Annotated in this window: 99 protein-coding genes, 2 tRNA genes and 4 pseudogenes; 68 read left to right on the top strand and 37 right to left on the bottom strand. The window is 40.7% G+C overall.

Annotation, left to right across the window (positions count from 1 at the left end; genetic code table 11):
- The first annotated feature begins 386 nt into the window (after positions 1–386).
- From FNW02_RS17030 to FNW02_RS17010, 5 genes are all read left to right on the top strand, one after another.
- Complete coding sequence (locus FNW02_RS17030; protein ID WP_191758694.1) at positions 387–737, top strand: phage holin family protein; 351 nt, start codon at positions 387–389, stop codon at positions 735–737.
- A 27-nt stretch (positions 738–764) separates the two neighbouring features.
- Complete coding sequence (locus tag FNW02_RS17025; RefSeq protein ID WP_191758693.1) at positions 765–1,460, top strand: rhomboid family intramembrane serine protease; 696 nt, start codon at positions 765–767, stop codon at positions 1,458–1,460.
- A gap of 206 nt (positions 1,461–1,666) precedes the next feature.
- Positions 1,667–2,221 carry a pentapeptide repeat-containing protein gene (locus FNW02_RS17020; RefSeq protein ID WP_191758692.1) on the top strand — a complete coding sequence of 185 codons (555 nt, stop codon included), beginning with the start codon at positions 1,667–1,669 and terminating at the stop codon, positions 2,219–2,221.
- Positions 2,222–2,248: 27 nt separating this feature from the next.
- Entirely contained in the window at positions 2,249–3,571 is a 1,323-nt protein-coding gene (locus FNW02_RS17015; RefSeq protein ID WP_191758691.1) for a phospholipase D-like domain-containing protein, read from the top strand.
- Between the two features lie 27 nt (positions 3,572–3,598).
- Positions 3,599–6,226, top strand: coding sequence for an MGH1-like glycoside hydrolase domain-containing protein (locus FNW02_RS17010; RefSeq protein WP_191758690.1), 2,628 nt, complete (start codon positions 3,599–3,601; stop codon positions 6,224–6,226).
- Positions 6,227–6,272: 46 nt separating this feature from the next.
- Here FNW02_RS17010 and FNW02_RS17005 read toward each other — a convergent pair whose 3' ends face one another.
- The 4 genes from FNW02_RS17005 to FNW02_RS16990 all read right to left on the bottom strand — a co-directional run bounded on the left by FNW02_RS17005 (position 6,273) and on the right by FNW02_RS16990 (position 10,208).
- Positions 6,273–7,829 carry a metallophosphoesterase family protein gene (locus FNW02_RS17005; RefSeq protein ID WP_191758689.1) on the bottom strand — a complete coding sequence of 519 codons (1,557 nt, stop codon included), beginning with the start codon at positions 7,827–7,829 and terminating at the stop codon, positions 6,273–6,275.
- 235 nt (positions 7,830–8,064) lie between these two features.
- Positions 8,065–8,490: a type II toxin-antitoxin system VapC family toxin gene (locus FNW02_RS17000; protein WP_191758688.1), complete on the bottom strand. Its 426-nt coding sequence runs from the start codon at positions 8,488–8,490 to the stop codon at positions 8,065–8,067.
- 7 nt (positions 8,491–8,497) lie between these two features.
- Entirely contained in the window at positions 8,498–8,713 is a 216-nt protein-coding gene (locus FNW02_RS16995; RefSeq protein WP_191758687.1) for a hypothetical protein, read from the bottom strand.
- Between the two features lie 265 nt (positions 8,714–8,978).
- Positions 8,979–10,208 (bottom strand): damage-control phosphatase ARMT1 family protein, encoded by a 1,230-nt coding sequence (locus tag FNW02_RS16990; RefSeq protein ID WP_191758740.1) that lies wholly within the window; start codon positions 10,206–10,208, stop codon positions 8,979–8,981.
- Positions 10,209–10,649: 441 nt separating this feature from the next.
- Here FNW02_RS16990 and FNW02_RS16985 point away from each other — a divergent pair, with 441 nt between their 5' ends.
- Positions 10,650–13,040 (top strand): GAF domain-containing protein, encoded by a 2,391-nt coding sequence (locus tag FNW02_RS16985; RefSeq protein ID WP_191758686.1) that lies wholly within the window; start codon positions 10,650–10,652, stop codon positions 13,038–13,040.
- A gap of 84 nt (positions 13,041–13,124) precedes the next feature.
- On the opposite strand, the gene FNW02_RS16980 is transcribed toward FNW02_RS16985, so the two are convergent.
- The 3 genes from FNW02_RS16980 to FNW02_RS16970 form a co-directional block, all read right to left on the bottom strand.
- Positions 13,125–13,646: an outer membrane beta-barrel protein gene (locus FNW02_RS16980; protein WP_191758685.1), complete on the bottom strand. Its 522-nt coding sequence runs from the start codon at positions 13,644–13,646 to the stop codon at positions 13,125–13,127.
- A 275-nt stretch (positions 13,647–13,921) separates the two neighbouring features.
- On the bottom strand, positions 13,922–15,553 hold the full coding sequence (locus tag FNW02_RS16975) for a PQQ-dependent sugar dehydrogenase (protein ID WP_191758684.1): 1,632 nt from the start codon (positions 15,551–15,553) through the stop codon (positions 13,922–13,924).
- A 1,164-nt stretch (positions 15,554–16,717) separates the two neighbouring features.
- The gene (locus FNW02_RS16970) at positions 16,718–17,146 is read right to left on the bottom strand and encodes a hypothetical protein (RefSeq protein WP_191758683.1); all 429 of its coding nucleotides are present in this window, start codon (positions 17,144–17,146) and stop codon (positions 16,718–16,720) included.
- Between the two features lie 586 nt (positions 17,147–17,732).
- On the opposite strand from FNW02_RS16970, the gene FNW02_RS16965 reads away from it, so the two are divergent.
- From FNW02_RS16965 to FNW02_RS16935, 8 genes and pseudogenes are all read left to right on the top strand, one after another.
- Positions 17,733–17,975 (top strand): transferase hexapeptide repeat containing protein, encoded by a 243-nt coding sequence (locus FNW02_RS16965; RefSeq protein ID WP_225225710.1) that lies wholly within the window; start codon positions 17,733–17,735, stop codon positions 17,973–17,975.
- Between the two features lie 2 nt (positions 17,976–17,977).
- Positions 17,978–18,151 carry a type II toxin-antitoxin system VapC family toxin gene (locus tag FNW02_RS38735; RefSeq protein WP_225225709.1) on the top strand — a complete coding sequence of 58 codons (174 nt, stop codon included), beginning with the start codon at positions 17,978–17,980 and terminating at the stop codon, positions 18,149–18,151.
- Between the two features lie 69 nt (positions 18,152–18,220).
- The gene (locus FNW02_RS38730) at positions 18,221–18,406 is read left to right on the top strand and encodes a type II toxin-antitoxin system VapC family toxin (RefSeq protein WP_225225708.1); all 186 of its coding nucleotides are present in this window, start codon (positions 18,221–18,223) and stop codon (positions 18,404–18,406) included.
- Positions 18,407–18,659: 253 nt separating this feature from the next.
- On the top strand, positions 18,660–18,839 hold the full coding sequence (locus FNW02_RS16955) for a hypothetical protein (protein WP_191758682.1): 180 nt from the start codon (positions 18,660–18,662) through the stop codon (positions 18,837–18,839).
- 318 nt (positions 18,840–19,157) lie between these two features.
- Positions 19,158–19,373, top strand: a pseudogene (locus FNW02_RS16950) (element excision factor XisI family protein); the annotation flags it as partial.
- A 243-nt stretch (positions 19,374–19,616) separates the two neighbouring features.
- Positions 19,617–22,100, top strand: a complete 2,484-nt coding sequence (locus tag FNW02_RS16945) for an MASE1 domain-containing protein (RefSeq protein WP_348535406.1) — start codon at positions 19,617–19,619, stop codon at positions 22,098–22,100.
- Positions 22,093–23,397: a sensor histidine kinase gene (locus FNW02_RS16940; RefSeq protein ID WP_191758681.1), complete on the top strand. Its 1,305-nt coding sequence runs from the start codon at positions 22,093–22,095 to the stop codon at positions 23,395–23,397. The genes FNW02_RS16945 and FNW02_RS16940 overlap by 8 nt, the downstream gene beginning before the upstream one ends.
- A 304-nt stretch (positions 23,398–23,701) precedes the next feature.
- On the top strand, positions 23,702–24,280 hold the full coding sequence (locus tag FNW02_RS16935) for a hypothetical protein (RefSeq protein WP_191758680.1): 579 nt from the start codon (positions 23,702–23,704) through the stop codon (positions 24,278–24,280).
- A 138-nt stretch (positions 24,281–24,418) separates the two neighbouring features.
- On the opposite strand, the gene FNW02_RS16930 is transcribed toward FNW02_RS16935, so the two are convergent.
- A complete protein-coding gene (locus tag FNW02_RS16930) occupies positions 24,419–26,365 on the bottom strand; it encodes an APC family permease (RefSeq protein WP_191758679.1) in 1,947 nt (648 codons plus the stop codon).
- A 165-nt stretch (positions 26,366–26,530) separates the two neighbouring features.
- Entirely contained in the window at positions 26,531–26,935 is a 405-nt protein-coding gene (locus tag FNW02_RS16925) for an HdeD family acid-resistance protein (protein WP_225225707.1), read from the bottom strand.
- 484 nt (positions 26,936–27,419) lie between these two features.
- Here FNW02_RS16925 and FNW02_RS16920 point away from each other — a divergent pair, with 484 nt between their 5' ends.
- The 3 genes from FNW02_RS16920 to FNW02_RS16910 all read left to right on the top strand — a co-directional run bounded on the left by FNW02_RS16920 (position 27,420) and on the right by FNW02_RS16910 (position 28,979).
- Positions 27,420–27,674 (top strand): TIGR03643 family protein, encoded by a 255-nt coding sequence (locus FNW02_RS16920; RefSeq protein WP_191758678.1) that lies wholly within the window; start codon positions 27,420–27,422, stop codon positions 27,672–27,674.
- 404 nt (positions 27,675–28,078) lie between these two features.
- The gene (gene trxA / locus FNW02_RS16915) at positions 28,079–28,405 is read left to right on the top strand and encodes a thioredoxin (protein ID WP_191758677.1); all 327 of its coding nucleotides are present in this window, start codon (positions 28,079–28,081) and stop codon (positions 28,403–28,405) included.
- Positions 28,406–28,784: 379 nt separating this feature from the next.
- Positions 28,785–28,979 carry a DUF2795 domain-containing protein gene (locus FNW02_RS16910; RefSeq protein ID WP_191758676.1) on the top strand — a complete coding sequence of 65 codons (195 nt, stop codon included), beginning with the start codon at positions 28,785–28,787 and terminating at the stop codon, positions 28,977–28,979.
- Between the two features lie 323 nt (positions 28,980–29,302).
- On the opposite strand, the gene FNW02_RS16905 is transcribed toward FNW02_RS16910, so the two are convergent.
- Positions 29,303–29,374: transfer RNA gene (locus FNW02_RS16905), tRNA-Thr, on the bottom strand.
- A gap of 420 nt (positions 29,375–29,794) precedes the next feature.
- On the opposite strand from FNW02_RS16905, the gene argF reads away from it, so the two are divergent.
- From argF to FNW02_RS16870, 7 genes and pseudogenes are all read left to right on the top strand, one after another.
- Positions 29,795–30,715, top strand: a complete 921-nt coding sequence (gene argF / locus FNW02_RS16900; RefSeq protein WP_191758675.1) for an ornithine carbamoyltransferase — start codon at positions 29,795–29,797, stop codon at positions 30,713–30,715.
- A 400-nt stretch (positions 30,716–31,115) separates the two neighbouring features.
- Positions 31,116–31,718, top strand: coding sequence for a transcriptional repressor LexA (gene lexA / locus FNW02_RS16895; protein ID WP_191758674.1), 603 nt, complete (start codon positions 31,116–31,118; stop codon positions 31,716–31,718).
- Positions 31,719–31,892: 174 nt separating this feature from the next.
- The gene (locus FNW02_RS16890; protein WP_191758673.1) at positions 31,893–33,374 is read left to right on the top strand and encodes a DNA phosphorothioation system restriction enzyme; all 1,482 of its coding nucleotides are present in this window, start codon (positions 31,893–31,895) and stop codon (positions 33,372–33,374) included.
- 351 nt (positions 33,375–33,725) lie between these two features.
- Entirely contained in the window at positions 33,726–33,899 is a 174-nt protein-coding gene (locus FNW02_RS16885; RefSeq protein ID WP_191758672.1) for a hypothetical protein, read from the top strand.
- Complete coding sequence (locus FNW02_RS16880) at positions 33,896–35,968, top strand: AAA family ATPase (protein WP_191758671.1); 2,073 nt, start codon at positions 33,896–33,898, stop codon at positions 35,966–35,968. Before FNW02_RS16885 ends, FNW02_RS16880 begins: the two co-directional genes overlap by 4 nt.
- Before the next feature lie 3 nt (positions 35,969–35,971).
- Positions 35,972–36,540, top strand: a pseudogene (locus tag FNW02_RS16875) (Uma2 family endonuclease).
- Between the two features lie 99 nt (positions 36,541–36,639).
- The gene (locus FNW02_RS16870) at positions 36,640–37,218 is read left to right on the top strand and encodes a Uma2 family endonuclease (protein WP_191758670.1); all 579 of its coding nucleotides are present in this window, start codon (positions 36,640–36,642) and stop codon (positions 37,216–37,218) included.
- Positions 37,219–37,271: 53 nt separating this feature from the next.
- Here FNW02_RS16870 and FNW02_RS16865 read toward each other — a convergent pair whose 3' ends face one another.
- Positions 37,272–37,853, bottom strand: a complete 582-nt coding sequence (locus FNW02_RS16865) for a hypothetical protein (RefSeq protein ID WP_191758669.1) — start codon at positions 37,851–37,853, stop codon at positions 37,272–37,274.
- 332 nt (positions 37,854–38,185) lie between these two features.
- Between FNW02_RS16865 and FNW02_RS16860 the strand changes: the two genes are divergently transcribed.
- Genes FNW02_RS16860 through FNW02_RS39930 form a run of 3 tightly spaced genes read left to right on the top strand, consistent with a single transcriptional unit; the run spans position 38,186 to position 39,525 of the window.
- A complete protein-coding gene (locus FNW02_RS16860) occupies positions 38,186–38,656 on the top strand; it encodes a DNA phosphorothioation-associated protein 4 (RefSeq protein ID WP_191758668.1) in 471 nt (156 codons plus the stop codon).
- A 31-nt stretch (positions 38,657–38,687) separates the two neighbouring features.
- Positions 38,688–39,176, top strand: a complete 489-nt coding sequence (locus FNW02_RS39935; protein WP_348535405.1) for a hypothetical protein — start codon at positions 38,688–38,690, stop codon at positions 39,174–39,176.
- Positions 39,127–39,525, top strand: a complete 399-nt coding sequence (locus FNW02_RS39930) for an HNH endonuclease (RefSeq protein WP_348535404.1) — start codon at positions 39,127–39,129, stop codon at positions 39,523–39,525. Before FNW02_RS39935 ends, FNW02_RS39930 begins: the two co-directional genes overlap by 50 nt.
- 109 nt (positions 39,526–39,634) lie before the next feature.
- On the opposite strand, the gene FNW02_RS16850 is transcribed toward FNW02_RS39930, so the two are convergent.
- Complete coding sequence (locus FNW02_RS16850) at positions 39,635–41,227, bottom strand: DGQHR domain-containing protein (protein ID WP_191758667.1); 1,593 nt, start codon at positions 41,225–41,227, stop codon at positions 39,635–39,637.
- Positions 41,228–41,396: 169 nt separating this feature from the next.
- Between FNW02_RS16850 and dndC the strand changes: the two genes are divergently transcribed.
- The 10 genes from dndC (at position 41,397) to FNW02_RS16800 (ending at position 51,696) form a co-directional block, all read left to right on the top strand.
- Positions 41,397–43,106, top strand: coding sequence for a DNA phosphorothioation system sulfurtransferase DndC (dndC, locus tag FNW02_RS16845; RefSeq protein ID WP_191758666.1), 1,710 nt, complete (start codon positions 41,397–41,399; stop codon positions 43,104–43,106).
- Positions 43,107–43,373: 267 nt separating this feature from the next.
- Positions 43,374–45,362 carry a DNA sulfur modification protein DndD gene (gene dndD / locus FNW02_RS16840; RefSeq protein ID WP_191758665.1) on the top strand — a complete coding sequence of 663 codons (1,989 nt, stop codon included), beginning with the start codon at positions 43,374–43,376 and terminating at the stop codon, positions 45,360–45,362.
- Between the two features lie 205 nt (positions 45,363–45,567).
- The gene (locus FNW02_RS16835) at positions 45,568–45,924 is read left to right on the top strand and encodes a hypothetical protein (RefSeq protein ID WP_191758664.1); all 357 of its coding nucleotides are present in this window, start codon (positions 45,568–45,570) and stop codon (positions 45,922–45,924) included.
- Positions 45,925–46,071: 147 nt separating this feature from the next.
- On the top strand, positions 46,072–46,458 hold the full coding sequence (gene dndE / locus FNW02_RS16830) for a DNA sulfur modification protein DndE (protein ID WP_191758663.1): 387 nt from the start codon (positions 46,072–46,074) through the stop codon (positions 46,456–46,458).
- Positions 46,459–46,521: 63 nt separating this feature from the next.
- Complete coding sequence (locus tag FNW02_RS16825) at positions 46,522–47,979, top strand: DNA phosphorothioation-associated putative methyltransferase (protein WP_191758662.1); 1,458 nt, start codon at positions 46,522–46,524, stop codon at positions 47,977–47,979.
- A gap of 289 nt (positions 47,980–48,268) precedes the next feature.
- Entirely contained in the window at positions 48,269–49,558 is a 1,290-nt protein-coding gene (locus FNW02_RS16820; RefSeq protein ID WP_191758661.1) for an AmpG family muropeptide MFS transporter, read from the top strand.
- Positions 49,543–49,947, top strand: a complete 405-nt coding sequence (locus tag FNW02_RS16815; protein ID WP_191758660.1) for an ABC transporter permease — start codon at positions 49,543–49,545, stop codon at positions 49,945–49,947. The genes FNW02_RS16820 and FNW02_RS16815 overlap by 16 nt, the downstream gene beginning before the upstream one ends.
- A gap of 105 nt (positions 49,948–50,052) precedes the next feature.
- Positions 50,053–50,238, top strand: a complete 186-nt coding sequence (locus tag FNW02_RS16810; protein ID WP_191758659.1) for a hypothetical protein — start codon at positions 50,053–50,055, stop codon at positions 50,236–50,238.
- A 17-nt stretch (positions 50,239–50,255) separates the two neighbouring features.
- Entirely contained in the window at positions 50,256–50,771 is a 516-nt protein-coding gene (locus FNW02_RS16805) for a GNAT family N-acetyltransferase (RefSeq protein ID WP_191758658.1), read from the top strand.
- Between the two features lie 166 nt (positions 50,772–50,937).
- Positions 50,938–51,696, top strand: a complete 759-nt coding sequence (locus FNW02_RS16800; RefSeq protein ID WP_191758657.1) for a HEAT repeat domain-containing protein — start codon at positions 50,938–50,940, stop codon at positions 51,694–51,696.
- An 81-nt stretch (positions 51,697–51,777) separates the two neighbouring features.
- Here the strand turns inward: FNW02_RS16800 and FNW02_RS16795 are convergent, their stop codons facing one another.
- From FNW02_RS16795 to FNW02_RS16760, 8 genes are all read right to left on the bottom strand, one after another.
- A complete protein-coding gene (locus tag FNW02_RS16795; protein WP_191758656.1) occupies positions 51,778–52,185 on the bottom strand; it encodes a phosphomannose isomerase type II C-terminal cupin domain in 408 nt (135 codons plus the stop codon).
- A gap of 194 nt (positions 52,186–52,379) precedes the next feature.
- Positions 52,380–53,720 carry a PQQ-dependent sugar dehydrogenase gene (locus FNW02_RS16790; RefSeq protein ID WP_191758655.1) on the bottom strand — a complete coding sequence of 447 codons (1,341 nt, stop codon included), beginning with the start codon at positions 53,718–53,720 and terminating at the stop codon, positions 52,380–52,382.
- Positions 53,721–53,799: 79 nt separating this feature from the next.
- Positions 53,800–54,984, bottom strand: a complete 1,185-nt coding sequence (locus FNW02_RS16785) for a hybrid sensor histidine kinase/response regulator (RefSeq protein ID WP_191758654.1) — start codon at positions 54,982–54,984, stop codon at positions 53,800–53,802.
- Positions 54,985–55,144: 160 nt separating this feature from the next.
- A complete protein-coding gene (locus FNW02_RS16780) occupies positions 55,145–56,356 on the bottom strand; it encodes an EAL domain-containing response regulator (RefSeq protein WP_191758653.1) in 1,212 nt (403 codons plus the stop codon).
- Entirely contained in the window at positions 56,341–60,312 is a 3,972-nt protein-coding gene (locus FNW02_RS16775; RefSeq protein WP_191758652.1) for a PAS domain S-box protein, read from the bottom strand. The genes FNW02_RS16780 and FNW02_RS16775 overlap by 16 nt, the downstream gene beginning before the upstream one ends.
- A gap of 391 nt (positions 60,313–60,703) precedes the next feature.
- Complete coding sequence (locus FNW02_RS16770; RefSeq protein WP_191758651.1) at positions 60,704–63,511, bottom strand: family 10 glycosylhydrolase; 2,808 nt, start codon at positions 63,509–63,511, stop codon at positions 60,704–60,706.
- Positions 63,512–63,794: 283 nt separating this feature from the next.
- Positions 63,795–65,132: a TIGR03279 family radical SAM protein gene (locus FNW02_RS16765; protein WP_191758737.1), complete on the bottom strand. Its 1,338-nt coding sequence runs from the start codon at positions 65,130–65,132 to the stop codon at positions 63,795–63,797.
- Between the two features lie 125 nt (positions 65,133–65,257).
- Entirely contained in the window at positions 65,258–66,220 is a 963-nt protein-coding gene (locus FNW02_RS16760) for an undecaprenyl-diphosphate phosphatase (RefSeq protein WP_191758736.1), read from the bottom strand.
- A 397-nt stretch (positions 66,221–66,617) separates the two neighbouring features.
- Here FNW02_RS16760 and FNW02_RS16755 point away from each other — a divergent pair, with 397 nt between their 5' ends.
- Complete coding sequence (locus FNW02_RS16755) at positions 66,618–67,397, top strand: DUF3120 domain-containing protein (protein WP_191758650.1); 780 nt, start codon at positions 66,618–66,620, stop codon at positions 67,395–67,397.
- A 99-nt stretch (positions 67,398–67,496) separates the two neighbouring features.
- Here the strand turns inward: FNW02_RS16755 and FNW02_RS16750 are convergent, their stop codons facing one another.
- Positions 67,497–67,706 (bottom strand): hypothetical protein, encoded by a 210-nt coding sequence (locus FNW02_RS16750; RefSeq protein ID WP_191758649.1) that lies wholly within the window; start codon positions 67,704–67,706, stop codon positions 67,497–67,499.
- Between the two features lie 359 nt (positions 67,707–68,065).
- On the opposite strand from FNW02_RS16750, the gene psbU reads away from it, so the two are divergent.
- Both psbU and nadB read left to right on the top strand, forming a co-directional pair.
- Complete coding sequence (gene psbU, locus FNW02_RS16745) at positions 68,066–68,494, top strand: photosystem II complex extrinsic protein PsbU (RefSeq protein WP_191758648.1); 429 nt, start codon at positions 68,066–68,068, stop codon at positions 68,492–68,494.
- Positions 68,495–68,680: 186 nt separating this feature from the next.
- Positions 68,681–70,408 carry an L-aspartate oxidase gene (nadB, locus tag FNW02_RS16740; RefSeq protein ID WP_191758647.1) on the top strand — a complete coding sequence of 576 codons (1,728 nt, stop codon included), beginning with the start codon at positions 68,681–68,683 and terminating at the stop codon, positions 70,406–70,408.
- A 641-nt stretch (positions 70,409–71,049) separates the two neighbouring features.
- Here the strand turns inward: nadB and FNW02_RS16735 are convergent.
- From FNW02_RS16735 to btpA, 4 genes are all read right to left on the bottom strand, one after another.
- Positions 71,050–71,352, bottom strand: a complete 303-nt coding sequence (locus FNW02_RS16735; protein ID WP_348535403.1) for a hypothetical protein — start codon at positions 71,350–71,352, stop codon at positions 71,050–71,052.
- A gap of 674 nt (positions 71,353–72,026) precedes the next feature.
- Positions 72,027–74,270 carry a CHASE2 domain-containing protein gene (locus tag FNW02_RS16730; RefSeq protein WP_191758646.1) on the bottom strand — a complete coding sequence of 748 codons (2,244 nt, stop codon included), beginning with the start codon at positions 74,268–74,270 and terminating at the stop codon, positions 72,027–72,029.
- Positions 74,271–75,006: 736 nt separating this feature from the next.
- Positions 75,007–75,993 carry a vitamin K epoxide reductase family protein gene (locus tag FNW02_RS16725; RefSeq protein WP_191758645.1) on the bottom strand — a complete coding sequence of 329 codons (987 nt, stop codon included), beginning with the start codon at positions 75,991–75,993 and terminating at the stop codon, positions 75,007–75,009.
- Between the two features lie 104 nt (positions 75,994–76,097).
- Positions 76,098–76,943, bottom strand: a complete 846-nt coding sequence (btpA, locus tag FNW02_RS16720) for a photosystem I biogenesis protein BtpA (protein WP_191758644.1) — start codon at positions 76,941–76,943, stop codon at positions 76,098–76,100.
- Between the two features lie 318 nt (positions 76,944–77,261).
- On the opposite strand from btpA, the gene FNW02_RS16715 reads away from it, so the two are divergent.
- From FNW02_RS16715 to FNW02_RS16700, 4 genes are all read left to right on the top strand, one after another.
- Entirely contained in the window at positions 77,262–77,465 is a 204-nt protein-coding gene (locus FNW02_RS16715; RefSeq protein WP_191758643.1) for a hypothetical protein, read from the top strand.
- 296 nt (positions 77,466–77,761) lie between these two features.
- Positions 77,762–79,081, top strand: coding sequence for a 30S ribosomal protein S12 methylthiotransferase RimO (gene rimO, locus FNW02_RS16710; RefSeq protein ID WP_191758642.1), 1,320 nt, complete (start codon positions 77,762–77,764; stop codon positions 79,079–79,081).
- A gap of 100 nt (positions 79,082–79,181) precedes the next feature.
- Entirely contained in the window at positions 79,182–80,723 is a 1,542-nt protein-coding gene (locus FNW02_RS16705) for a DEAD/DEAH box helicase (protein WP_191758641.1), read from the top strand.
- 137 nt (positions 80,724–80,860) lie between these two features.
- The gene (locus FNW02_RS16700; protein ID WP_191758640.1) at positions 80,861–81,439 is read left to right on the top strand and encodes a Uma2 family endonuclease; all 579 of its coding nucleotides are present in this window, start codon (positions 80,861–80,863) and stop codon (positions 81,437–81,439) included.
- Between the two features lie 6 nt (positions 81,440–81,445).
- On the opposite strand, the gene FNW02_RS16695 is transcribed toward FNW02_RS16700, so the two are convergent.
- Together FNW02_RS16695 and FNW02_RS16690 are read right to left on the bottom strand one after the other, a co-directional pair.
- The gene (locus FNW02_RS16695; RefSeq protein ID WP_191758639.1) at positions 81,446–82,393 is read right to left on the bottom strand and encodes an aldo/keto reductase; all 948 of its coding nucleotides are present in this window, start codon (positions 82,391–82,393) and stop codon (positions 81,446–81,448) included.
- Between the two features lie 588 nt (positions 82,394–82,981).
- Positions 82,982–83,146: pseudogene (locus FNW02_RS16690) on the bottom strand (ATP-binding cassette domain-containing protein); the annotation flags it as partial.
- A gap of 196 nt (positions 83,147–83,342) precedes the next feature.
- Here FNW02_RS16690 and FNW02_RS39925 point away from each other — a divergent pair.
- The 6 genes from FNW02_RS39925 (at position 83,343) to FNW02_RS16660 (ending at position 91,098) form a co-directional block, all read left to right on the top strand.
- Positions 83,343–85,622, top strand: a complete 2,280-nt coding sequence (locus tag FNW02_RS39925) for a carotenoid oxygenase family protein (protein WP_191758638.1) — start codon at positions 83,343–83,345, stop codon at positions 85,620–85,622.
- 502 nt (positions 85,623–86,124) lie between these two features.
- On the top strand, positions 86,125–86,373 hold the full coding sequence (locus FNW02_RS16680) for a hypothetical protein (protein WP_191758637.1): 249 nt from the start codon (positions 86,125–86,127) through the stop codon (positions 86,371–86,373).
- 207 nt (positions 86,374–86,580) lie between these two features.
- Positions 86,581–88,014: a BCD family MFS transporter gene (locus tag FNW02_RS16675; protein WP_191758636.1), complete on the top strand. Its 1,434-nt coding sequence runs from the start codon at positions 86,581–86,583 to the stop codon at positions 88,012–88,014.
- A 74-nt stretch (positions 88,015–88,088) separates the two neighbouring features.
- On the top strand, positions 88,089–88,895 hold the full coding sequence (locus FNW02_RS16670) for an inositol monophosphatase family protein (protein WP_191758635.1): 807 nt from the start codon (positions 88,089–88,091) through the stop codon (positions 88,893–88,895).
- 196 nt (positions 88,896–89,091) lie between these two features.
- Entirely contained in the window at positions 89,092–89,628 is a 537-nt protein-coding gene (locus FNW02_RS16665) for a hypothetical protein (protein WP_191758634.1), read from the top strand.
- Positions 89,629–90,141: 513 nt separating this feature from the next.
- Entirely contained in the window at positions 90,142–91,098 is a 957-nt protein-coding gene (locus FNW02_RS16660; protein ID WP_191758734.1) for an MDR/zinc-dependent alcohol dehydrogenase-like family protein, read from the top strand.
- Between the two features lie 40 nt (positions 91,099–91,138).
- Here FNW02_RS16660 and FNW02_RS38720 read toward each other — a convergent pair whose 3' ends face one another.
- From FNW02_RS38720 to petP, 4 genes are all read right to left on the bottom strand, one after another.
- On the bottom strand, positions 91,139–91,426 hold the full coding sequence (locus FNW02_RS38720) for a hypothetical protein (protein ID WP_348535402.1): 288 nt from the start codon (positions 91,424–91,426) through the stop codon (positions 91,139–91,141).
- A 179-nt stretch (positions 91,427–91,605) separates the two neighbouring features.
- The gene (gene chlG / locus FNW02_RS16655) at positions 91,606–92,676 is read right to left on the bottom strand and encodes a chlorophyll synthase ChlG (RefSeq protein ID WP_191758633.1); all 1,071 of its coding nucleotides are present in this window, start codon (positions 92,674–92,676) and stop codon (positions 91,606–91,608) included.
- 66 nt (positions 92,677–92,742) lie between these two features.
- Positions 92,743–93,843 carry a Get3/ArsA fold putative tail anchor-mediating ATPase NosAFP gene (locus tag FNW02_RS16650; RefSeq protein WP_191758632.1) on the bottom strand — a complete coding sequence of 367 codons (1,101 nt, stop codon included), beginning with the start codon at positions 93,841–93,843 and terminating at the stop codon, positions 92,743–92,745.
- Positions 93,844–93,926: 83 nt separating this feature from the next.
- Positions 93,927–94,118, bottom strand: coding sequence for a cytochrome b6f subunit PetP (gene petP, locus FNW02_RS16645; RefSeq protein WP_191758631.1), 192 nt, complete (start codon positions 94,116–94,118; stop codon positions 93,927–93,929).
- A gap of 405 nt (positions 94,119–94,523) precedes the next feature.
- Here petP and FNW02_RS38715 point away from each other — a divergent pair, with 405 nt between their 5' ends.
- From FNW02_RS38715 to FNW02_RS16575, 15 genes are all read left to right on the top strand, one after another.
- Positions 94,524–94,664, top strand: coding sequence for a DegT/DnrJ/EryC1/StrS family aminotransferase (locus FNW02_RS38715; RefSeq protein WP_348535410.1), 141 nt, complete (start codon positions 94,524–94,526; stop codon positions 94,662–94,664).
- 464 nt (positions 94,665–95,128) lie between these two features.
- A complete protein-coding gene (locus FNW02_RS16635; RefSeq protein ID WP_191758630.1) occupies positions 95,129–95,938 on the top strand; it encodes an ABC transporter permease in 810 nt (269 codons plus the stop codon).
- Positions 95,939–96,682 carry an ABC transporter ATP-binding protein gene (locus tag FNW02_RS16630; protein WP_191758629.1) on the top strand — a complete coding sequence of 248 codons (744 nt, stop codon included), beginning with the start codon at positions 95,939–95,941 and terminating at the stop codon, positions 96,680–96,682. It abuts the gene before it with no gap.
- 27 nt (positions 96,683–96,709) lie between these two features.
- Positions 96,710–97,381, top strand: a complete 672-nt coding sequence (locus tag FNW02_RS16625) for a PI-PLC domain-containing protein (RefSeq protein WP_191758628.1) — start codon at positions 96,710–96,712, stop codon at positions 97,379–97,381.
- Positions 97,382–98,728 carry an HAD-IA family hydrolase gene (locus FNW02_RS16620; protein WP_191758627.1) on the top strand — a complete coding sequence of 449 codons (1,347 nt, stop codon included), beginning with the start codon at positions 97,382–97,384 and terminating at the stop codon, positions 98,726–98,728.
- A gap of 49 nt (positions 98,729–98,777) precedes the next feature.
- Positions 98,778–100,082: a class I SAM-dependent methyltransferase gene (locus tag FNW02_RS16615; protein WP_191758626.1), complete on the top strand. Its 1,305-nt coding sequence runs from the start codon at positions 98,778–98,780 to the stop codon at positions 100,080–100,082.
- Positions 100,082–101,527 carry a glycosyltransferase family 4 protein gene (locus tag FNW02_RS16610; RefSeq protein ID WP_191758625.1) on the top strand — a complete coding sequence of 482 codons (1,446 nt, stop codon included), beginning with the start codon at positions 100,082–100,084 and terminating at the stop codon, positions 101,525–101,527. The genes FNW02_RS16615 and FNW02_RS16610 overlap by 1 nt, the downstream gene beginning before the upstream one ends.
- A gap of 4 nt (positions 101,528–101,531) precedes the next feature.
- Positions 101,532–102,869, top strand: coding sequence for a glycosyltransferase family 2 protein (locus FNW02_RS16605; RefSeq protein ID WP_191758624.1), 1,338 nt, complete (start codon positions 101,532–101,534; stop codon positions 102,867–102,869).
- A gap of 80 nt (positions 102,870–102,949) precedes the next feature.
- Positions 102,950–103,615, top strand: a complete 666-nt coding sequence (locus FNW02_RS16600) for a hypothetical protein (RefSeq protein ID WP_225225705.1) — start codon at positions 102,950–102,952, stop codon at positions 103,613–103,615.
- Positions 103,616–103,629: 14 nt separating this feature from the next.
- Positions 103,630–104,688, top strand: coding sequence for a glycosyltransferase family 4 protein (locus tag FNW02_RS16595; protein WP_191758622.1), 1,059 nt, complete (start codon positions 103,630–103,632; stop codon positions 104,686–104,688).
- A 174-nt stretch (positions 104,689–104,862) separates the two neighbouring features.
- Positions 104,863–104,991 (top strand): tRNA 5-methoxyuridine(34)/uridine 5-oxyacetic acid(34) synthase CmoB, encoded by a 129-nt coding sequence (locus tag FNW02_RS38710; protein WP_225225704.1) that lies wholly within the window; start codon positions 104,863–104,865, stop codon positions 104,989–104,991.
- A 788-nt stretch (positions 104,992–105,779) separates the two neighbouring features.
- The gene (locus FNW02_RS16590) at positions 105,780–106,025 is read left to right on the top strand and encodes a hypothetical protein (RefSeq protein WP_191758621.1); all 246 of its coding nucleotides are present in this window, start codon (positions 105,780–105,782) and stop codon (positions 106,023–106,025) included.
- Positions 106,026–106,305: 280 nt separating this feature from the next.
- Positions 106,306–107,271 (top strand): GDP-mannose 4,6-dehydratase, encoded by a 966-nt coding sequence (locus FNW02_RS16585; protein WP_191758620.1) that lies wholly within the window; start codon positions 106,306–106,308, stop codon positions 107,269–107,271.
- Positions 107,272–107,446: 175 nt separating this feature from the next.
- Positions 107,447–108,751, top strand: coding sequence for a glycosyltransferase family 4 protein (locus FNW02_RS16580; protein ID WP_191758619.1), 1,305 nt, complete (start codon positions 107,447–107,449; stop codon positions 108,749–108,751).
- A gap of 18 nt (positions 108,752–108,769) precedes the next feature.
- Complete coding sequence (locus tag FNW02_RS16575) at positions 108,770–109,840, top strand: glycosyltransferase family 4 protein (RefSeq protein WP_191758733.1); 1,071 nt, start codon at positions 108,770–108,772, stop codon at positions 109,838–109,840.
- Positions 109,841–109,970: 130 nt separating this feature from the next.
- On the opposite strand, the gene FNW02_RS16570 is transcribed toward FNW02_RS16575, so the two are convergent.
- Positions 109,971–110,711 carry a 2-phosphosulfolactate phosphatase family protein gene (locus tag FNW02_RS16570; protein WP_191758618.1) on the bottom strand — a complete coding sequence of 247 codons (741 nt, stop codon included), beginning with the start codon at positions 110,709–110,711 and terminating at the stop codon, positions 109,971–109,973.
- A gap of 301 nt (positions 110,712–111,012) precedes the next feature.
- Between FNW02_RS16570 and FNW02_RS16565 the strand changes: the two genes are divergently transcribed.
- Both FNW02_RS16565 and FNW02_RS16560 read left to right on the top strand, forming a co-directional pair.
- Positions 111,013–111,432: a BlaI/MecI/CopY family transcriptional regulator gene (locus FNW02_RS16565; protein ID WP_191758617.1), complete on the top strand. Its 420-nt coding sequence runs from the start codon at positions 111,013–111,015 to the stop codon at positions 111,430–111,432.
- Entirely contained in the window at positions 111,432–112,286 is an 855-nt protein-coding gene (locus FNW02_RS16560) for a M56 family metallopeptidase (protein WP_191758732.1), read from the top strand. The genes FNW02_RS16565 and FNW02_RS16560 overlap by 1 nt, the downstream gene beginning before the upstream one ends.
- A gap of 69 nt (positions 112,287–112,355) precedes the next feature.
- Here the strand turns inward: FNW02_RS16560 and FNW02_RS16555 are convergent, their stop codons facing one another.
- The 5 genes from FNW02_RS16555 to FNW02_RS16535 form a co-directional block, all read right to left on the bottom strand.
- Positions 112,356–112,799 (bottom strand): GNAT family N-acetyltransferase, encoded by a 444-nt coding sequence (locus FNW02_RS16555; protein ID WP_191758616.1) that lies wholly within the window; start codon positions 112,797–112,799, stop codon positions 112,356–112,358.
- 97 nt (positions 112,800–112,896) lie between these two features.
- Positions 112,897–112,968: transfer RNA gene (locus tag FNW02_RS16550), tRNA-Asn, on the bottom strand.
- 144 nt (positions 112,969–113,112) lie between these two features.
- Positions 113,113–113,664 carry an NYN domain-containing protein gene (locus tag FNW02_RS16545; protein ID WP_191758615.1) on the bottom strand — a complete coding sequence of 184 codons (552 nt, stop codon included), beginning with the start codon at positions 113,662–113,664 and terminating at the stop codon, positions 113,113–113,115.
- Between the two features lie 247 nt (positions 113,665–113,911).
- Complete coding sequence (locus FNW02_RS16540; protein WP_191758614.1) at positions 113,912–114,589, bottom strand: ABC transporter ATP-binding protein; 678 nt, start codon at positions 114,587–114,589, stop codon at positions 113,912–113,914.
- A gap of 13 nt (positions 114,590–114,602) precedes the next feature.
- Complete coding sequence (locus FNW02_RS16535; protein ID WP_162398029.1) at positions 114,603–114,875, bottom strand: hypothetical protein; 273 nt, start codon at positions 114,873–114,875, stop codon at positions 114,603–114,605.
- A 341-nt stretch (positions 114,876–115,216) separates the two neighbouring features.
- Between FNW02_RS16535 and FNW02_RS16530 the strand changes: the two are divergent.
- Positions 115,217–115,343 (top strand): annotated as a pseudogene (locus tag FNW02_RS16530) (photosystem II D2 protein (photosystem q(a) protein)); the annotation flags it as partial.

Below are 115,343 nucleotides of genomic sequence, written 5' to 3'. Positions count from 1 at the left end.
TTAACGTGAGCTTCTAGCCAAAGGCATTTGTTAGAAGCTTAACGTTATATTCTATACCGCTTCATTTATGTTAATAAACAAATTTCATCATAACTGTCATTTTTGAATCACATTTATTTTGCAAACTAAAAATATTAAACTTCTTGCAAAAGTCAGAGTAAAGGTTAAGGGATAAAGGGAAAAGGAACTCACAACCCTTCCCCTTTAACCTTTACCCTCTCTTACAAAGTTCTGGTCGGAGGAAGCCTCCGCTCAGACTTTGCGCTTTTCCCCAAGAGTGCAAAAATATCTTTTTGCCAAAGGTCTATTGAGTACTAAGTCTCGCTGTGCTTAATATTTTTAATAGCTTCAAAATTGGAGTTTAGAATTTTAACCTGATTTTAATTATGTTGATAATTAACTTCTTCTTAACTTGGCTTCTCAGTGCTGTATCACTTTTAATTACAGCATACATTGTTCCAGGCTTTGAATTTAATAACTTTGGTACAGCCGCAATTGCCGCATTAGTTTTAGGTTTAGTCAACGCATTTGTTCGACCAATAATATTTATTCTTACACTTCCTTTAACAATTGTTACGTTGGGTCTTTTCTTATTTGTTGTTAATGCATTGATGCTTTGGTTTGTAGGAGTTTTGATACCCGGCTTTTTAATTACTGGTTTATTGCCAGCATTGTTAGCTTCAATTGTGCTGACAATCGTTTCTACAATCTTAGGATTGCTAGTAAGAGCCGTTTAAAAGTATAAATTAGCAGGAAAATTCAGCATGGTTCCATTACGTGATAATAATCCAACAACAATTACTCCATATATTACCTATGGAATTATCGCTATTAATATTCTTGTTTTTATTTATCAACTCAACCTAACACCACAACAATTACAAGGATTTTTCTTTACTGCGGCATTAGTGCCCTGCCAACTTTCGGGTAGTTGTCCTGTTGGTGTGCCAAGTCCATTAGTTCCTGAGTGGATGACTTTGATTACCTCCCAATTTTTGCATGGTGGTTTTTTGCACCTTGGGGGGAATATGCTATTTTTGCATATTTTTGGTAACAATATTGAAGACCGTTTAGGGCATATTAAATATTTAGTGTTTTATTTGATATGCGGTGTTTTAGCTGGGTTAAGTCAGTGGTTCTTTTCACAAAATTCTACAATACCATCTTTGGGTGCAAGTGGTGCGATCGCGGGTGTTTTAGGTGCATATATTTTCCGATTTCCACGAGCCGAAATTTTGACCTTAATTCCCCTAGGATTTTTTATTACTACAGTCAGACTTCCTGCATATTTATTTCTAGGATTTTGGTTTGTCCAGCAAGCTTTTTACAGTTTTGCTAGCTTACAAGCTCGTAGTAATATCGGTATGGAAAGCGGTGGAATTGCTTACTGGGCGCACGCTGGCGGTTTCGTTTTTGGGGCCATTCTTGCTCCCTTTTTTGGCTTGCACAAGCGTAGTTAAAATATTTGATTTTTCACATTAAGATTGTTGGAATAAAAAAGTTATGCATAAATAAATAAATCTTTCATAGATATCTTTTCCATTTGATAGAGGAATATTTAGTAACTTTTAAAATAAATTCTATTTATTCAGTTACAAAAAGAAGTCTGATACAGAGACTTCTAGTCATATTGATCTGTCTAATTGTTTTAGCTACGGAGATATAAATGAACAAATCAACTTCAAACAGACTCTTTTTCTTGGCATCAACAGCAACCTTTTTGGCATTTGCTGCTGGTTGTAATAATAACGAGCCTCCTCAAGTTGTAGCTGACCCGCCACAAGTTGCTTCTCCTGTTGTTCAACAACCAACTCAGCCCGTACCACCTGTTGCACAAGTACCAAATCAAAAGGTATCAAACGAAGTTTCACGTTTACTACAAACTAAACAATGTGCAGGCTGTAACTTGGCTGGAGCAAATTTACAAAACGCAGATTTAGAAGATGCCAATTTACAAGGTGCTGACCTCCGACAAGCAAATCTTCAACAAGCAGATTTAGAAAAAGCGAACTTACAAGGAGCTAACTTACAGGGAGCAAATCTGATTAATGCAAATTTGGAAAAAGCAAATTTGCAGTCAGCAAACTTACAGCAAGCTAATCTCCAAAGGGCAGATTTAGAAGAGGCAAATCTAAATAAAGCCAACACCACTGGAGCAAATTTCCAACAAGCAGATTTTGAAGATACTATCATGCCTGATGGAAATGTCAGACGGCGATGATTTGAATTAAATTATCACTAAACAGCAATGCAAAGTGAACGAAGGCGTTTGGGAAATCGACGGGTATCAAACAAAAAGCCGTTGTGGTGGTTGGGTGGAGGGATCTTAGCTCTGTTCGTCGCAGCTTTCGGCTTTCTCTATCTGCAAGGATTTTTCCGCCAAGAACCTGAGTACAAAATCACAAATCTACCCACTTTGCAAGACAACCGTTTTCCACTATTGGTGGTGAGTTTATCGAATGCTTTGGCTACCAGTGGTCGATTAACTAACTTTTGGGTAGGAGCAGATGCAATTTACGCTGCTCGACTAGACGCCATTCGTCGCGCTCAACGCACAATTCTTTTTGAAACTTACTACATGACTCCCGGCCGTCGTGCAAACGAGTTTGCCGAAGCATTAATTGAACGTTCCAAAGCAAAGGTGAAAGTCCAACTTTTGGTAGATGACTATGGTACGGATTCCATTCCTGATGAGTATTGGCAAAACTTGCGTCAAGCCGGTGTAGAGGTGCGGTTTTTCCGGGAATTCGATTGGAGAGCGCCTTTAGAATATAATTCCCGCACCCATCGCAAATTATTGTTAATTGACGGTGAACAGGTTTTGGTAGGAGGCGCGGGAGTTTCTGACAGCTGGGATGGAGATCGAGAAATTGGTGATACTGCTCCATGGCTGGAATTTGAGGCGAGTTATCAAGGCGAAATTGTCAGCCTATTGAAAGGCAATTTTCTCCAAAATTGGGCTTATGTTGGCGGAACAGTAGATTTAGCAGAAGGTGTATTTCGCCCTGAGCCGGAGCCAGAAAATAAATTTTATATTACTAATGATACATCTACATTAAGTGAATCTACTATAAGAATGCTATTTCAAGTCAGCTTTTTGGCGGCTAGAGAAAGGGTTTGGATTGGTAGCCCTTATTTTGTTCCAGATAGCAATACACGTCAGGTTCTACTTCAAGCCAAAACAAAAGGTGTTGATGTGCGCGTGCTGACTATGGGAAGGAAAAATGATAAACCAATAGTTCATTTTGCTTCTCGTGAATTGTATGGTGAGTTGTTAAAAGCGGGGGTGCAAATTTGCGAATATCAACCTAGTATGATGCACGCTAAAGTAGCCTTAATTGATGATGATTGGGTAAGTGCAGGAAGCGCAAATTTTGACCCTCGTAGTTATCATCACAACGATGAGTTAAATATCTCTACAGCTAACTCACAATTAATAGAAAAAATTGACAACTTTTTTGTAGAGGCGTGGCGCAATAGTCGCTGTCTAACTCACTCAGAATGGGAAAATCGCCCAATTACAGAAAAAATTCAAGGTCAATTAGGGCTGATTTTTAAACCTTTGTTGTAGTAATTTTGATCTAAGGAAGTTAAAAATATGACCGCAGAAGAAAGAAGGCTAGAAGAAGATCGTAACCGCAAAGCGTATTGGCGGAGATGGGGGCCATATTTAAGCGATCGCCAATGGGGAACTGTGCGCGAAGATTATAGTACGGATGGTAGTGCTTGGGATTATTTTCCCCACGAACACGCTCGTTCCCGCGCTTACCGTTGGGGCGAAGATGGTATAGCTGGGATTTCAGATAATCATCAACGCCTATGTTTTGCTTTAGCGTTATGGAACGGTGAAGACCCAATTTTAAAAGAAAGATTGTTTGGTCTAAGTGGCCCTGAAGGAAATCACGGGGAAGATGTTAAAGAATATTATTTTTATCTTGACAATACCCCGTCTCATGCTTATATGAAATACCTTTATAAATACCCGCAGAAAGCATTTCCTTACAAGCAATTAGTGCAAGAAAATCAACGTCGGGGTTTTTATGAACAAGAATTTGAACTAGTAAATACTGGCATTTTTGATAACAATGAATATTTTGATGTCTTCGTTGAATATGCCAAGAATTCAGATGAAGATATTTTGATTCAAATTAGTGTTATAAATCGTGCTTCTGAAACCAAAATTTTACATATTTTACCTACACTATGGTTTCGCAACACTTGGTCTTGGGAAGAAAATTGTAAAAAACCAATTCTTACTGAAGATTCTCCAGGTGTAATTAATGCATCTCACCCTATTTTGGGTCAGCGCTGGCTTTACTGTAAAAACTCTCAAGCTCTTTTATTTACTGAGAATGAAACAAATCATGAGCGACTATTTGGAATAAAAAATCATTATCCTTATGTCAAAGATGGGATAAACGACTATATTATCCAAGGGCGAACAGAAGCAGTAAACCCCAATCAAAGAGGTACGAAAGCTACAGCGCATTACGAATTAACTGTTGGTGCTGGGGAAACCCAAGTTATTCAACTTAGACTAGCTGATATATCGAATCTAGCAGAACCTTTTGGAGTAGATTTTGATGGCATTTTTCAGCAGCGTAAACAAGAAGCTGATGAATTTTATCAGCGGATTTCTCCAGGTAATTTTTCTGAAGATGCTCGTAACGTACAGCGACAAGCATTTGCAGGCTTGTTGTGGACAAAGCAATTTTATCATTATGTAGTTGAAGACTGGTTAAATGGCGACTCCAATCAACCAACTCCTCATAGAAATTACCGTCGTAACCAAGAATGGATTCATCTATTTAATGATGATATTATTTCCATGCCCGATAAATGGGAATTTCCTTGGTATGCCGCCTGGGATTTAGCCTTTCATGTCATACCTTTGGCAATGATTGACCCTGACTTTGCTAAACGACAAATGGATAGATTAACGCGGGAATGGTATATGCATCCTAATGGTCAAATTCCCGCCTACGAATGGCATTTTAGTGATGTGAATCCCCCAGTTCATGCTTGGGGAACTTGGCGAATTTATCAGATTGAAAAAGAATTTTATGGTCGTGCAGATACTAATTTTTTAGAAAAAGTATTTCAGAAATTACTACTTAATTTTACTTGGTGGGTAAATCGTAAAGATAATGACGGCGATAATGTTTTTCAAGGTGGATTTTTAGGGTTAGATAACATCGGGATTTTCGATAGGAGTTCAGAGTTACCTACAGGTGGGTATTTGGAGCAGTCTGACGGTACAAGTTGGATGGGTATGTATTGCTTGAATATGCTGGTAATTGCTCTTGAACTTGCAAAAACTAATCCTACGTATGAAGATATTGCTAGTAAATTTTTCGAGCATTTTCTTTATATAGCCGATGCAATGAATAACATTGGCAAAACAAATATTCATCTCTGGGATGATGATGACAAGTTTTTCTATGATGTACTGCATTCACCTCATAATGAACGCCACCGTTTAAAGGTTCGTTCAATGGTAGGTTTAGTTCCCCTGTTTGCAGTGGAAATTCTGGAAGCAGATGTGTTAGATACTTTTCCTGGCTTTAAAAAACGCTTTGAATGGTTTATTCAAAATCGTCCTAATCTTCAAAAAAATATTGCTTCTTTAGAAGCAACTGGAAAGGGAGCCAGACATTTACTTGCGATTGTTAATCCAGACAAGTTGAAAGTTATTTTGCAAAAAATGTTGGATGAGACTGAATTTTTAAGTTCTCACGGTGTCCGTTCAGTCTCTAGATTTCATGCTGATAATCCTTACATTTTTTATGTTGATGGACAGCAGCATCGAGTTGATTACGAACCTGCTGAATCAACTAATGGAATGTTTGGCGGAAATTCTAACTGGCGCGGCCCAGTTTGGTTTCCAATGAATTATTTGATTATTGAGTCTCTGCAAAAATTCCATCACTATTTAGGCGATGATTTTAAAGTTGAATGTCCCACTGGGTCGGGTCAATTTATGACTTTAACAGAAGTTTCTACAGAGTTATCTCAGAGACTAATAAGTATTTTTTTGCGAAATCGTGCAGAATATCGTCCAGTTCATGGTGGTCATTCTCTTTTTCAAAGTAACTCTCATTGGCACGATTTGATTTTATTTTACGAGTATTTCCACGGTGACAATGGTGCTGGACTTGGAGCTTGTCATCAAACTGGATGGACAGCATTAGTTGCAAGCTTAATTCATTATTGTAGAGCAGCTTAGGAAGAAGGCCCAGCTTTATATGTTTGATTGCATACTCCCCTGCTATTTAAATCACAAATGGCTCAAGTTCGCGGTTATGCCACTTTTCCCCAATACGTTCAGCTACTAAAGGTCTAACAACAAACTTGGGTGGACGGCCATCTAAAACATCAATCCGTACACATGAGTAAGGTAGTCGCTTTTGGAAATTGTAGTCATGGCGACCGACAAAAAGCATTGAATCAGCAACTTTACGAGTGGGTTTTCCGGCAATTTCTGCAAAAGTTTCTAGCAATTCAGTCCCCTCTTTTCTTTGATAGCGAGGACGATGACCACTCCCACCAGAGATAATGCAGTTGATGTGGGAGTCAGCAAATCCGGTATCAATTGTGCGGAGATATTCCAAACAGTGCGCGTGACCGTTTAAAATCAAATCGACTATTGAACGCTCTTTCACCAGGGAACCAAGGGTTTCAGCCACCTGTTCAAATACCCAGCGCAGGCGATGACGCACCGCTAAGGTTTGCGCCTGATCCCACTTGGTTGCTTCTGTGACGTAGGGGGGATGGTGGAAAAAGATGACACGTCCGCGCACCTCGGAAGTATTCCAAGACTCGATTAGCCTGCTTCGCAACCAGTCAAGTTGTTCAAAATCGATCGCAGGCATTTTGTGAGATGCTAGTTGTTTCTCAATATCGATTTTGATCTCGTTGATTTGGTCGAGTTTGGCACTAAGATCATCGAGTTGTTCAGCTTCAGTGGGTTTATCTGGATTGAGGCGATCGCATATTCCCAAAATCTGCAATTCTTCTTGATCTATCTCTTGGCGACGCTTTTCCAATTCCCGGCGGTAAATTTCCCCTTCTTGAGTTGCAGGTAGAGGCGATGGTGTATTGAAGGTGTTGGAATCTAAAGCGAAAAAGTCAATACCGCCATAACGAAAGGTGTAATAACGATTGGGTAAGCGGGTGAAGTGTCCAGGTTCGTAACGCAAACAGCGCCCTGTATCGGTCTTAGCAGTATAATGCTCATCTAAATGGTGTTCTAACTCTTCTGCCTTATAGTCCAGAAACGCCCGTGCATAAGCATCACCTTGATACGAACCATGCCAGCCGATCTCGATGTCTTTGTAGCGTAACATCCGGCGCAGTGGTAACGTAGTTCCAGCCACCCATCGATACATCAGTGGCACATCATAGTAATCATGATTACCAAGCACTGGTAGAAATGGCTGATTAAAGACCATGCGATCGTAGGAAATGCTTTTAGGATTCTCGCCACCTACTAGAAATTCCCGGTAAGGTTCGATAAAGTTTGTCCGGTAATACTCCTGGGAACCCACTACATAAATTACATCGCCTGTATGTAATACAAAACGACAATCATCGCGGTGAGGAAGCATCAGTTCCGCGACTTTTCGTTGGGGATGGTGTCCGTAATGCGACTTAGTACCTGAATCACCGATAACCATAAACGAAAATTCTGGACTATCTTCCCTGCGATCGTCCACAACCATGCAGGTTTGGTCAATTCCTCGTTGCACAATACTCGGATGCATCCACCGCACCCGTTCCTTCATTTTTTGAATTTTCACGGGAATTGGTGGATCAGAAATCAATTTCATGGCTGATAACTCTTGAATGCCTAACGCATAAGCAGATTGTAACGAAATAATAAGGGAGGTAGGAGACAGGAGAAGGGAGACAGGAGTCAAGGGTCAACAGTGCTGTTAGCGGATAGCTATGGTTTAACCCGTGCTGAGTAATAAGTCCTGAGTTATTATTCTCCCCCTGCCCCTCTGCCCCCCTGCCCCTCCGCCCCCCTGCTCTACGACTCCCCCACTCCGTACTCAAAACGCGCTAAGGCAAATTTTCTCGCAGTAATGCCCGAAAGCCTGCTTGTTGAAAATGCTCGTCAGCAGTTAAGGCTTCAGTAATTCCACTATATTCCATCACAATAAAAGATATGCAGTCAACAAATCCCCATTCTTTCTCAGGTCGTTCACGATATAGCTGGAAAGCACGTTCGTATAGTTCTTGGGAAAGGGGAACAATTTCTACCTTCGAGTCTGTTGCTAGGGAATCTAACAAGATGATTGCTGCATGGCGATGAGGTTTTTGGGATAAGGCATTGCCAATTTCTAACATCACTGCCTGTGTCGTCACTAAACGTGTTCCTGCTGCTTGTAACAGTTTAGCCAGATGTGAGGCTCGGTCATGCAAGCGATCGCTCGGTGCAGACAAGGCAATGGCAAAGGATGTATCCAGAAATACTTCAGACTGCATGGAAAGTTTACTGACCGTACAAGTACTTATTAATGTTGGTAGACCAGTCAGGCGGCCCCTCTAAATTGAGCGATCGCGCTGTTCGTAAAAATGATACCGCTTCATGTTCATCTGACGGTAATATTTCAATACTCATTTGTACACGGGTATTGGTTGGCAGTGCAATAGGTTCAGCCGGATAGAACACTTTGCCATTAAACACAGCGGCTATTTTTTTTACCATTGTCCTCAAAGAATACCTTTCGTTTATCCTAAGCTTTTTATAGCAGTACTAGTAGGTTATACGACGTACTGGTTAGTGAAGTTACTTATATTTTTATTCAACTAAATAATTAAAATAAGTCGGAATAAGAGTAAATAGATAGCCCTTTCAAGGTCTAATCTTGGTGTCTTAGTGTTTAAAGAATTGACTTTTGAACCACCAAGGCACAAAGGCACAAAGGTAAAAACATAGAATTTACCTTTAACCCTTACTCGACGTATTTCACCTAAGTCACCAACTGCACCACACCCCATTGTCCATTTGTCAACCAGGAAGAATCAGATTTTGCAACTTTTTTAACGACTTCAGATTTTAAACCTGCTGCTACTTCCGATTTAAGAGTGCGTAAAGCTACTATTGGCGCAGGTAAGTAGCAAACTATATCTGCAAATTTAGTGGTAAAATCCCAATGGCGATCGCCTAATAATCGCCGATAATTTGCATCACCTTTGACTATCATCAAACTAGCATTGGCTAACTCATTTTTGAGTGAGTCATGTATTTCCCAAAATGCTAAAGGTGATGTCCAAAAATAATCTTCAGATAATACTAAACGCCCTGATGAAATATTATCTTGTAACCTATGGGCAAAAGATACCACTTTTGGATAGCTAGTAGCATCGAGAAACTTGATTGTGTAATGTACATCTTTAATTAGGGCATCAGATACAAAAGTCGGATGAGGCTTTAAATGCAAATAAACCTGATTAGCTAAGCCGCTACTTAATAAGAAATCTACTAAACATAAATCACAGACAAGTTCAAAACCAGCATTATCTACAACAAAATCAATGCGTCCTCTAGGAGAATTGATTAATAATTCAGTAACTCGGTAGGCATCGTCTACTAATATGTGAGCTAGTTGGGTTTGAATATCAAAACGACTGCGATCGCCCTCGAATGCTGACCATAAACTCAAATCAACTCGATTTCCCCATAAAGCAAAATATAATAGTGCAACTAAAGCTGTTTGGTTTGATTCCCCCTCTAGTTGTGAATCATCCAACCATTTGTTAACTTGACTACACAGAGAGATAATCGAGTTAATAGATGCTTCTAAACCTTGAGATTTCTGTAATTTAAATGGATCGACACCTTGCCATGTACCAGGGCGAAAGTAATTAGTAATCTCTAAAATCAGTCGATAAAAATAAGTTTCGGCAAAGAACCAGGGAACATCGACCCAACGTTGACTTTTATAAGGTTCTAGATATGTATTCCAGGCGGGAAAATCTGCCCCACCATCATTTAAAAGAGGTCGTAAATATTCTGCTGACAGTTCTGTAGCCAGCCTTTCCAAGCTATTATTAATATCCGGTGAAAAATTGTTTTCACCGATAACCCGGCGTACGATCGCAGGCATCCGTTGCGTGACTGTAAACTCAGTAAAAGAACCAACTTCTGACCCCACAAGTGGCGGTGGTAGAGGTAATTTGGGGACGTGGGGCGTATTCACCACAAACTTTTCTTGCCCTCGTATTTTTAGTTATTCTAGCCTGGATGTAAAGCTGAGGTAAGAAAAGAGCAGAGGGAGCAGGGGAAGAAGAGAGGCAGGGGAGGAAGAATTACTAGACAATAACTCTTTTTCCTCGCCAGCTTCCCCAGCCTCCCCGTTCGCGTAGCGTCTCCCCCAGGAGAAGTTTGCTTGGAGGAAAACCCTCCGACGCTCAATGACTCGCTAACGCTGCGCTATGCCAACTTCTCTTCCTGCTTATCCGAACCACATTCCTTATCATTCCCCATCATTAAAAAATTAGGTGGAATTTTTCATACTCATCGTCTGCTAGCAAAATAAACTTATCAAAACTTCATACTTTTATCACAAAGAAGTCATCTTCATGTGATTTGATATTTTTGACAGGGCTGGTAGTGGAATATTCTGAGCTGTTATATGGGCATGGATAAAGAAACCACAAATACAGATTTGCAATCAACTGCTCCAGAATTACCAAGGCTAGATTCCGATTACAAAGCAGAATCTACTACAGATGTAGCATCTACGCCTAACTGGCAGAATCTATTACAAGGGGTGGCAAAAGCAACAAAAGCCTTACTTACGAATAGCAATCGCAATACTGCCATCAATCAAGCCTTAGCGATCCTGGGACAAGCTACGGCAGCACATCGGGTGTACGTTTGTGAGTATCATCCCCATCCCGTAACAAAAGAACTTGCCTTGAGTCGCCGATTTGAATGGGTACAATCGGGTATCAAACCTCAGCAGAATAACCCACTCCTACAGAACCTCAGTCAAAGTGAATTTGACTTGCAATCATGGTATCAACATTTCACTGCTGGATATTCTTTCATTGCGATCGCCTCTAATTTATCCCCATCACAGCAGCAATTTCTAGAATCTCTGCAAGTTAAATCAATTTTATTAGTACCGATTCCCGTTGAGAGTAAAATCTGGGGTTTTATCGGCTTTAGTGATTGTTACCACGAAAGAGCATGGTCGCAAGATGAAGAAGCAGCGTTGACAACAATGGCGGTGACTTTGGGTAGTATTCTAGCTTATCGTCAAACGTCAGATGTACTATATAGTGAACGCCAACAAGCCCAAGCCCAACTTGCCGAGAGTGAAGAACGATTCCGGTTGATGGTAGAAGGTAGCGAACAAGTCTTTTTCTATTTTTACGACAATGACTATATATTTCAGTACGTTTCTCCTTCAGTACATGCGGTGCTGGGCTACACTCCAGAGGAGTTAGTGGGTAATCTCTACAAGCTGGTATTCCAGAAATCATCCCAACCACTAGCTGATGATTTGACAGAGAAACGCATAGAGACTTACGCCATTCAAGCTCAACACAAAGATGGTCGATTAGTAGTGTTAGAAATTGCTGAGTCTGCGATTATTAGAAATGGTCTATTTGTAGGGATACAGGGATTTGGCCGCGATATTACTGATCGCCATCAAGCACTAGAACAATTAAAAGCGATTGCTAAACGCGATCGCCTTTTGAGAGGAATGGCAGAACGAATCCGAACTTCGCTGGATTTACAAACCATTCTCGACACCACTGTGGCAGAGGTGCGGGAGTTTCTCCAAGCAGACAGAGTATTTATTATCGACGCTAATATCCGTGGTTCTGATAGTGGAGTGATAGCTGAATCTGTTGCTGGCAATTTTCGCTCAATGCGGGAGTGGACAAACTGTGAAAACCATGCCAAAGCGATTCAATCTTACTTTGCAAATAGAAATATCGATGTAATTAACGACACAAATAAAATAGATGTTCCAGCGGCGATCGCCGAGGATTTTATCGACTTTCAAATCCGAGCCATTATCAGTGTACCAATTGTGGTTGCTGACGAGTTATATGGTTTACTAGTTGCTCATCAATGTTCCCAAGCGCGTGAGTGGAACACTGATGAGATTGGTTTACTTGAGAAGTTATCAACCCCAGTTGCGATCGCTATCCAGCAAGCAAAACTTTACGAAGAATTACAACGTCTCAATGCTGGTTTAGAGCAGCAAGTCGAGGAGCGCACTCAAGAGTTACAGCAAAAATATACTGAACTAGAAGAATTGCAGAACATTAAAGATGAGTTCCTCCAAGCTTTTTCCCATGACTTGCGAACTCCAATAATGGGCATCTTGCTAGTGATGAAGAATCTTTATAGCCTTAGCAACGGCAAATCAGCAACAATTTCTCTGGCAGTTTTAGAGCGAGTGATTCAAAGTTGCGATCGTCAGCTTCAACTGATCGAGTCACTATTAGAAGCACACTCCAGCGATGTCAAGGGATTAACAATCCAACAAGTGCCACTATCACTGCACACCTTTAGCCAAGCTATTGTCAAAGACCTAGAACCACTACTCGTGAAAAACCAAGCTACAATTACCAATCAAATTGCAGTAAATTTGCCCTTAGTAGCTGCCGATCCGCTGCATTTGAGGCGAGTGTTTGAAAATCTGATCGCTAATGCCCTCAACCATAATCCACTAGAGCTGAGTCTTACCTTAAATGCCGTAGTTGAGAATGGGATGGTTTGCTGCACAATAGCTGATAATGGCGTCGGTATAGATCGTGATCTATGCGAGCGATTATTTGATCGCTATATCAAAGGTAGTCGATCGCGAGCCACAGGTATTGGTTTAGGTTTATACCTTTGTCGGCAAATTATCACCGCTCACGGGGGACAAATTGGCGTTATTAGTCAACCGGGTGCTGGGGCAAAGTTTTGGTTTACCTTACCACTTGCGGTTGAGTCGGGGAGTCAGGGAGCAGTGGGAGCAGGGGAAGCAGGGGAAGCAGAGGAGAGAATAATTAATGACAAATAACTTCTATCTCCTATCTCCTGTCTCCTGTCTCTCGTCTCCTGTCTCCCATCTCTCATCTCCTACCTTTTCTATTCGCATATCAGCTTAGAAGCGATAGCCTAATCCTGCTTGGAAGCTCACGGCATCAGCATCACTGTTTCTGTAGGCGTCAATGCCCCATTTAGCATCACCATACGCGATGATATTTGGGCTAACTTCTGATTCAGCACCAAGAGTGATTACAGGTGCATTTTGATTGCCTAACGGAGTGTTTTGACCTTCGTCAGTTACAAAAGAATAGCCACCACCGAAGTAAACGTTAGTGTTTCGGGCTATAGGTGCATCGTAAGTAACCATAGGCATAATTGCGGCGGCATCACCACCATACAGCAGCGAACCCCGCAGTGAAAGAGGTGTCTGGGAAATGGCGTACCGTCCTTGAACATTGCCACCAAGTTGCGCTTCATCATTTCCTTGTCCACCACTAGTTGCACCAGCAGAAATACCAGCACCGATGTAGTTGCCGTTTGTGCCGATTGGTTGAACTGGTTGAGCTGAAGCAACTCCCGCAGAGAGGACAACAGAAGCAACAGCAAGTGCAGAGGCAGCTAATTTTGTAAATTTCATAGGATTCTTTTGACCAGAGTTAAGTAAAATCAATGTTCTCTAGTACTAGAATCTCTTTTTTTACAAAATGTAACCTCAGGCATTTGGGTCGCCCGACTGGCTGAATAACAATTCACCCAGTCGGGTGATCACACTTTACGTTCTAGACGGCGATCGCGGCTCAATTTTATGATTAGGCTGCTAAGACCCTTAGTGGGCATTTATGTATTAGATGTAGTTGCAACGATTTGCAAAATCAACTTCATCTCAAATCAAACGCTTCCAAAAAACTTGGCTTACTTCACCTCTATATAGGATATTACGTCATTAAAGTCTTTCCCAACAAATTTATGCTCACCAGAACCATACTCACGGCATCGACCACCATTGTTATGTTCGCATACACGTACTACTGTATCTGGTGGCACGCGTAATGAGCTTATACTGTCATTACCAACGATACTCAAGTCACCTTGGCTAGCTTTGTATATTCCTGGACTTGTAGGAAAAGATTGAGAAACTCCAGCAAAGTTCATGTGTTTGTAGACCTGAATCTGTTCAACTGATGGCGTATAGGAGAGCTTATAGATAGTGCCGCTGTAGTCGTCTGAGATTAACAAATTGCCTTGCTGATCTACTACCATATCTACGGGTCGTCCCCAGACTTGTTGGGTTGCTGTAATTAGCCAGCCGCTAACTAAATCTATCTGATCTCCTGGGATATTTGTTGTATTGTCCCAAGGAAAATAAGCTATTTTATAGCCTGTTTTTTTCTGCCGATTCCATGAACCGTGCAGCCCCACCACTGCCCCAGTAGAGTATAAGCTGGGAAACTTTGTATCTTGTAAAAAAGTTAATCCCAACGGAGCCGAATGCGCTTGGATACCCTTGGTAATTCTGTCCATTGCGTTGCAATTAACACGCCCATCAGCATTAAACTGAAAGTCGCGGTCAAACGGCATATCGTTGAAGCCATTTGGCTTGTCAGGATTGGGGTTGCAGAATGGCCAACCGTAGTTGCCACCATCTCGAACTTTTGTGAACTCTTCTGGTGGGTGGTCGTCTACATAGGATTGGATAACTTTACCGTAGTTGCCACTGCTATCGTTGAAGGGGTAGGCAATTCTGTCTCGATTATTAACAACTACCCAAAGGTCATTTGTCTCAGGCAAAAATGCCAGTCCTTCTGCGTTACGTAAGCCTTGGGCAAAAAGTCGCTGATTGGTTCCATCAGCATTGTATTGGTAAATCGCGCCCCGTCGTGGGTTACTCACAGTATCTTCTAAGCAGGCATTGCATGTAGAGGCGATGGAAACGTACAGTTTATGGTTGGCATCGAGTGCGATATTTTTCAGTTCATGACCATAAGCGCCTTTGAGTTCTTGTGTGCTGCTGTCTGGTAAACCAGTTATTACGACTTGGCGATTGTTTGCGGTTATGTCTCCAGATTTGTAGATGAAGCGGTTAATTTGATGAGTCTCAGAGATATAAACGTATGTCGTATCATCAATCTTGTGAAATACAATGTCGTGCGGTTTGCGTAGACCCGTTACGAAGTCAGAAATAATTGGGTCATTGTTGCCATTTGGCTGCACAATTAGCACTTTACCTGTACTAGGCTGCGAGACTAGAAGATCCCCATTGGGAGCAACTGCCATAAACCGCGCTTTGGGAATTCGCGCATAGACGGAGATGGCGAAGTTGGGCGGTACTTTCAAGTAACGGCTAGTATTGAAGGGCGCAGAGGTCATTGAACTAGGCACTTGAAGCTTGGTTTCAACTGACGCAGCTGGTGGGCTACCAAGCGCAGCGTTGGGAAGAACTTCGGAGGATATCACAGTAGTAAGCAGGGTGATCAAACTTACTAGCCGTGTAGATGCTATCCGTCCGAGCCACTGTTTTGGGTGTAGAGCAAACAGATCTAACATTTTGAACTTCCTTCTGATGTGGTAGTAATATTACGTAACTACATTAATTCTGAAATAAGTTGTCAAAAACTTATCTCAGCCTTCACAGCATAGTGTTGATAAGGCGTTAAGTTTATTTACCAATAATTCTGGTCGAAATGGATGATTGCAGTTAATCAGAACTTACGCACTCAGATCCCCCAACCCCTTTAAAAAGGGGGCTTTATAAATTCCCCCTTTTGAAGGGGAGCCAGCGCGGTCTTCTCTACTTTGAGGCTGCGCCAAGGAGGTTTCCACGCCACTCCCCACAACGGATAGCGCAGCGTAAAGCCTTCTCTTCTCCTATCGGAGACACTTCGTGAACGAGAGGCTTCGCCTTAAGCGAAGCCATGCCGCAGGCTTTACGGCATGGCTTCTCTACTTTGAGGCTGCGCCAACGCTGAGAGCGAGTCTTGTCTGCGACACGCTGCGCGAACGAGCGTCGAGAACCTCCGCAAGGGAGTGGCTCCCCATGAGCGACTGGCGTGGGCTAGGGGGGATCTAGGTTTCAGCCTTCAATGCGTAAGTCCTATTAATCCTGCCTCAAAAATGTTGGCAAGTCCAGATTTAGACGACTAGTATTGCAGGTCGCTAGTTTTAGCAAGTGATTTATGTTTGGTTACATCCTATTGAGGCGAAAGCTTGATGTAACTCGTATATTCACTAGTATTTAAATTTTATGTAAAAGTTTTTTTGGGAAATATACGTAAACTTAAATTTAGTATGATGTTTTACTAAAAAGTGGCGAAAAGTCAAATTTTTCACCACTAAGACAAGGGCAGCCGTGTGGGCGGGTTTCCCACGCCACTTGCCACAACGGGGGAAACCCCCGCAAGGCAGTGGTTTGACTTGAACGGACTGTCCGCACAAAGACACTAAGAAAAATACATCTTTTCTATCAGAACTTACGCACTCAGATCCCCCAACCCCCTTAAAAAGGGGGCTTTAGAAATTCCCCCCTTTTGAAGGGGAGCCAGCGCGGTCTTCTCCCAAAGGGAGAGGCTAGCGCCAAGGGGGTTTCCCCCATGAGCGACTGGCGTGGGCTAGGGGGGATATAGGTTTCAGCCTTCAGTATGTAAGTCCTATCTATTTAGACCTTGAAAGGCTACGTCTTGCCAGTTATAGATTTGAGTACTAACGCATATCCTAGCTTGCGGCTGTTGCTTTCTTTCCATTCGTGTTACTATCCACGCTGGCAATGAATGACGGTTGCTCAGAACTAGGAGTTGGCGACTCGCCTCGCAGTCCCCTGCGGCGTTGGTTTTTAGGAACTCCTCCCGCCATGCCATACTCTACGCTGCTTTTGCCATATCGAGTCGCAACTCCCAACAGTATGTGCTCTGCCATGTCTGCCAACTCTCGTTCTATTTCCAGCATTTCACGATACAACTTATCCAAGCTGGAAAGTGCACTGTTGTATGCATTTTCTCTAGTTCGCATCTTCTCAATCAGGGTTGAGAAGGCAAGTAGGGTGAGTTCATTGCCTAAATCTAAATTTGGATCAATTGAATGAACGCTAGAAGCACGACGTACTGCTCTTTTTAACACCTTAGAGGTTCTTTTTTGACGAGCCATAATATACACCTTGTAATCAATTACGGTTAATATTCTTTACCTTAAAAAACTTCCGTATCGATTAGCCTGAGAAAATTTTGGCAAATCTTCAATGGCTTTTGCTACACAGCGATGGTTTTCACGAGTGCGTGATTTACCGAAATGAGAAGGCAATCAAGCATTTTGAGTAAGCAATCAGCCTTTTTGCTTGCGGAAAACACCAAAATGAGTGCGTGATCTACTGAAATGAGAAGGCAATCAAGCATATTGAGAAGGCAATCAGCCTTTTTGCTTGCGGAAAACACCAAAATGAGTGCGTGATCTACCGAAATGAGAAAGCAATCAAGCATATTGAGTAAGCAATAAGCCTTTTTGCTAACTAAATTTGACTTTATCTATATTTTTGCGATGTAATGACCAGTTATGATTATTGTGAGGGCAAGCAATGTCTGTCTTGAAAAGTTCAGAGCGGCGGTTTCCGCCGCTCCGACTTTTCGCTACGACGGGCAACGCCTATGCAATGAGGATGAGTTTGTCTCGGTGCTGGAATTGCATGAGTATGCTGCCAGCATGAATGTGTATTTCGTGCTTTATGGTGTCACTTCGTTTGGAACGAACGCAAGGCAAGGAGAAAATCATGCTAGATGAAGCAACTCTCGAACGTCGTTTAGCAACTCTTGAACAGGAGGTCAGCGACCTGAAACGTAGAACTGATACCAACTTGACTTCTAGCAACTGGCTCGACAAACTTATTGGCTCGATTTCCGACGAATCTGCTTTTCTTGAGGCTTTGGAATATGGCCGCTCTTTTCGCGAAGCTGACAAGCCTGTTGATGAGAGTGACAAATAAGCGTGAAATACTTGCTCGACACTGATCACATTAGTTTCCTACAAAGGCGTACAGGTTCAGAATTTGCTAATTTAACTGCTCGAATTGCTCAATACTCACCCGCAGATTTTGCTTTATCCGTTGTCAGTTTCCATGAGCAAGTTCTCGGTGCTCACACTTTTATCAATCGCGCTTAGAGAAAGGCTGACGTCATTCGTGGATATACGCTACTGCTGGAAACACTTCAAGGCTTTTCAACGGCTCCAGTGCTCCCCTTCGATGCTGGAGCAATCGCAATTTTTGATGAATTACGAGTACAAAAAATTCGCGTATCGACAATAGATTTACGAATAGCCGCGATCGTGCTTTCGCGAAACTTAGTGTTGCTAACCCGGAATCTTAGTGATTTTAGTAAAGTACCAGAATTAGTAACAGAGGATTGGACGGTTTGATGTCGTTAGGTAAATTGCGTTAGCCATTAACTAAAAATTTCTTGGCAGCATCTTCATCTAAATTGTAAGCAACCCGAATAGTCTAACAACAGCTTTTCTTGAACTAAAACTAGTTAGGGCAGATTTTGAAATATTCTGCGATCGCCCTTTGGTGAGAGGATAGCTTTAGCTCAATCTTTTTGCTGCTGAGTTTGGATCGAGCTATAATCGCTGATTTTAACAGTTAAAGATTTATATCAAAGAGAGGTCTAAAATGACTGACAAAATAAAAGTTTGCTCGGTACCAGTACTATTAAATTCAGAACAACCACACGATGTATTCTCTGTTGTACTTGTAATTCGTTCTAGATGGGAGAATGGTAAAACTCTACGGGTTCGCTTCTTGGATGGAGATCCTGTAGTTCAATCTAAGGTTGAGTACATTGCTCATTAATGGAGCCAATTCGCTAACATCAAGTTTTAATTTGGGAATGATCTCGACGCAGAAATCAGAATTTCATTTCAAAGAGAGGGATCTTGGTCGAAACTTGGTACAAGTGCTTTGGAAGTGACTAATCATGATGAGCCAACAATGAACTTTGGATGGTTGAAAGCTAACACTGATGATGATGAGTAATCCAGAGTCGTACTCCATGAGTTTGGTCATGCTCTTGGTTTTACGCATGAACATAAGCATCCCCAAGCTAGGATTAGCTGAAACCGACAAGCCATTTTTGATTACTATCAGCAGACTCAAGGATGGAATCAGGAGGAAACAGAAAGAAATGTGCTGCAAGCAGAAAGTAAAGATGCTACGCAATTCTCAATATATTTTGATATTAAAAACGGAAAAATATGGCTTCAGCAGAACTTAACAGATCAGAATCCTGCTGAGGAATTAGTTAAGATGGATGTTCCCCAAGACGATATTGTTTTGGGATTGCAGGTTCCTTATAAAAGGCAGTATACGGATTACGGCGTTGCTTAAGGAGTTAGCGATATATGCACAGATGTGGTGCGTTGCGCGAGCGACAACACACTCTACTACTCTAATTTTGTTTGATTTTGTAATGATTGAAATCTTGCATTCCCCAACAACCGCCTAGGAATTCATTCCTAGGCTAATAGCAAAAGTCTTCTAAAGAAGACTGAGTTAAAGCTTGAGTTCATACTTACGTGGAGTTGTACTATGAACTGCTGCAATTGATTGCAGAGCAGGTAAGAGTGCTAAGTGCAAGTTATCAATGATAACCCAATAAAAATTATGGGCATTCTAGAGATGTGCAGTGCTACAATTCACTCCATCTCTAAGTCAATGTCACCTAACTCAAAGCAATATGCTATATCAGCGATTCAATCTTTTTTTTCCCAGCCTCGTCAACTAATTGTCATTACCCTAATTTTGGCGATCGCTCACTATGGGCTTGCAACCCTTTCCCAAGCTGTATCGTTTGAAAATTCGGCATCTGCAATTTGGCCTTCGTCAGGTTTTTTCCTGGCAATGGTTTTGTTATTGGGTTATCGCACAGGATTACCTATTTTTCTGAGTGCATTGCTCATAAATACGCTGCTATTTTACAAAGATTTACCCACGATTATTAGTATTTCTTTAGTAAATTGCATTGAGCCACTTGTAGCAGCATGGTTAATCAACCAGTTTATTCAAACACATGATCTACTTGGGCGATCGCTAAATGTGTTTAAATTTTTGCTCGTGATTATTACCAGTGCAGCAATAACTACTTGCTTTGCTGTAGTAATCTTGTGTTTGACTGGTAGCTTACCTTGGCAACTTTATGGTGCAGTTTGGCAAACCTGGTCAATGAGCGTTATTACAGGCAGATTGCTGATCACACCGATGATACTTGCATGGGCAATGCAATCTTGGCGATCTGTGCGATTCAATGCACAGTTGGTTACAGAGTTTGCTGTCATCGTAGTTTTGCTGGCAATCATTAGCAAGGCTTCATTTTGGGGTAACAATCCTGTGGAGTATATGATGATGCCACTTTTGCTCTGGTCTGCGTTTCGATTTAGAGCAACAGAGTCCACGCTATTGGTTGTGATTGTTTCGGCGATCGCTGTTTTGGGAACGGCTCATGACTTGGGATCTTTCGCTAGATCTTCGGTGAGCGAATCTTTGATGTTACTGCAATCCTTCATGTGCGTCATTGCCTTGACAACCTATTTGCTTGTATCAGTTCTCAATGAGAACCGCAAAGCAGCGTTAAAACTCAGAACAGTGAATGAGCAACTAGAGCAACGAGTGGAAGCACGCACCACTGAACTGAAGATTGCTAAAGAGGTTGCTGACAATGCGAATCAGGCAAAAAGTGAATTCCTGGCAAATATGAGCCATGAACTACGAACGCCCCTCAATGGAATCTTGGGATACGCGCAAATTCTCAGCCGTTCTAAAGCTTTACCTGAAAAAGAACTTCATGGAGTCAGCATTATTCACCAATGCGGTTCGCATTTGCTGACTTTGATCAACGACGTGCTGGACTTGTCTAAAATTGAAGCACGAAAACTAGAACTAGCCCCCACTGGATTACACTTGCCGGCATTTCTGCAAGGGGTGGTGGAAATCTGCCGGATTCGAGCGGAACAAAAAGGCATTGACTTTGTTTATCAACCCGATCCGCTGTTACCTGAAGGTGTGTTTGCAGATGAGAAGCGGTTGCGTCAGGTTTTGCTTAACTTATTGGGAAATGGTATTAAATTTACAGATAAAGGAACTGTCAGCCTGAAAGTTGCAGTTATTGAAACTGTATTAGATACTAACTATCGCCGGATCAATTTTCAAGTTCAAGATACCGGAGTTGGCATTGAACCGGAGCAAATAGATAAAATTTTTCAGGCATTTGAACAGGTAGGCGATCGCAAACGTCAAGCGGAAGGTACAGGCTTAGGACTAGCAATCAGTCAAAAGATTGTGCAGTTAATGGGTGGACAAATCCAGGTCAATAGTCAATTAGGTATCGGCAGCAATTTCTACTTTGAAGTTGATCTGGCGATCGCCACTGATTGGGCCAAGCAAACCAGCAGCACAGGTAAGCAAATCATCGGTTATGAAGGACAATCACGCCACATCATGGTGGTGGATGATCGCTGGGAGAACCGCGCCGTTTTGGTCAACTTGCTAGAACCTCTTGGTTTCACATTTACCGAAGCAGAAAACGGACAGGATGCCTTAGATAAAATGCGACGAGTTCAACCTGATCTGGTGATTACTGACCTTGCCATGCCTGTAATGAATGGTTTTGAAATGCTCAAACAAGTACGTTCTGCGGAGGATTTGCAACACTTAAAAATTTTGGTTTCTTCAGCATCAGTAGCACAAATTGATCAACAAATGGCCCTAGATGCGGGTGGTAATGACTTTCTTGCAAAGCCAGTAGAAGTCAGCGAATTGTTCCACCTATTAGAACGTTATTTAGAACTAAAGTGGAAATACGATACTACCACTGAAGATATATCACACACCGCCAATGAGCTTGTTTTTCCGTCTCAAACTGAACTTGAAAAGTTAATGGTACTGGCACAACAAGCCAACTTGAAGCGGCTGCGCGAACAAATAGAAAATCTGGTGCAGGCTGATCCGCGTCTGACTGCTTTTGCTGCACCAATTCTTCAGCTCGCTAAACAATTTAAGGCTGAGGAAATTGAAGATTTATTAAAACAACATCTGACACAGGAGAAGGGCAATGTCTAGTTCTCTTAAGATCCTAGTGGTTGATGATACTCCTGCAAACCTGGAAGTTATCTGTGAAACTCTCGGTGATGCGGGCTATGAAGTGATAACGGCCATTGATGGCGATCGCGCTCTCAGGCGGATACAAACCAATCTACCAGATTTGATTTTGCTCGATGTGCAAATGCCCGGAATCGACGGTTTTGAGACTTGTCAACGGCTGAAGGCAGATCCCACAACAGCCAATATTCCGGTAATTTTTATGACAGCGCTGTCTGATACCGACAGCAAAGTCAAGGGATTTGATCTAGGTGCAGTGGACTATGTGACTAAGCCCTTTCAAGAGCAGGAAATGCTAGCACGGGTGAAAACACAACTGCAACTATGGCAATTGACTAAGAATCTAGAACAACACATCAATGAACGAACTGCTGAATTAAAAACTGCTCTTGATCAACTACATCACTCGCAACTCCAACTTGTGCAAAGTGAAAAGATGTCGGCTTTAGGAAATCTAGTTGCAGGGGTAGCCCACGAAATCAACAATCCTGTCGGCTTCATTGCCGGAAATCTGCAACCTGCACAAGACTACGTGCAAAATCTGTTGCAACTCGTTGCACTTTACCAGCAAGAATTACCTCATCCAAGTGCAACCCTGCAAGCAGCCATTGAGGAAATGGACTTGGAATATCTGCAAGAAGACTTGCCTAAATTGCTCATCTCAATGCGAGAAGGTGTAAATCGCATTCGCAATATTAGCACTAGCTTAAGAACCTTTTCGCGGGCCGATTGCGATCGCCCGATTCCGTTCAATATTCACGAGGGCCTCGATAGCACGTTAATGATTCTCCAACATCGTCTCAAAGCCAACGAGTTTCGACCTGCTATTGAAGTGATCAAGCACTACGGTGAGATTCCTCAGATTGAATGCTATGTTGGTCAACTCAATCAAGTATTCATGAATATTCTGGCAAATGCGATCGATGCGTTAGAAGAAGTGACTCAAAAACGTAGTTTTGAAAACATCAAAACTAATCCCAATCAGATTACTATTCGTACCCAGTTAACAGATGATCCTCAACTAGTACAGCTGCGGATTCAAGATAATGGCATTGGGATGTCACAAGAAGTAAAGCAAAGAATCTTTGACCATTTATTTACGACTAAAGAGATTGGCAAAGGAACAGGATTAGGATTAGCGATCGCCTATCAAATCGTCACCGAAAAACATAACGGCTCGCTAGATGTCAACTCTACACTCGGTCAAGGTACTGAGTTTATTGTTACACTTCCCGTCAAAATTCAAGTTATCTATTAAATATGATTTACGCAAAAACTCTCTCAAACCCTCTTTGCTTCTCTGCGTTCGCCTGTCTTGAAAAGTGACGCTTTTGCGTCGCTCTAAGCAAAGCTATGCCGCAGGCTTTACGCTGCGCTAACAGATGCCTACGGCGGAAAACGACGTGATACACTTTTCGTTGCGGCAAGCCGCTCCGCATCTACGTTTTTCCGTTACTAGTGCGTAAGTCCCATTATTTCATGTTCAAATTCAGCAAACCTAGAAATTTGATAGGATTAATCAAGTGGGCGTAAGCTGTCTTTAGCAGATTTGCAAAAACACTATGGCAAAGCGTAAGAAAAGCAATCTCCAGTGGATTAAAGAAACGCTTGAACTAAAACCTGACCATCGCTGGGAATCTCCTTCAGGCTACAAGATTTTTGTCGCAGATCGGGGATCTGTTCGCTTCAATGTTCCCCAAAGTTGGATTTTAGAGCCACAAGAAAAATCGTTCAAGTTTCTCGATAAAAAACCACCTGACGATGATTGCTGCTTGGAAGTGTCTTTCAATCGTCTCCCACCCAATGACTGGAGCCAGTTTCCGCTAAAATCTACCTTGAAAAAAGCGATGGAAGACGATAGTCGCGACGTCATTGCTAGAGGAGAAATCGTTACCATCAAGCGCCAAACAGCCAGGATTGTGTGGACAGAGATAAAGTTTATCGACACTCAAGAAGAACCACGAGAAGCTTTTTCGCGGACTTGCATTGGTTTAGGGTCAAATGTTCAATGCTTGATTACATTTGATTATTGGGCAGATCAAGCTGAGCAGCTAACACCCATTTGGGATGAAGTGATCCGTAGTCTCACATTAGGGCTGTATATCCGTGATCCAATGACTGGTGTAGCTTTTCCAGATTAAACCACAAGTGTAAATTGTAAATATAAGTCAACAGTCAACAGTCAACAGTCAACAGTCAACAAATAGCTTTGTCTTCATAGGAATCCTTCTGTTATTCTTAAGCCTTCTTCTGAGTTACCAGTTGCAGCCTAGCCTTTCTCAACCCCCGACATGAATGCCAGGACGCCTTTCAGAATTCTTTTCAGCTCGGCGGAGAACTTCGCGGGTGACTACAGCAATATCACCTTCACCAAATAAGATAAAACGCAGTAAGTATTGTATGGGATTTCCCTCAACCCAGCCGAAGTAAGCATGAGGTATTTTACCTGTTTGGTCACGAATATAGAGCAGTAAAGCTGCGATCGCATTGGGTACTGCTGCGCTTTCAGCACGTAGAATGCAGTAATCACCAACTTGCACTCCTTTTACTTTGATGACATCAGCAAATTCTGAAGCATCGGATACCATAATCTCTAGAAAAAGGATTGGATCGTTAGGTGGAATATGGTTATCCTCGCGCACCTCTTTCTCTTTTAAAAAATACTCTTGGACATCGCCCTCATTTAATCGATTAGCAATCAGTCGTATTTCCCCCTGACTTTTTTCGGCAAGGAATTGGCGAGCCGTATCGTCAAATTCGATCTGCTCTACTCGCAATTCAGTTGAACGCCAAACGCGAGAAATCAGCGAGGTGAAAATGATCGCACCAATAAAGCAGCCAGCGATTCTAATCCCTTCTGGTCTTTCGATAATATTGACAACAGTTGTATATAGAAACAACAGTGTGATGGTTGCAAACAGAAGTGTTCTTTGCTTCTCTGTGCGACGGTGGGCTGATAGGGTTACAGCAAAGGCAGCTGAGGTGATCAACACAAGTACACCTGTGGCGTAAGCTCCACCTTGGGCTTCTACATTTGCCCGGAAGATAATTGTCACAACAAAGGCGATCGCTGTATAGACTAACACTAAAGGTCGCGCTAATAGTGCCCAATTGGGTGCCATGCCATAGCGTGGCAGGTAGCGAGGTACGATATTGAGCAACCCTGCCATTGCAGATGCACCTGCAAACCACAGAATCGAAATAGTACTCAGATCGTAAATTGTGCCAAAGCCATCCCCTAGATACAGATGTGCCAGATAAGCTAGAGCACGTCCGTTGGCTTTGCCTCCAGAGGCAAATTCTGCGGCTGGAATTAGTAGAGTGGTTATCAAGCTACTGGTAAGCAAAAAGAAGCTCATAATCACAGCAGCAGCCGTTAGTAGCTTGCGCGTATTCCGAATACGTCCTCTGGGATGCTCTTGAATGTCGCTGCTGCTACCTTTTACGAGAGGCATAACGGTAACGCCAGTCTCAAAGCCTGACAATCCCAGCGCTAGCTTGGGGAATAACAAGATAGCTATACCAAGTATTACAAAAGGGTTAGAATGGCGTGCGAAAAGTGCAGTCTGCCATTGAGCGATCACTGTTGAGTGAGTTAGGATCTGATACAGACCAACGCTAATCACAATGAAGTTTAACAGCAGGTAAATTGCAACTAAAAATACTGCAATACCGATCGCTTCTCGGAAACCTCTCAGGAAAACTGCGCTTAATAATGTAATTAATAATAAAGTAATGGCGATCGTTTGATCGTGAAATAAATCTGGGGTTAGGGGATTTTCGATGATATGTGCTGTGGCATCAGCAGCCGAGAGGGTAATAGTGATGATAAAGTCAGTTGCTACAAACCCAAGTAAGCACAGTACAAGTAATTTGCCTTGCCACCAGGAGAGCAAACGCTCTAACATTGCGATCGATCCTTCCCCGTGAGGACTTTCGGCAGCAATGCGCCGATAGATTGGCAATGCGCCAAAAAGCGTCAGCAAAACCAAAATCAGAGTAGCCAGAGGAGAAAGAGCGCCTGCTGCCAGTGCTGCAATACCAGGTTGATAGCCAAGAGTCGAGAAATAATCTACACCAGTCAGGCACATGACCTGCCACCAAAGATGCTGGCGATGTGGTTCTTCCTTACGGTAAGGTCCTTGCTTCTCTCGTCTGTCTTCTTCAAGTAACCAGTAGATGAACTGTTTACTAAGCCGTTTTGTTGAAACAATTGATTTAGACATTAAATACGGTTGTGTTGCAATCGGCTTGGTGATTTATTTGAAACTTCGTGGTTGATTAAAATTTTGAACTACAAAGATATAGCACTATCTATCATTTATTATTATGGGTTGAGCATCCTATTTGATTTACAAACAATAGAATTGCTCATAGTCGCTGAATTTGCGTCAAATTCTTGTCCTCTGGTTAGAAAGGCTACGGATAGACAATGAGAGCATGATCATCCAAATGCCTGTTAACAAAAAATTAATCCCTGCGAATACTCCCAGTACCCAAGCTGCGCTGAAAGGCCATTCAGACATAATCAACAATCCCCAAAATGATAGCCATAATGCCGCTGAACAGCACCCTGGGTCTGGACGCACTTGAAACGCTGTAATCACCTCAAATATACCCTCAACAAAAAAGAGAATTCCCAAGGCTAAAGTGAGGGAGAGTGCATCGCCAAAGATGTTGCTAAGCAGCAAAATCCCAGCAATTACGTATAGAATACCAATCAGTAGCTTTGACCAGAAGCTTCGTTTTCGCCAATATTGAAATGCGTGAACAATTCGGATAATACCAGCGCTCAATAAAATCTAGGAGAAGACGAATGTGATGGCAATAGTGGCAAAGAATGGTTCTGCGATCGCTCCAATGACTAGCAACCTGTTAATACACATTTACTAATATACATACATTTGAATTATTAGTATAATGTCGTAAAATAGATAGTAATATGGACAATTTTTTATAATACACTACCTGGGTTTTTACTTCCTCATTCTTTGGAAATAAAGCACTTCCTAAAAATTACTGATATTTAGTCTTATTCATTCTTTCCCTAGAGTGATGAAAAAGCGTTACATCAATTCTATAAAAGCTATTTATAGTTAGAGTAGCGGTATCTATCTTACTGCTAGTATAATTTGAAATAAATGGATTTTCTGAAAGTCAATATTAAGTGGTATTAGAGAATTAGTAGGGAATAATAATGCGATCGCGTGTGTTAAGTTAAGTAATAAAAATACTTTAGAAAAGAATAATAGCGCAAATTTACTAACTGCAAACAAAGAAATGAATCTACCTAACCTAAATCCTGAAACTATTGATCGCATCATTGAAATGGCATGGGAAGATAGAACACCTTTTGATGCTATTGAGGCTCAGTTTGGACTCCTAGAAAAAGAAGTAATTGCCTTAATGAAACATGAAATGAAAGAATCCAGTTTTCGGATGTGGCGAGAACGAGTTAATAAACGCAAAACGAAGCATCTACGTAAGCGAGGGTTTATTGCAGGTAGATTTAAGTCACAAAATCAAAAAACATGAATGTAAAAAACTCCACCCCCTTGTAAGTGGAGTTTTTGAACATGGAGGAGCCAGCTGCGTTGGCGGTCTCGACTTGAGTGGACTGTCGTGGGAACCCTCCGAAGTTCTGATGCGGCGAGCTGCACCAACGTTTAGAGGGGCGTAGGAGGTCGGAAGCCTCTCGTAAAGAGGCTACGCCAACGCGAACCGCTCAGACTTCTCTTTGCAAGGCAGTGGCTTGACTTGAGCGGACTGGCGTTATGGAGAAGAACCTTTAAAACTAGCAAACTGATTTATGACGAATTAGCAATCGCACCTTAAATGTTCTTCTAAGTACTATTTGATTAACGCTGGGCAGAAGAGAGTATAGTTTGTACAGTTAGCTTTTTACTAAAATTTGAGTTTGACACTGGAGAATTACAAAAATGTCTACTGATACAGTTGCTTACGTTGAAGAAAGTGAATTTGATACTCTTTTAAGTGAAGAGAAAGTAGTTGTTGTTGATTTTACTGCTACTTGGTGTGGCCCCTGTCGCTTGATCAGTCCGTTAATGGATAAACTCGCAGAGGAATACAAAGACCGCGTCAAGGTTGTTAAAGTAGACGTCGATAACAACAAGCCGATTTTTAAAAAATTCGGTCTTCGCAACATTCCGGCGGTTTTATTTTTTAAGGACGGTGAATTAGCAGAAACTATAGTGGGAGTTTCTCCTTACGAACAATTTACTGAAGCTATTGAGAAGCTTTTTTAGCTTGTTTTGGGGTAGTGGTAGATATATAGGGGAGTAGTAGAAAAAGTAAACTTTGCATCTCTCCATAAGCTAAAAAGATTCATAAAAAATCAGACCTTAGATGAATGAGGTTACTATGGGATCTACCTCATGCTAGAGATAGCAAACGTTGAAGTTTCATTTATAAATCAAAGAAGTTCTTACCTAGTAAAGGTGACATTCATTCATCAAAATGGTTAGACCTGAATCAAATCGAAGCTAAAACTGCATAGAGTGAGGTGTGAATAGTTTTTCAGCCTCTCTCTTCACTATTTTCCCTATTTATTAGTCAATACAATATTTGACTAAATCTCCACTTGATTTCCCAAAATACACAGCGTCAGGCTTGAGGAGAATTATTATGATGAGAGTAAATACAGTACAGCTACAGAACAGTTTGAACGAAGTCAGCTACCCGCTGAGTAAACAAGACTTGGTTAGGTACGCTGAAGAAAAAGGTATTGATGAGAGAGTACTGCGAGCCTTAAAGCAGTTGCCTTCAAAAGAGTATCAAACGTTAGCTGATGTAAGCAAAGCGATTAGCGAAAGCGAATAAGTGTTTGAAAAGGGTAATCACTTGTTTGTTGTAAAGTATTTAACGTTTTTGTGTGTAGTACCTCAAACATAGTTATTATGATTGCGATCGCCACAATCAAGCTTTCAGGAATTTTAGCAAGAATGGCGTTCAAGCGCATATTGTTTGATAGCAACCAGGTAAAGCATTACATTATTCTCCGTAGAGTCACGGTAAATTTTGTAGATTAATTGATTGGAGAACGATCGCAATCATAATAGCTAAAGTTAAGTAACGACGCAAATTTACTAAACAGCGGTATTCAATTTGTGAATGTACAGGTTCAAACCCTGGTATAAGCTTAAAGCCAGCAGTCGGATTTGAACCGACGACCTTCCGATTACAAGTCGGATGCACTACCACTGTGCTATGCTGGCGCTCATTGACTAATGCTTTCAAGCATTAACCGACTTCTTATTGTACCATAAGTAATTTGGTTGTCTACTATCTAGTACAGATAAACATTTTTAGCTCATTGCTTTTCAGCCCTCTGATAGTTGAGTAAGTGTTAAAAGTGTGGTAAGTAAAACTGGTTACTAAAAATTTTGAACTAAAGAAAAAATCCGCCCACTAAAGGCAAGGTTTTAACCAAATCTTAAAAGTCTCTAATTCTTAATAAACCCAAAAAATCAGTGATTGAAATTACTGATAAAGTTGATAAATTAATATTCATAGCAAAGCTATCTTACATCCTAGGCTAGGCGCAAAAATATTGATACAGTTTTAGAACTGTATTTTTTTTGCCACAGTTGGGTAAAGGAACAGAAATACGTAATTGTTCTTTACAGATTACAAGCATGGCAGCGTTGAGCGGACGAGATTTATTAAGTCTGGCAGACCTAAGTCCAACGGAACTTCAGGAACTTCTGCAATTGGCAACTCAACTAAAATCGCAACAGTTAAAGCTGCGATGTAATAAGGTGTTGGGATTGTTGTTTTCTAAAGCTTCAACTCGCACACGGGTGAGTTTTACAGTGGCGATGTACCAATTGGGTGGACAAGTAATCGATCTCAACCCTAATGTCACTCAAGTTAGTCGTGGGGAACCTTTACAGGATACGGCTCGGGTGTTGGATCGATATCTGGATATTTTAGCAATTCGCACTTTTGCACAGCAGGAGTTGGAAACTTTTGCTCATTATGCCAAAATTCCGGTAATTAATGCGCTGACTGATGCAGAACACCCCTGTCAGGTATTAGCTGATTTGTTGACGATTCAAGAAAGCTTTAACACCCTTGCTGGGTTAACTTTGACCTATGTGGGTGACGGGAATAATATGGCTAATTCTCTAATGCTTGGCTGCGCTTTGGCTGGGATGAATGTCAGAATTGCTACGCCTAGTGGATATGAACCAGATCCTAAGATTGTGGAACAAGCAAGAGCGATCGCTAATAATAAAACTGAGGTTCTCCTGACTCATGACCCAGAATTAGCAGCCAAGGGAACTGCTGTACTTTACAGCGATGTTTGGGCAAGTATGGGGCAAGAAGATCAAGCAGGCGATCGCTTTCCGGTTTTTCAACCTTACCAAATTTCGGAGCAACTATTGAGCCTTGCTGATCCAGAGGCAATTGTTTTACACTGCTTACCAGCCCATCGCGGTGAAGAAATTACCGAAGCAGTAATCGAAGGTTCCCAATCACGAGTTTGGGATCAAGCCGAAAATCGCTTGCATGCCCAAAAGGCTCTGCTTGTCAGTATTTTAGGGGCAGAGTGAAAGTAGTCAGGAGTCAATCGATTTTGGATTTTAAATTTTGGATTTTGGATTGAAAGAGACCACAATTCGAGAAGTTGCATTAGCGTACCCCACGGGGGCTGGGCATGAACCGAAATAATCTAAAATCTAAAATTGGCACGGTCAAGAGTCAAGAGTTAAGAGTTATTTTCTCACCTTTCTCCTCTGCTTCTGTGTTCCCTCACTCCTCCACTGCCCCTATCTTCTAACTCCCGACTCTTAATTCCTGGCTACTTCTTCGTAAAAAATCAAAAATAAATAGGCAAAAAATAAAAGAATTATCTTTCTTTTGCTTTTCATATTTTTACTTTTATCTTGTTATGGAGAGTTTTTTGTAGTACTAATGTTCTAGGGACATTTATAATTACTTCCCGATAAATTTATGGAACGTCTAACAGAAGCTCAACAAGAACTTTACGAATGGTTGGCGGAATACATCCGAACACACCAACATTCGCCTTCAATTCGGCAAATGATGCAGGCGATGAGCTTGAAGTCGCCAGCACCAATTCAAAGTCGCTTAGAACATTTACGCGTTAAAGGATACATAGAATGGAATGAAGGGAAGGCGCGAACTATTCGGATTTTACATCCTGTAAAGCAAGGTGTACCGATTTTAGGCACGATCGCCGCTGGTGGTTTAATTGAACCATTCACCGATACTGTAGATCATCTGGACTTTTCTAATTTCTCATTACCTGCTCAAACCTATGCTTTGCGCGTAGCTGGCGACAGCATGATTGAAGATTTAATTGCTGATGGAGATTTAGTATTCTTGCGTCCAGTAGCAGAACCAGATCATCTGAAAAATGGTACTATTGTCGCCGCCAGAGTTGATGGATACGGTACTACTTTAAAACGTTTTTATCGAAGTGGCGATCGCGTTACCCTCAAACCAGCAAATTCTAAGTACAACCCCATTGAAGTTGCAGCTATGCATGTGCAGGTACAAGGTTCTCTCATCGGCGTTTGGCGCGGTTACTGAAAAATGGGGATTGGGGAACTCGGGGCCCCCTCTGGGGATAAGGGGCAATGGGGACTGGGGAAGTAGGGTAAGCAGGGGGAGAATTCCTAACTTAGAACTCAGCACTCACAACTTTTTCCTAATCACCAATGCCCAATTATTAGGGTTCGTTACCATCTTTGTGCCTGACATTTTATGTATCTGATATCAAATCCAGTGCATCAACTGCCCACTTTCAAACTCAAATTACCATTTGTAAGGGAAAGTAAGGGCAGTTATCAGACTCAGCAACCACTACCAGGATGCCCGAAAATCCCTTTATCTCTGCAATTGAGGCAGTATCAGCGACAAGCTATCACTAGCTGGTTTGCTAACAATGGTAGAGGAACGCTAAAAATGGCAACTGGTAGTGGTAAAACAATCACAGCATTAGCGATCGCTTGTGAATTATACCAACAGATTAACTTACAAGTTTTGTTGGTAGTCTGTCCCTATCGCCATCTTGTCACCCAATGGGCGCGAGAATGTGAAAAGTTTAATTTGCAGCCTATTTTAGCCTTTGAAAATTTACGCGCTTGGCAAAGTCAACTTTCTACGCAGATTTACAATCTGCGTTCTGGCTCCCAAGGTTTTGTGACGGTGATTACTACAAACTCTACTTTAATTGGAGAAGGGTTTCAATCTCAACTCAAATATTTTCCCGCCAAGACTTTAATTATTGGCGATGAGGCGCATAACTTAGGCGCACCCAAATTAGAAGAAAGTTTACCGCGTCGTGTAGGGTTGCGGCTGGCTTTATCTGCGACACCAGAAAGGTATTTTGATGACTTTGGGACACAATCTTTATTTGATTATTTTGGCCCAGTTCTCCAGCCAGAGTTTACTTTGCGGGATGCGATCGCTCAAGGGGCTTTGGTGCATTATCAGTATTATCCAATTCTGGTAGAATTAACTGAGGCAGAAAGTATTGCTTATTTAAAATTAACTAAAAGAATTGGGCGATCGCTACTATATAGAGAACGAGAAAATGGAGAAGCGGGGAATTTTGAAGACAATGAAGATTTAAAGCCGTTGTTGATGCAAAGAGCAAGATTAATTGGTGCAGCGGAAAATAAATTAACCGCCTTGCATGAATTAATGGAAACTCGCCGCGAAACTACTCATACTCTTTTTTATTGCAGTGATGGTTCACAAGATGCGGGACAACGTTCATCTCTACGCCAACTTAAAGCCGTTGCCAAAATTCTGGGAGTGGATTTGGGGTACAAGGTAAGCACCTATACGGCTCAAACAACTTTACAAGAACGGGAAATATTGCGCCATCAATTTGAAAGTGGTGAGTTGCAAGGTTTGGTAGCAATTCGCTGTTTAGATGAAGGTGTTGATATTCCGGCAATTCAAACTGCGGTGATTTTATCAAGTTCTGGTAATCCCCGCCAGTTTATTCAGCGACGGGGGCGAGTTTTGCGTCCTCATCCTGCTAAAGAACGTGCAACTATATTTGACATGATTGTTTTGCCACCAGACTTAGACAGAGAAACTGTAGAAGTTGAGCGTAATCTGTTGAAAAAGGAATTACGTCGCTTTGTCGAATTCGCTGATTTAGCTGACAACGCTGGGGAAGCGAGAATGAAGTTGCTAGATTTACAAAAGCGATATGGGTTATTAGATATTTGATAAATAACCGCAGATAAATCTGCAATTCTGCATATAGTTGTATTATTTTATAAAATTTTTTGAGTTCTGAAAAAAAGAGCGTTTGATATGGGAAGATAATTATATGAAGCATTTTATAATGGGATATAGGCTGCTTTAAAAATTTTACTTATATCCCATTATAAAGTAAATCTTTATTAATAAAAATTATAGCAGAAAACCTTTCACAAATAAAGCGTTTTTTTCAAAAAAATGAGAAATTTAAAGATATAGTTTGCTGAAAATAAAGATAACACTAATAGTAACCTTACGGAGGCGATCGCACACGTAGAAGCAGTTAAAATATAGAAAAATAATATTTTAAAACCTGATATGTCACAAGAGGGAAATATTGATGATGTGCAGGAGCCAATAACCAGCGCTCCGCCGGAAGTGCGGCAAATTATTGAGCGGGTGTGGAAGCTGGAGAAAGGTAGGCTAGATAAGAAGATTAACAGCCATATAAATGATAATATTTTGGACATTGTGAAGGAAGAGGTGCGATGAAGCTGACTTCAATCAAGTTATGCAACTTTCGCTCCTTTTATGGTATTACACCAGAAATAAGCCTCGCTGGTGGAGATGTTCAAAACACAACGATTATTCATGGCAATAATGGCTCTGGAAAAACTAGTCTGCTAAATGCCTTTACTTGGGTATTGTATGAAAAATTTAGTGCGGCATTTGCATCGACAGAACAGTTAGTAAATAAGCGTGCGATCGCAGAAACTCCAAGAGGCCAAGCTGTAGAATGTTGGGTAGAGATTGGTTGGGAACATGAAGGTAAACGCTATCGAGTCAAACGTGCCTGTCGGGGTTATAAAAACGAAGGTGATTTTGATGCTGGCAAAACTCAATTAACGATGTGGGTTGGCGGAGACGATGGCAAATGGAATATCCCAATTCAGCAACCAGATGATATAATAAATCAAATTTTACCCGCTACTTTACATCAATATTTTTTCTTTGACGGAGAACGAATTGAAGAAATAGTCCGTTCAGATAAAAAAGCTGAAATTGCCGAAGCTACAAAAATTTTCTTGGGTGTGGAAGTAATCAACCGTTCCATCAGACACTTGGGAGATGCTAAAAAAACTCTAGAAAACGAGTTAAAAGCTATTGGTGATTCCCAAATTAAACAACTGTTACGACAACAAGAGAAGATAGAGCGAGAGCGTGAACGCATTACCAAACGGCAAACTGAAATTAAAGAAGAATTAGAATATCAACAAACTTTTAAAAAAGAGACAAGTAACCGTTTGCGAGAACTCAGTGCAGCTAAAGAATTACAACAAAGATGGCAGGATTTAGAATTGCAGAAAGCGACAAATCAAGAAGAATATAAAAAAACTAAGGAAGCACTGAAAAAAGTAATTTCCGCACGGGGTTATACCGTTTTACTCTCAGAAACTACAGCACAGTTTCGAGAAATTATCAATGATTTAAAGCAACGAGGCGAGTTAACATTTGGAATTTCGCGGGAATTTGTGAATGATTTACTCAATTCTCAACGCTGTATTTGCGGAGCAGCATTACACGAGGGCAATCATTCTCATACTTATGTAACTACTTGGTTAAATAGAGCAGGTTCCTCAGCAGTGGAAGAAACTGCAATTCGCATGAGCGCTCAAGTAGATGAAATCGATAAGCAAGCCATAGGATTTTGGGAAGAAGTTGATAGAGAACAAACTAGGATTAATCAATTAAGGCAAAGCATATGCCAAATTGAAGGCGATTTAGACAATATTCAAGAACGTTTGCGAAAAGATGCTAACGAAGAAATTAGCAGTTTACAAAAACGCTTAGATGAAATTGAAAGTAAAATTGATGAATTAAACCGAGAACAGGGTGCAAATCAGCAGCAAATTGCTCAACTCACAACTGAAATTGAAGGTTTTAACAAACAAATCAGCAAACAAAAACTGAATGAAGACAAGCAAACTTTAGCACAGCGCCGGATTAACGCTACTCAAGATGCAATCGAACGGTTAACAGAAGTCAGAAATCGTCAAGAACAACAATTTCGCTTGCAACTAGAAAAGCGAGTACAAGAGATATTTGCAGAGATTTCTGTTACTCCATACATTCCTAAAATTAGCGATAAATATGAACTAACATTAGTAGAAAATACCACGGGTATGGAAGCACTAGTTGCAGCTTCCACTGGGGAAAATCAAATTCTCAGTTTATCCTTTATAGCTAGCATTATTGACAAAGTAAGGGAATGGAGTGAGAAACGAAAAATGATGATGATTCCCGATAGTAGCACTTTTCCAATTGTCATGGATTCACCCTTCGGTAGTTTAGATGAAAGTTCGCGGCGACACATTGCTCAAATAATTCCTCAATTGGCGAATCAGCTGATAGTTTTAGTAACTAAGACTCAGTGGCGGGGTGAAGTAGAAGCAGAAATGACAGGTAGAATTGGGAGAGAATATGTACTGACGTATTATTCTTCAAAACCAGATTGTGAGCAGGATTATATTGAGTTAGGCAAAGACAGATATTCTTTAGTTAGGCAAAGTCCCAACGAGTTTGAATATACCGAGATTATTGAAGTTGAACGTAATAGGTAATCTATAATTGTAAGTCAAGACCAAAACTATATATCTCCCCAACAATACCTAGAATGGGAAGAACACCAAGATATTAAATATGAATATATCAATGGTGAAGTCTTCGCCATGACTAGGGGGACAATTCCTCATACTACCATTGCCTTAAACTTGGCTTCGGCATTAAAAAATCATTTTCGAGGGGGTGCATGTCGCGCCTTCATGGCAGATGCAAAAGTACGATTAACTGAGAACGAGCCGTTTCACTACCCAGATGTTATGGTGAGTTGTGATGAACGGGATAGACAAGCTATTAAATTTATTCAGTATCCTTGTTTAATTTTCGAAGTCCTCTCTGTTAGTACGAAGCTTACGATAGAGGAAAAAAATTTATGCAGTACCGCCGCATTGAGACTTTACAAGAATATGTTCTCATTGATGCTGAAAAAATTAGTTTAGATTGCTTTCGGCTAAATGATAAAGGACTCTGGGAGTTACATCCTTACGAAGAAAGGAATGAAGTTCATTTAACTAGCGTTGATTTTCATTTTCCTATTTCTTTAGTTTATGAGGATGTTCAGTTTCCAGCCTAAGTTTTGGAGAAACGTAGACACGTAGAGCCTTGTAGCAGGCTACCACATACAGAAGATATTGTTAAGTTAAGATTATCTCCAATTCATATCAGATTTTTTATGAATATAAAGAGTGAAGCAACTATTGAAGATTTATACAGCGTCCCTGAAAATTGTAAAGCAGAGATTGTCAATGGAGAACTACTGCTGATGTCTCCAACTGGATTTTTACCAGGACGTGCAGGAGGTGAAATTTATGCTAATCTGCGCGATTACAAAAGACTGACCAAAAGTGGTTATGCTTTACCTGATAACGTTGGTTTTTTTGTCAATCTTCCTAACCGCCGTTCTTTAAGTCCTGATGCCGCATTTTACACTGGCAAACCCACAGGTGGAAAGTTCCTGAATGGTGCGCCTGTATTTGCTACTGAGGCGGGAAGTGAAAATGATTACGGTGAGACAGCAGAGAAAGATATGGCTAGCAAACGCCGTGATTATTTTGCAGTTGGTACTTTGGTAGTTTGGGATGTGGATGTACTCAAAGAGGAAGTTATCAGAGTATATCGCGCCAGTTACCCCGAACAAGCTCAAATTTATCGCCGTGGTGAGGTGGCGGAAGCTGAACCCGCGTTACCAGGATGGACTATGTTGGTGGATAATTTGTTTGTTAGCGATCGCTTGATAATTAGTATAGAGTAATGTGGTTATAGGTGCGATCGGTTTTTGCTTGCCCTCAAGTACAAAATCATATTTTAGTTGGCTATATCCCAGGTAACTTTCATAATTCCTCGGTTATCATCGTAACCTTCAGCATGATCATTAATATAAAAATTAATTTCCTCTTCTGCTTCTAATGGTAAAACTGTATCTTCGCCTGCATGATAACATTTTCCTCTACGTATATATATTAATGCTCCTAGTTTTTGGTCTGGACATTTGAATAACTTTTTAGTAGATTCGTCAATCTCTCTTGTATAACCTTCAGCTGTGACATATTCAAATCCATCAGCCGCTTTACCAACAGCCCATTCTCCAGTAGCATGAAAGTGTGCTTTAACGTTATTCTTATTATTTAAAATTTTAAATTTACAACCATTTTGGTTATAAGCTTTAACCTCAAAAGTTGCATTATTTGCCTGTTGAAGACAAGTAGAAGTATTAGTTTGAGTCTGTGGTGGATTTGCAGAAGAAGCTTGGGTATTTTGGCTAGAAAATATACCAGTCGTATGAAGAGATGCAATCAATCCCCCCGTAGCTGTTATTATACCAGTTAATGCTGTAATTATTCCAGGTAACGTAGTCCAGAAATTGCTTTGCTTTTCATTTTCACTCATACACTAAACCTTTGTTGGTAAGACTTTTTTACTGAAGTAATGATTACAATAAACTACGCATGACTTGATTAAATAAACTTGATACGTATTTTATTATACTTTTTTATTATTGGCTACATAAAACTGAACTGTTGCGAGGCTACCAGTATAACCTCGCGTATCTTGTCAGTCACACCCATAAAATCATGAGTTTGTTGGGGTGATGGAAGTTTGCGCTGACTCATTTATTAGTATAAAATAATGCGTAATAGATGCTTTGACTCTGAATAGCTTACCGCTAGGCATCGCTTTTAGCTGTCGGTTAAGATGGCAACAATGTAGATATTAATATCATGGCTGCAAACAGAATCAGGGTTGCTAAAGATAAGGCTGAGTTTGTGAAATCTCTAGTAGCATCAAAAGAGACAACTGGCCCTTTTCAGACTTATGTAGAAGTTATGGCGTTTGCAGCAGCTTTAGGCGTTAAATATAAAAAGCGCATTCCTTTGGGGGAAACCACAAAAAGAGAACCATCTCCAATTCCACAAGAAAATTTTGCTTCATTGGGGTATGACCTAATTATTAAATTATTAGGAATCAATGAAACTAAAGATATCAACATCCTCTCATCTAGAGAAGAACAAGATGAAGATAAACGTACTCAAATATTTGAAGAGTATGCTAATGGAGGACTAGAAATTTTACAAAACGAGTTGCGAGGTTCTGTGGATTACTCAGAGCGACTTCTATTAGTTCTAATTTCTGAAAGAGGAACAAAAGAACAATTAGAAGAAGAATTTGACCTGAGTAAATTTTTAAATTGATTTTTTTACTTGCTTAATTAAGTTATTAAATATGGAAAATATAGCATATTACTGTCAACGCTTTGCTGAATTAAATGTGAGTAGTAACCGGAAGCATGGTAATGCTCAATATAAACCAATCTTACTTTTATCTGTAATTGATTTGATTGCGCTGGGTATTATTACTACGAATGAGATTCCCGTTTCCGACGAATTAATTAAAACTTTTGAGAGGTATTGGAATGTAATCGGTTCTCCATCTTACAAAGGTGGTTTACACTATCCTTTCTTACATCTACAAAATGAGTGCTTTTGGTACTTAAAATTTAAGCCTGAATTTAATGGGTTGCAGCCAAAAACAATTAATAAACTAAAAGAGGCTGTTGAATATGCATATCTAGACAATGAATTATTTAACTTTTTGCAAGATGAATTTTCTAGAAAAGAACTAATTGACGCACTTGTGACAGCTTTCTTTTCTGATAATGAAAATGATATACATAGAAGCTATTTTACAAATCAATCAAGCTTTTCAAGATGACTCAGTAGAGATAGAAAAATTAATTGAAACAGGAAATTTAGATACTAATCCCAGATGGAGGTGGAAACGAGCAGTTATTATAAATGCTTTTTTTAGGACAGCAATTATACATATTTATGATTACATATGTGCCTTTTGTGGACTCAAAGTAACTAGAAAAGTCAATCAAAATATTGTGGATGGCGCACACATCAAACCATTCTCACAGTTTTATGATAGTAAAATTAATAATGGAATTGCTCTTTGCAAAAATCATCATTGGGCATTTGATAGGAGTTGGTTCGCTGTAGATGAGCAATACAAAATCATAGTTAGTAATGATTTGGAAGAAGCATCTCCCCATTGCTAAACCAATGAAAAATTTTCATGGTGAAACAATACTTTTACCAAACATAGAACAACACTTTCCAGAACTGGAAGCGCTGCAATGGCATCGCCAAAATATATTTCAAGCATAATTACAGGATAGGTGGAAGTCCTACCTTTTTGGGTTCAACAAAATCGCCATCAAAGCCTATTGTTTTATTCTCAACAGTCCTAGCATCTGCCAAAGCCTTACGAAGTTCAGCACGTTCCATCTGTTCCTGAATTCCACCCAAGATGTAAACCAATAACTTCGCCGCTAAATCTCGTCCAGCAACCTGCACCCGCTTTTTATTTGGGTCATACAAAACCCCATACCAAAGAGATTGAGGATACTCCATACCACTAAAGCCGCCTTGCTGGTCAAACTTCCGCAGTTTCTTAAATATATCTGTTAAAGAAAAATCTTTTTTAAATACCAAAACTCCCAAAGCTTGCGCTAAAGCAACTTGAGCAACCGGACGAAAAAGCATATTTCCTTCACCTCCATCCTTCTCAAAGCTGAACCGCCGTAAAGCTGGTGTATCCTCGTGTTCTAAAATTTTATAACTAGAAAGACTAGCCAAATAATCAAATAAATTGCTAAATTCCTGAATTCCCTGCTCAAGTTCTTCATCCTCTGGACGCATGGGAATTAGACCTTTTTCTAAGGGTTTCCAGTAGGGGAACTTTTGACCCAAATATCGCTCAGACATATCTTGTAGAGCTTGCAATGTAGTTAAAACTGTAGAATTGGAAGCCACTGTTGCACTATTCCAATTAACACGGGGATTGCGTTCTTGTCGTTGTTCTAATAGTGGATGTGTAACGGCAATTTTTCTAGCAACGATCGCAAAACCATCATCTTCATTCAACTGTGTTAGCTGACCTTTAGTCAACGGTGCAGCCATCAGGTTGACATGAACAAAAATTGATCTCACCCTCCGCCTCGCTTGGGTGCGAGTTTCTCCAGCCGCTACTGCACAGATGAACTCAATACCAATTTTTTCCTTGGGTAAATTTTGCAAGTAAGCAAGGTCTACTTGGTATTTGTCTATCAAATCGTTTACTGTAATAAAACTGTCATCAGCAGCTTTATCTTTTTTATAACGCTGGAGTTTACGAGTTTTGATTAACTCCATCAATCCTTGAACCCCCATGAGTCGATGTTGACCATCTAGTGCATAAATAGTTACATCATCTTCAGAAATATTTAAAAGACCTGCCTTACCGTCTTTATCTAGGGGTATGAAATCAGTTGTAGACTTTGTGGCGCGTCCTTCGCTATCCCACTCAGCAGCTTTAGGATTATCCACCCACGGTTGATTAATTACTACTAGCACTGGCGGAAACTTGTGATTTTGTCGAGCTGCCAAATACTGTACTAGAGGTGCTTGCCGTGACCAATCAAGGGGACGTTGCTGAATTTCATCAATGCTATCCGCATCAATCTCAACATTCTCACTCTCTGGATTGTACTTTTTCTGAAACAGAGGTAGGCCAGAGGCAAAGTGAACACGACCTGCAAACCATTCCAGAGTAACAGAGCTAACATAAGCCTCAGTACCACCCATCTGGGTTTTTTGAACGAGAATCTGATCCTTTTTTTCTAAAAACTTGTCTAGCAGTAAAGCGAGTACCTGTTTTTCCTTGTTTTCCCTTTCCAGGTACTCTCTAGCAATGTCAGCAGTTGGGTCAGAGTCTTTCATGTTAATTTTTAAAAATAGAACAGTATTATGTAGTTTAATTATCCAAACAATTGAATATTAGTAGTAAAGTTTTTAAAAACTTTTATTCAATCCATGCAGGTGGGTTTTGCCTGTGCCCCGAATTCTATTCGCCCGAATATTACACCCATGTTTCCAGAGAGAAGGAGAAATGACTACAGCACAACAACCAGAAAATAAAGCGAAAAATGCGGTCTTGGGGAAAGCCCAAGAGGAGCAATTTTTCAAGACAGTTCAGCAAACACGTACTGTAGCAGAGTTAGTGGAATACATCCAAGCTCTCACCATTGAAATTCAAGAATTGTATTGTTTGGATCAGATACCTTGGGTAGTAGGCTATTCCGGTGGTAAAGATAGTACTGCCACTTTACAGCTTATCTGGAATGCGATCGCAGCACTACCAATTGAAAAGCGAAAAAAGACTATTCATGTTATTACAACTGACACACTGGTAGAGAACCCTGTAGTCTCTGTTTGGGTACGCAAATCCTTAGAAAGCATGAGGGCTGCTGCTAAAGAACAGAAAATGCTCATTGAACCCCACTTATTACAACCAGAAATCAAAGAGACATTCTGGGTAAGCTTAATTGGTAAAGGTTATCCAACGCCGCGAGGAAAATTTCGTTGGTGTACAGACCGTCTGAAAATTCATCCTTCTAACCGTTTTATACGTGATGTGGTTAGAGTAAATGGGGAAGTTATTCTGATTTTAGGTACGCGTAAGGCTGAAAGTATCAAACGTTCTATTTCAATGGAAAAACATCAAGTAGGTAGCCTAAAAGATCGCCTCGTTTCTGATTCAAGTTTACCTACATCTCTGCTTTACCATAGTCCAAGCTTGCCTAATTCTTTAATTTATAGCCCCATCGAAGATTGGCGTACTGATGAAGTTTGGATTTATCTAAATCAGTGCCAAAACCCTTGGGGGTATAGTAACAAAGACTTATTCACTATGTATCGAGGTGCTACAGCAGATAATGAATGCCCTCTAGTTGTTGATACTTCTACTCCTAGTTGTGGTGATTCTCGATTTGGCTGCTGGGTTTGCACAATTGTTAATAAAGATAAATCAATGGAGGCAATGATTCAAAATGATGAAGAGAAAGAATGGATGCAACCTCTATTAGATATTCGCAATGAATTAGATATTAAAGATGACCGTGATAAAAGAGACTTTCGTCGCATCTGGGGAGAAGTTCAACTTTTTGAGCGTCATGTAGATGGTGAAGCCTCTATTGAACCAATTCATGGCCCTTATACCAAATATTGGCGAGAACATTGGCTAAGACGGTTATTAGAAGCTCAAACAAAAACTCGTTGCACAGCGCCAGAAAATATGCGCGACATCACCCTAATTACTCTAGAAGAAATGAGCGAAATTCGCCGCATTTGGCTAGAAGATAAACACGAATTTGATGATAGTTTACCCCGGATTTATCAAGAAGTGACTGGTGAAGAATTTCAAGACCCGCGTCCTGGTGCTGACTATAGCCTACTAGGTCGTGATGAATGGATAGTATTAGAAGAAATCTGTGAAGGTGATGCGATGCACTTGGAACTTCTAGCGAAATTATTAGACACAGAACGCCAGTATCGCAAAAAGACTCGTCGTGTCGGAATATACGAAACTCTAGAAAAATGTTTTAATACGAGTTCTCGTTCACCAGAAGACGCAATTAAAAATGCTCGTTTGAAACGTGAATTAAACGAAGCAGTTAGTCAAGGTGATGTTGCAAAAGTCAAGCAGATGACTTTGGGCGATGTTGCAGCAATGGATGAAGTAGATGAAGGTGAAAGTGAAAGTGATGAACAGGTAACTTGGGCAAGTATGAAATTTTCAAAGAAAAATTCAGAAGAATAAAATACCCAGCCATTTGAAATTGCAGCTATACAGACAAGACGGAAAGCGACTTCCCGAAAGAGAAACTGCCTACACAAGTTGAATAAACATGAGGTCAAATTTTACGCAATTATATGTAGGTAAGTATAAATAATATTACGAAATGTAATAAATTTAAATTGGCTTGTAGTAAGGGCTTTAGCCCTATTTATTCACGTAACAGACGTACTAGAAAGCTGAAGCCCTCACTACAAACTTTTAACTGGTATTTAATAATCTTAGAAATCAATGATATTTCTTGAACTCGTATTACAAAACTTTGGCCCCTACAGTGGAAAACAGGTAATCAATCTTAACCCAAAAATTGATGAGGAAAACTCGCATCCAATTATCCTATTAGGTGGCATGAATGGCGGTGGAAAAACTACCCTTATGGATGCTATTCGTCTCGCGCTTTATGGACAACGTGCCCAATGTTCTACCCGTGGTAATTTAAGTTATAGCGATTTTCTTAACCAATGTGTTAACAGCAAGATAGATTCAACTACAGACACTCGGATTGAATTACTTTTTGAACATATCGAAAATGATAAGCCAATAAAGTACCGTGTTGTGCGTAGTTGGACAAAAAATCCTAAAGAAGGTAAAGATACATTAGGTATTTTAGGTGATAGTGATACATGGCCTGATGCTTTAGTTAATATCTGGGATGAATATATAGAAAATCTTTTGCCGTTAGGCATTTCTAATTTATTTCTATTTGATGGTGAACAAGTCAAAGAACTTGCAGAACAAGAAACACCACCACCAGTTGTAGTCGATGCAATTCGCGGACTTTTAGGTCTAGAGTTAGCAGATCGTTTAGCAGTTGATTTAGATATTTTAGTTAACCGTAAACTCAAAGAAATTGGTACTAGTAAGGATTTAGCAAATATAGAAGAAATTGAAACCAAGTTAACTCAGCAGCAAGAAGATTATCAAACAACAACAGAAGCATTAGAAACTCTAAAAAATCAGCTAGAAAAATTAGAAACACAGCAGTGTGAAGCTTTCGATAAATTTATTTATGATGGGGGTAAAATTGCGGCAGAACGCAATCAATTAGAACTAAAAAATAAAGAAATAACTACGGAAGTTGAACAAGTACGTCAATCGATGTCTGAGTTAGCAGCTGATGTTTTACCTTTAGCATTAATTCCCAATTTACTTACTCAGGTGCAAACGCAGGGAGAAAAAGAATTTCGTCATCAACAAATCCAAATTTCAAAAGATGTGTTAACGGAGCGAGATCAGCGTTTACTCACTTGGCTAACTCAAGTAGATATCACCCCAACAGAACTAGAAAAAATTCAATCATTTCTAATTCAAGATATAGATACTTTATATGCAAAAAGTAGACCAATGGAAGCACCTTGGTTATTAGCTGATGACGAAGCTTTAAGTCAGTTAGATAATTTCATCTATCACTTGCAAAATTCTAAAATTTCTGCAAAAGATAAATTGACTATTCTCAAAAATAAAGAAGAAGAAATTCATAGTCTTGAAAGACAAATGCAAACGGCCGCAGAACCAGAAGATTATACAAAGTTGCGTCAGGCACTAGAAGCAGCACAAAATCAAGTTGTTGAAGCTAAAGCAAATTACGAAACAATCCGCCGCCGTTTAGCTGAATTAGAAACTATTATTGCTAAAACCAAAAAAGAATTAAGTGAATATACTGTAGAAAATATCAAGCATAAAAATAACGAACATATTGTTACCTCTGCGGCTAAGGTTCAAAATACACTCAAGATTTTTCGTGAAAAATTAACTCTGAGAAAGCTTAATAAATTAGAAGAAGAAGTTAAAAATTGTTTTCTTTATCTCCTCCATAAGTCAGATTTAGTACATCGTATCGCTATTGACACCAAAACTTTCAGCCTATCTCTTTATGATTTCAATGGTAAACCAGTTCCTAAACATCGCCTTTCTGCTGGCGAAAAACAACTACTGGCGATCGCCTTTCTCTGGGGACTAGCAAAAGTCTCTGGCCACCGCCTACCAGTAGCAATCGATACACCTCTCGGTAGACTAGACTCATCCCACCGCAGTAACTTAGTTGAACGTTACTTTCCATCCGCCAGCCACCAAGTAATTTTACTTTCCACCGACACCGAAATCGGCAGACAAGAAGTAGAAACACTACGAGAAAATGAAGCGATCGCTCGCGAATACCTGCTCAAATACGATTCTGCTACTCGCCAAACAACAGTAGTAGAAAATCAATACTTTTGGTAGTAGATATCGGTTAAATAGTGAGCGATCGCTCTTTGTTTAAGCTTAAATATTTACAATATATCTAATGATGCTATTGCAGCAGTTCGAGGGTTTTCAACGAGTATTTTTATAATTTTATCAAATACTTAACTTTTCAGTATATTTTCTATAGAACTATCAGTAATCTTACTTTAAAAATGAATTAGTACTTAAATAATGAAATATTATGACCTTTCAAGAACTGCGTGAGTTATTAATTAAACAAACTGGGTGGAATATTGACCCAATAAATAACCTATCGTTTCTATTGATTAAGGAATTAGAAATAAATTGGGATTGTAATGTAGAGCCAAAAAATAATGAAAAAAGATTGATAAAATATTATATTAGTTTTGAAATTGACGATTTCTCTAGTAAAATCAAATCTTTAAAAATCAGAAAATTTGATAGTTTTCAACCTTATTCAATAAAAACTCGCATATTTTATATCAATGAAACATACAATATTGATACTATAGTTGATGTAATAAAAAAAGAAATACCTTTTGACAAAGCTGATCCTATTCCCAGAATTTTTTACTAATTAAAGATATGGAAACTTGGTTATTTTGTGCTGTTTTGGTTGACTTGGGAGATGCGGTTGTAGACGAACGAATTATATTTCCCCTTTTGACCGCATCTCTTAAAAAATGATTTACTGAGGTCTCTATCATTAATTTTTACCAAGATTATGGAATCTCCTATCGAAAGAATTAAACTCTCCCAAACAGCCAAAGACCAACTTACCAAACTCAAACGCAGCACCAAAATTGACCAATGGAACATCTTATGCCGTTGGGCGTTTTGTCGTTCCCTAGCAGAACCAACCGCACCTTCCCCCGTACCCATTCCCCAAGATAGCAACGTCGAAATGACTTGGCGCGTCTTTGGCGGCGAAATGTCCGATATTCTCCTCCTCGCACTCAAGCAACGCTGTCACAATGACGGTTATCCCACTGATAAAGAAACCCTCGCCACTCAATTTCGCCTGCATTTGCATCGTGGTATTGGTTACTTAGCAGGCGATCCAAATATCAAGAAAATTGAAGATTTAATTGAACTAGCCATTAAACATTGAAAGAATATTAACTACTGGGTGTCTTAATTACGAATTACGAATTACGAATTACGAATTAGTCTTATGCCCGAAGCGCTAGAAATCGAGCGTCATAGAGCTGCGATCGCCCGCACTGATCTATCTCGCCCTGTACGATTGGCAATAGAGTGGGCAATCTTGCATAAAGATACTACTTTTTTTGACTATGGTTGTGGCTATGGTGGTGATATACAGCGAGTAGAAAACTTAGGCTACACCAGTGCAGGCTGGGATCCTTACTACTATCCCAATGCACCCATCACCCCTGCCGATGTAGTCAACTTGGGTTACGTCCTTAACGTCATTGAAGACCCAGAAGAAAGGCGTCAAAGTTTAATCCAAGCTTGGGAACTCACGCAAAAAGTTTTAATTGTTGCTGCTCAAATACTGATTAACGCTCCCAGCAAAACTCAATTAGCTTACAACGATGGGATCGTGACTCGGCGCAATACTTTTCAGAAATATTACGAACAAGAAGAACTCAAAACTTATATTGATGAAGTGCTAAATGTAGATGCAGTACCGGTGGCGTTAGGCGTCTACTTTGTTTTTCGAGATGAAGCCGAAAAAGAGAGTTACAAAGCTATCCGCTTTTTTTCTAGAACTTCTACGCCGCGAGTCCGCGTCCCCAGCAAGCGGTTTGAAGACTATCAAGAACAACTCGAACCACTAATGGCTTTTTTTACTAAGCGCGGTAGACTACCTGTCAAAGGCGAATTAGACAATGAACAGGAATTATTGAGCGAGTTTGGTAACTTTCGCCGTGCCTTTGCTATAGTTTTGCAAGCTACAGACGAAGCCGAATGGGATGCGATCGCCTATCATCGTTCTCTAGACATCCAAGTTTACCTCGCACTCACCCACTTTGATCAACGCCCTGCATGGCAAAAGCTAGCGCCAGAAATGCGTCACGATATCAAAGCCTTTTTTGGTAGCTATGAGGAAGCCTGCGCTGTAGCTGACCAAAAGCTTTTCAGTTTAGGTAAACCAAGGGTTATTCAAACTGCTTGCGAAAAAAGCAAAATTGGTAAACATACACGTAGCGCCCTTTACGTCCATGTTTGGGCATTGGCAGCACTAGATCCCTTGCTGCGAATTTACGAAGGCTGCGCTAGCCGTACCATTGGGCGGGGAGATGGAGCCACGCTGGTAAAATATTACACTGATAAACCACAAATATCCTATCTGTTTTACCCAGAATTTGACACTGACCCTCATCCAGCCTTAAAAGCAAGTATAACTATTGATTTAAAAACCCTATTCGTCACTCACCGAGACTATGAAAATAGGGTAAATTCGCCGATTTTGCACCGTAAAGAAAACTTTGTTACCAACAACTACCCGCTTTACGAAGAATTTGCTCAACTTACCCAACAAGAACAGCAATTAGGACTGCTCAAGCAAAAAACCGATATCGGTACACGTGAAGGTTGGGAAAAATGCCTTGCTGCACACAGGGTAGAAATTAGAGGTCATCAAGTTTATCCAATTCAGGAAAGTTAAAAAATGGTTTTCGGAAAGTTAAGAAACTGTTGACGCTGTAAGGAAATCCTGAATTTCTATTTCAGCCAAGTAAATCTTGGTAAGTTGGCATGTTTACATATAATTGCATAGCAGCAATGGCAAAATATCTCAGTCATTGAAAGGGATTAATCCAGAACTACTGCCACCCTGAGAATTCAAACCCTTATAGGTATTAACATGATACACTTTCTCATTTACTCGTTGTATTTTATCCAAACTCCAATTACCATGACTGAGATTTCCTCAAAAAAGGCAAAAAATTGAAACTATGAGGGAAATTAAATCGCTGCTACAAGTTTTTGGCAGCCGCAAAATGGCGGCTTTATTGTTACTAGGTTTTGCATCCGGTTTACCATTATTGTTAATCGGTAATACCTTAAAGGCTTGGATGACCATAGAAAAGGTAGATTTAGCAGCTATTGGATGGTTTAGCCTCGTTGGATTGCCTTATTCCTTGAAGTTTCTTTGGTCGCCTTTACTAGATAGGTTCACCCTGCCAATTTTGGGACGGCGGCGGGGTTGGTTAATTTTGACACAGATTGCTTTGATAGTAGCGATCGCAGTCATGGGTTTTCAACAACCCAAACAAGCATTACAGCTTTTAGCTATCAACGCCATAGTCATTGCCTTTATTAGTGCAACTCAAGATATCGCTAGTGATGCCTACCGCACTGATGTTTTGGAAAAATTAGAAATGGGGGCTGGTGCAGCGGTTTTTATCTTAGGTTATCGAATTGCCCTCTTAGTCGCGGGTGCTTTAGCCTTGATACTTGCCGACAACCTGCCTTGGTCATCAGTTTACTTGATTATGGCAGGAACGATGGTGATCGGTATTTTTGCCACCTTGTTAGCACCAGAACCAGAAGCAATCAGCCCTCCAGCTTCCTTAGCCGATGCTGTCGTCTTGCCCTTTAGAGAATTTTTCCAGCGTCAGGGTATTATTCAAGCTATTTTAATTCTTGTGTTCATTACTCTATACAAGCTGGGTGACGCCTTACTGAGCAATATGACCACGCCCTTTTTGCTGCAAACTGGTTTTACTAAAACCGACATTGGAGCAATTCAGGTAGGCATGGGATTAATTGCTACCATTGTTGGTGCTTTAGCGGGTGGTTCAATTTTGAGCACAATTGGCATCAATCGCTCACTTTGGGTATTTGGTGTTTTGCAAGCTGTCAGTAATTTAGCGTACTTTTTTCTAGCATATATCGGTAAAAATTACCAAGCTATGGTACTTGCTATCAACGTAGAACAGTTTTGTGGTGGATTGGGGACAGCAGCCTTTGTTGCCTTTTTGATGAGTCTTTGTAACCAGCGGTTTTCCGCAACTCAGTATGCTTTGCTTTCGAGCTTGATGGCTGTTAGCCGGGATATTCTAGCATCTCCTGGTGGCGCGATCGCCCAAAGCACAGGATGGCCTGTATTTTTCTTAATTACCATCGCCGCCGCTATACCAGGACTACTCTTATTACCAGTGTTTGCCCCTTGGAACCCTCAACCAGTGGCAGTATCTAGACCAGGACTTGAGGAAGAAGAGGATATATGGGGAATCAAGTAGTTATTACTGTCGGCACATTGATCCTCTTACTCACTGGGTTGTTACTTGGCTATGTTCTCTCGCAGTTAGTTTTAGGATTTTTGGGATTCAACCTCCTAACTTTTTTTGGAACACTCAGCCTGATTCTAATTTTTGGTACACTTTATTACGTTTTATTTTGGCAGTTGAGGAGACAGACCCCAACCCCATCATTCAGAGGAGAGATCCCAAACCAAGTAGAAGAGAGTGCATCTGATAGCTATCTCAAAAACAGGCTGATCGCTAGATTATCTGGTGATACTGCCGCTGCCGAAAGGTTAATTGAGCAAGCAAAAGAGAATTATCCTGGGATGCCAGAGAATTGGTATTGTGAAAGAGTACTCGATGACTTAGAGCGCGATCGCCGATAATCTGTTATTTCTTCGCCTCGGAAAATCGCTAAAATAAATCAAGAAAACTTTACAGATATTTAGCTAGGTTCTCATAAAAGTCCCTAGCTTTTTGCAATCCAAAATATGGCTATTTTTCGTCAGTACATCGCCCCACTGCTTGCAGTATTAGTATTTTTCTTTGCCTTGGTGGCTGTCAGTGCCCGCATATTTTTACCCTCCGACATGGCAGCACCCGCACCAATTGAAGAGGTAGGCGTGAGTGTTCAACCCACTCCTGTCCCACCAACAGTACATAACTCAGCTAGCTAAGTGAATGAACGTCAAAAGTGTCTGAGCAACTACTACCGGGGTTTCATATTCGCCGTGGCTCAACTTTAGATCGGTCGCTACTGGTCAAGTTCATGCAACGGACTTACCAGGATATGTTCCCCAACCAAGATTTTGCCCACTTAGAGCAAACAGTTAAGCAATACTTTTCTGGCGACACACCCTTGTGGTGGGTTGAAGAAGAGAGGGAGGTAGGGGCAGGGAAGCAGAAACGAAATTTCTCCTCTGCCTCCACTCCCCCCATCGCTTGCCTCTGGGTAGGTAATGCCATAGACCAAGTGCGGGGCGATCGCCATGCTCACATCTTTATCCTCTACGTTGTGCCAGAATATCGACGGCGAGGTATTGGCACAGCTTTGATGCGATATGTAGAAAATTGGGCCACTCAAAGAGGCGATCGCCAAATCGGACTGCAAGTGTTTCAATCAAATACACCTGCATTGAATCTTTACAATCAATTGGGTTATCAAACCCAATCCCTCTGGATGATAAAATTCCTGAGTGCAGAAAAATAAACTAGTGCATAACGATAACATTCTGTAGCGTTTTAGTTATATCAGTTCTCGTGAACATCAAAATCAACCTGGTTGATGAGATGTACAATGATGTAACTGACATCTATCAGGGTTTTATCTGTTGGCATGGAGGGTTGTGAGTTAATCCCAGCTAGGGATTGAAATTATGTACGACGAAGACGACCTAAGCCTACTCGATGCCGAGGTGGAGCTAGAAAGCCCCCTAGATAAAATAGAGCCGCTAACTGCTGAGTCAGAGGAAGCAAAGCCAGATCCAGAAATGATGCTAGCCCTCCTAGAAAATCCTCAGCCCCAGCAAAGGATGCTAGCAGCTCGTGCTTTTTGTGACATTGAATATCCCCGCGCTACTCCTCATCTAATTCGTCTGTTAACTGATACTTGTCCTTTAGTTAGAGTAAGTGCTGCATACGGACTCGGACGTAATCCCAGTCCAGATGCAGTGGGCCCGTTAATTACCCAATTGCACCAGGATTGGAATGGCTATGTACGTAAAGGTGTAGTTTGGGCTTTAGGAAACTGCCGCGATCGCCGTTCCTTAGCACCCCTAGCAGACGCCTTAAGAACCGACATCTCCGCAGTTCGTTTGTGGGCTGCTAGTGCCCTAGCACAGATGGCAGACGTAGGTTATGAGGCAGTTTTAGGAGCGATACCGCCACTAATTGGAGCCTTAGTTAAAGACCCTGTAGCCGCAGTTAGGAGTAATTGCGCTTGGGCGATCGGACAGTTATGTCGGGAATTGCCTTCTAACGTAGTTTATGCCACAGCGATCGATGCACTAATTCAAGCCTTTGCTGAAGACCAAGATTTAGGAGTGCGCGAAGACGCGAAAGCCTCACTACTAGGAGTAGGTGATCCCCGTGGTTTGCAGCTAATTGAAACTCTAGAACAAGAAGGGTGGTTTTAACTTTTGAATTTCCAAAATTCAGACTTTACAAATCAATAGCTTTCTTTACTCTGTCTTTTAACTCCTTTGCTACCCCAACCCTTACTGAGCTTCAGTTGCAGGCTTGACTAAATTAAGGTCATAAGGTCGTTCTGTATCGTCCTCACCTAAATATTCACCATTTTGAATTTCCAAAATAATTAGTGGAATATGTCCGGGATTTTCTACCTTATGCAGTGTCGCTGCTGGAACAAAAGTTGACTCATTTCGATTCAGTAATACTTCTTCTTCTCCACAAGTCACCTTCGCGACACCAGAAACTACAACCCAATGTTCATTGCGGTGATAATGGATTTGCGGTTTAATGCCGTGCCTAGGCTTGATTTCAACACGACTAATTCTATAGCTTTCTCCCTCCTCTATCACCTCCACGTTACCCCAGTATCGTGTACCTGAATGTGAGGAAGGTTCGTTGATATTTGACTTAATATTATCCTCATTCTGAGTCATAACTAATTTCTCAACCAGATGACTATTACTATTATTCTCCAGTAATTTAACGTAACCAGATAAAGCTAGGGTTAAGCCACACAAAGAAATGCTGTCAACGCGGTCTACTTAGCGATCGCGTACTACATATTTAATATTAAATACTAGAAAAACTCTTTCCCAGTCCCCAATCCTTAGTCCCCAGTCCCTAATCCCTAACCCCCCGTATACTGAATCCGATAAATACGATTATTGGCTTCCTCCGTTACTAACAAACTGCCATCAGGTAATACGAGTAAACCCACAGGTCGTCCCCAAGTAGTTGGTGTAGAAGGATTTAGCAAAAATCCTGTGAGAAAGTCTTCGTAGTAACCTTGTGGGCGGCCTTTACTATCGAAGGGAACAAAGACAATTTTATAACCAGTGCCGCGATCGCGGTTCCAAGAACCACGAAAAGCAGTAAAAGCACCGTTCCGATACTTTTCTGGAAATGTCTGACGGTCATAAAACTGCAAACCTAATGCAGCTGAATGCGATTGAAAAAGCACATCCGGGGTTTGGGTACGGGCTACTAAGTCGGGGCGCTTACTTTTATTATTCGTCTTTTGACGTGGATCGAGGTTGCTTGGCGTCAGATAAGCATACGGCCAGCCATAGAATTCCCCTTGCTGGATGCGTGTTAAGTAGTCTGGCACTAAATCATCACCAATACCATCCCGTTCATTAACAGTAGTGTAAAGTTCCTTCGTTACAGGATGAAAGTCTAAACCAACAGGGTTACGCAAGCCAAAGGCAAAAGTCTGCTGCTGGGAACCATCCAAATTCATTACTTGTACCGATGCTCTTGGTAAAGGTTCCTCATCCACATTGGTTCCTGAACCAATTGAAACATATAACTTATTACCATCTGGCGAGACAACAATATTGCGCGTCCAATGATTGTTATAACCCTCAGCAGGTAAGTCAGCGATTTTTTTCCCCTTACCTGTAATTTTGTTTTGGCCCTGAGTATAAGGAAAACTTAGTACAGCATCAGTGTTTCCTAAGAAGAAGGAATCACCTGCAAAAGCCATACCGAAGGGTCTATTGAGTCCATTTGTCCTGTTAGCAAAAGTCTCTTGGACATCTGCTACGCCGTCGCCGTTACTATCACGCAACAGACGAATGCGGTTTTGCCCCGTTTCCGTCACCAGCACATCACCACTGGGGGTTAAAGCCAGCCAGCGAGGGGCATCTAAACCTTCAGCAAACACATTAACTGTAAATCCTGATGGTACACGTAATACGGGGTTTTGGGGAATTGGTACAACTTCGGGCCTCTTGGAAACACTGTCCGTAGCGAAAGGTGCTGGTAAATTCTTCAGGTTAATTCGGATAGGTGTAGGTGAAAGTGGTTCAGTACGAACGCTATTTTTCGGCTGTGTAGAATTCTGTGCCAACTGGGGCGAAGGTGCAGATACTTGCGTGGTATTGTCCAAGGAGGCGCGAGTCTGGTTACAGGCTGCTGCTGTAGTCAGTAACAAAACTAGCAGCAAGAAACGCGCAGAAACTTTCATAACAGCAAAAATGATACACAATATTCTTAATGTAAACCTGAAACTCGATAAATATCGCCAGTCTAAAGTCCGATTTTCATTACTTCTTACTCAAATCATTGCTTGCCCTTGTCTCATTACCAATAGATAATTTACTCCGGTAGGAGTTGTCTTCACCAATAAACTCTCCTTGTGTACTACATGGAAGCATTACCTGCACAATTGTTTTTTCTTTTGGCTGACTTTGAATTTTTAGTGTACCACCGTGCAATTCAACCAAACGTTTGGCAATAATTAACCCTAAACCTGAACCTTCTTGTTCGTAAAGTTTGCGCTCAAATTGCTGATAAGCTCCCAATTCAACAATCTGATCTGCTGTCATACCTCTACCGCAATCAATAAAACATAGATTAAAAGTATTGTTAACAAACTTACTAGTAACTAAAATCGGTGTCCCTTGTGGGGAAAACTTCAAGGCATTATCAATTAATTCTTCAATAATTTTATAAATTTTTGTAGGAGATATTTTTAGATGACATGCATGTAAATCTAATTGTAAATCTGCTTCCCGCCCTGCATGTTTAGCTTTTTCCATCATTAAGTTAGTTAACGCCGATGTCGGAAAGACTGTTTGCTGACTTTGCAGTAAGTTGATTTGCTGGGGCTCGGTTGCTATAATTTCAATTTCTGCATATAGTAAAAAGTTTTGGATTAATTTAAATAAACGTTCACCTGATTTATAAATATCTTCTGCCATTTCGCGAATTGTTTGTGAGTCAAGACTATCACTTTCTTCCATTAGCAGCTGCGAAAAACCTAAAATGCCATTTAGAGGTGTTCGCATTTCATGAGGAAGAGACAAAGTAATACTATTACGTAAATCATTTAGTTTCTTTTGAGATTGCTGATTAATTACTATTTGCTTTTCTAATCTACAGGTAATAGCTGCTAGCAATTCCGCCCTTCTAAATGGCTTAATAATGTAATCATCTGCACCTAATTCCATACCTTGACGAAAGTCCGTTTTGTCAGATTTTGCAGTCAGAAAAATCAATGGTATCATCGCAGTTAGCTGATTTTGTCGTAGTGCCTTCAGTACTCCATGACCATCTAATTCCGGCATCATCACGTCGCAAAGAATCAGATCGGGAATTTCCTCTTGGGCTAACTGCAAACCGAGAAGACCATTTTCTGCGCCAATTACCTTGAAATCTTCAGCATCAAGCAAATCTAAAATATTTTGACGTACGTTTATATCATCTTCAATTACTAGTATTTTGTTCATCTGTCTAAAACAATAAAGAATAAATTAGTTGTCTTTTTATTTTTAATTACTGTTAAAAATATGAACAAACTTTAATAAATAAATTAATATTATTGATCATTTAGTTTGCTCTTTAAGTCTGCATAATACATGAGCATAAAAATATTTTAATTAATTTTATTTATACCGATAAACATTTGTTAGTTAACAAAAAGTTTTCAAATTCTGCTGCTGGCAATGGACGACTAAATAGAAAACCTTGTATAGCACTACAATGATGTTGGCGCAAAAAAGCAAGTTCTGCTTCTGTCTCTACACCTTCAGCTACTACATGTAGATTAAGATTATCAGCCATTTGAATCAATGCTTTTGTAATTGCTGATTTTTGTGGATCATTGGCAACATTATGGATAAAATAGCGATCAATTTTTAATGTATTAATTGGTAAGTTTTTCAAATAAATTAAAGAAGAATAGCCAGTACCAAAATCATCAATTGCGATTTTAACACCCAATGATTGCAATTTATTCATGGTAGCGATCGCACTATTAATATCTTGCATAATCATACTTTCAGTTAATTCTAATTCTAAATAATGAGGTTCCAAATCATTAGCGTTTATAAAATAAATTATTTTTTGAATAAAGTCTGGTTGATTAAATTCAATTACCGATAAATTTACAGTAATACTCAAAGAATTAATTCCGGCATCACGCCAGATTTTAATTTGTTCACATACTCTTTTCAAGACCCATTTACCCATAGGAACGATTAAACCTGTAGATTCTGCTAACGGAATAAATTCTCCTGGTGTAACCATTCCTAATTCAGGACTGTGCCAACGTAACAAACTTTCAGCAGCTATTATCTTACCAGAAGCAATATCGACTATTGGTTGATAATAAACTTCAAACTCTTGGAAATTATGTTGTTTAATTGCTCGATGTAAGCTAATTTCTAATAATTGCATCTTTGGAGACAAATTATTAATAATATTTGGAGGAGATAAATACTTTTTCAAAGCAGCATGTTTTTCTAATCTATTCATAATTGCACTTAATAATTCCCCACGAGTAAATGGCTTAGTTATATAGTCATCTGCACCCATATTCATTCCTTGACGAAAGTCACTTTTAGCAGATTTTGCAGTCAAAAAAATGAAGGGAATAGTTGCAGTCAAAGGGTCTTGACGTAATGTAGTTAGTACACCAAAACCATCTATTTCTGGCATCATCATGTCGCATAAAATTATATCAGGAATTTCAGCAATAGCCATTTGTAAACCAATTCTGCCATTGGCAGCAGCAATAATCTCAAAACTTTCCGCTTCTAGTAAATCCAAAATATTTTCACGCACAGCTTCTTCGTCTTCAATTACTAAAATCTTAGGCATATTACCTCAGTTTTACTTTGGTTTTTTAATGGTAGAGTGACAATAAACTTCGTAGTAAATCCCAGCTTACTTGTGACAGTAATTTCACCTTGGTGTATGTCTACACACTTTTTTACAATCGCTAATCCTAATCCAGTTCCTAGGATATTACCGACATTTCTAGCACGATGAAAGGACTCAAAAAGTCGCGGGAGGTCTTCTTCTGGAATGCCAATTCCCTGATCTTGAATTGCAAATACAGCTCGCAGATCCTCACAGGTGAGAGTAAACTTAACAGTGCTACCAATTGGGGAATATTTGATCGCATTCGAGAGTAAATTACTCAGAATATGTCCCAGCAATTTTTCATCCATGTAGCATGGTACAGATTCATATTGACTAGTAAAAGAAATTATGTGCTGATTACTGAGATTTAGCTGTACTTCTTCTACTAATTGACGACAGTATTCTACTAAATCTAAAGATGTTGGTCTGAACTCTAATTTTCCTGCTTCCGCCTTACCAATAACCAACACATCATTTAACATTTCAGTCATTCGCTTGACAGCGCTTTGAATCCGATGCAGATGAGTGAGTTGTTTCTCTTGTGTCCATTTTTGGCGATAGTGTTCTAGTAACTCGCAAGAAGAAAGGATAGTACTCAACGGCGTGCGGAATTCGTGAGAAGTCATGGAAACAAAGCGGGATTTAAGTTCGCTGAGTTCTTTTTCTTTTTCTAGTGCAACTCTCAGTTCATGTTCCAATTGCTTGCGAGGTGTGATGTCTGCCCAGTAACCGACCATTTCCACAGATTTGCCAGCTTGATCCCGCACTACCTTACCTTGGTCGTGTACCCAACGATAAGTACCATCTTGGTGTAAAAAGCGGTATTCTAATGTATACTGCCCTTGCTCCAAAACGTTTGAGAGTTTGGCAAACGCTTGGGTTGCATCTTCCGGGTGGAGATGACTACCCCAAAAGCTAGGATTTTCAACCATTTCCCGTGCTTCATAGCCCATCATCGTGGTGACATTTTCGCTAACGAAAGTACCGCCAAAATCTCCATAACTCCTACAGGTATAGATCACAGCTGGGCTGGAGGAAAGTAAATATTGTAACCGTTGTTGGCTGACAAGTAGTGCTGTTTCTGCCTGCTTACGCTCAGTAATATCATTTTGAATGCCGATGTAATGGGTGAGATAGCCATCGATGTCATAGACGGGAGAAATATTTAACTCATTCCAAAACAGACTGCCATCTTTACGGTAATTGCGTAAAATTACTGTAAAGTCTTTTCCTTCTCGCATGGCAGCATTGAGTTCTTGTAACCCTGGTTGATTAATATCAGTACCTTGGAGTAAAAGAAAGTTTTGTCCAATCACTTCTGCTGCCGAGTAGCCGCTCATCCGCTCAAAAGCTGGATTGACATAGATGATTGGCCTCGCTGGCATGGTGACATCGGCGATAATAATGCCATTGCTGCTGGCAGCGATCGCGCGATCGCGCAATCGTAAACCTTCCTCTGCTTGCTTGCGCTGTGTAATATCCGTATAAATATTGACAGTTCCCACTATTTTGCCACTGTGATCTTTAATCGCATCAGTACAAAGATAAATTTGCAAGCTTCTACCACAGCGGGTTTGCATCATCACCTCACCACGCCACGACTCACCCCTTTGAATTTTAGCAAGTACTTTTTTACACTCTATTTTTTGCTTGAAAATAACTTTTACTCCTCCGGCAGCTTGCAATTCCTCCAAGGTATACTCAAACAGTTTGATAAATGCGGCATTGACGTAAATACCTTCACCTGTAATATCAGCCATGCCAATGGCGTCGCTTGTGCTTTCTATCGCTTTGCGAAAACGTAATAGCGATTCTTCGACTAATTTACGGTATGTAATATCTGTAGAGATGCCACCAACGGCATAAGAGATCCCATTAGCATCTTTTAAAGGAAACTTCACAGATAAATAAGTGTGTAAACCATCATTGAGGGGAACAACTTCTTCAGCTTCTATGGGGATACCACTTACAATGACCTGGTGATTATTAGCTGCAAAACCATCAGCAATCTCATAGGCAAAAATGTCGTAGATGCTTTTGCCCGCTATTTGGTTTTGAGTAATATTCAATAGCTTTTCAAACTGATGGTTGATCAACAAGAATCTATCTTGAGAATCTACTAGGTACATCACAGCTGAAGAATTATCTAAAATCGCTTGTAGCTGTTGTTGAGTCTCCCGCAATGCCGTTTCTGCTTGCTGGCGATCAGTGATATCTTCAAAAGTGCCTAAGATACCTACCACATTGCCTTCGAGATTATGAAGTGGAACTTTATTAGTATTCAGCCAAGTCTGTTTGCCGTCTGCTCTCAATAAAGGTTCAATTATGTGATACTCGGGTGTATTGCTCTGCATCACCCTAATGTCACATTCACGGTAGAAGTCTGCTTCCTCTTTCTTCCAAGGTAAATCATAGTCTGTCTTTCCTACGATCTCTTCTGGACTGTTCAAGCCACCAGCGATCGCAAAGTTGCGATTACAACCCAAGTAGACAGAATTTCTATCTTTCCAGAAAATACACTGAGGAATAGTGTCCATAATTAGTTGTAACATTTGCTGGGATTGCCGCAGTTGCTCCTCCACGATTTGGCGCTCGACAATCTCAGACAATAGCTGCCGATTTGTTTGTTTTAAAACAATAGTTCGCTCAGCCACTCGCATTTCTAATTCTTGGTTCACCTGTTGCAAAGCTGCTTGTGTCTGTTTGAGTTCAGTAATGTCTCGTGCTTCAGCAATCAGTAGCGCAACTTTCCCAGTTTCTTCTATCAACGGCTTCAAAGAAAAATCTATGGTTCGTACTGTTTGGTTTATACCGAGTACATCAACTTCGTAACGGACAAATTCCCCTCTAGCCGCAAGTGCTATTGCTACTTTGAGTTGATTCTGCGTTTCGTGGGAAATCGTCCACCATCGCGTCTCCCAGTATGGACGCCCAACTATATCTTCTGGCTGTAATCCTCCAAAATCGAGTAACGCTTGGTTGGCTTCTAGAACAATACCTGCTGGTGTTAGCAATCCGGTAAACTGGAATGTGCCGTTGAAGATAGCACGGAATCGTTTTTCGCTCTCATGCAGTGCTGCTTCTGCCTGCACGCGGTAAGTAATATCCACAGAAACTCCAATCATGCGAGCAATGCCTGTAGGATCTGTCAATACCATGCCGCGTGTGAGTAACCATTTGTACTCTGAGCGCCCTTTTACAAGTATTCGATGTTCTACTTCAAAAGAGCTAAGACTGGCGATCGCTAATTTGTGAGCATGAGCAAACTTTTCTTGATCATCCGTATGTACTAGCGCCAGGACTTCGCTGTAAGATATCTCTTGAGTTTCTCCAGTTTCACTAACCATACTCAAGAACAACATCCGATCATTATTCAAATTGCGTTCCCAATAAATTGTTTGAGTCGCTTCCAAAGCTAATATTAGTCGAGTGGCGCTCTCCTGCAATATCTCAAAAGCTAGCAAACGTAGTCGTTCTTGGGATTCCTCGAAGTCACCTCTAGTTTTCTGGGTTTCTTGTGCCAGCACTTGACAAATACTTTCAGAAGTGATCGTTCCGACAATTTGCCCTTGATCATCTACAACTGGCAGTATCAACTGCTGGTGCAACAGTAACAATACTGATGTGAGATCCGAAAATTCTGATATCTTCAGCATCATGACTGAAGTATGCATGACTTCAGAAATCTTGGCTGTTCTCAAGTCAATCCCTGAAGCTAAAAGCTGCACCAGATGCCGCTCTGTAAAGTACCCCAATATCTGCGAAGCTGATCCCACCAAGACATTCTTGCCCTGTGCCGCCATTAGTGCGATCGCATCCGATAATGGTGTTTCTGGCACAACCATCAGCGGTGAACAGTCAATTATTGACTCTAAGCTTTGTAGCCCGATAAGCTGAGGTAAAGCTTGCATAGATGATTACGATAACTATTATCAAAAAGTAGTTATCTCAAGTAGTTTATTAAGTAACCTCTAATATTTTGACGCGAACTAAATAATATTATCTCTGGATAAACACGGTAAAGCTTGTTTTAATAAATACAAAGCGTTTGATGCACAGAAGCAGGGGGGAAGAAATAATTGTCAATCAACTCTTTCCTTCCCTGCCTCCCTTGCTTATCCGAACCGTATTGCTCCCGCTCCCCCTACCTCTTCACTAGAACACCGATTTAGTATTCAAGATAAAGGCGAAAAAAAACCGATTATTTCGTAGAGACGTTGCAATGCAACGTCTCTACAGTCAACGAAAATTGGTCGTTTTACCGAAAATCAATCGGGTTTTTGCGATTACTAAATCGATACTCTAGGGACGTAACTGCGATGTCTCCGACGGGCTACGCCTACGCCGTTCACCGTAACGCAATAGCTTTTCTATAGTTGCAAGCCGATTTTCCCAGACTTTGACTTGATAGGAATTATCTATAACTTCTCGGCTCATCAATGCCCGAAATTGAGACTTTAACCGAGTTAGCGAGGCTCTCGCCGCTAGTAAATTACTGGCAGAAGGCGAACTGGCAAGCTGATTCAAAGCAGTTTGTAAAATTTCTGCCTGGTTATTAAAATCTGAAATCGTCTTAGCAGGCATTTGCAGTTGATCATTTTGCAAAACAAACTTCCATTCCCGTTGCAAGGCAGTATAACGGACAGCAGCGGTTTGAAAAGGCTGGCGGTGAGGAATAGGTTCACTGGTTGTAGGTTTTACCCTACCTTGGGTGCTACTAAAAAGTTTGTCTAGCTCGTTGTTAAAATTCTCTGCGGCAAAGAGTGCGTAACCACTTACTGGCAAGTCTCTTACCAATTGGAGCTGATCTAAGGCTCCGACTGGTGGTAAGGAAAGTAAACGAATTCCTGGTAATAACAATGTAGAACCTAATTGTGTAGAGGCAATCCAGGGTTGTGCCAGCCTTTGGAAGCGAGAAGTATCTAGGGCATAAGTCATAGGAACGATTAAATCTACATCCCCTTGGCGTGCCCAAAGTTCCCAGTGTTGTTGAATTTTCTGAATACGTTCTAGTTCCGGCAGAGGAAATACGGCAACAGACAAAATCAAATTTGCTCGTTTTTGCCGTAACTGTTGCGATACTTGAGCAACAAAGCTATCAACTTGCTGGGTGCGAAATGTCGTCCACTTTTGCCATAAATCCGGTTGGCTGGGGGATATATTCAGCGGATCTACACCAGTAAGTTGCTGAAACTGCGCTCTTGCAGCTTTACCATAGCCATAATATCGACCTGCAAACGGGTCTTGGAAAGGATAGCGAATGTAGTCTAGTTGTAGACCATCTACGTCATAACGCGTAACAATTTCTTCGTATAACTTGAGCAAGTACTGTCGCAATTCGGGGTTAGCTGGGTCAAAGAATGGCTTTGTCTGATTAACAGGAATCATATTGCCAAGATTGTCGTAGTTTGCCCAATCTGGATGAGCAGCAAGTACTGGCCCTGGGTAACTAGGATTGAGATTGATAATCTCATTGTGACGTTGATTACCAGCAGCAAAAGTCCAAACCCAAGCGTGTAATTCCATGTCTCGCTTATGGGCTAATTTCACCGCGGCTGCTAATGGATCCCAGCCGCGAATTAATGGGTTTTGCTGTGGTGCAACTTGACTGGGATAAATCGTATAGCTCGCATTAACAGTTTCAAAGAAGACGGTATTAATCCCAGCTTGGGCTAGTCGATCAAAAATTTGGGCTAATCCCTTCTCGCTACCAGCACGGACAATTGTCCCCCGATCTAACCATACAGCACGGATTTCAGGCTGAGCCAACCTCCGATCAACAGGAAACTGTTTCCACAGACTCGCTTTAGCTTCCAACCACTGCTGACGAGCCAGAGCGTAGTTTTTTTCTGCAATCAACTGGGGTAAGTTTTTGGCAATTAGCCTTGCTTGTGTTATGGCTTGCTCTGTGCTGGCAACTGGTGCTCCAAGTTTGGTTGAGGCGAATTGTGTCTGTTGTTCTTCTAAAGACTGAGCGCGTAGACGCCTAGAGCGGGGCTGCTCGTCAGACTTCGTTTCGCTGACGCTAGAGGCATGCGTTGAGGCTGCTAGATGAGCACTTTCTACTCTACCAATTAGATTTTCTAGCTCTTGCTGAAGGGCGATCGCTTGATTATGATCAATCGGCGTATTAGAGTTGGGCGCAATATCTAAACGCACTGCTTGTTCTAGTTCATCAATAGCCTCTTGAGCACGTGGGGGCGTGATGGGAAGAGGACGGGAGGATGGAGAGAGTGAAGGAGTAGGGGAAGAAAAAGATTTGGAGACAAGAGGACGGGGGGACTCAGGCAAGGAAGAATTATTTTCTCTTCCACTCTCCCTCTGCGGTGCTGTCGCCACCGACGTAGAGCAGCTTTGCGAGCCTCCTTCCACTTTATTCGTACCCTTTGGTAATGCTGTCAGATGACGATTGACGGCAGCTTTTAACCAAGCACTATCTAAATCTGCGGCTGAAGTTGCATCTGTACCCCAGCGCCAGCCCAAAAATGTGGAACGTTCAGTTGTCACTACTGCGGCAGGATTATCTTGAGAATTCCAAACAGCGGCAGATTGAGTCATGGCATCATTCGGAATCACAACGCCGCCGCGCACTTTACCAAACAGTTCAGCTTGAGTTGCCCAACCTTGTATTTTGGTTTTTGTGGGTTTCATCTGTTCTGTTTGATTGAGGCTGAATCCCCAATAACCCCCTAGGAGCGATCGCAATAATTGGCGTACTCCCGGTGCGGACAGACTACCTACAGGGCCACTGGCAATTAAGCGTCCTCCCTTGCTCATCCATTCTTCTAAGGCGATCGCTTGTGTTGGTGTTAATGTTTCTACATTTGGCAAAAACAATACTCGGCGATCACCCCAATCCGTTACACTCTTTACATTCGCCAGGGGAATTACACAATACTTTACTCCAACTGCCTGTAAGCGGTCAGTTATCCCTGTCCATTGATTAGCATTTTCTTGGCTATGGACTATGCTCAATACAGGTTCTTCTATCGCCGCTGTTGCTGGCAAAATCCCCAAACAATTAACTAATAAAAAATTAAATTTTAAAATAAAAAATCCAGTTTTTTTTAGGTTTAATTTAATATCTTTAATTATGTCCTGGTACTTCACTAGTTACTCCTATTTTTATTAGTTATTAATTCATCTTTATTGGCTATTAGTTATTAATCAGTGGTCAATCATACAGAACAAAGCTTCTTGCTAAGGAGATTTATAACCACTAACTACTGTGTTGGAAGGTTTTGATGTCTCACAACAAGCCTTTCTTCAAGCTTTTACACCGAAAGTTAGGGCTCAAACTTCCCAAGATAATGGTTTCATTTTCGTAACATTGGCTTTGACAAAAAATTTAATCTCAACTGACAGACCGCCAAAAGCTGACAGTTGTTAGTAGCTAATTGCTTACAGAAGCAATACAGGTATTGATTAAATCTTCAACTCCCGCTACTGGTAATATTTTTGTATTCAGTTTTTGGGCTAAATCTTCAATACTAATATCATCTAAAAATATCAAATCGCCATGTTTCAGCATTACATTTGGTAGCAAAATTCCTTCTCCCAAATCTTGCCCTTGTAAATTCAATAGCAAATCATGACCAGTTAATAACCCAGTTACAGTAATACTTTGTCCCCAGTAATCACTACATAAAGCACGCATATTTACCTCTAAACCATCAACAGAATTCAACCGTTTCAATATGGGTTTAAATGCTGTTTCTACTGCGTTGCCCACCACCCAAGTTAATTTTCTCTGAGGATAAACTTTTGGCGGGAGTAATTCTGCTGCCGCAGCTGCAAATTGCTTGATAAATAACTGAATGGAACCAACACCGTTATCAATTTGCGGATACTCTTCATATTCAGACTCACTTGGTAACTCCTCACCTGCAATCAAAAACCACTCATCGGCTAACCAAGCAACGCTGGAACCGAACTGTTGACGAAATTGCTGGGTAAGCGATCGCACTTGGGAAATCACTTCTTTGGCTTTTTCCCTGGTTACGGGTGTCAGCTCGTCTTCTGAGGGACGAAATCGTGTTAAACCCACTGGCACAACTGCCACCGATGCTACCGCAGGCACTTCACCAGTATAAAAAGACGCTAAATCTCTTAGAGTTTGTTCCAAGTGTTCGCCATCATTTATACCAGGGCAAACTACTACTTGAGCATGAATTTGGAGTCGCCTTTCTTGAAACCACTTGATTTGTTGCAAAATTTGCCCCGCACGCTGATTTTTCAGCAGTCTGATTCTAATTTCGGGTTCCGTAGCGTGAACAGAAACATATAAAGGAGACAAGCGCATTTGTTCAATACGCTGCCATTCTCGTTCTGGTAAATTGGTCAGAGTTAGGTAAGAGCCATACAAAAAGCTCAGACGGTAATCGTCATCTTTCAGGTACAAGCTGGTGCGCTTACCTGGTGGCTGTTGGTCGATAAAGCAAAATGGACAGCGGTTATTGCACTGAATTAAGCCATCAAATAGGGCAGTTTCAAATTCTAGCCCCAAGTCTTCGTCGTAGTCTTTTTCGATTTCCAGGCTATGAGTTTTACCAGTAGCATCTAAAACTTCTAGTTCCAAAACTTCATCAGCACATAAAAACTGATAATCAATTAAATCGCGGGGACGTGTACCGTTGATCGCAACGATCGCATCCCCCGCTTCAAAGCCAATCTCTGCGGCTATAGAATCAGGCGATACTTTGGTAATGCGGGCGGGATGAATGGTAGACATGGGGGATTGGGTACTTGTACTGAGCATAGCCGTAAAGCCTGCGGCATAGCTACGCTTAGGGCGCAGCCTCTCGTAGAGAAGTATTGGGCGTTGGTTATTTGTCATTTGCTTTGAACAAAGGACTATTAACTATTCTTTAACAAACCAGCTCCAATTGCCCCCAGTATTGCTACCCCAAATGCTAGTCGATACCAAATAAACACCCAAGTGCTTTGGGTTTTAAGGAAGCGCAGCAATCCGGCGATCGCTATATACGAGAATACTGTGGCAGAAATCACTCCGGCAACGAGGGGGATTATTCCTGCACTACTTAACCCTGCTCCTAAAACATCTCTTAATTGGACTAACCCCGCTAGCGTAATCGCGGGAATGCCTAGCAAAAATGAAAATCTCGCAGCTGTTTCCCGTTGTAATCCCATAAATAGCCCTCCTGTTAAGGTGGAACCAGAACGAGAAACACCAGGGATTAATGCTAAAGCCTGAGCTAAACCCATTAATACCCCATCTTTCATTGTCAGATTTTCAAAGTCTCGTTGACGTTTACCTAGTTGTTCTGCTAACCCCAGTAGCAGCGACATAACTATAGAGGCAATGGCGATCGCTCCTAAGCTTCTAATAGGTGAATTATCAAAGTCTGGAATGAACTTTTTAATCAAAAGTCCAAAGAAGACAATAGGTAATGTTCCTAAAATAATCCCCAGAGATAGCCGAAATTCATAGTCATCGTAATCTTTGAGGGCGATCGCTCTTGTCGTTCCTTTGATAATTCGCGTCAAATCCCCCCAGAAATACCACAGCACCGCTGCTATACTACCAAGCTGGATGATAGCGGTAAAAGCTACCCCCGGATCACCCCAACCAAGAACCACGGGCACAACTTTTAAATGTGCTGTGCTACTAATCGGCAGGAATTCAGTCATTCCTTGCACAAAGCCTAAAATAATAGCCTGCAAAATATTCATTTGTTGCACCCCATTTTCTCCTAGATTAGGCTGGGCGCTGAAAACTTTAAGCGGAAATGCTGCAATCGAGAAAGTTACTGATCCTGCACTTAAAAGCAAGAACCATTGACGTTTTGATAAAGCCATCAGTTTACCTGCGATCGCTGAGATTACAACCAATTACACAAACATCTACCTGGAAAACTTACCAGGAAAAGAGTTGAAGAAAACATCGGTTTTTCATTCATCTCTCACAGAAACGCGTCATTAATTTACAGAATAGTGTGGGAACGTTAAAAGTTTCTGAGTGTATGACTCGATACAGAGAAATATACGTACTTCAGAAGAGGTTTGCGGCTGAAGGAGACAGGAAAGAGTCAAAAGTTATTCCCCACTCCTCCTGCTCCCGCAACATCCTGCTTTCACGAAATGCAGGTGATACACAACCTGGGCAAGATTCTAGTAGAATTAAAATCCCCCCCTAGGGCATTTTGAAATGTGATACATTAAATAAGATAAAGTTTAATAACAAATATTAAAAACTTTGATTAATAATACATTGTCCTCCTACACAGCTTCAACCCCTTCTATTGATAGCAATTTGGATTTAGCTGACACTGGTAACAGAAGCATCAGAGAATTAGAGTCTACGCTTTCCTCATCTCCTTCTTTGCCTGTCTTTATTTCTTCTTACCAAAAGTGGTTAGTGTTTGCAGCGGCGGTGTTTTTGGTATCAGTACCAGTATTTATAGAAGCGCCAATAGTGCGATCGCTACCAAGTCTGAGTTTAGCGTTAACAGGATTTTGGGTGTGGTTGAGTTTTAGATTAATGTCGCGCCCTGCAACTTATGTTTGGGGGGATTTGCTCTTAGGGTTTAGCTGGAGTTGGTTAGCAGGAGCGATTTACTGGGGCTGGTTACGTTGGGAACCTTTATGGCATTTACCAGTAGAGACTATAGGCCTACCATTTGCCGTTTGGTGTCTGTTGCGGAATTGGGGCAAAGTAGGTAACTGGTTTTATTTAGGTTCTTTATTCGGTACAGTCTTAACTGATGTATATTTCTATTTAGTAGATTTGATGCCCTATTGGCGGCAAATCATGACAGTAGACGCTGATGGCGCACCACAAATTTTACAAAATGCCCTGACGCAAGTACAGACCCCTGGGGGACAAGCCTGGGCGATAATTCTTGCCCTAGTGTTGCTGACAGTTGGAGTTTTACCTTTACGCAACGAGCAGCGACATTGGTACGCTTTTGGTGGCGCAGTTTTAAGTACAATTTTGGTAGACAGCCTATTTTTGCTAGCTGCTATAGTGGCTTAGCTTAGTAAAGCTCATCGCTTCCTAAGCAGTATTCAGATTGGGTTAAAAGCCCACATTGTATTGCTTGCAATCAATGGGGGAGTATATCCCAAGTAATAATTAAACATTAGATGTATCGCGATCGGGCTTATGGCAATGGGCATTGAAGAACCCGTCGCATGGGCCCAAAGTTGTCTGTAGAATCTTGCAGGGTGCGCTGGCTGACGGCGATGGCGAGCCATCGCCTAGGGCTAACGGGGTTTCCCACGCCACTTGCCAGAAATTCCTCCACCCCAACGCCAGTTTTTTATTTGTGCGAACTGGGGTCATAGCAATTTAGTTAAGAAATATTTGGTATTACATCAACATAAGTAAAGGGAACACCCTCAAAAAATTTTGCCTAGACAGGGATGCTAACTGGGGTCTGTGGAAGGTGCAACGCTGTTCCAGCAATACAGGCAGCTTTCCCTCTAGAAATAATTTTTGGCAAAAACACAGTCAAACCCAGTAACGGCAAATATTGTGGATATTAATACGCTGTATATTAGTTTCTGATGACTGCTGTGTTGATTGAGCTATCAGCTTTTGTCCTTTGTCCTTGGTACTCTAACGAATGACCAATGACTAGTGACCACTGACAGCTGTTGGCTTAAAGCTTTTATTGTTTGATGCAAAGAGGTAGAAAAATCGTGAAAGGATTGGTGCGTTTATTAACAGTGTTTAGTTTGTTACTTGGCTGTTGGGGATGGCTGGGAACAACTCAGATAGCCCAAGCTGCTAGTTTCAACAGTTTTGCTTTTCCTCAAGTTCACGTTTTGGCAATTGAGCGCCAGAATCGAGCAGACGCTAAGCTAGGGACGGAATTCGGTAAAAAAATTGATTTGAATAACACTAACGTGCGAGCTTTTCAACAGTATCCAGGGCTGTATCCCACCCTTGCTAAGAAAATCATCAAAAATGCTCCTTACCAGAAGGTTGAGGATGTATTGGATCTTCCAGGATTGAGCGATCGCCAAAAACAAACTCTGCAAGCCAACTTCGATCACTTCACCGTGACAGAATTTGAACCTGCCTTCAACGAAGGAGATGATCGCGTTAACAACGGTATCTACAGATAACTGGATATTGCAGTTGATGTAACAAGCAACCCACTCCTAATCCTAGGGAGTGGGAATTTTCTATTACAGATGGGGAAGATAATAGGAGATAAGGAAGACAAGGAGGACAAAGTAAAATTTTCTCTTTTGTCTCTTGCTGCCCCCCTCCCCCTCTCTCCCCTTCCCCCGTTCCCCCCTCCCCTTACCTTGCCTAAGATAGATATTCCTAGCCAATTTGATGTTTTAGTAGTCGGCGCTGGTGCCGCTGGACTGTACACGGCGCTGTGTCTGCCAGAATCCTTACGAGTCGGCTTAATTACTAAAGAAACTGTTGCCTTGTCTGCCAGTGATTGGGCACAAGGTGGTATTGCCGCAGCGGTTGCCCCAGAAGATTCTCCTTCGCTGCACATTGAAGATACGATCCGGGCAGGTGCTCTTTTATGCGATCGCTTTGCCGTAGAATTCCTCGCCCAACAAGCCCCTAGCTGCATTCAATCCTTGGTCAACTTAGGCGTAGCTTTTGATCGTCATGGTAAAGCCTTGGCTTTAACTTTAGAAGCTGCCCATTCTCGTAACCGTGTCCTCCACGCTGCCGACACCACAGGTAGGGAAGTCACCACCACCCTAACTGCTCAAGTATTACGCCGCCAGAATATTCAAGTCATCCAGCAAGCTTTGGCGTTGAGTTTGTGGATTGAACCCGAAAGTGGCCTCTGTCTTGAAAAATTCAGAGCGGCGGCTTCCGCCGCTCCGACTTTTCGCTGTCAAGGAATTAGCCTGTTTTATCAAGGTGAAATTACATGGGTACGAGCTGGTGCTGTGGTATTAGCAACTGGTGGTGGTGGTCAAGTATTTGCCCAAACCACTAACCCGGCTGTGAGTACGGGTGATGGGGTAGCGATCGCATATCGAGCCGGGGCCATCCTCCGGGATTTAGAATTTGTTCAATTTCACCCCACAGCTCTTACCAAATTAGGTGCTGATCGCTTTCTCATTAGTGAAGCTGTACGCGGCGAAGGGGCACACCTGGTTGATAACGAAGGGCGGCGTTTTGCTTTTGACTATCACCCTGCCGGTGAACTTGCACCAAGAGATGTTGTTAGTAGAGCAATTTTCAGTCATTTGCAACGCACCGCCCTCGATCCTGCCACTGCCCATGTGTGGTTAGATATGCGCCCCATCCCCGCTGACAAAATTCGTCATCGCTTTCCCAACATCATTAAAGTTTGTCAGCATTGGGGCATTGATGTCTTCAGTGAACCAATTCCTGTAGCCCCTGCTGCTCATTATTGGATGGGTGGTATTGCCACGGATCTGATGAACCGCACAAATCTCCCTGGTTTGTACGCGGTGGGTGAAACTGCCAGTACTGGAGTGCATGGGGCAAATCGTCTTGCCAGTAATTCCCTGCTCGAATGTATCGTGTTTGGGGCACAGATGGCTAATATTGAGTTGACAGATGTTGGGCTACCATCAGAAACATCATTACTACCATTGCGAGAATTTAGTGTTGACACCAATGAATGGCAAACCCAGCAAGCACAGCTAGAAACACTAAGAGAGAAGTTACCACGTCTTGTGTGGCAAAGTGCTGGTATTTGTCGGGAACAATCAGGTTTAGAGATGGCGATCGCCACTATTGAATCTTGGCAGCAAGATTTCACTGCCTTGCCTCTGAGTCAATTTTTGCTTTCTTTACGTCCAAAAGAACCAGCTAATTTCAACTTACCAGATGTTGAACGGCAATTGCGACTTTGGGCAGAAACCCGCAATCTATTAGATGTGGCTCATTTAATTCTCAAAAGTGCTGCTTTTAGAACCGAAAGCCGTGGTGGACACTACCGTCTAGATCATCCTCAACCGGATTCAGACTGGCAAGCCCATACACTTGTGCAAACAAATAACTGGTGGAAATCTCCAGTCGTCAACAATTAAAAATTCTTTAAAGCATTTTGGTTGCTGATACTAAATTGCTTAAAGATATATTGTTTTACTAAGTGGTAAACGTGTTGTAAAGTGCCTGTATCAAGCATTTTTCCTATGTCTAAATTACTATTACTATCATACATTATTGCAATTTAGGTACAAATATCCTTACTTATTTATACCATTTATCCTTCAATTGGCTACACGTAGCAGCAGGAAATAAAAAGTAATTTATAGTTGTATTAGTATTAGCTTTGTTCTATCTTTCAAAACACAGCTTTAGTATTAAAAGATACGAAAAACTGGTTTTTTATCAGATGTTATACCAGAATTTAGTTGTACTAATCTCAAAAAAGTAGTTTGTAGAGAATATCAAATAGACTTCTTAGAAAAATGTGGATTTAAGTTAAAAATTAATTACAGGTAAACACCGATGAATTATTATTAATTTGTGATTTTCTCTCTAAAAGATAATCTTTTAGAGGAGACATTTATGAACAAGAGTAAGCGCAAAAAGCACGTTGTGTGACAACTCAGGATGAAAATTTCATTCTTTGCTACCTGATTGTCAAAATAGTTCTAATCTAAAACATGTTCAATCTGTTTTTGAAAAACTTGCTCAGCCTAATTATTAATTTTGTATGTATTAGCTAGCGAGTGCCGCTACCATACTGACTGTCAGGACTACCATAATTTGGTGGAACATATATGTCTTTTAAACCTTGAGGATTAACTTTGCTAGTTGTTGAACTATCGCTGCTAGAAGCATTAAAACTATTAGCAGTCACGCTACCGAAGACAACTGTGCAATCAGCAATATTCGGAATTAGGACATAAATGCTTATACAAAACATTACAAATCTTGTGATTCTGAGGTTAGTTTTCATCTTTTTCAGTAAATCCACTGTATTTTTATTTAAGTAAGTATTTTTTGTTAAAATCAGTATATTCACTTATTTGACTGCACCAATATTCCAACTTCATTCAATGTACGGTGGTGTAAATAAGTAATTGTGGTAGTAAATTGCAGAGCAGCGTCAATTTATTACTGTTAAATAGTCTTAACACCTAAGAAATATTCTTAATATACCCTTTTTACATCAGTCTAAAGTTAGAGATGTTAATTAATTGCCACGACTAAATTGCCAAACTTACTGCGTATTAATAATTTTTTAATAACTATGCGTATAAACACTATGTTCAATGAATAATAAAACTGAAAGAATATCAATATTACTTCAATCTTAGTATAGTAAAAATTGCATGGTAGTAAAGATATTTAAAGCTAAAACAGCAAAATCGCTATTTTGCAAGCATTACAGAACAAGTTATTTTAATAACCTATGAAAAAACCGAATAAGTACAAGTATATTTTTTTAAGTAATAATACTTGCAACCAAGAAGATAAGCTAGCTTATCTTCTTGGTTGCTAATTATTTGTCTAGGTTTATTATTGAGTTTAATCTTCAAAAAAAAAGTCACAAAGACTTGCTAGATATCCATAACAACTTAAAAGTAATGTTTTAAGTGTGTACGCAATGCATGAAACTCAAGCTCATTACTCGTAATTTAATGGTAAAAATATTAACCTGATTGAGAATGGTCTAAAAACTTTACTCTCAACTAATTAAGCAAACTCGTAGCGATTTTTACCTAAGCGCTTAGCGTAGTACATTGCGGTATCTGCCTGTTTAATCAAGGTTTCACTATCTTGACTGTTGTATGGGTAAACACTGATACCAATGCTGGCAGAAACTCTAGTAGTGTATCCATCCAAAACAATTGGCTCAGTTATGCTGTCTAAAATTTTTTCGGCAACTTTAGCAGCTACTTGTACGTTGGGAATTGCCCGTAAAATCACGGTAAATTCATCACCACCCAAGCGGGAAACTGTATCACTAGCGCGTAGGGAGTGGCTGAGTCGTTGGGCAATAGTTACCAGTAGGCGATCGCCCATCTCGTGTCCTAAAGTATCATTGACTTGCTTAAAGCCATCTAAATCAATAAATAGTAATCCCAGTAACAGATTATTGATTTGTGCCCAATGTAGGGACTCTCGAAGTTGTTCTACGAAGAATTTGCGATTGGATAGACCGGTGAGGTAGTCGTGATATGCCAGATAACGTAAATGATCCTCTTTAAGTTTTAATTCATTGTTGGAGCGGAATAACTCGGCAGCTGTACGCTTAAGTTGCTCCTCTATTCGTTTGCGCTGAGTAATATCTCGGATAACCCCAACTAAAAAGAAATTGCCAGCTGCGTCTTTGTGGAGCGATCGCTTAGTGGCAATTTGATAAGTCTGACCATTGGCATCGGTAAATTCTTCTTCATGTTCTTGCGGTTGTTGAGTTCGGAAAACAAACTCATCCTGTTGTCGAAATATATCAGCTTCATGTTTAGGAAAAAAATCATAGTCTGACTTTTCAATTAACAACTTATTGGGATAACCAATGAATCGACAATAAGCTTCATTTAAAACAATCCATTGATGTTGTTCATTTTTTACAAAAATTGGGTCAGGAATAGTGTTAATCACGTGATATAAAAACTCTTTAGAGCGTTTCCACTCTTCTTGCATATGAGCAATATGACTGGTCATCCAAATAGCGGAGATACCAAAAGTAAACAGCGGAGGAATAATTGGTATCCACAAACCATATAAGAAAGCAAGGTAAGCACTCAAGCTCAACACAGAAGAAGAAACTAAGATACTTATAAAGCTCGTAGTCGGGTGTCGTATTCGCCATGTCGTAGCTGCTCCCACATAAGACCAGACAAAAATCCATAAGTCTTCCACTAAGTCAGAGCATACTTCGAGTAAAGGTCTCCCTTTAACGGCAGCCGAGATTAACTCACTGATAAAATAAGCTTGCAGTTCGATACCAGATACAGGATTTGCTGTACCCATTAAACGGCTGGAATAGGGAATGAATACAAAATCCTGAAGACTGGGTGCGGTGGAACCAATAAGTACAATGCGATTTCTGATCAAGTTTTCTTCAACTTTATCTGCCAGTACATCTTTCATAGATACCTGGGGATAGCCACAGAATTCAGCAGATGGACTTGAACATCCAGGTTTGGGAAAGTTGGACAAAATTTGGTAGCCGCCAGCATCAGCTCTGACATAAGCACCATCATTGGGCTTAAAACGAGTAAACACCGCCTTACCCAACTGTAAATACTCAGAATTGCTAGCTGCTTTGGTGGGAGTAATTCCCTGTGATTTTAAATATAATAAAGCCAGCTTCAGGGCAAAACTTTCGTGTACCCGATGCTCATTAACATGCCAATACAACAAGCTGCGACGGATTTTGCCATCAGGGTCATACACTACATTATTAAAACCTACCTGATTTCGATTCAGCCCCAGCGGGGGTGCAACACCAACATTTTTATTTTTGCCATTTTTGTTTTTGTCGTTGGCTAGCAGCTCAATACCAATTAAGTTTGGCATTGACTTATACGCATCAAGTAGTTCTTTATTAACAGGCTTTTCTGCTAAATCATTATTAGGTACTACCAAATCCCGGTAGATGTCCAAGCCAATAGCTTGGGGTTTGTAGACGTTTAATTTTTGTAATAACTTGGCAATATCGCTATCTGGAATTGGCCAGGAACCAACTCTGCTTAAAGAAGCCTCATCAATCGCTACAATAGTAATGCGCTGTTCTGGCGGCTCATTGGGACGTAAGCGAAAAAATTGATCTAAAGCTGCCAATTCTAAGGATTGAAATAATCCGATAGCACGCAAAACCAAGACACAGATAGCAACGCTGGTAGCAGTAATAAATTCCTTTTGTCCTCGACTAAGCGGTTGTTTCAGTCCAAACATTAACTTCACAAAACGCTTGCCTAGCTGCTTATTCATTCCCATTACCTAGTGGGGAGAAATATTGTATATTTCATATAGTTATCAACTACTTGGCGAATATAGCTCACTTGGAAGCTATAGAGAATTTCTAGAAATCTTTTCAATGAGAGTGAGCTTCCTCAATATAATACTGGGTAGTTCTGATGTATTATCATTCATTAGTACTAATTATCTGCTCAAACGGCAACTGAAACTTTTGTATTTATCAGCACAAGTTCAGTATAAATATTGTTTAACGTGAGATCGACGAGTTCAACGTTAAAAGGCTCATCTGGTAAAATTTTCTTAATTAAACTCACAGATTTATTGTCAAACTGAAAACAAAAAAGCCAACTGGAAACAGACTTTGCTGTATTTATCCAGTTGACTGCCAATTTTAGATTTTGCGGAAAGTTTGAGCGCCAGATAGAGGTGAACAAACGCCACTTACTACCCTATGGGAACGTTAAGAGTGAACAAGCCGATGAACCCCAGTCTAGCAGTAGCTCAAATTTGCAAGACATAATTTGGTTTAAGGATATTTCTTCGAGTTCATGCTTCGTCTTTAAGAAGTCCGTTCGCCCTTAGTGTAATCCGCACATCTAGATGCCGTAGTAGACAAGACCCGCTCTAAGCGATGGCGCAGCGTCTCGTAGAGAAGGCTTTACGCTGCGCGATCGCAAATCCAAATCCCCAATCAGTTGACTATTAGTTATAAAATCCAAGTTGTCACAAAAAAGCTTTTTTAGGACAACTATTTGAAATACTTGAAGTTACGAGAACCTGTATAACCAGAAACTCTCGCCAGTTCTTCCAAGTTTTGCACTCCGCTATAGCTTTGACCGTTGATTATCCAAGTGGGGAAGCCTTCTATTTTTGCGGCTTTACACAGTTCTGGTTGAGCTTTTGGGCTATCGTCAGCACACTCTACCTTAATATTTTCGTCGATTATTTGTTCGGCTTCTTTACCGAAAAGCAACTTTTGTTCGTGGCAATGAGGACACCAATAAGCACTGTATTCTTTAGCGCCTATCTTGGCTAAGTGGCGTGCTAGAGAAATTTCTGCCTCACCAGAGGTGGTAGTAATTTCCCAACCAAATTCTCGATTAGGCTGTACCTGCGGAGTAAAGGAAATTTTTACAGGTTGTCCAGGTGCTCCGGGTGTCACAACTTGTTGATTCACGCCAGAAAAGACCCATAAAGTGCCAATCAGCGTGATCATCCCGACAATGATGGCGGTAAAGAAGATTTGCCCAATATCCTCCCAATCACGACCAATAATTGTCAGTACCAAAAGGCTGAGGGAGAACAAAGCTGAGGCGATACAGTAAAGACAGAAGGCTTTGATTTGGAATGCTAGCAGGTACATTAAGTAGCTGCTGAAAATAGACATGGCGATCGCTCCCACCAATAGCAGCAACCATGTCCAGTTTTCTAGCTTTTGACGCTTTTCCTTATTTTCCGCTGGTTTAATTGCTAAGGGAGCCAAAGCAAATACCATCATACTGGTGTACGCTAAAAACCCAAACAAGGCTAATGGCTGACCAAAAACCGTTGCCCAAGGGCTAGAAAGTACATCATTACAGCCTTTGGCACCAGCTTGTGCCAGACAAGCTGCACTGCCTCCTGTTAACTTTTCTATCGTGATATAACCTGTTGTTAGGACACCACATCCAGCGATCGCCCCCATCAATGGGCGCGACCACTTATGAATCCAAGGGGTAGAACGGCGGCGAATCATAAACTGCTATTGGGTATTGGGTATTGGTATTGGGTATTGGGTATTGGGTATATGGGAAGAATTTAGTCCCCAGTCCCCAGTCCCCAATCCCCAGTCCCCAGTACTTAATGTAGCTTTACTGAGGAAATCGATTTGCTTTCACCTTTGGAGTTCCAACTCCGACGTGCGGCTTCCACAAATTGACTGACGCGAATTGGATCAATTGGTTGCTCAATTCGTCCGTGGCGTTTCAGGGAACTAGAAACAATTACACCATCTGCTCCTTGCATCAGTGTATCAATATTTTCCCAATTAGCTCCACTACCGATGAACACTGGTGTACCACCTGCTGCACCACAAGCCAGTTCCAAATCGTCTAAGTTAGGAGGGCTACCAGTAGCCCAACCGGACAAAATTACCCCATCTGCTAATCCCCTTTCAATTGTGTCTTTCACGGCAACTGTGAGATTTGGAGAACTTAAAGGACGGGCGTGCTTCACCAATACATCGGCTAAGATTTTGACATCACAACCTAACTCCCTGCGATAGCGGAGTAATTGATAGGCTTCTCCTTCAATTAATCCCTGGTCGGTTGCCATCACCCCTGTGAGAACATTGACGCGGATAAATTGCGATCGCACACAGCTGGCGATCGCCATCGCACTTTTGGCGTCATTTCGCAAAACATTTAAGCCCACAGGCAATGTCACCAAATTCTGTATCCGCTGCACCACCACAGTCATGGCACTCACAACCGCTGGATCAACTTGATTTTTAGTAAACGGCGCGTCAAAAAAATTCTCCACAATTATCCCATCAACCCCTCCACTAGCCAGGGCTGTAGCTTCTTGTTCGGCGCGGTCGATTACCGCTTTTAAGCTACCTCCCCAACGAGGTGAAGTAGGCAGTGGTAGCAGGTGAACCACGCCAATTATTGGTAAGCGAGTTTTAAATAGCTGATATAAGTCCACGTCTTTAAATCCGCCTCGCGGAGTCCAGAGTCCAAAATTAAAAGTCTAGAGGAGCCAGGACATTGGCTCAACTTGTTCGCTTTTAGCGTTCCCGCTTTCTTAGCATCTAGCGTTCAAAAGTTTAGAGTCCAAGAGCTTTTGACCATTGACTCTGGACTGACCATTGACTCTTGACTTTTGACCATTGACTCTTGACTTTTAACGAACTAGTCAAATGTGTTTTCTGATGGTCGGTTTACTGCCTCCATCCTAAGACGGAAATTGGGGTCAAACCTCCCATAAGATATGTTAAGATAAAACCTGGCTAACAAGAGGAGTTTGCCACTCACAAGACGCGAGGCAGCTTTCCGTGGTTTAGGCGTCTCACCCACACATTTGTCGTTGGGGCCAGCCAATCGCCAGGGTAACATTACTGCTTTATTAGGCGTAGTCGCGTTCACAGAGCGTCTCGCAAAGAGCGCGATTTCCCTGAGGGTAGCGACTTCTCACAACAAGCCCTTTGGGCGGCTTCCCGATGGGTAAATTAACAACGCATACGCTGCGGTAATATAAAATACCAACAGGCGAATTGTTAAAAAAGATTACAAGTGTCAAATGTACCCAAAGACACTTCATTTTACCCTGGGGAACAGATTGATAAGAATATCATAACATGACCTCTATTTCTATATATTGATAGGGTCATTAGTCCACAGACGGTTGATGACAGTGGTAATCTACTACTGCACTGTCCTCATAAAGATGCTGATAGTAAAACAGCGGAGCTAGTGCTTGAATGTTTGATTACAAGAAAAAAAAACTGAAGATTTTTTCAAAATATGGGTGATAAGCCAACAATTGCAATTTCTCACCTAGGCTGCGAGAAAAATCGAATTGATACAGAACATATGTTAGGACTGCTGGTAGAAGCAGGCTATGGTGTAGATACAAATGAAGAATTAGCAGATTACGTTATTGTTAATACCTGTAGTTTTATCGAAGCAGCAAGAGAAGAATCTGTTAGAACTTTGGTGGAGCTTGCAGAGGCAGACAAAAAAATCGTAATCACTGGCTGCATGGCGCAACATTTCCAAGAACAATTGTTGGATGAGTTGCCAGAAGCGGTAGCTGTAGTAGGTACAGGCGACTATCACAAAATTGTAAATGTAATTGAGCGGGTGGAACAAGGCGAGCGGGTCAAACAGGTTAGTATCGAACCAACCTACATTGCCGACGAGACTACACCACGCTATCGTACTACAACCGAAGGTGTAGCTTACCTGCGAGTTGCCGAAGGATGTGATTATCGTTGTGCGTTTTGTATTATTCCTTATCTACGAGGAAACCAGCGATCGCGTACTATTGAATCTATTGTTGCCGAAGCCGAGCAACTGGTTAGTCAAGGGGTGCAGGAAATTATTCTAATTTCCCAAATCACGACTAATTACGGTCTGGATATTTACGGTAAGCCAAAGTTAGCCGAATTACTTCGCGCTTTGGGCAAAGTAGATGTACCGTGGATAAGAATGCACTATGCTTATCCCACTGGACTGACTCCAGATGTCATAGCAGCAATCCAAGAAACGCCCAACGTCTTATCATACTTGGATTTGCCCTTGCAACATTCCCATCTTGAAATTCTTCGCGCCATGAACCGTCCTTGGCAAGGACGTGTAAATGATGGGATTATAGATCGCATCAAAACGGCGCTACCATCAGCGGTGCTACGGACAACATTTATTGTTGGATTTCCAGGAGAAACAACAGAGCATTTCGAGCATCTATTAGAGTTCGTCCAGCGGCATGAATTTGACCATGTTGGTGTCTTCACTTTTTCGCCTGAGGAGGGAACCCCCGCTTACAAGCTACCGAATCAGCTACCTCAAGAAGTGATGGACGAGCGCCGATACCAGCTGATGGAACTCCAACAACCAATTTCTCAAAAGAAAAATCAACAGGAAGTAGGCAAAATTGTTGATGTCCTGATTGAGCAAGAAAATCCTGAAAGTGGTGAATTAATCGGTCGTTCAGGTAGATTTTCCCCAGAGGTCGATGGTCAAGTTTATGTTAAAGGCACAGCAAAATTAGGAGCGATCGTGCCAGTAGCGATCCACAATGCCGATACATACGATCTCTATGGTCAAGTTGTCAATAACTAAATCGTCATTTGTCCTTTGTTAAATGACCAATAAGCAATAATCAAAGACTAATGACTAACGACTAATCCAAAAAATCCAAAATAAAATCTTAGGAGATTTGATGAATCTTTCGTTTCAAGAATTAGGTATTTCCCAAGAACGCGTCGAGCAACTAGAAAAAATCGGCTTTACCGAACCAACTAACATTCAAGTTCAAGCCATTCCCCAACTGCTGGCGGGTCGTGATGTAGTGGGTCAATCTCAAACTGGAACAGGTAAAACAGCAGCATTTTCACTGCCAATTTTAGAGCGGCTGGATGTTAATCAAAGGGCCGTGCAAGCCATAGTTTTAACACCAACTCGTGAATTAGCAATGCAAGTTCACGATGCCATTGAGCAGTTCATTGGCAATGAAGGATTGCGGGTGTTAGCAATCTACGGTGGTCAATCAATTGACCGCCAAATTTTACAACTTAAACGTGGCGTTCACATGGTAGTGGGTACGCCAGGACGAGTGATTGACTTGCTAGATCGCGGTTGTTTAAAGCTCGATCAAGTCAAGTGGTTTGTGTTGGATGAAGCCGATGAAATGTTGAGCATGGGCTTTATCGATGATGTGGTGAAAATTCTTTCCCAAGCGCCCGTAGATCGCCAAACAGCTTTATTCTCGGCAACAATGCCACCATCAATTCGCATGTTGGTGAACAAGTTTTTGCGATCGCCTGCAACAGTCACCGTTGAACAGCCAAAAGCCGCTCCCAATAAAATTAATCAGGTAGCTTACCTGATTCCCCGCCACTGGACAAAAGCCAAAGCTTTACAGCCGATTCTGGAAATGGAAGACCCAGAAACAGCTTTAATCTTTGTTCGTACCAGACGCACAGCCGCAGAACTCACCAATCAACTGCAAGCAGCTGGTCATAGTGTCGATGAATACCACGGTGATTTGTCACAGCAAGCACGAGAACGATTATTGAGCAGATTCCGCAATCGCCAAGTGCGCTGGGTGGTAGCAACTGATATTGCAGCACGGGGATTGGATGTCGATCAACTGTCGCACGTGATCAACTACGACTTACCCGATAGCGTAGAAACCTACGTCCACCGTATTGGTCGTACTGGTCGAGCGGGGAAAGAAGGAACAGCAATTTCTTTAGTACAGCCTTTTGAGCGGCGCAAGCAGCAGACATTTGAACGTCATAACCGCCAAAGTTGGCAATTGCTGACAATTCCAACGCGGGCACAAATTGAAGCGCGTCACATCCTGAAATTGCAAGAACAAGTGCGAGAAGCTTTGACAGGCGAGCGTTTAGCTTCATTTTTGCCGATAGTTAGCGAACTGATTGAAGAATACGATGCTCAGGCGATCGCCGCAGCTGCATTGCAAATCGCTTACGATCAAACTCGTCCCGCTTGGCTGCAATCGGACGTGGAGATTCCCCAAGAAGACAACGGCCCTACTCCAAAACCAAGACTTAACAAGCGTCGTGAATCGAATGGCGATCGCACTCGCTCCTCTTGGAGCAAATCTGATACCAGTAATGGTGAAGAAGAAAGACATGGTACTCCCAAGCCCAAGCTGCGGACAAGCAGTCGCGAGTCTTCGGTGTCGCCTACAAATAAAAAGCTAGGTTCACACACAGCGAGGGAATCGGCTTCTTAGTCATTAAGTCACTTGTCATTAGTCATTTGTCATTAGTGAAAAACAAGGACAAAGGACTAATGACTTGCACTCAAGGATGGCTAATTTCTTTTATTAGTTTGTAGGAACATAATTAAAGATATATTTTCCGGCGTCTTATGTTCACCATTACAGACTTAGAGCAACTACAAGCAGAGCATCCCGAATGGCAGATGGAGCTAGTAGACGGAAATATACTTGTTATAGGCCCATCAGATTACGTTTCTGAAGAAATAGGTGCTGAGTTAATTAGATTGCTTGGTAACTATGTGCGCCCACAGCGGCTAGGACGGGTGACTGGTTCTAGCGCTGGTTTTATTCTGCATACATTAGAAACTGAAAACGGAACCGTATCCGATCAAGAAAAACGAAATCTTCGTGCTCCTAATGTGTCTTTTGTTCGTGCTGATCGATTCAAAAAAAGCCAGCGCGATTTTGTAGAGCTAGTACCTAACTTGATGGTAGAAATCAAATCCAAGTCAGACCGCATCAAACCACTAGTAGAAAAAATTCAGCTATTCTTACAACTTGGATGTACAGTTGGTATCTTGATTGACCCTGATAAATTGACGCTAACAGTTTATCGACTCAACCAAGAACCAGTAATCTTGCAAGATAACGACAAACTGACACTACCAAACTTATTACCAGGTTGGGAGCTAACAGTATCAGAACTGTGGCCCCCTGTATTTGAGTAAGAAATACTACAGCCAAGGGCGACTAACTTCCTCTAGCTGCTTAATTTCATCTTCGCTCAGTCTCCAGCCCAAAGCGCCAGCATTCTGCCGTACATGTTGGGCTGTCTTCACTCCAGCAATAGGAATGACGTTCCCTTGAGCAATTAACCAGTTGAGAGCAACTTGGGCAGGGGTGCGATCGTATTTTTCTCCCAAACTGCGTAGTAGAGATATCACAGGTGTAATTTTTTGCAAGCCTTCTTTACTAAACCGTGGGTCTATCTTTCTTGCTCCACTGGGAGTTTCAGCACTATCAGTGGTGTACTTACCTGTGAGTAATCCCTGCGCCAAAGGACTATATGCCAAGATAGTCACACCCAACTCACGAGCAGTTGCCATAATACCTTTACTTTCAATTTGGCGAGTAATTAAAGAGTAACGTACCTGGTTTACAGCTAAAGGCACTCCACGGGCTGCTAATATTTGGTGCGCGTCTCGCATTTGCTCTGCCGAGTAATTACTAACACCTACTGCGGCAATTCTACCCCGCTTCACCTCATCCGCTAAGGCATTCATCAGAGTTTGTTGACTTAAAAGAAAAGCAAAAGGCCAATGCACTTGATACAGGGCAATTCGCTCTAGTTGTAGTCGTTTGAGGCTTTCTGTTAGAGCATCGGAAACCGATTGACCTGTAAATCGCCACGGTAGAGGGCCAAATTTTGTAGCAATCTGTACTGGTTGTTGTGTTTGTTGCAGGAATTGCCCCAAAAATTTCTCGCTTTTTCCCATTCCGTAAATTTCCGCAGTGTCAAAGAAGGTAATACCAGCTTCTAAGGATGCTGTAAAGGCTTCTTGTAACTGTTCCTGACCATAGTCATCGCCATAGTTCCAAAAGAGTTTATCACCCCAAGCCCAAGTGCCAATGCACAAGGGTGTAACAGCTGGGCCATTCTGCCCCAATGTGATGGTTTCCATGTTGGCAAAATTTATTTTGTTTACATTTCTTTACTTTTATAGTGTATCGTTACAGGCAAGATTGGGCATTGGACACCATAGCTCAAACTGATCTAAATGAACCTCTTGCAAAAGTCCAAAAATCAGGAATGTCATTCTGTAGGTTTCTTTCCTACCGAACGCTACGCGAACCCGCAGGGTGCGGAACGCAGTGGAGAAAAGAATCTCAACAGATGTTTCGCTCCGTCAACATGACAGTTTAAGCATTTATGCAAGAGGTCTAATGTTGTGATAAGTCTTTGTTGAAGCTTTTTTACCATTTGCTACTTTGAGGCAATCGCTGTTTTACAAAACCAAGTATTGCTCTCTAACCTTGCTGGAATGCGATCGCTATTTTTTAGCTGGTTCCTGCTTTCTGTTGTGATAAGTCTTTATTCAAGCTTTTTGACTTTTATAGTGTATCGTCATGGACAAGACTGCAAATAGGGTATTGAGCATTAAGGATTTGATGCGTCATTGTTGAGTCACAAGTAAGAAATGCTTGTGGTATCAAAGTGAAAAGTATGCGATCGCAAGTGTTCTTTGAGCCATTACTAGGCAATTTCCTTGCTCGGTCGATGCTTCGCAAGCTGGAGAGACTGTCGTTTTACCTGCGCCATTTGGGCCAATCAGTCCATAAACTTCACCCACTTAGATCTCTAAATCAAAATCATTCACGGCAACATGCCGCTCAAATTGCTTAGTCAGGTTAAAGGTGCATCCAGGACGGCTCAAAAAGCTCAAGAGTCTAAAAACTAATTATTAAGCATTTATTAAATATTTACTTAACTGTCTTAACTGTCTTAACTGTCCTTGCATCTTGATTCAAATTTTGAAATCTTGAAAACACTCAAGTCTTCTTAGATGCATTTAAAGCTGATTTCAATCACCAGGCGTTTCTTTTTTGAAAAATTAACTAAGGATAAATATAATGACATTTAAAGTTACTGGACGAATTTACGAAGCTGAAAGCGGTTTAGGAATTCCTAACTTAATAGTTGAAGCATTTGATAAGGATACTGTCAAGAAAGATAAGTTAGGACAAGTTAAAACCAATAGTACTGGAACTTTTGAAATTAACTACACTGAAGCTGATTTTAAAGGTAAATTTGAAAAATTTGAAGGTAATCCCGACTTATTTCTTATTGTCAAAACAGCAGACAGTTCAAAAGTCTTGTTTTCCACAGAGAAAAATATTCGTCCTGATGCCACTACACATGAGCATTTTGACGTACCAATTCCTCAAGCTGAAATAGTACATAAACCATCAAAAAATGCTAAAGAATTCTTAAAAATTCTCATTGGTATTGCTTGGATTGATGGAGTACTAGAACCTGAAGAAAAAGAATTTTTACAGGGAGTTGCACAACAAAAAGGATTGACTGAAGATCCAGAAATTAAAACTCTATTATCAAACAATCAACCTGTCAAACCAGAAGAGTGTTATAGCTGGCTTCAAGCCTATTTAGGAAATTATCCTGACGAAAAAGATTTTCAGGAGTTATACGAAGCTCTCAACTCGCTGATGTATACCGAGGGTGTGTTAGATGCAAAAGAAAAGGAACTCATACAAACCCTCGCGCTCGCCACAGCAGCCCCAGCTGGTACTCGCCCTAGTACTTTGCAGCGGCGATTTATGAGCGCTTTGATGGATAGCAAATTCCTAGCTAATGTCTTACAGATGGAGCGGTCATCAATAGTCAATAAAGGGCCTTCGGTCACTGGCTACTACGCTCGTGTACCTTACCAAATCTTGAGTCGCCTCAGCACTACTGCCAGAGTTAATATCCTGGCAGAAGATATGGCAGATTTTTATTTGACTGATAATTTTGCCCCTGTCAAGCAAGAAATAACTGCCGACAACCTAACTGTCATTGGTGAACTACCCCAAGAACTGAATGGCATATTTCTCCGCAACGGCCCTAATCCCCAATTTGAGCCTATTGGACTGCATCACTGGTTAGATGGGGATGGAATGCTCCACGCAGTAAATATCAGCAACGGCAAAGCCAGCTACCGTAACCGCTACATTCGCACAGAGGGGTTTGAGATTGAGCAAAAACAAGGTAAGGCGATTTGGCCTGGTTTGCTGAATCTGCCTCGATTTGATGCCCCTTATGGCTTGATGATGAAGAATACTGCTAACACTTCGACTATATGGCACGCAGGCAAACTGCTGGCACTGTGGGAAGCTGGCGCACCTTATGAAATTCGTCTTCCTGATTTAGAAACAGTTGGGGTACATACCTTTGACGGTAAGCTTGCTTCTACCTTTACCGCTCACCCAAAAGTCGATGCTCAAACGGGTGAAATGATTGTGATCGGCTTTGCACCTATTGCTCCTCCTTATCTGGAATACAGCGTGGTTTCCGCAGAGGGCAAAATGTTGCGAACTGTACCTATTGATATACCTGCGCCAGTGATGATGCACGATTTTGCCATCACTGAGCACTACACCCTTTTTCTGGATATGCCGCTTGTCTTTAGTCCTATGCGGATTATGCAGGATCAGTTGCCCATTAAATTTGAGAAGCAAAACCCCAGCCGCATCGGCATCGTACATCGCCACGGCGATAACCGAACTATCCGCTGGTTCAATATCTCGACCTGTATGCTCTACCATGTTGCTAACGCTTGGGAGGAAGGCAACGAAGTGGTACTTATCGCCACCAGAGCACCCGATACCTATCTCTTTATTCCTCAGAAAGACAATGGTGAGGGGGGAGATACTGAATTTGAACACTTCCGCCTATATCTCTACCGGATCAATTTGGCAACGGGTGTTGTGAAAGAACAATTGCTAAATAGCAATGATACCGCCACGGAATTTCCTCGGATTAACGATGACCTGACTGGGCGAAAGACACGTTACGTCTACGCATCCCGACAGGCTACTTACATGAGACCTAGACTTTTGTTGGATGGTCTACTCAAGTATGACTTGGAGACTGGTAGCACTCAAGTACATGAATTTGGTCGGGGACGCTTTGGTGGTGATAGTGTCTTTGCACCTCGTCCTGGTGCTACTTCTGAAGATGATGGCTGGTTGCTAACTATGGTTTGGGATGCACTAGCGAAAAAGTCTGAGCTATTAGTCGTTGATGCTCGAAATATCACAGCTCCACCTGTAGCGCGGATAATCATGCCACAGCGCGTTCCTTATGGCTTCCACGGCAATTGGGTTTCTGAGGCACAGATGGCAACTCGATAAGGTTAATAGTAGGTTTATTTAAGTAGTGTAGAGGGCATGGTATTATTTGTGCGATCGCCCTCTACACTTCTGTCGGCTCAAATAGATCACTCCGACTTTAAACTAATTATTGCTGTACGAGCGCAAAGCCTTGCGTCCCTCTATTTCTAACTCAGCAACGCTAGTCGCCTCAACGGGGGTTCCCCCCGCAGGTGAGGCAGCACTCTTGGAGTTCAATATATAAGGAAAATATAAGGAAATTTATCTTTACAAGCCATTACCGCGCAATCGTGTGAGAGAATGGCTCTCAAAACCATTGACATGGCTTGCCTATGGTAACTAAAGTAAGAAATTTTATGTTTGATTTTCTTACTTTCTGGTTTTTCAAAGCTTTTTTACCATTTGCTGCTTTGAGGCGATCGCTCTCCTACCTCCTACAGAATCAAGCTTTGCTCTCTAACCTCTGTAGCTTCTGCTCTACAATGAAGTGAAGAATCTAACACCTTAAACAGGGGATTTATTTATGTCCCACCCTACGCTCAGTAGCCAAGAAATGTCCTGGCGTGGAAAAGAACTCTATAAAAGAAGTATCCGTGCCAAAGTTGAGACGGAAGAGAACATCGGCAAACTTATCTCGATTAATGTTGAAACAGGAGATTACGAAATCGGTGATGATTTTGTCGAAACGAGTCTTCGATTACGATCCAAGCAAACTGATGCAGCACTTTGGGGAGAAAGAATTGGTTTTGATGCCGTTTATGCAGTTGAGTGAGTGTAGAAGTGCTATGCAAACTTTAGAGACAGGAATTCCCTGCTACCAAGTCCCAATTCCGGTGAAGTTATGAGCATCTGCCTCACCGCCAAACCCAACAATTGACGCTCCCGATTTACTGGGGGTTTTTTTGTAATGTCGGATTTAAGTTTTAGCGAACGGTTTATCTTAAGTTAATAAGAGAGTAAACCATACGAAAAAGTAGCTATGGCAAGCGGTGATGTATTTGATGCCCAAACAAACTCTCTAGCTATGCCGAGGGTTAATCTGCTGACTATGTTTCGGCTGGGCTTATTCCAAATGGGTTTGGCCATGATGTCCATCTTGACTTTGGGTGTACTCAACAGAGTCATGATTCAAGAAATAGCAATTCCAGCAACGCTAGTGTCAGTAGTGCTAGCACTGCCTTTATTTGTTGCTCCTTCTCGTGTCTGGTTCGGGCAGATTTCGGATGCCAAACCCTTGTGGGGATACCACCGGACAGCTTATGTTTGGGTGGGAGCAGCGATATTTGCGATCGCTGCATTTTTAGCTGTACAAGTGATGTGGCAGATGAATAGTGCGGCTACTAGTGCAGGCGGCTGGGTATGGACAACCCAAACTATCGGCTGGATAGCACTTCTGGCTTTAGTTTTTGCTATCTATGGTCTAGCAATTTGTGCTAGTGGTACTGCTTTTGCGGCTTTGTTGGTGGATATATCTGAAGAAGATAACCGTTCAAAAGTAGTCGGTGTTGTTTGGTCGATGCTAATGGTGGGGATTATTGTTGGGGCAATTATCAGTTCTAACTTGCTGAAGGAATTAACACCAGAAGCCAGCGTAGCAACCTTGCAAGCAGCAGTCAACAGGCTATTTGTGATTGTCCCAGCAATTGTATTTGGCTTAGCGATCGCAGCGACATTGGGCGTTGAGAAAAAGTACTCTCTTTACTCTAGCCGTTCTACACTGATAAACCGAGAAGACAGCATTACCTTGGGGGCTGCTTGGAAAATCTTAACGGCAAGTCCACAAACAGGTTTATTTTTCACCTTTTTGGTGGTAATGACACTCTGCTTGTTCATGCAAGACCCTGTTTTGGAACCCTATGCTGGTCAAGTGTTTAAAATGCCTTTGGCGGAAAGCACCAAGTTGAATGTTTATTATGGCATTGGTCTGCTGATTGCCTACGTCATAGCTGGCTTTTTGATTGTGCCGCGTTTGGGTAAGCGCAAAAGTGCCCGCCTCGGTTGTATGTTAGTGGCACTCTGTGCAGCATTGTTGGGTATTTCAGGATTCACAGCTAATCCAGCTTTTCTCAAGCTAGGTTTGGTCTTATTTGGTTTAGCAACCGGTTTTTTGACCACAGCAGCAATTAGCTTGATGCTGGATCTGACAGCAGCAGAAGCCGCAGGTACATTTATCGGAGCATGGGGTCTGGCACAGTCTATCTCTAGGGGACTGGCAGTAGTCGTAGGTGGCACTGTTTTGGATATTGGTCGTAGGGTACTACCCAGTTTGGAACTAGCTTACGGATTAGTATTTGCCCTAGAAGCCGTGGGGATGGTGGTGTCGATTTGGTTTCTGAATCGGGTGAATGTAACAGAATTTCAAACAAGTACCAAGCAAGCGATCGCTTCTGTTTTAGAAAGTGATTTAGATTAAACTGGAGACTTCACTAGCCAAAACCTGAATATACCTAACTTGGCTCAGAAACACCTAAGCGCGAGAATTAATCAATGAGTGATTTTTGGACAACAGTTCTCGATTTTGCCCAAACCACCACTACCAGAGTGGGAAAGCAATTGATGCAGGATTTTGGGCAGGTGCAGGCTTTGCAAAAAGCTGATGGTAGTTTGGTAACGCAAGCCGACAAATGGGCAGATCAAGAAATTCGGGATGCGATCGCTTCTAATTTCTCTGGTTACGGAATTTTGACCGAAGAGAGCGATCAGTCATTTCCTGGTACAGAATGGTGCTGGGTAATTGATCCTTTGGACGGGACAACAAACTTTACGCGCGGCATTCCCATCTGGTCAATTTCTCTAGGCTTACTGTATAAAGGCACACCAATTTTTGGTTATGTTTACGCGCCGCCATTGGCTCAAGCTTTTCATGGTTTTTGGGCAGGTTCATCTGGGTTAACAGTACCAACAGGGGCATTTCTCAATCACCACCCCATTCACACTAGTGTTGACAGTCCCAGCAACAATCACTTTTTTAACCTCTGTTCTCGCAGCACCGAAATTATCCGCAACGGCTTTCCCTGTAAAATTCGAATGTTGGGTGTAGCTAGCTATAACTTTCTGATGGTTGCTACTGGTGCAACACTAGGCGGTATTGAAGCGACACCCAAAGTTTGGGACTTGGCAGGAGCTTGGGTGATTGTCCAAGCAGCTGGCGGCGTCTGGTTATCACTTAATTCAGACCCGTTTCCTTTGTCGCCAGGAGAAGATTATAGCGATCGCTCCTTTCCCTCCCTTGTCGTTAGTCGTCCAGAATTGATTCCAGTATTTACACCATTTCTCAAAGACGTAAAAATTTAAAGAGCTGCTTTGTTGCTAAAAGGTAAACAGTAATTTTGTTAACTAGCCTTTTGAGCGGCATACCCTAATATTAAACGAAGATTAAGTATAAATAAAACTTGTAATAATCCTGAATCGAGTTAAATACTAGTGTAGTTACTAATTTACATAGTGTTGTAGTTTCCATCACACTACTTAACTTAGTATAAATAATTTTATGTTGTCTAATTTAGATTTAATTCGAGAGTTTGTGCAAAACTCCATCCAAAAAAAAGACGTTTTGTTGTCAAACCCTGCTTTGACAGCGCAAACAGTGTATAAATTAAACCAATTGACAGCCAAAACCGAAGGGGTAATTGCCACTGCTCAACTGTCTCATAAAATCCCTGAATTTTCGATTCACGCAAACTCATCTCATTGGGAATCAATAAATCAGGTATTAGCAGAATCTAGTTATCTTCTTAAAGGAGAAGTAAATAGTCGTGGTTTTTATCAATATCAATACTGCGAAGTTCCAAAAGGCTATCAGATGCAGTGTACTAAATCTGTCCTCCTATGGCGAGCTTGGTGGAAATATCGTAAGTATGCTTTACGACCAGGAATTCCCTTAGAACTTCTGATTAGGACAAGAGACTCATGGTATCCAATCAGAGATTTAATTATCAGCGACGGACTTCTTTATATCAAAACGTTAGGAAGCGAAATAGCACTTGACTCTAATGATTTGGTTACTTGGTTAAGCAAAGTTGATTAGGACTTACGCACGAGTTACAAAATAACCTAGACGCATACTCCTACGGGGATCTTGCTACGCGGAGCATCTCTTAGAGAAGCGGCTTGTCGCAGGCTACCGCTCCAGAAACAGAGGACGCAAAGAAATGAGAGTTTGAGAGATCTTTTGCGTAAGTCCTATTGATGCAAGTTTTTAAAATTAAAGAAATATTTACTACACATACATAAGCATGGGTAGAAGCGTACATCTGTAAATAGGTGCTAACTTAAGCTAAAACTCCTTTAAAACCTTGTTTCCAACAATAGACTAGAAATGCATCAAAAGTGGCTCTGCTGCTAGTCTTGAGGGGCAGCCCTCATTAGGCATTCCCAGTTGGAGACTCTTGAGAAGACAACCTCTAAAAGCTTTTTCACTTACTGGCTTTCATGTTAAGTTGACACCAATGGCATGTGTACGCCCCTACAGCTGATTCATTATATTGCAATTATTTTTGAAAATGGTATGACAAAATATTAGGCAAAGAACGTGAATAAAATGAAAGGACTCTGGCTCGAAAATAACCAGTTGCAATTACGCACAGATATTCCCATGCCTGAACCACCACCGGGAGAAGCCTTGGTACGCGTCCTGCATGCGGGTATCTGTAACACTGACTTGGAACTCCTTAGAGGCTACTATCCCTACACTGGTATTTTAGGTCATGAATTTGTCGGCATCGTTGAACAAGGGCCAGAGTGCTTAGTTAACCAACGCGTAGTTGGAGAAATCAATGCTGTGTGTGGGCATTGTCGGTTTTGTCGCCACGGACAACCAAGTCATTGCGAAAATCGCACCGTTTTAGGTATTGTCAATCGCAACGGAGCCTTTGGTGAATATCTTTGTTTGCCCATAGAGAACTTACATTTAGTACCTGATAATGTGCCGACAGAAGTAGCAACATTTACCGAACCTATAGCAGCAGCTTTGGAAATTCAGCAGCAAGTGCCATTGCGTCCAAATGATCGGGTGCTAGTGGTTGGAGATGGCAAATTAGGGCAGTTGGTAGCCCAGACACTAGCCCTAACGGGCTGTGAACTTTTAGCTGTGGGACGGCATCGAAACAAGCTAGCTAACTTAGAGGCACGGGGGATTAAAATTGGTTTAGCTGATGCTGTGAAAGATGGATATTTCGATATCTCAGTAGAATGTACTGGCAACCCAGAAGGATTTGCTATCGCTCGCCGCGCCCTACGTCCCCGTGGCACATTAGTACTTAAAAGTACTTATGCTGGCAACCTCAGCCTAGATGCTTCTTCTTTAGTAGTGGATGAAATCACCCTCATTGGCTCCCGTTGTGGCCCCTTTCCCCCAGCACTCCAGTTGCTAGCAACGGGACAAGTTGACGTGCAACCCCTGATTCATGCCACCTACCCCCTGATTGAAGGGCTTGCGGCTTTTAAACACGCTCAGAGTCAGGGTGTTTTAAAAATCTTGCTAGAGATGAGTAAATAGTCATTGAACATTAGAGAAATTCTTTCCCAGTCCCCAATCACTAATACAGATAAGGATTAGTCTTCGGTTGATAGTCAATACAGTTGATAGCTTCTTCTGTATTGGCAGTGGAAGGGTGTACGGTACATTTGAGACGGTAATCGGTCGTAAAAAATTGGCAGTTAGTACAAGGGATTTGATGCATCTGCTTGGCCGTGCTGACACTATCTCGCGCTGCCGTCCAGAGACTCAAAACAACGAGAATAGTTATAGTCCAAGCAACTATAAAGCAAATAGGGATTAAAAATGGTTGAATCCCATGAATGAGGAAAGATATCAGTTGTAACACGGTAAGTCCTGATACAAATTAGCAGCTAGAAGTTATATTAACTCCTAACTTCTCATTCTTAACTTCTGACTACGGAGGTATTAAGTTTAGTAGTGCTGAGTCCTGAGTTCAAGAAAGGAGTTTATTCAAAACTCCTGTTTCTTGTCTCGTGTCTCCTAACTTCTTCTTACGAAAGTATTTTAAATGCCAGCATGACCAAGTGCTAAACCAGTGACGAGCATTCCCAAGACAAGGAACGGTTGGGCGCTGGCTTGGTACTTAACGTCATTACTCACGGGATCACGTAGGAAATACATATCCTGCAAAGTAATTTGCGGGATGATTAATAGTATGAGAATTGTTGCGTACAAATTCTCATGGATATAGACAAGATAAGCTGCAATCAATCCTTGAAATAAATCAATCATCACTACACAAATCCAGGCGGCAGTGTTGATACCAAACACGACGGGTAGTGATTGTAATCCTAGCTGGCGATCGCCCTCTACACTCTTAAAATCATTAACAATGGCAATCCCCAATCCCGCTAAGCTGTAGAACATTGTCAAAATCACAATTGTGGGACTAAGGTCGCCAAACAAAGCTTGTCCTGTACACCAAGGTAGAGTTATGTAACTTGCACCCAAGGCATAGCTACCCAGCCAGCCGTTCTGCTTGAGTTTCAAGGGAGGCGCAGAATAGATGTAAGCGATGAAAGAACCGATTAAGGCAATCACTGTGATTGTGGGGAATTCATGACCAGCCCACATATCCAGAACAAATGCCAGACTAATACCAGCAATAAGTAATACCCATATCTGCGTAATTACTTGGTTTAGGGGAATTGCCCCAGAGGGAATAGGGCGATAGGGTTCATTGATCGCATCAATTTCGCGATCGTAGTAATCATTGAGAATTTGGGTGTAACCTGTCATCAACGGCCCAGCTAGCAACATACAGGTTGCTGACTTCAAAATATTTTCTAGTGTCCAGGTATACTCACCAGAAGAAGCCGCACCACAAACTACACCCCAAATGAGGGGAATCCAGGTGATGGGCTTCATCAGTTGCAAGCGGATTTTCCAAATGGAAGTTTCCCCTGAGGCTGCACCTTTCATACCCAGTAATTGCCTAGTTTTAGCACTGCGATCGCTTCCACCGGGGCGCAGCCCATCGCCAATGGCTGTTGCTTGCTCACTAGGATTTGTTGCTACTGAGTCTAGTGCCTCAACAGGGTTGGGATCTGGGGTAATAGGAGATGATTCAGACATAAGGTGTACTTATTAAGGAGTTCTGAATTAGGAGTTACGAGTATTAATTCCTAACCCCTAACTTACTTAAAACGAAATTATCAAATAATTATTCTGAAACTTTGCTCCAGTAACGGATCTACCAATCAAAGCAGGGGGTAGGGAGATATTCCGCCGCTGATCTCCTGCTTCCACTGTGACTTCTGGGCCATACTGAGTTAGTTTGACCTGTTTTTTGTCAAATCCTGGCAAAAACAACCGTACTTGGCGATTGTGGGTGTCAATTTCAATTGGTTTGGGAGCTTGTACTGCTTGCGCTTCAAAGTTGGGCAGGGAGTCAATTAGTGGTTGCCAGTCACTTGTTGATGAATCAGTAATAATACTAACAGGCAGAGGTGTAAATTCCTCTGACAGGTTGGCGTTTGCCTCAGAAGATACCAGAAGAACCCCGCCAACAGTTAGACCGACTTGTTGAGCGCTACCCCACAAATAACGGGTACTTGCTACCTCAATTGGGTCTGCTGTTGTCACTAAAAAGGCAGCGATGCGCTTAGGGTCAGCCAGAGCAGCTTTACCCTTTTCTAGGAAATTATTGGCTTGATTGGTGGGTTGGGCAAAGTTATCTGCCGTCCAGTTGATATTGAAAAAAGTACTAATCAGTGGTTGAATCAAGGGCGATTCTGAAATTGTTTTCCCTAAGTCAGAGTTGACAAACAATTGCCGAAATCGCCGGACATACCAACTGAGAGATTCTGGTAGCCCCAAAGTTCTGATAGTAGAAGCGTCACCTGCGCTATCGTAGACGATCGCATCATATTTGCCACTGGCATCATATTCGCGGATGGCATTCAGGGCAAGGGCGCTGTCCATTCCTGGTAATACTACCAGTTCTTGACCAAAAACCTCTTTAATGATAGGGGTGCGGAGGTACTGCGCCTCAAGTTTTTTCACTTCATCCCAGCTGCGTTCTAGCAATACAGATGCTTGAAATTGCACAACTTGTAAGTTGGGAGCGATTTCCTGGGGATCGGGAGCAATTGTACTACCTAGCAGAATTTGAAATGTTGGTTCTGGATGTCCTGCTAGAAGTACGCGTTTACCTTGGCTTGCCAATAATTTGGCGGCGGCGATCGCAATTTTGGTACGAGCGACGCCGCTTTTGCCCAAAAATGTCAATATCAGGGCCATTACTTGATTCCTATTTTCACCGCCGGTCTTTTCAACCTTAGCACTCAACAAATACTCTCAGCTTCCGCTTTAAGTTCTATCTACTACACAGGTTTGATTTCATCTTCAAAAAACCAAGTAGAAAAACCGTCATCAAACTGCACGACTACACCGATACCGCCACCATCGGTGACTTTGTAACCTAAGACGTTGCCTACTTGTCCTAGCCTTTTCACAACGGGAGGAGAGACGCGATCGCGCAAACGAAAAACTTTAACCTTTTGTCCGATTTCCATGCCTACTTACAATTCAGATAAACCAAGTCTCAGTGTAGCTGAATCCGGGACTCATCAAGTTGAGTTTTTGTCAGCAACTTGTCGCAATCGAGCAAATCAGGAAATGAAGAATGAGGAATGATAGTTCAGCTTAGTCATAAAGGACGTTCCAGCTTACGCGATCGCCGCAGTAGTTTCAGCAAAAATTATTAGATAGATGAGTGCCTACGGTGATGTGCTAAAGTTTGATGCTAATACGTATGCGATCGACTCCACAGGAGCCAAATATCAAAAAATATCAGAAACAGAAGTTATGAGGGTTGCATGAACCAAACTAATATCCCCATTCTCGATCCCACCCAGTACGACTCTCTCAAATCTGAGATTCAGGTTGCAATCTCTCGTGTTTTAGAATCTGGTTAGTTCATAATAGGCCCAGATGTCAAGCTGTTTGAGCAGGAAATTGCTAAGTATCTGGGGGTACACCATGCGATCGCTGTTAACTCTGAGACAGATGCTTTAGTTCTAAAAAGACGTCGGGAAAACCCATTCCTTCTCGGTAGGTGATGAAAGATGCCTTTTTAGGCCGTTGATAGTTGACGGTTAACAGTTAACAGTGAACTGTCTTTCGTGTTATCCCATCCCCTTTTAGGGGTGGTATGAGCTTAATACAAAGGCAAATACCCTGTGAATCCAGTTAGCGATCTATTGGCAACTTAGGTACTCAGTTTATCAATTTGACTAAAACTTACATGACGCAACTATTGAGCAAGTAGTGCAAACTATTAGACAAACTTTAGATTTAGAACCTAAGAATTCGTAGCAGTAAAGAATAAATACAAAATCAATTCTTGTAGTTTAATAGTTCTAATTTGTTGACTAGGGAGTGGAAAAGTTATTAGTTATAACTTTTGTATTTTATTAGAAAGTGCTTTTTACAATAAAATTTTGGTGATAGGCTAATGCAGCATATGCTCCAATAATGTAAAATGCGCGAATAACTTGCCTGTGATGTGTGATGGTGTGTAAGGATGAAGCTTTCAGTCAAAGGGAACTCAACAACTTGGTTGCAAGTGCGGCGGTACTGGGAATTACTGCACGTATTAGTAGAGCGTAATCTGAAAGTGCGTTACCGGGGTTCTTTCTTAGGAGTTTATTGGTCACTGTTGAACCCGTTGATTATGACGGGATTATACACTGCGATTTTTGGGGCAACGTTTGCGTCATATTACGGTAACTCAATCTTGAACTATATGTTGGCAGCGTTTACAGGGTTGGTGGTAATCAACTTTTTCTCTGCTTCCACCTCCCAGGCATTGAGTAGTGTAGTGAGCAATGGCTCACTTTTGAATAAAATTCGCCTGCCAGTCAGTATTTTTCCTCTATCAATGATTGCAGCAAATATATTTCAGTTTGCGATCGGGGTGTTACCGTTACTGGTAGTCATGACTTTCGTCAATTCCAAAAGTCTAGTCAATGTCCTGGCACTACTATTCCCAATTTTAGCGCTAATTTTGGTTTGTATAGGAATTGGGTTTTTTGTAAGTGCTTTATATGTATTTTTTAGAGATTTACCTTATTTTTATGAGTTAGTTGTATTTGTGTTGTGGATTAGCAGTCCTGTATTTTATCCAGCAGCTATTGTTCCAAAGGTAGTACAGCCTTTTTTAGGTTTAAACCCTTTATCTCCAATTATCGAAAGTCTTCGTCAGATTACATTATCTGGAGCACCACCGGATTTAAACTTAGTTTGGGGTGCTTTGCTCAGTAGCGTGATTATTTTATCGCTAGGATGGGCTTGTTTTCAGTTGTGGCGACATCAATTTATGGATTTGCTGTAGATGGAAGTAATTCGTCTAGATCAAGTTTCGCTGTGGCGAAGGACACAAGAAGAGTTTTCTTATGATCTTAAGAAGACAGTTTTGTCATTTTTCGAGGGCAAATATCGTAAGCCTGCGAAAAAGTTGGTACTAGATGAAATTAATTTGGTTGTAAATACAGGCGATAAATTAGGAATTATTGGTGCAAATGGTTCGGGAAAATCAACACTCCTAAAAGTTATTTGTGGAATTTTGCAGCCGACAAGCGGTGTAATCAGGGTACGCGGTCAGATTGCACCCTTGATTGAACTTGGAGCAGGGTTTGATCCAGAAGTTTCAGTGATGGATAATATTCTCTTGTATGGAGTGCTGTTGGGTTTTTCTAGGGCAGAAATGCGAGAAAGAACACAGTCAATTTTAGAGTTTGCAGAATTGCAAGATTGTGCATTAGTGCCTGTAAAAGCTTTATCTTCAGGTATGGTGGCACGGCTAGGGTTTGCTATTGCTACTGATGTGCAACCAGATATTTTGATATTAGATGAAGTGTTATCGGTAGGAGATGAAAATTTTAAGAATAAAAGTAAGCAGCGGATTGAAAAATTTTGGGACACAAATGTAACAGTTTTAGTAGTATCGCATGATTTAAGTTTTATAGAACAATCTTGTGAACAAGCAATTTGGTTGAATAAAGGACAGGTAATGTTTGCAGGCCCGACTTGTGACGCTATACAAACTTACCTAGATACAGGGGTTGAAGGCCCATAATTAAATTATGAGAATTTATGAAAAATTATGGTTGAAATACTTGCACATCGTGGAAATATTATCGGTTCAGACTATCAAAGAGAAAATCAGGTTAGTGCTTGCAAGGAATGTCTTGATTTAGGGTTTGGTTTAGAATTAGACGTGCGAACTTATAAAAATAACTTGTATGCTAAGCATGATCAAGTCACATCAGAGCAAACACAGTCTTGGACTGAAATAGTTGAAGTTGTAAAAAATTATCCCCAATTAACTATAGCTATTAATATTAAAGATACTGGCAATGAAAATGCTTTAATTAAAAGTATTTTTCAGTTAAATTTGTTGAAAGTATTCTTATTTGATTTAGAGCTAGTGGTTGGAATAGAAAATTATGATTCTTTTACATCTGTCTATAAAAGTCTCAACTCACAACTTGAAATAGCTATCAGAGTTAGTGATAAAGGCGAAACCTTAGAACGAGCCATTGAATCAACATCTAACGTGGTTTGGCTAGATGAGTTTGATAGTTTTTGGCTTTCTCAACAAGTGATTCATAAACTGAATTTGGCAGGCAAAAAAGTCTATGCTGTAGCACCAGATTTACATAAACATTCAGCGAATATATCTCTGGCTAGATGTCAAGAATTTGCAGCATGGAATGTAGCTGGAATTTGCACAGACTATCCTATAATGTTGAGGGATTTATTAAAGGAGATATAAATGAAAAAGGTTGCTGCAATTTTATTTGATCTTGATGGAGTGCTTGTTGATGCTGATGAGTGGCATTTTGATGCTCTAAATCATGCTTTGCAACCCTATGGATTAACAATTACAAGAGAGCAGCACATATATTTTTTTAAAGCATTACCAACAAGAACTAAATTAGAAATTCTTTCTATAAGATACGATCTGCCTAGAGGAGCGCATCAAGAAATTAATGATAAAAAGCAAAAATATACTTTTGAAATAATTAATGAAAAATGTCAACCCCAGCCTGATAAACTGGCAATGATGGAATATCTTCACAAACGATACCGAGTTGCAGTTTGCTCAAATTCCAGGCTGGAAACTGTGAAACTTATGCTTGAGAAGTCAGATTTAATTGACTATTTTGAATTCTTCTTAAGTAATGAAGATGTTAAAAACGGTAAACCATCGCCTGAAATGTATTTTTCGGCAATGGACAAGATGGGTTTAGATGCTGAAGAGTGCTTAATTGTAGAGGATTCTGAAGCTGGTCTAAGAGCTGCTCAAAGTTGTGGAGCACATATTTGCAAAGTCAGCGAACCATCAGAAGTAAATCTTGAGAGAGTCATGACTAGTTTAAAAAATGTAGGCAAAATCAAAGTTGTGATTCCAATGGCTGGTGAGGGAAGTAGATTTGCCAGAGCAGGGTATATTGACCCCAAACCAATGATTCGTGTTTTCGGTAAACCAATGATTCAGTGGGTTGTAGAAAATATGAACCTGGCCAACAGCTATTTCATATTTCTCTGCCGTAAGCAACACCTCGACAATTATAAGCTTAGTTCCTATTTAAAATCTTTAAGGCCTGACTCTTCAATTGTTTGTGTGGATCAACTAACTGAGGGAGCTGCTTGTACTGTTCTTTTAGCTGAGGACTACCTAACGGATAATGAAGAGTTGATTGTCGCTAATTCTGATCAATATATAGATGCTTCTGTTGCTGATTTTGTCCAAAGAATGAGAGAGTTAGATGCAGACGCGGGGATGATTACATTTGAAGCATCCGAAAGTAAGTGGAGTTATGCTGATGCTGACGAAAACGGGTTAGTCAAAAGGGTAGCTGAAAAACAAGCAATTAGTACCCATGCCACCGTAGGGATTTACTATTATAGGCGTACTTGGGAATTTGTCAAGTATGCAAATTCAATGATTAACAAGAACATACGAACAAATAATGAATTTTATATTTGTCCTATATTCAATGAATATATTGAATCTGGAAAAGCAGTGTATATCTATGAAATAGATAGAGATACAATGCATGGTTTAGGAACTCCAGAAGATTTGGAAATGTTTTTAAAGCTCAAGAGTTCAACTTAGATCTGTCGTGTTTGCCTGTTACAGCATTTATTGTTGATGAGCAATTATTATGGAATTTGAATTTTTAGAAGTCTTTTTGCCATCAAACTTGAATGATTTAAGGAGAGTAAGATATGAATTATTACTTACTCAACTTAAATGTGTGCATACATCTCTGGAAAAGGTTGAATCTCCAGAGGCAATTGACGAGTTAGATTGTTCGTGGAAACTCAGAGAAAAAGCATTTCCCTATTCATGCACAGATGAAGAAGGCTTAATTCTTAACTATGTTATTGCTGCAAACCAGCTAAAAAGTGGTTTTGAAATTTCTACTGCTTTTGGGTTTAGCAGTATGTACATTGGACTAGCTCTTAAACAAAATGGCGGTCAACTTGTAACTATGGACTGTTATGTTGAAGAGTGGAAAGAGTCTTTTGTATATAATCCTGAAGAAATGGAATCTAGTGTAGAGTGCAGCAGAAAAAATGCTTTAGAAAACATTCTTCCAACAGGCCTACATTTTGCTAAAGAATCTGCAACTAAGTTGGGATTGTCTGATGTAATACGTTTTGAAATAGGTATTAGCCCAAAAGATGTTCCAACTATTGTAGGCGATCGCAAGCTTGACTTTGTCTTTATCGATGGCGGACATTTTGGCGAGCAACCGCTTTTAGATTTTCTCGCAGTTTATCCCTATCTCTCAGAAAAATGTGCTGTTTTCTTTCATGATAACCACTCTGGTACTACTGTTGCTCAAGCAGTATCCGAAGCAGAAAACAAGCTAGGTGCATCAGCACAAAAGCTTTTGACCCGTTGGAATCTTACCTTAGTAAGTCGTGGTCTAAATAAATTATCTCTAGCAACTCTAGACTACTTGTTAATTAGAAAGCATCCTAGTTATTTAGAGTTATCTCAAACGCAACTTCAGCAAGCTCAAGATGAACTAAAACTTTCACAAACACAGCTTCAGCACACTCAAAGTGAACTAAAACTTTTACAAACTCAACTTCAAAACACTCAGAGTGAACTAGAACTTTCACAAACGCAACTTCAAAACACTCAGAGTGAACTAGAACTTTCACAAACGCAACTTCAGCAAGCTCAAGATGAACTAAAACTTTCACAAACGCAACTTCAAAACACTCAGAGTGAACTAGAACTTTCACAAACGCAACTTCAGCACACTCAGAGTGAACTAGAACTTTCACAAACGCAGCTTCAGCACACTCAAGGTGAACTGGAGATAGTAAAGTATAAAGCTGCTCAAACTGAGGCAATGATTAGTGCAATGCAGTCTAGTAAGTTCTGGAAGTTGCGGATACTATGGCTGAAGTTAAAAAAAAATTTAGGGTTGGTTAAGGAGGTTCAAGAGTAATGTCTACCGTTAAGCCAATCTCATTATCTGAAAATAAAATACTTAAAATAGGTCTATACTCTTCCTCTCTATTGAGTAAGAATCACATAGGTGTCAGTAGAATGATACGCAGTCATATTGATGTTTTGCAAAATAACCTAGGTGATCGATGCGAGTTTTATATTTTAAGTAGAATATCTGGTGTTTCCAGAACATCTTTATTTGTCACACTTCCGGCTGAAGAGTTTTTTAGAGAATATGACGAGACTACTACAACATCTCAGACATCAGTAAAAGTTTATAAAAATACTACGCCATTGATTGACTCCCTCTCTCATAATGTAGTTCGTAGAATTTCTAATAAATTACGTTTTAATAAAATATCAAATTTAATTAAAAAAGTAGCTAAAAAATTAAGAAATAAAGTTGCTCCTGCCGAAAAATTACAATTAAGGCAACCAGCTAAATGGAAGTTTTTAAACTTTAAACTAGATGTTCTAATCATGGCGGAACCTTGGGATGGAACATGGGTTTATCCTATAGAGGATTTTACTCACAAAATTGTGATGATCATCTATGATTTAGTTCCAAACCTACTGGTATGCGATCGCAATGATAAGGATAAATATTTTAAATTTTATAAAAACAATTACCACGTAGACGATGGTACTAGAATTTTTGCAGATCAACACTTTTTGGGGTTTTATCATGGCTTAACGAAAGCCGATGGTGTCGTCTGTATTAGTGATTGTACGAAGAGAGACTTGATTGAGTTATTTCCAGAATACTGCGAAAAGGCTTGCATGACAGTATATCCAACTTGGAATCAGTCATTCATGCCACTATCGCAGTATGAACGTGAGGAAATAGAAATTTGTGATGAACTAAAAGCAATGCGGCTCGATTTTTCTAAGCCAATTGTCTTTGCTATTAATGTTCTCGATTCTAGAAAAAATGGTCTGCTGCTAGTCAAAGCATTTGCTTTATTACTTGAGCGTCAAGCGGTAACTTCAGATGTACAACTAGTGGTTTGTTCTCACGCCCGATGTAGTCACGAATATCTAATTAATTTTTTGGACATTGCTAAAGATGTAAACATTACATGGGTGCAGAATTTGAGTGATAAAGCTATGTGCAAACTGCTAAATCTAGCTACTGTATTTGCTTTTCCAACACTCTATGAAGGGTTTGGTATACCCGTACTAGAGGCAATGATCTGCAAAACCCCAGTTGTTACATCTGATTCTAGTTCTATTCCAGAAGTTACAAACGGCAACTGTTTCTTCTGTGATCCTACCTCTGTAGAAAGTATAGCTTCAAGTATTTTAGAAGCATTACAAATGACTCAGGAAACAAGAGAAGAATTAGTTAACAGGGCATTTGCTTATGCCAGTTACAACTTTTCTCAGGAGCAAATCTATTCTTCCTACATGAAACTCTTTTCAAAGATTGGCATAAATATTTAAATTTATGAAAACTATCAAACAGCTTATTGAAAAGTATTCATTAGAATTGAGTATAGATAGCCTTTACCTTGATTGCTCTCAAGAAAAGTATTTAGTAAATTACCAAAATGCTGTAGTGATTCATAGTCCTATATTACAAACAAATTTATTTGTTCTTAATGATTCACTAAAGAATCGCTATGCAAACCTTATATTTGTCAAAGGTAACGACATTAATAGAAGTAAATTTTCATTAGTTATCTTGGATGAGTTATGGAACAAATTAAGCCCCAAAGGATACTTGGTTTTAGATGAATTTGTAGAAAGTCGTAATTTGAGTATCTATGGCTTAAAAAGCTTAATATATGATTTTTCTGCTGGGACTGCTGAACTTTATTATGAAAATAGAAGTGGAAACACATACGAGCTAGTCTTTAAGAAATCTGAACAAGACGAACCACGTCATGCTGGCAAGATAGATGCTTGGTCTTTTGGTGTAATTACACAAGGTAAACGCCAAGAGTTTGTAGAAAAGCTTTTAGATTCTATTATTGAGCAAAAAATTCCAGAATTTGAAATTATCCTGGTTGGTAATTACACATATCCTATTAATGAAAAATACATTGATAAAGTAAGAATTATTCCGTTCTCACAACAAGATGAAAAAGGATGGATAACAAAGAAGAAAAATATAATTGCTCAAAATGCTATATATGAAAATCTGTTAGTGGTACATGACAGATTTATTCTCGACAAAAATTTTTATTCTGGTATGTGTCGTTACGGCAACAGCTTTTCAATCCTGACATGCAAACAGGAAATGTATGATGGATGGCGAACACCAGACTGGGTTTCAATCAATAATTCTCATGCTTGGGCTACTCCAGCTTGTATGGAATATGAAGACTACTCTCCGCTGGTCTACTGCAATGGCGGCTTAACTATCATTAAGAAAACAATTGCATTACAACATCCTTGGAATGAAATGCTATTTTGGAATCAAGCTGAAGATGTTGAGCTAACACACAGGTTATTCAGACACGGTTATTTTTTACGTCTTAATCCTTACTCAAAAGCGATAGTTTTGCACCAAAATAATGTAAGAAATGTATCTGGGGGATTTGATCCTTTTATAAAAATAGCAGAAGTAAATCCAAATAAGTTTATTTATGCTGATGAACCAAAAGGTCTGGCGCAAAATACTTATGTATCTAATTCAGAGCTACAGAAATTTGACTTACTAACAGTTGAATTAATTCAAGCTAAATCTAGGATTGCAGCAATGGAAAGTAGTAAATTTTGGAAGTTGCGAAAAGCATGGTTTAAGCTGAAACAAGCGTTGGGATTAAAAGGAACCGAGTAAGAAGCTTGTTAATATATAATTTTTTGGCTATATAACTATTCATTATTCCTTTATCTTAAGTTGTATTCGTAAATGCTGTTATGCAAAATTTTCGAGATTTATCAATGTTAAAAGCAACTATTAGCATTCATAATCCCTTGATTGATGCAGAAGAACTGTGTAAGCTCATTCAAGCTGGCATAGAGTTGAGAAATATAAAGTTAGATGAGGTTCAACTATCTTTTAAATTTAATTCTATGCAACATCGCGCTGCAATAGCAAGTCAACTTAAAGAACTTGACGCATGGCGTATAGAAAAAGCAAGTTTAGAAAATAAAGTAACAGAAATGGAGCAAGAGTTAACCAAGAGATATGTTAAACAAGATAGTTTGCTTGCTGAAGCACATCAAGGGTTAGGTTTAAAGGGTCTGTTATGGTTGACTGCTAAGCAATCTGTAATTACTACCAAGAATTATCTCATTAAAATAATTGATTTGCTCAAGCGCACTCCTGTTCAATCTTTATTACTAAAAATATTTAAAAATAAACCTGTAACTTCTCAAGGGATAGTGATACCAGAATATAGCCTCACTAATAATGAAAAGAAAGATACACATGATATAGCACAAGAAATTAATATAAACGAAAGTTCAGATCCTTTACTTTCCTATTTAGGTCTACAGCAGAGTTATAATTCAATTTTAGAAAAAAGAATAACAGAACTTGAGCAAGAGCTAAAAATGTTAAATATCAAAGAAGAAACATAAGATAAAAAGTAGAAATGTCATACGTAATTAATCAAATTCTTCCACGCTTGGTTCACGGCGATGCTGTTGTGAATGTAGGCTTTTATATCAAGAATATATTAACATCTCAAGGACATAATTGCAAATTATATTTTCAGGATGCTGATCAAGGTTTGACTCTAAGTAAAGAATTAGAGGTACACAATCTACTCAATGAAGCAACAGACATTCTGATTTATCATGTTTGTACTTATGCTCCAATATGTGACAATGTGTTTCTAAGTAGTTCGGGCAAAAAAGTGATTATTTATCACAACATCACACCTTCTCACTTTCTTGCACCTTATGATTTGGGTTTATCTAAAATAATAGATGAGGCTTCTCAGGGAGTAAAAAATTTTAAATATGTAGATCTAGCGATCGCAGATTCAGATTTCAATGCTATGGAATTAAAAGAGTTAGGTTTTACAAACGTTTACACTGTCCCCCTATTTTTTGAAGAACATCAATGTATTCCTGATGCAGAGATATTGGATGGTTATAAAGATGGCTGGATAAACTTTTTATTTGTGGGTCGATTAGCTCCTAATAAATGTCAGGAAGATGTGATTAGAGCTTTTGCTTATTACTGCAACTATATTAATCGTCATTCTAGATTAATTTTGGTTGGTTCAACTACGTTTTCAAGTTATACAAATTTCCTAAAGCAGATCGCTGAAATTGAAGGGGTTCAGCAGCATGTAATTTTTACCGAAAAAGTTCCGTTCAGTCAGTTAAAGGCTTATTACCAAGTTGCTCATATCTTCATGTGTATGAGTGAGCACGAAGGGTTCTGTGTGCCTTTATTAGAAGCAATGCAACATGACATTCCGATTATTGCCTATGCAAGTTCAGCAGTACCCGAAACCCTTGGAGAAGCTGGGATTTTAGTTAACCAAAAAGATATACCTGTAATTGCAGAATTAGCTAATGTGTTAGTTAATAATCAATCGTTAAGATCGAAAGTAATTCAAAGTCAAAGGTTGAGATTAGAAAATTTTAGACCCGAAGTATTTGCTGATAATTTTATGAGTGTACTGAGAAAAGTATTTTGAGTTTTTACTTAAGTGTAGTTATAAATAATATATAACTTTTCATTAGTAGATTATATTCCTGATGAGCATAAGCTTGAGTATGATTATAAATTAATATAAACATTCGACAAATACTGTAAAATTATCTAAACAAATGAATTGATAGAACCCGTTTATCCATTGAAGAAAATAAATATGAGTGAACCATTTTTAGAACCGATATTACGATACCTCCGGCTTCAAAGAGTAATATCGCATATTCCTAAAAACTCTGTTGTTTTGGATGTGGGTTGTGGCAGTTGGGCAACATACATCTGTTTTTAAATTTTAAAGTTTTTTCACAGAATATTTATAAAAATTACTTTTTAATTTTTACATTTATAATATTTATTCTTCTTTATGAATTTCTGACTTTTCTATTATTACTTTAATGATTTTCAATGTTAATTTCTTGTTATCTTTGTTAAAAAAATTGCAAAAACAAATGTGAAAATAAGTTATTCTTTGACTTTGCTATTTGCAAATTTAGTTGGAGTTTTTTTATTATCTATGCAAAATCAAACTCTAGTTTTCACTATTTTGAATATACAGGCTTAAATAATACAGAGGAAACTTGGTTTATTGTCAAAAAAATAATAGACAATACGAAGAATAATATATTGTTTCAAAATAAAAACTTTTTCCTAAACTTATGGACTATCTGAGTTTTTATTTTTACTATACTTATAATTTATGTATATCTTTTAAAAAAGATAAATTACCAAAAGATACCCAAACTTTTTTATATTCTTATGATTAACGCAATTTTGGGTTTATTTATAATTATTCTGTTCAAATGGGTATTTATAAACAAGGGTGATCCACGTTATTTTATTCCTATATATATTAATATGGTTGTCAATTTTGATGCTAATAAAATCAACATAGAATCAACATAAGGTATAATCCAGAATAAGATGTATGGCATTACCTTGGCTATTGTAATTATTTCCTGTTTAACTTTGCCTAGCTATGTCTTTAGCTTAGAAAAAGCTGAACCTAAAATTAAACAAATGCAAGAAATTAAAACATTAAAATAAGTTGGTATCATAGGCGATTATTGGACTTCATACATGATTGGAGCAATTAATCCAGGGTTACTTGCTGTTACTCCACATGAAAAAGCTACTGTTCGATGTTATAAATGTGTAGATAGAGTAATTGAATCAGAAACGATTTATCTCGTCAAAGAGCAATGGCTGGAAAAATTTCCCAATCAAATAAAACAATTTAATCGTGATTTAGAAAAAGTAAGTTCTCGAATAAATTTAGGTGGTTATACATTGGCTGCATACAAAAAGAAGAATAAAACTAACTAGATTAAAGTTTATATTGCGATCGCAGATATAATACTTTTAAATTCAGCCTAGCCCACTGTTTCAGCACCTTACCTTGGAAAGCAGCATTTTTGGCGATAAAATGCTTTGTACCATATCGCCAAAAAGGCGGAACTAAATGATCGCCTTTACCAGACTTATATATTGGCGATCATGCTGCGATCGCGAACATGATACTTTTAACCAAAAACCTTAATCACTACCGTATTTATCTTCCCGCATTAGGATTAATGGCTCCAGAATATTAATCATTGAATAACAGATGACACCTAAAAAAGCCCTAATCACCGGCTTAACCGGACAAGACGGATCTTATCTTGCTGAACTGCTCTTAACCAAAGGCTACCAAGTGTTCGGCTTAGTTCGCCGTTCCAGCAGCAGCAACTTAGAACGTATTACCCACCTTTCAGGCGATATTCAAATCTTATCCGGTGATCTTTTGGATCAATCTTCCTTGATGGATGTGATAGCTGAATCACAACCTGACGAAATTTATAATCTCGCCTCCCAAAGCTACGTACCCCTTTCTTGGACACAACCAGCTCTCACTGCTGAATACACAGCACTTGGTGTCTCTCGTTTACTAGAATCCATCCGTCGCTGCAAACCGGATGCTAAATTCTACCAAGCCTCCAGTAGTGAAGTCTTTGGTCAACCCGATGACTCGCCTCAAACTGAACGTACTGCTTTCCGTCCTCGTAACCCTTATGGTGTTGCCAAAGCTTATGCTCATTGGATGACTATCAACTATCGGCAAAAATATAATCTTTATACCTGCTGCGGTATTACTTATACTCACGAATCACCTCGACGTGGCACAGAATTTGTATTTCGCAAAATCACACATGCAGCTGCCCAAATTAAACTCGGTCTGGCAAATGAACTAAAATTAGGCAACCTAGATGCTCGCCGTGATTGGTGCTACGCAAAAGATGCTGTTTATGCCATGTGGCTGATGTTGCAGCAGGAACTACCAAATGATTATATCATTGCCAGTGGTGAAACCCATTCTGTAAAAGAACTCGTTGAGTGCGCTTTCAACAGTGTTGGTCTAAACTGGCAAGATTATGTTTTAGTTGACCCTACTTTCTACCGCCCTGATGAACCCGTACAGTTGGTTGGCTGCATTGATAAAATTAAAACCGAGATAGGTTGGGAGCCTCAATATTCCTTTAATGAATTAGTTGAGTTAATGGTTGATTATGACCTCAAGAAATTGAGTAGTTAGATAGGCTAGCTTCCTAATCTCGCTACTTAACTATTTGGCCCAATACATAGCCACAGAATATCCTCAAGAATAAAATTCTAAAGTTTTCCAATTATGTATTTTATTCTGAAGTTTGTCATGTCTAGATTTAGGCACAAATGAAAACAGAAATAAGCAATTATAACTAGAGTCTCAGATGAGAATATTTATAGACTGCACTCATACGGCAAAACATACATATAAAAATACTGGAATACATCGAGTAGTTCGTGAATTGACATCTGAAATGTTGAGATTAAGTTCGACTAGTCCAGATATAGAAATAACTGCGGTTATGTTTGATAGTAAATCTATAGTCAGGGTGAATAATCTTAACCAACAAAATTACAGTCAAACTACTAAGAGTAACCAGTATCTTTACACAATAACCAAAATCAATAGAAAAATCAAAGTGTTATTTTCTAAAGTAAAAAATAAATTTATAAATTCATTTTCTAATATATTGGATTTAGCCGATTGGTTAAATTTAAGTAACCAACACAAAAATATTTATCTTGAATTAGATGGTTATCAAATTCAACCAGGAGATATATACATCATAGCTGATGCAAATTGGGATTTACCTAAAACATACTATAAATTTTTACAGATTCTAAAAAACCATCAAGTTACTATTGTAATTATATGTTATGACCTCATACCTATAAAGTTTCCCGAATTTTCTTCAAAGAGATTTACTGAGGCTTTTACAAATTTTTACAGAGAGTATTCAAACTTATTTGATCAAGTTTTATGTATATCTAAAAATAGTGTTGAAGATTATAAATACGCCCAAAAGCAGGGGATAGTAGCCAGCAATAATCCTGATTTAATAGTCAAAAGCTTTCGTTTAGGATCTGACTATTCCAATCATGATTACTCACTCAATATAGAACTTAATAATTTTGATGAAAATTTGAGTGAACTACTAAGTAAAAAATATATTTTAGTAGTAGGAAGCTTAGTTCCTCATAAAAATATTCAGGCTATCATAGCAGCGTTTGATTTGTTGGTATCAAATCATGAAAACATATATTTACTTTTTGCGGGTAATAGAGGTTGGCACTCAAAGACTGACGCGCTAATAGAATCTAATAAAATGTATGGCAATCTTATACATATACTAGGTTCAGTTACCGATGCTCAGCTAAAAGCTCTCTATCAAAACTGTTACTGTTTAGTTCAAGCTTCCTTTTATGAAGGGTTTGGATTACCAGTTGTAGAAGCACTACAATACTGTAAACCTGTAATTGCTAGCACTGGTGGCTCTTTACCTGAAGTAGGGGGCGACTTCTGTATATATTTTGATCCTACTCAACCAACTGAACTTCATCAAGCTTTAAAAAAGCTACTTGATTCAGATATTTACTACAATCATTTGGTTGATCGGATCAAAAATGAATATAGACCATTCTCTTGGAAAGAATCCGCTGAACAATTAATCTCTTATTTATGTATTTAAATTAAGTTTCAACAAAAGCTGAAAAATTTGTTAGTTAATCTCTCTTTTCTGTCAACTAAACCTACAGGTATAACAACCTACGCTTTAAATCTCCTTCCAAATCTACAATCTCTCAAACTGAAGTTATTAACTTCGCAGATCATTCCAAATTATGATTGCTATCCAATTTTAGCAAATTTAACACCAGACCAAGGGATAAAAGGGCATTTTGACCGCCTTGTTTGGACTCAATTTCGATTACCGCAAATCTATAAACAGTTAGAATCACAACTGTTATTTTCTCCACTCCCAGAAGCACCTCTTTATAGCAATTGTCGGTTTGTTGTGATGTTTCACGACTTAATACCGTTGCGCTTTCCTAAATGCTTTTCACCGTTGACAACTTACCATCGATATTACATTCCCCAAGTCCTCCACCAAGCGCAACATATTATTTGTAATTCCAAGACCACAGCTAAAGATATTATTGACTTTTACCAAATTCCAGCTAACAAAATTACCTCTATTCCCCTCGCTCACGATCGCAATCACTATCGTTTTCTCAATCTACCCACCCGTAACTACTTTCTCTACATTGGACGCCAAGATCCCTACAAAAACCTACATCGGCTGGTTTCTGCCTTCGCTACACTACAAAATAGCAATGATTACGAATTGTGGTTAGCCGGTTCAATTGATCAGCGTTATACGCCAGTTTTAAAAGCACAAGTTGAGGAACTAGGTATAACTAATCAGGTAAAGTTCCTGGATTATGTTCCTTACAACGAATTGCCAAAAATCATCAATCAAGCGATCGCTCTTGTCTTTCCTAGTCTTTGGGAAGGCTTTGGTTTTCCTGTCCTAGAAGCGATCGCTTGCGGTACTCCTGTAATTACCTCCAACATTTCTTCTCTTCCAGAAGTTGCTGGTGACGCAGCGATTTTGGTCAATCCCTACAATATAGAGGAAATAAGTAAGGCAATGCAAGTAATTGCCACCGATTCAGCATTGCGATCGCACCTTTCCCACCAAGGAATCACTCGCTCCCAACAATTCAGTTGGGAAAAAACAGGAAAAGCTACTGTCGAAGTTTTATCACGCTACCTGTAAGCCGATTTTTTAATACCTGGATATACAGGTTCACAGTAGAGGAAAAAGCGCCTCAATCAATAACAAATAGAGACACGAAATTTCGCGTCTCTACAAACCAACTGCTGAGTTTTCAATAATTTTGAATTCTCTAGAGGGGTTGACTTTTTAAAACTCCTATTTCTCGTTGTATGGGCAAAACATCTAAAATATCAGTTTGAGAACAATATTTTAAGTCTTCATGGCATTCCAGGCGCAATAGTCGCTGACCGTGACTAGCTTGGTGTAACAATCCCAATAAATCGCTTTGCCATTGAGAATAAAGAGCGATCGCGCTAATTACTTCATCATTACCAGCTAATTCCTCCTGCGACAATTTAGTTTGCTGTACAAGACTATGGGCGATCGCGCCTGCACAAACTGTATCCTCTAAGGAAAAAGAGCCTTCCCAACCTGAACCAACAATCCATACTGTTTCTGGTTGCTTTTCCAAGAGATACTGCACTATCGCAGCCCGGTTGATTAAGGCTGCTGCTAATACAGCTGGAGATTCTTGTACTCTTTGTAAGGCGCGAGTGCCATTAGTAGTACTGATAAATAAGCGCCGTCCCGCCACTAATTCTTGTGTGCAATCAAGGGGAGAGTTACCTAATTCAAAGCCAGTTACTTTCGCGCCGCCGCGTTCTCCAGCTCGTAGGCGTTTTTCTGAAGGCCATTTTTCGCTAACTTCGATTAGTTGATCTAAATCACTGAAGACTTGCACAGCTTCGCCTCCAGCCGCTAGGACAGTCGCGATTGTGCTAGTGGCTCGCAACACATCGACTGCGATCGCACAATCTGGCGCTTTATCCATTGGAGTCAATTCCGGAGTGTGGTATACGAATAGCTTCACGCGCTGGACACACCTGCTCTAATACTATTGCCGCAAATAACATTTTACCTACTTGGTGTCACTAACTACAGTTACAGTTGACCATAGAGCGTTTTTTAGCATTCAAATCCACGATACATACCATTCATAAAATCCTAAAAAAGTCTAAAAAAGCCTGCTCCCATGCTTCTGGACTTTTATACTTGCTGCACTATCTTGTAATCTGAAAGAATAAACCTTCTAAGGCTGTGTTTGACGCTTCAAGTTGGTACAACTCCCTGACGCCTGCTAACTCCACTCCGCTCATCCCACCAAAACTGATATGGCACCTTTACCCGATTACCGCCCTAAACAATTGTCTGTAGGCCCGTTGGAAGCGGAAATTTTAAATATTATCTGGGAACTTGGTTCAGCAACAGTCAAGGATGTACACGATCGCATTCTGGCTGATCCCAACCGAGAATTAGCTTATACTTCTGTAACTACCGTTCTGCGTCGTCTCACTGATAAAGGTTGGTTGACATGCGACAAACAAGGACGGGCATTTTACTGGCGACCATTGCTGACTAAGCAGCAGTCAGCGGTAATCAAAGCACACGAACAGTTGCAGCGATTTCTCGCCGTTGGTAATCCTGATGTGGTCGCTGCTTTTGCTGATAGTCTCGATGAAGCAGCTAGCGAGCAAATAGAAGCGATCGCCAAACGAATTCAATCTGCACGCCAAGCCAGGGAGGAAAAATGATGCATCTAATAATGATTTTGATTGCTTTGACAGTTGCCTGGTGCTTAAGATCCTCTTGGAATCAACCCCAAGGTAATTGGAATCTGCGGTGGCAGCGATCGCTGTTTTTATTTCTCTTCCCGCCCTTGCTAATTTTCATGACTGCGATTTCTGTGCTGTTCATGGGGCCTCAAGGGCAAATGGGCGGGATGTATACAGGCTCTATCAGCTATGTAGTAGCGTTAATTTATTTGGCATTTTTTGTCATTTCATGCATTAAACTTGCTTTTCAGGGTTGGCGGTCTGTGGAATCTGCTCGTAACTGTCCTTTGGTGAATTTGGGAGATAAACAAGCCAGGTTACTGCAAACGGGCGCGTTGTTTGCGGGTCAAATTGGTTTTTGGCAACCAGAACTAGTAGTTAGTCAAGGATTACTGCAAACTCTCTCACCAGATCATTTAGAAAGCGTCTTAGCCCATGAGCAAGGGCATCACTATTATAGGGATACATTCTGGTTTTTCTGGCTGGGTTGGGTGCGTTCCTGTACTGCTTGGTTGCCAAATACAGAGCTTTTGTGGCAAGAACTGTTGGCTTTGCGCGAACTCCGTGCCGATAGCTATGCAGCATTACAGATAGACCCTCTATTGCTAGCAGAATCACTCTTATTAGTAGTTAGTAACAGCCCTGTTATATCAGAAATTTGCTGTGCTGCATTAGGTTCCCCTAGTGTAGGCGATGCCTACGGCGTACGCTTAGAGCAGAGAATCGAAGCCCTATTAGCGCCACCAGAACCAAATCCAGAAGCTCGATTCCAGTCCTGGAATGGCTTTTTATTGGCCTTGCTGCCTTTAGTTACAGTAATATTTCACACTTAAAAACTTAAAAGATTAACGGGTAATCTTAATTACCTATTATTAGAATATGGTTAATTCCTAAGCCATACATTAAGGCAACCAGTAATATTCGACGTTAGGTTGGCCGTTGATTGTATTTGTTGACAATTTGCTAATTTTGCAACCGTGCCGTTCATAAAATGCACGAGCTTGCATATTTTGTTGTAGTGTGTGCAATTTGAATCCTTGCGAACAAATTACTTTTACTTTTTCAAGTAACGCCGAACCTATGCCTTGATTCTGGTAGGCCATGTCTACAAAAAGCTGCTCTAAGCATTGTTCTTCTTGCATCACTACAATAAAACCTACAATGCGATTTTCCACTTCAGCAACCCAAACATTTGCTCTTACCGCAAGCTCATCATGGAAGCGAGCTTCCCATTCAACATAAGATTGTGGGTGTTGAATATAGGGAAATGTCTGATGCCATGTTTGATACCAAACTTGAACGGTATCTTCTAAATCGTTTAGTTGATAGGGACGAATTTTTACCACGAAACAGAGCAACTATTCATAAACCTTATATCTTGAACCAGTAACCACTGGTTCAAGATATAAGGTTTTTTACTTTTCATTTCTATTTCTTATTTAACTCCCCAGGCTGGATTCGAACCAGCGACCAATCGATTAACAGTCGATCGCTCTACCACTGAGCTACTGAGGATCACTCACGATTTATAATAGTAAGGCTAACGGATAGGATTTGGCAAGTACTTCCGCCAAAATATTTTTTTAGATGCTTAATAATAGGATTTTTGCAACCAAAACCCTTTCTGAAACTCAAACTCAGACTTTTGGATACTAATATCTACTGTAATCCCATTCGCAATTCAGCCAAACGCTGTCGTGCTTTAGCATCAATAGCATTGGCCAAAAATCTACTCTTAGATTGTTTACGTGTATGATACTTCTGCCGCATCCGACAAACAGTAGCTTCCACTTCACCACATAGTTGTTGTGCCGATAACCATTCAGCCCCATAACCCTGTACCATCAACTGCTGTGCCCGATCTGAGGTGGCAACAATCACACGAGAAATCAGAGATTGGGCAACTTGCTGCCGCATAGACGCACAGGATTTTTCAATGTAGGTATCTGCTGTCTGTCCAAAATCGGTGTAATAAACTGATAAAAGCTCAGTTATCATTTCTTTATTGCTAGAGGCGTTATGGTATTGGGCATCAAAAACTATTTGAGTTACATAACCTTGAAACGCACTATAACCCGTCATCGCTTCAACAAGTTCTCCCCGTGCTGCCTCTAGTCCAGCGCTATCACGGGTTTTTTTAAGGCAAGGCCAAGCGCCAATTATATTGTAGCCGTCCACTAACAAAACGGCTTGGAGTAAGGAACGGGGCATGGTTTTTAATCACAATTTTCTAGAGTTAACAAAATTCATTCATAAGATTTATAATAATTGATGCATTGTCTGTAACACTATGTTACAGAAGACAAAAATGCGCTATGTTCATAAAACTAACCCTAAGACAGACGCACCAAATGAAAACGCGCCTCTTCAAAAAGGCGCGTAGCAGTTTTATTAATAGTACTAAGTGCTGAGTATTTACTTCTTCCTATTCAGCACTCTTTAAACAATTAGCACTCAATCAAGAGGCTTCGCTGTTTACCTCCATTAGACGTTGTTTGAGGCGCTGGGCTTCACCCCAATCTACCAAAGAGCCTTTTTCTAGCAAAAAAGCGCCATCACAGTAATTTAACTCGTCTAATCGATGTGTCACCCATAGAGCTGTAATACCTCGACTTTTGACGAGGCTGCGGACACCAGCTACTAAATCCAGTTGGCTATCTGGATCTAGTAAAGCAGTGGGTTCATCTAATAGTAAGACTTCACAGTGACGAGCGATTGCACCTGCGATCGCTACTCGCTGTTTTTGGCCCCCAGAGAGCGCATATATAGGACGTCGTTGTAGGGCACGCAAATTTACCGCCCCTAGCGCCTCTTCAACTCTTGCTCTCACCGCAGCAGGTGGCAATTTTTCTTCCACCAATCCAAACGCTACATCAGCACCAACTGTTGGCATTACCAGTTGATGATCCGGATTTTGGAAGACAAAACCAACAGGATGCAAAACCCGAATTTCGCCAGACTCAGCAGATAATAGCCCTGCCAATAGTCTAAGTAACGTTGATTTGCCACTGCCATTTGTGCCCAAGAGCATCCAAAACTCACCCTTGGGTACTTCTAGTGAGCAAGATTTGATTGCTGTTTCGCCATTAGGCCAACTGAAGTTTAAATTCTTGACCTCAATGCCCACTTCCGCCATTTATATACCTTGGTTACTCAGCCGCTACTGCAAAAAACCCAGGTGGTCTACCACCAGCAGTGGTTACACCATCCTTCTGAACAATCTGTACTCCAGAAATTTCACTAGCACGAACAGCGATTTTTTTCTCTGTCTTGCCCTCACACTTTAGTTCCACAATGTCAGGATTGCCAGAACGTATTGCAGCCAAAATTAGCTGATAGACAGCCTCAGCATCCTCGGCTGACTTACGTTGTACTGAAATGGGGAAAGCAGTGTTCCTGATGCTTAAGTCAATGGTAAACATTTAGCATTAATCAAATTTAACTGTAGGATTCATTTTAGCGTCAGCCGGCTGATTCCAGGGGGATGGAGAACAGTAAGAGGGCGGATAATAATTCAAAATTATTCTCTCTTCCACTCCTCTACTATTCCTATAGTGCGATCGCATCTGTATCAAAAGTTAAATTTAATGACAAATCCTCTAGAAAAATTAGCGATTTGCACCTATTATGATTAAAGGTACGTAAAAAATTGTAAACTAGGTAGACAACCTGGTTAACTTTCTGCTTATAGATAGCTGTAAAATAGTTATCTATATACAATACAGATACGACCTGTACTTATAACATTTGGAGATTTGCTCTCATGACCATCGCAGTTGGACGCGCGCCCAGTAGAGGGTGGTTTGACGTTCTAGACGACTGGTTAAAGCGCGATCGCTTCGTATTCGTAGGATGGTCAGGGATATTATTATTCCCCTGCGCCTTCCTAG

It is taken from the genome of Komarekiella delphini-convector SJRDD-AB1 (assembly GCF_014831675.1).
Lineage (GTDB): Bacteria > Cyanobacteriota > Cyanobacteriia > Cyanobacteriales > Nostocaceae > Komarekiella.
This window is presented reverse-complemented; position numbering and strand designations above follow the sequence as displayed.

What these genes read in the sequence shown, in the direction of transcription:
- FNW02_RS17030 (WP_191758694.1), top strand. Translation starts at nt 387, where the DNA reads ATGTTGATAATTAACTTCTTCTTAACTTGGCTTCTCAGTGCTGTATCA.
- FNW02_RS17025 (WP_191758693.1), top strand. Translation starts at nt 765, where the DNA reads ATGGTTCCATTACGTGATAATAATCCAACAACAATTACTCCATATATT.
- FNW02_RS17020 (WP_191758692.1), top strand. Translation starts at nt 1,667, where the DNA reads ATGAACAAATCAACTTCAAACAGACTCTTTTTCTTGGCATCAACAGCA.
- FNW02_RS17015 (WP_191758691.1), top strand. Translation starts at nt 2,249, where the DNA reads ATGCAAAGTGAACGAAGGCGTTTGGGAAATCGACGGGTATCAAACAAA.
- FNW02_RS17010 (WP_191758690.1), top strand. Translation starts at nt 3,599, where the DNA reads ATGACCGCAGAAGAAAGAAGGCTAGAAGAAGATCGTAACCGCAAAGCG.
- FNW02_RS17005 (WP_191758689.1), bottom strand. Translation starts at nt 7,829, where the DNA reads ATGAAATTGATTTCTGATCCACCAATTCCCGTGAAAATTCAAAAAATG.
- FNW02_RS17000 (WP_191758688.1), bottom strand. Translation starts at nt 8,490, where the DNA reads ATGCAGTCTGAAGTATTTCTGGATACATCCTTTGCCATTGCCTTGTCT.
- FNW02_RS16995 (WP_191758687.1), bottom strand. Translation starts at nt 8,713, where the DNA reads ATGGTAAAAAAAATAGCCGCTGTGTTTAATGGCAAAGTGTTCTATCCG.
- FNW02_RS16985 (WP_191758686.1), top strand. Translation starts at nt 10,650, where the DNA reads ATGGATAAAGAAACCACAAATACAGATTTGCAATCAACTGCTCCAGAA.
- FNW02_RS16980 (WP_191758685.1), bottom strand. Translation starts at nt 13,646, where the DNA reads ATGAAATTTACAAAATTAGCTGCCTCTGCACTTGCTGTTGCTTCTGTT.
- FNW02_RS16975 (WP_191758684.1), bottom strand. Translation starts at nt 15,553, where the DNA reads ATGTTAGATCTGTTTGCTCTACACCCAAAACAGTGGCTCGGACGGATA.
- FNW02_RS16970 (WP_191758683.1), bottom strand. Translation starts at nt 17,146, where the DNA reads ATGGCTCGTCAAAAAAGAACCTCTAAGGTGTTAAAAAGAGCAGTACGT.
- FNW02_RS16955 (WP_191758682.1), top strand. Translation starts at nt 18,660, where the DNA reads ATGACTGACAAAATAAAAGTTTGCTCGGTACCAGTACTATTAAATTCA.
- FNW02_RS16940 (WP_191758681.1), top strand. Translation starts at nt 22,093, where the DNA reads ATGTCTAGTTCTCTTAAGATCCTAGTGGTTGATGATACTCCTGCAAAC.
- FNW02_RS16935 (WP_191758680.1), top strand. Translation starts at nt 23,702, where the DNA reads ATGGCAAAGCGTAAGAAAAGCAATCTCCAGTGGATTAAAGAAACGCTT.
- FNW02_RS16930 (WP_191758679.1), bottom strand. Translation starts at nt 26,365, where the DNA reads ATGTCTAAATCAATTGTTTCAACAAAACGGCTTAGTAAACAGTTCATC.
- FNW02_RS16920 (WP_191758678.1), top strand. Translation starts at nt 27,420, where the DNA reads ATGAATCTACCTAACCTAAATCCTGAAACTATTGATCGCATCATTGAA.
- trxA (WP_191758677.1), top strand. Translation starts at nt 28,079, where the DNA reads ATGTCTACTGATACAGTTGCTTACGTTGAAGAAAGTGAATTTGATACT.
- FNW02_RS16910 (WP_191758676.1), top strand. Translation starts at nt 28,785, where the DNA reads ATGATGAGAGTAAATACAGTACAGCTACAGAACAGTTTGAACGAAGTC.
- argF (WP_191758675.1), top strand. Translation starts at nt 29,795, where the DNA reads ATGGCAGCGTTGAGCGGACGAGATTTATTAAGTCTGGCAGACCTAAGT.
- lexA (WP_191758674.1), top strand. Translation starts at nt 31,116, where the DNA reads ATGGAACGTCTAACAGAAGCTCAACAAGAACTTTACGAATGGTTGGCG.
- FNW02_RS16890 (WP_191758673.1), top strand. Translation starts at nt 31,893, where the DNA reads ATGTATCTGATATCAAATCCAGTGCATCAACTGCCCACTTTCAAACTC.
- FNW02_RS16885 (WP_191758672.1), top strand. Translation starts at nt 33,726, where the DNA reads ATGTCACAAGAGGGAAATATTGATGATGTGCAGGAGCCAATAACCAGC.
- FNW02_RS16880 (WP_191758671.1), top strand. Translation starts at nt 33,896, where the DNA reads ATGAAGCTGACTTCAATCAAGTTATGCAACTTTCGCTCCTTTTATGGT.
- FNW02_RS16870 (WP_191758670.1), top strand. Translation starts at nt 36,640, where the DNA reads ATGAATATAAAGAGTGAAGCAACTATTGAAGATTTATACAGCGTCCCT.
- FNW02_RS16865 (WP_191758669.1), bottom strand. Translation starts at nt 37,853, where the DNA reads ATGAGTGAAAATGAAAAGCAAAGCAATTTCTGGACTACGTTACCTGGA.
- FNW02_RS16860 (WP_191758668.1), top strand. Translation starts at nt 38,186, where the DNA reads ATGGCTGCAAACAGAATCAGGGTTGCTAAAGATAAGGCTGAGTTTGTG.
- FNW02_RS39935 (WP_348535405.1), top strand. Translation starts at nt 38,688, where the DNA reads ATGGAAAATATAGCATATTACTGTCAACGCTTTGCTGAATTAAATGTG.
- FNW02_RS39930 (WP_348535404.1), top strand. Translation starts at nt 39,127, where the DNA reads ATGATATACATAGAAGCTATTTTACAAATCAATCAAGCTTTTCAAGAT.
- FNW02_RS16850 (WP_191758667.1), bottom strand. Translation starts at nt 41,227, where the DNA reads ATGAAAGACTCTGACCCAACTGCTGACATTGCTAGAGAGTACCTGGAA.
- dndC (WP_191758666.1), top strand. Translation starts at nt 41,397, where the DNA reads ATGACTACAGCACAACAACCAGAAAATAAAGCGAAAAATGCGGTCTTG.
- dndD (WP_191758665.1), top strand. Translation starts at nt 43,374, where the DNA reads ATGATATTTCTTGAACTCGTATTACAAAACTTTGGCCCCTACAGTGGA.
- FNW02_RS16835 (WP_191758664.1), top strand. Translation starts at nt 45,568, where the DNA reads ATGACCTTTCAAGAACTGCGTGAGTTATTAATTAAACAAACTGGGTGG.
- dndE (WP_191758663.1), top strand. Translation starts at nt 46,072, where the DNA reads ATGGAATCTCCTATCGAAAGAATTAAACTCTCCCAAACAGCCAAAGAC.
- FNW02_RS16825 (WP_191758662.1), top strand. Translation starts at nt 46,522, where the DNA reads ATGCCCGAAGCGCTAGAAATCGAGCGTCATAGAGCTGCGATCGCCCGC.
- FNW02_RS16820 (WP_191758661.1), top strand. Translation starts at nt 48,269, where the DNA reads ATGAGGGAAATTAAATCGCTGCTACAAGTTTTTGGCAGCCGCAAAATG.
- FNW02_RS16815 (WP_191758660.1), top strand. Translation starts at nt 49,543, where the DNA reads ATGGGGAATCAAGTAGTTATTACTGTCGGCACATTGATCCTCTTACTC.
- FNW02_RS16810 (WP_191758659.1), top strand. Translation starts at nt 50,053, where the DNA reads ATGGCTATTTTTCGTCAGTACATCGCCCCACTGCTTGCAGTATTAGTA.
- FNW02_RS16800 (WP_191758657.1), top strand. Translation starts at nt 50,938, where the DNA reads ATGTACGACGAAGACGACCTAAGCCTACTCGATGCCGAGGTGGAGCTA.
- FNW02_RS16795 (WP_191758656.1), bottom strand. Translation starts at nt 52,185, where the DNA reads ATGACTCAGAATGAGGATAATATTAAGTCAAATATCAACGAACCTTCC.
- FNW02_RS16790 (WP_191758655.1), bottom strand. Translation starts at nt 53,720, where the DNA reads ATGAAAGTTTCTGCGCGTTTCTTGCTGCTAGTTTTGTTACTGACTACA.
- FNW02_RS16785 (WP_191758654.1), bottom strand. Translation starts at nt 54,984, where the DNA reads ATGAACAAAATACTAGTAATTGAAGATGATATAAACGTACGTCAAAAT.
- FNW02_RS16780 (WP_191758653.1), bottom strand. Translation starts at nt 56,356, where the DNA reads ATGCCTAAGATTTTAGTAATTGAAGACGAAGAAGCTGTGCGTGAAAAT.
- FNW02_RS16775 (WP_191758652.1), bottom strand. Translation starts at nt 60,312, where the DNA reads ATGCAAGCTTTACCTCAGCTTATCGGGCTACAAAGCTTAGAGTCAATA.
- FNW02_RS16765 (WP_191758737.1), bottom strand. Translation starts at nt 65,132, where the DNA reads ATGTCTACCATTCATCCCGCCCGCATTACCAAAGTATCGCCTGATTCT.
- FNW02_RS16760 (WP_191758736.1), bottom strand. Translation starts at nt 66,220, where the DNA reads ATGGCTTTATCAAAACGTCAATGGTTCTTGCTTTTAAGTGCAGGATCA.
- FNW02_RS16750 (WP_191758649.1), bottom strand. Translation starts at nt 67,706, where the DNA reads ATGACCCCAGTTCGCACAAATAAAAAACTGGCGTTGGGGTGGAGGAAT.
- FNW02_RS16730 (WP_191758646.1), bottom strand. Translation starts at nt 74,270, where the DNA reads ATGAATAAGCAGCTAGGCAAGCGTTTTGTGAAGTTAATGTTTGGACTG.
- FNW02_RS16725 (WP_191758645.1), bottom strand. Translation starts at nt 75,993, where the DNA reads ATGATTCGCCGCCGTTCTACCCCTTGGATTCATAAGTGGTCGCGCCCA.
- rimO (WP_191758642.1), top strand. Translation starts at nt 77,762, where the DNA reads ATGGGTGATAAGCCAACAATTGCAATTTCTCACCTAGGCTGCGAGAAA.
- FNW02_RS16705 (WP_191758641.1), top strand. Translation starts at nt 79,182, where the DNA reads ATGAATCTTTCGTTTCAAGAATTAGGTATTTCCCAAGAACGCGTCGAG.
- FNW02_RS16700 (WP_191758640.1), top strand. Translation starts at nt 80,861, where the DNA reads ATGTTCACCATTACAGACTTAGAGCAACTACAAGCAGAGCATCCCGAA.
- FNW02_RS16695 (WP_191758639.1), bottom strand. Translation starts at nt 82,393, where the DNA reads ATGGAAACCATCACATTGGGGCAGAATGGCCCAGCTGTTACACCCTTG.
- FNW02_RS39925 (WP_191758638.1), top strand. Translation starts at nt 83,343, where the DNA reads ATGACATTTAAAGTTACTGGACGAATTTACGAAGCTGAAAGCGGTTTA.
- FNW02_RS16680 (WP_191758637.1), top strand. Translation starts at nt 86,125, where the DNA reads ATGTCCCACCCTACGCTCAGTAGCCAAGAAATGTCCTGGCGTGGAAAA.
- FNW02_RS16675 (WP_191758636.1), top strand. Translation starts at nt 86,581, where the DNA reads ATGGCAAGCGGTGATGTATTTGATGCCCAAACAAACTCTCTAGCTATG.
- FNW02_RS16670 (WP_191758635.1), top strand. Translation starts at nt 88,089, where the DNA reads ATGAGTGATTTTTGGACAACAGTTCTCGATTTTGCCCAAACCACCACT.
- FNW02_RS16665 (WP_191758634.1), top strand. Translation starts at nt 89,092, where the DNA reads ATGTTGTCTAATTTAGATTTAATTCGAGAGTTTGTGCAAAACTCCATC.
- FNW02_RS16660 (WP_191758734.1), top strand. Translation starts at nt 90,142, where the DNA reads ATGAAAGGACTCTGGCTCGAAAATAACCAGTTGCAATTACGCACAGAT.
- chlG (WP_191758633.1), bottom strand. Translation starts at nt 92,676, where the DNA reads ATGTCTGAATCATCTCCTATTACCCCAGATCCCAACCCTGTTGAGGCA.
- FNW02_RS16650 (WP_191758632.1), bottom strand. Translation starts at nt 93,843, where the DNA reads ATGGCCCTGATATTGACATTTTTGGGCAAAAGCGGCGTCGCTCGTACC.
- petP (WP_191758631.1), bottom strand. Translation starts at nt 94,118, where the DNA reads ATGGAAATCGGACAAAAGGTTAAAGTTTTTCGTTTGCGCGATCGCGTC.
- FNW02_RS16635 (WP_191758630.1), top strand. Translation starts at nt 95,129, where the DNA reads ATGAAGCTTTCAGTCAAAGGGAACTCAACAACTTGGTTGCAAGTGCGG.
- FNW02_RS16630 (WP_191758629.1), top strand. Translation starts at nt 95,939, where the DNA reads ATGGAAGTAATTCGTCTAGATCAAGTTTCGCTGTGGCGAAGGACACAA.
- FNW02_RS16625 (WP_191758628.1), top strand. Translation starts at nt 96,710, where the DNA reads ATGGTTGAAATACTTGCACATCGTGGAAATATTATCGGTTCAGACTAT.
- FNW02_RS16620 (WP_191758627.1), top strand. Translation starts at nt 97,382, where the DNA reads ATGAAAAAGGTTGCTGCAATTTTATTTGATCTTGATGGAGTGCTTGTT.
- FNW02_RS16615 (WP_191758626.1), top strand. Translation starts at nt 98,778, where the DNA reads ATGGAATTTGAATTTTTAGAAGTCTTTTTGCCATCAAACTTGAATGAT.
- FNW02_RS16610 (WP_191758625.1), top strand. Translation starts at nt 100,082, where the DNA reads ATGTCTACCGTTAAGCCAATCTCATTATCTGAAAATAAAATACTTAAA.
- FNW02_RS16605 (WP_191758624.1), top strand. Translation starts at nt 101,532, where the DNA reads ATGAAAACTATCAAACAGCTTATTGAAAAGTATTCATTAGAATTGAGT.
- FNW02_RS16600 (WP_225225705.1), top strand. Translation starts at nt 102,950, where the DNA reads ATGCAAAATTTTCGAGATTTATCAATGTTAAAAGCAACTATTAGCATT.
- FNW02_RS16595 (WP_191758622.1), top strand. Translation starts at nt 103,630, where the DNA reads ATGTCATACGTAATTAATCAAATTCTTCCACGCTTGGTTCACGGCGAT.
- FNW02_RS38710 (WP_225225704.1), top strand. Translation starts at nt 104,863, where the DNA reads ATGAGTGAACCATTTTTAGAACCGATATTACGATACCTCCGGCTTCAA.
- FNW02_RS16590 (WP_191758621.1), top strand. Translation starts at nt 105,780, where the DNA reads ATGATTGGAGCAATTAATCCAGGGTTACTTGCTGTTACTCCACATGAA.
- FNW02_RS16585 (WP_191758620.1), top strand. Translation starts at nt 106,306, where the DNA reads ATGACACCTAAAAAAGCCCTAATCACCGGCTTAACCGGACAAGACGGA.
- FNW02_RS16580 (WP_191758619.1), top strand. Translation starts at nt 107,447, where the DNA reads ATGAGAATATTTATAGACTGCACTCATACGGCAAAACATACATATAAA.
- FNW02_RS16565 (WP_191758617.1), top strand. Translation starts at nt 111,013, where the DNA reads ATGGCACCTTTACCCGATTACCGCCCTAAACAATTGTCTGTAGGCCCG.
- FNW02_RS16560 (WP_191758732.1), top strand. Translation starts at nt 111,432, where the DNA reads ATGCATCTAATAATGATTTTGATTGCTTTGACAGTTGCCTGGTGCTTA.
- FNW02_RS16545 (WP_191758615.1), bottom strand. Translation starts at nt 113,664, where the DNA reads ATGCCCCGTTCCTTACTCCAAGCCGTTTTGTTAGTGGACGGCTACAAT.
- FNW02_RS16540 (WP_191758614.1), bottom strand. Translation starts at nt 114,589, where the DNA reads ATGGCGGAAGTGGGCATTGAGGTCAAGAATTTAAACTTCAGTTGGCCT.
- FNW02_RS16535 (WP_162398029.1), bottom strand. Translation starts at nt 114,875, where the DNA reads ATGTTTACCATTGACTTAAGCATCAGGAACACTGCTTTCCCCATTTCA.